Source organism: Pseudoprimorskyibacter insulae (assembly GCF_900302505.1).
Classification (GTDB): Bacteria; Pseudomonadota; Alphaproteobacteria; order Rhodobacterales; family Rhodobacteraceae; genus Pseudoprimorskyibacter; species Pseudoprimorskyibacter insulae.
The window spans coordinates 952054-1063294 of record NZ_OMOJ01000001.1; the positions used below are offsets into that span (position 1 = coordinate 952054).

The 111241-nt window shown below is 61.6% G+C and carries 112 protein-coding genes, 4 tRNA genes, 1 pseudogene and 1 riboswitch (2 of these 118 running past the window's edge); of the genes and pseudogenes, 61 read left to right on the forward strand and 56 right to left on the reverse strand.

Annotated features, from left to right (window positions below):
* Nucleotides 1–1624: the 5' portion of a TonB-dependent receptor plug domain-containing protein gene (locus tag PRI8871_RS04825; RefSeq protein ID WP_108885021.1), read on the reverse strand. Its footprint begins 209 nt before the window's first position; the window shows 1624 of its 1833 coding nt (coding positions 1–1624); its start codon is at nt 1622–1624; its stop codon lies off the left edge, out of view.
* Between the two features lie 144 nt (nt 1625–1768).
* A riboswitch (cobalamin riboswitch) is annotated at nt 1769–1953 on the reverse strand.
* A gap of 792 nt (nt 1954–2745) precedes the next feature.
* Here PRI8871_RS04825 and PRI8871_RS04835 point away from each other — a divergent pair.
* Genes PRI8871_RS04835 through mraY form a run of 7 tightly spaced genes read left to right on the forward strand, consistent with a single transcriptional unit; the run spans nt 2746 to nt 10361 of the window.
* The gene (locus PRI8871_RS04835; RefSeq protein ID WP_181389376.1) at nt 2746–3189 is read left to right on the forward strand and encodes a division/cell wall cluster transcriptional repressor MraZ; all 444 of its coding nucleotides are present in this window, start codon (nt 2746–2748) and stop codon (nt 3187–3189) included.
* Nucleotides 3190–3204: 15 nt separating this feature from the next.
* A complete protein-coding gene (gene rsmH, locus PRI8871_RS04840; RefSeq protein WP_108885024.1) occupies nt 3205–4197 on the forward strand; it encodes a 16S rRNA (cytosine(1402)-N(4))-methyltransferase RsmH in 993 nt (330 codons plus the stop codon).
* On the forward strand, nt 4197–4556 hold the full coding sequence (gene ftsL, locus PRI8871_RS04845) for a cell division protein FtsL (protein ID WP_108885025.1): 360 nt from the start codon (nt 4197–4199) through the stop codon (nt 4554–4556). The genes rsmH and ftsL overlap by 1 nt, the downstream gene beginning before the upstream one ends.
* The gene (locus PRI8871_RS04850; protein ID WP_108885026.1) at nt 4553–6343 is read left to right on the forward strand and encodes a peptidoglycan D,D-transpeptidase FtsI family protein; all 1791 of its coding nucleotides are present in this window, start codon (nt 4553–4555) and stop codon (nt 6341–6343) included. Before ftsL ends, PRI8871_RS04850 begins: the two co-directional genes overlap by 4 nt.
* 42 nt (nt 6344–6385) lie before the next feature.
* Nucleotides 6386–7870, forward strand: coding sequence for a UDP-N-acetylmuramoyl-L-alanyl-D-glutamate--2,6-diaminopimelate ligase (locus PRI8871_RS04855; RefSeq protein ID WP_108885027.1), 1485 nt, complete (start codon nt 6386–6388; stop codon nt 7868–7870).
* Entirely contained in the window at nt 7867–9276 is a 1410-nt protein-coding gene (locus PRI8871_RS04860; protein WP_108885028.1) for a UDP-N-acetylmuramoyl-tripeptide--D-alanyl-D-alanine ligase, read from the forward strand. The genes PRI8871_RS04855 and PRI8871_RS04860 overlap by 4 nt, the downstream gene beginning before the upstream one ends.
* 2 nt (nt 9277–9278) lie before the next feature.
* A complete protein-coding gene (mraY, locus tag PRI8871_RS04865) occupies nt 9279–10361 on the forward strand; it encodes a phospho-N-acetylmuramoyl-pentapeptide-transferase (protein WP_108885029.1) in 1083 nt (360 codons plus the stop codon).
* 77 nt (nt 10362–10438) lie between these two features.
* On the opposite strand, the gene PRI8871_RS19525 is transcribed toward mraY, so the two are convergent.
* The 4 genes from PRI8871_RS19525 to metF all read right to left on the reverse strand — a co-directional run bounded on the left by PRI8871_RS19525 (nt 10439) and on the right by metF (nt 11909).
* A complete protein-coding gene (locus PRI8871_RS19525) occupies nt 10439–10606 on the reverse strand; it encodes a hypothetical protein (RefSeq protein WP_181389377.1) in 168 nt (55 codons plus the stop codon).
* A gap of 114 nt (nt 10607–10720) precedes the next feature.
* Nucleotides 10721–10795 (reverse strand) — tRNA-Gly (locus PRI8871_RS04870).
* Nucleotides 10796–10812: 17 nt separating this feature from the next.
* Nucleotides 10813–10887, reverse strand: a tRNA-Gly gene (locus PRI8871_RS04875).
* Nucleotides 10888–11042: 155 nt separating this feature from the next.
* Nucleotides 11043–11909 carry a methylenetetrahydrofolate reductase [NAD(P)H] gene (gene metF / locus PRI8871_RS04880; protein ID WP_108885030.1) on the reverse strand — a complete coding sequence of 289 codons (867 nt, stop codon included), beginning with the start codon at nt 11907–11909 and terminating at the stop codon, nt 11043–11045.
* Nucleotides 11910–12005: 96 nt separating this feature from the next.
* On the opposite strand from metF, the gene PRI8871_RS04885 reads away from it, so the two are divergent.
* Nucleotides 12006–12911 (forward strand): LysR family transcriptional regulator, encoded by a 906-nt coding sequence (locus PRI8871_RS04885; RefSeq protein ID WP_108885031.1) that lies wholly within the window; start codon nt 12006–12008, stop codon nt 12909–12911.
* A gap of 3 nt (nt 12912–12914) precedes the next feature.
* On the opposite strand, the gene PRI8871_RS04890 is transcribed toward PRI8871_RS04885, so the two are convergent.
* Complete coding sequence (locus PRI8871_RS04890; protein ID WP_108885032.1) at nt 12915–13121, reverse strand: cold-shock protein; 207 nt, start codon at nt 13119–13121, stop codon at nt 12915–12917.
* A gap of 221 nt (nt 13122–13342) precedes the next feature.
* Here PRI8871_RS04890 and PRI8871_RS04895 point away from each other — a divergent pair, with 221 nt between their 5' ends.
* Both PRI8871_RS04895 and PRI8871_RS04900 read left to right on the forward strand, forming a co-directional pair.
* Nucleotides 13343–13666 (forward strand): ArsC/Spx/MgsR family protein, encoded by a 324-nt coding sequence (locus PRI8871_RS04895; RefSeq protein ID WP_108885033.1) that lies wholly within the window; start codon nt 13343–13345, stop codon nt 13664–13666.
* On the forward strand, nt 13659–14027 hold the full coding sequence (locus tag PRI8871_RS04900; RefSeq protein ID WP_108885034.1) for a hypothetical protein: 369 nt from the start codon (nt 13659–13661) through the stop codon (nt 14025–14027). Before PRI8871_RS04895 ends, PRI8871_RS04900 begins: the two co-directional genes overlap by 8 nt.
* Here PRI8871_RS04900 and PRI8871_RS04905 read toward each other — a convergent pair.
* The 6 genes from PRI8871_RS04905 to PRI8871_RS04930 all read right to left on the reverse strand — a co-directional run bounded on the left by PRI8871_RS04905 (nt 14024) and on the right by PRI8871_RS04930 (nt 18192).
* Nucleotides 14024–14566 (reverse strand): DoxX family protein, encoded by a 543-nt coding sequence (locus PRI8871_RS04905; RefSeq protein WP_108885035.1) that lies wholly within the window; start codon nt 14564–14566, stop codon nt 14024–14026. The two genes, PRI8871_RS04900 and PRI8871_RS04905, sit on opposite strands and share 4 nt — an antisense overlap.
* Before the next feature lie 5 nt (nt 14567–14571).
* Entirely contained in the window at nt 14572–15312 is a 741-nt protein-coding gene (locus PRI8871_RS04910; RefSeq protein ID WP_108885036.1) for an HvfC/BufC N-terminal domain-containing protein, read from the reverse strand.
* Nucleotides 15309–16157 carry an MNIO family bufferin maturase gene (gene bufB / locus PRI8871_RS04915; protein WP_108885037.1) on the reverse strand — a complete coding sequence of 283 codons (849 nt, stop codon included), beginning with the start codon at nt 16155–16157 and terminating at the stop codon, nt 15309–15311. The genes PRI8871_RS04910 and bufB overlap by 4 nt, the downstream gene beginning before the upstream one ends.
* Before the next feature lie 95 nt (nt 16158–16252).
* The gene (locus tag PRI8871_RS04920; protein ID WP_108885038.1) at nt 16253–16555 is read right to left on the reverse strand and encodes a BufA1 family periplasmic bufferin-type metallophore; all 303 of its coding nucleotides are present in this window, start codon (nt 16553–16555) and stop codon (nt 16253–16255) included.
* 299 nt (nt 16556–16854) lie between these two features.
* Entirely contained in the window at nt 16855–17358 is a 504-nt protein-coding gene (locus PRI8871_RS04925; RefSeq protein WP_108885039.1) for a hypothetical protein, read from the reverse strand.
* Nucleotides 17359–17466: 108 nt separating this feature from the next.
* Nucleotides 17467–18192 (reverse strand): helix-turn-helix transcriptional regulator, encoded by a 726-nt coding sequence (locus tag PRI8871_RS04930; RefSeq protein WP_108885040.1) that lies wholly within the window; start codon nt 18190–18192, stop codon nt 17467–17469.
* An 86-nt stretch (nt 18193–18278) separates the two neighbouring features.
* Here PRI8871_RS04930 and PRI8871_RS04935 point away from each other — a divergent pair, with 86 nt between their 5' ends.
* Nucleotides 18279–18674 (forward strand): RidA family protein, encoded by a 396-nt coding sequence (locus PRI8871_RS04935; RefSeq protein ID WP_108885041.1) that lies wholly within the window; start codon nt 18279–18281, stop codon nt 18672–18674.
* A gap of 49 nt (nt 18675–18723) precedes the next feature.
* On the opposite strand, the gene thrS is transcribed toward PRI8871_RS04935, so the two are convergent.
* Nucleotides 18724–20670 (reverse strand): threonine--tRNA ligase, encoded by a 1947-nt coding sequence (gene thrS, locus PRI8871_RS04940; protein WP_108885042.1) that lies wholly within the window; start codon nt 20668–20670, stop codon nt 18724–18726.
* Between the two features lie 176 nt (nt 20671–20846).
* On the opposite strand from thrS, the gene PRI8871_RS04945 reads away from it, so the two are divergent.
* The 6 genes and pseudogenes from PRI8871_RS04945 to PRI8871_RS20210 form a co-directional block, all read left to right on the forward strand.
* Nucleotides 20847–21587: an alpha/beta fold hydrolase gene (locus tag PRI8871_RS04945; RefSeq protein ID WP_108885043.1), complete on the forward strand. Its 741-nt coding sequence runs from the start codon at nt 20847–20849 to the stop codon at nt 21585–21587.
* 68 nt (nt 21588–21655) lie between these two features.
* Nucleotides 21656–22081 carry a VOC family protein gene (locus PRI8871_RS04950; RefSeq protein WP_108885044.1) on the forward strand — a complete coding sequence of 142 codons (426 nt, stop codon included), beginning with the start codon at nt 21656–21658 and terminating at the stop codon, nt 22079–22081.
* Between the two features lie 17 nt (nt 22082–22098).
* Nucleotides 22099–22707, forward strand: a complete 609-nt coding sequence (locus PRI8871_RS04955; protein ID WP_108885211.1) for a hypothetical protein — start codon at nt 22099–22101, stop codon at nt 22705–22707.
* Nucleotides 22708–22841: 134 nt separating this feature from the next.
* Nucleotides 22842–23768, forward strand: a complete 927-nt coding sequence (locus tag PRI8871_RS04960) for a nuclear transport factor 2 family protein (protein ID WP_181389378.1) — start codon at nt 22842–22844, stop codon at nt 23766–23768.
* A gap of 108 nt (nt 23769–23876) precedes the next feature.
* On the forward strand, nt 23877–24587 hold the full coding sequence (locus PRI8871_RS04965; protein ID WP_108885046.1) for an alpha/beta fold hydrolase: 711 nt from the start codon (nt 23877–23879) through the stop codon (nt 24585–24587).
* Between the two features lie 95 nt (nt 24588–24682).
* Nucleotides 24683–24769, forward strand: a pseudogene (locus PRI8871_RS20210) (hypothetical protein); the annotation flags it as partial.
* Nucleotides 24770–24997: 228 nt separating this feature from the next.
* Here PRI8871_RS20210 and PRI8871_RS04970 read toward each other — a convergent pair.
* The 5 genes from PRI8871_RS04970 to PRI8871_RS04990 form a co-directional block, all read right to left on the reverse strand.
* Nucleotides 24998–26821: a M3 family oligoendopeptidase gene (locus PRI8871_RS04970; RefSeq protein ID WP_108885047.1), complete on the reverse strand. Its 1824-nt coding sequence runs from the start codon at nt 26819–26821 to the stop codon at nt 24998–25000.
* A 77-nt stretch (nt 26822–26898) separates the two neighbouring features.
* Nucleotides 26899–28491 (reverse strand): ATP-dependent DNA ligase, encoded by a 1593-nt coding sequence (locus tag PRI8871_RS04975; protein WP_108885048.1) that lies wholly within the window; start codon nt 28489–28491, stop codon nt 26899–26901.
* The gene (locus tag PRI8871_RS04980) at nt 28488–29486 is read right to left on the reverse strand and encodes a ligase-associated DNA damage response exonuclease (protein WP_108885049.1); all 999 of its coding nucleotides are present in this window, start codon (nt 29484–29486) and stop codon (nt 28488–28490) included. Before PRI8871_RS04980 ends, PRI8871_RS04975 begins: the two co-directional genes overlap by 4 nt.
* Nucleotides 29487–29529: 43 nt before the next feature.
* Nucleotides 29530–30495, reverse strand: a complete 966-nt coding sequence (locus tag PRI8871_RS04985) for an alpha/beta fold hydrolase (protein ID WP_245897766.1) — start codon at nt 30493–30495, stop codon at nt 29530–29532.
* On the reverse strand, nt 30492–30782 hold the full coding sequence (locus PRI8871_RS04990) for an SCP2 sterol-binding domain-containing protein (protein ID WP_108885050.1): 291 nt from the start codon (nt 30780–30782) through the stop codon (nt 30492–30494). The genes PRI8871_RS04985 and PRI8871_RS04990 overlap by 4 nt, the downstream gene beginning before the upstream one ends.
* Nucleotides 30783–30903: 121 nt before the next feature.
* Between PRI8871_RS04990 and PRI8871_RS04995 the strand changes: the two genes are divergently transcribed.
* From PRI8871_RS04995 to PRI8871_RS05015, 5 genes are all read left to right on the forward strand, one after another.
* Complete coding sequence (locus tag PRI8871_RS04995; protein ID WP_108885051.1) at nt 30904–31419, forward strand: tetratricopeptide repeat protein; 516 nt, start codon at nt 30904–30906, stop codon at nt 31417–31419.
* 25 nt (nt 31420–31444) lie between these two features.
* Nucleotides 31445–34417: a helicase-related protein gene (locus PRI8871_RS05000; RefSeq protein WP_108885052.1), complete on the forward strand. Its 2973-nt coding sequence runs from the start codon at nt 31445–31447 to the stop codon at nt 34415–34417.
* Complete coding sequence (locus PRI8871_RS05005) at nt 34418–34798, forward strand: RNA-binding S4 domain-containing protein (RefSeq protein WP_108885053.1); 381 nt, start codon at nt 34418–34420, stop codon at nt 34796–34798.
* A gap of 54 nt (nt 34799–34852) precedes the next feature.
* Nucleotides 34853–35191, forward strand: coding sequence for a ferredoxin FdxA (fdxA, locus tag PRI8871_RS05010; protein ID WP_108885054.1), 339 nt, complete (start codon nt 34853–34855; stop codon nt 35189–35191).
* Between the two features lie 299 nt (nt 35192–35490).
* Nucleotides 35491–35997 carry a CarD family transcriptional regulator gene (locus tag PRI8871_RS05015; RefSeq protein ID WP_108885055.1) on the forward strand — a complete coding sequence of 169 codons (507 nt, stop codon included), beginning with the start codon at nt 35491–35493 and terminating at the stop codon, nt 35995–35997.
* A 48-nt stretch (nt 35998–36045) separates the two neighbouring features.
* On the opposite strand, the gene PRI8871_RS05020 is transcribed toward PRI8871_RS05015, so the two are convergent.
* Complete coding sequence (locus PRI8871_RS05020) at nt 36046–37917, reverse strand: monovalent cation:proton antiporter-2 (CPA2) family protein (protein ID WP_108885056.1); 1872 nt, start codon at nt 37915–37917, stop codon at nt 36046–36048.
* A gap of 158 nt (nt 37918–38075) precedes the next feature.
* Complete coding sequence (locus PRI8871_RS05025) at nt 38076–40559, reverse strand: hypothetical protein (RefSeq protein WP_146188653.1); 2484 nt, start codon at nt 40557–40559, stop codon at nt 38076–38078.
* A 170-nt stretch (nt 40560–40729) separates the two neighbouring features.
* On the opposite strand from PRI8871_RS05025, the gene PRI8871_RS05030 reads away from it, so the two are divergent.
* The gene (locus PRI8871_RS05030) at nt 40730–41440 is read left to right on the forward strand and encodes an SIMPL domain-containing protein (RefSeq protein ID WP_108885058.1); all 711 of its coding nucleotides are present in this window, start codon (nt 40730–40732) and stop codon (nt 41438–41440) included.
* Between the two features lie 164 nt (nt 41441–41604).
* Here the strand turns inward: PRI8871_RS05030 and PRI8871_RS05035 are convergent, their stop codons facing one another.
* Nucleotides 41605–42897 (reverse strand): O-acetylhomoserine aminocarboxypropyltransferase/cysteine synthase family protein, encoded by a 1293-nt coding sequence (locus tag PRI8871_RS05035; RefSeq protein ID WP_108885059.1) that lies wholly within the window; start codon nt 42895–42897, stop codon nt 41605–41607.
* Between the two features lie 158 nt (nt 42898–43055).
* Between PRI8871_RS05035 and PRI8871_RS05040 the strand changes: the two genes are divergently transcribed.
* From PRI8871_RS05040 to PRI8871_RS05085, 10 genes are all read left to right on the forward strand, one after another.
* Nucleotides 43056–43469 carry a VOC family protein gene (locus tag PRI8871_RS05040; RefSeq protein WP_108885060.1) on the forward strand — a complete coding sequence of 138 codons (414 nt, stop codon included), beginning with the start codon at nt 43056–43058 and terminating at the stop codon, nt 43467–43469.
* A gap of 289 nt (nt 43470–43758) precedes the next feature.
* The gene (locus PRI8871_RS05045) at nt 43759–45753 is read left to right on the forward strand and encodes an FAD-dependent oxidoreductase (RefSeq protein ID WP_108885061.1); all 1995 of its coding nucleotides are present in this window, start codon (nt 43759–43761) and stop codon (nt 45751–45753) included.
* 9 nt (nt 45754–45762) lie between these two features.
* The gene (locus PRI8871_RS05050) at nt 45763–47259 is read left to right on the forward strand and encodes an ammonia-forming cytochrome c nitrite reductase subunit c552 (RefSeq protein ID WP_108885062.1); all 1497 of its coding nucleotides are present in this window, start codon (nt 45763–45765) and stop codon (nt 47257–47259) included.
* 52 nt (nt 47260–47311) lie between these two features.
* Nucleotides 47312–47893: a Tll0287-like domain-containing protein gene (locus tag PRI8871_RS05055; protein ID WP_219928995.1), complete on the forward strand. Its 582-nt coding sequence runs from the start codon at nt 47312–47314 to the stop codon at nt 47891–47893.
* Nucleotides 47893–48363, forward strand: coding sequence for a c-type cytochrome (locus PRI8871_RS05060; RefSeq protein ID WP_108885063.1), 471 nt, complete (start codon nt 47893–47895; stop codon nt 48361–48363). Before PRI8871_RS05055 ends, PRI8871_RS05060 begins: the two co-directional genes overlap by 1 nt.
* A 20-nt stretch (nt 48364–48383) precedes the next feature.
* A complete protein-coding gene (locus PRI8871_RS05065) occupies nt 48384–48857 on the forward strand; it encodes a globin family protein (RefSeq protein ID WP_108885064.1) in 474 nt (157 codons plus the stop codon).
* A gap of 122 nt (nt 48858–48979) precedes the next feature.
* The gene (ribB, locus tag PRI8871_RS05070) at nt 48980–50098 is read left to right on the forward strand and encodes a 3,4-dihydroxy-2-butanone-4-phosphate synthase (protein ID WP_108885065.1); all 1119 of its coding nucleotides are present in this window, start codon (nt 48980–48982) and stop codon (nt 50096–50098) included.
* Between the two features lie 5 nt (nt 50099–50103).
* On the forward strand, nt 50104–50655 hold the full coding sequence (locus PRI8871_RS05075; protein ID WP_108885066.1) for a 6,7-dimethyl-8-ribityllumazine synthase: 552 nt from the start codon (nt 50104–50106) through the stop codon (nt 50653–50655).
* Entirely contained in the window at nt 50652–51134 is a 483-nt protein-coding gene (nusB, locus tag PRI8871_RS05080) for a transcription antitermination factor NusB (RefSeq protein ID WP_108885067.1), read from the forward strand. Before PRI8871_RS05075 ends, nusB begins: the two co-directional genes overlap by 4 nt.
* Nucleotides 51135–51248: 114 nt before the next feature.
* Nucleotides 51249–51563, forward strand: a complete 315-nt coding sequence (locus PRI8871_RS05085) for a hypothetical protein (protein ID WP_108885068.1) — start codon at nt 51249–51251, stop codon at nt 51561–51563.
* Nucleotides 51564–51983: 420 nt separating this feature from the next.
* Here the strand turns inward: PRI8871_RS05085 and PRI8871_RS05090 are convergent, their stop codons facing one another.
* Together PRI8871_RS05090 and PRI8871_RS05095 are read right to left on the reverse strand one after the other, a co-directional pair.
* The gene (locus tag PRI8871_RS05090) at nt 51984–52721 is read right to left on the reverse strand and encodes a COG3904 family protein (RefSeq protein WP_108885069.1); all 738 of its coding nucleotides are present in this window, start codon (nt 52719–52721) and stop codon (nt 51984–51986) included.
* Nucleotides 52718–54031 (reverse strand): AAA family ATPase, encoded by a 1314-nt coding sequence (locus PRI8871_RS05095; protein ID WP_108885070.1) that lies wholly within the window; start codon nt 54029–54031, stop codon nt 52718–52720. Before PRI8871_RS05095 ends, PRI8871_RS05090 begins: the two co-directional genes overlap by 4 nt.
* A 147-nt stretch (nt 54032–54178) precedes the next feature.
* Between PRI8871_RS05095 and PRI8871_RS05100 the strand changes: the two genes are divergently transcribed.
* Nucleotides 54179–54646, forward strand: a complete 468-nt coding sequence (locus tag PRI8871_RS05100; protein ID WP_245897767.1) for an MmcB family DNA repair protein — start codon at nt 54179–54181, stop codon at nt 54644–54646.
* On the opposite strand, the gene PRI8871_RS05105 is transcribed toward PRI8871_RS05100, so the two are convergent.
* Entirely contained in the window at nt 54643–54831 is a 189-nt protein-coding gene (locus PRI8871_RS05105; protein ID WP_108885071.1) for a DUF6324 family protein, read from the reverse strand. The two genes, PRI8871_RS05100 and PRI8871_RS05105, sit on opposite strands and share 4 nt — an antisense overlap.
* 82 nt (nt 54832–54913) lie before the next feature.
* On the opposite strand from PRI8871_RS05105, the gene PRI8871_RS05110 reads away from it, so the two are divergent.
* Both PRI8871_RS05110 and PRI8871_RS05115 read left to right on the forward strand, forming a co-directional pair.
* Nucleotides 54914–55396, forward strand: a complete 483-nt coding sequence (locus PRI8871_RS05110; RefSeq protein ID WP_108885072.1) for a GNAT family N-acetyltransferase — start codon at nt 54914–54916, stop codon at nt 55394–55396.
* Nucleotides 55397–55440: 44 nt separating this feature from the next.
* Nucleotides 55441–55517 (forward strand) — tRNA-His (locus PRI8871_RS05115).
* Between the two features lie 93 nt (nt 55518–55610).
* On the opposite strand, the gene nhaA is transcribed toward PRI8871_RS05115, so the two are convergent.
* Nucleotides 55611–56807, reverse strand: coding sequence for a Na+/H+ antiporter NhaA (gene nhaA, locus PRI8871_RS05120; RefSeq protein WP_108885073.1), 1197 nt, complete (start codon nt 56805–56807; stop codon nt 55611–55613).
* A gap of 143 nt (nt 56808–56950) precedes the next feature.
* Between nhaA and PRI8871_RS05125 the strand changes: the two genes are divergently transcribed.
* Genes PRI8871_RS05125 through PRI8871_RS05145 form a run of 5 tightly spaced genes read left to right on the forward strand, consistent with a single transcriptional unit; the run spans nt 56951 to nt 60182 of the window.
* Nucleotides 56951–57565 carry a VOC family protein gene (locus tag PRI8871_RS05125; protein WP_108885074.1) on the forward strand — a complete coding sequence of 205 codons (615 nt, stop codon included), beginning with the start codon at nt 56951–56953 and terminating at the stop codon, nt 57563–57565.
* On the forward strand, nt 57562–58041 hold the full coding sequence (locus PRI8871_RS05130) for a GNAT family N-acetyltransferase (protein ID WP_108885075.1): 480 nt from the start codon (nt 57562–57564) through the stop codon (nt 58039–58041). The genes PRI8871_RS05125 and PRI8871_RS05130 overlap by 4 nt, the downstream gene beginning before the upstream one ends.
* Before the next feature lie 43 nt (nt 58042–58084).
* Nucleotides 58085–58768, forward strand: coding sequence for a molecular chaperone DjiA (locus PRI8871_RS05135; RefSeq protein WP_108885076.1), 684 nt, complete (start codon nt 58085–58087; stop codon nt 58766–58768).
* Nucleotides 58768–59787, forward strand: a complete 1020-nt coding sequence (locus PRI8871_RS05140) for an endonuclease/exonuclease/phosphatase family protein (protein ID WP_108885077.1) — start codon at nt 58768–58770, stop codon at nt 59785–59787. The genes PRI8871_RS05135 and PRI8871_RS05140 overlap by 1 nt, the downstream gene beginning before the upstream one ends.
* A gap of 38 nt (nt 59788–59825) precedes the next feature.
* A complete protein-coding gene (locus PRI8871_RS05145) occupies nt 59826–60182 on the forward strand; it encodes a hypothetical protein (RefSeq protein WP_108885078.1) in 357 nt (118 codons plus the stop codon).
* Here the strand turns inward: PRI8871_RS05145 and PRI8871_RS05150 are convergent, their stop codons facing one another.
* The 4 genes from PRI8871_RS05150 to PRI8871_RS05165 form a co-directional block, all read right to left on the reverse strand.
* On the reverse strand, nt 60183–61730 hold the full coding sequence (locus PRI8871_RS05150; RefSeq protein ID WP_108885079.1) for a Ppx/GppA family phosphatase: 1548 nt from the start codon (nt 61728–61730) through the stop codon (nt 60183–60185).
* Between the two features lie 73 nt (nt 61731–61803).
* Nucleotides 61804–62319 (reverse strand): DUF2937 family protein, encoded by a 516-nt coding sequence (locus PRI8871_RS05155; protein WP_108885080.1) that lies wholly within the window; start codon nt 62317–62319, stop codon nt 61804–61806.
* A 45-nt stretch (nt 62320–62364) separates the two neighbouring features.
* Nucleotides 62365–62970 (reverse strand): enoyl-CoA hydratase/isomerase family protein, encoded by a 606-nt coding sequence (locus tag PRI8871_RS05160; protein WP_108885081.1) that lies wholly within the window; start codon nt 62968–62970, stop codon nt 62365–62367.
* Nucleotides 62967–63716, reverse strand: coding sequence for an SDR family oxidoreductase (locus PRI8871_RS05165; protein WP_108885082.1), 750 nt, complete (start codon nt 63714–63716; stop codon nt 62967–62969). Before PRI8871_RS05165 ends, PRI8871_RS05160 begins: the two co-directional genes overlap by 4 nt.
* Before the next feature lie 123 nt (nt 63717–63839).
* On the opposite strand from PRI8871_RS05165, the gene PRI8871_RS05170 reads away from it, so the two are divergent.
* Nucleotides 63840–65366 (forward strand): DUF2125 domain-containing protein, encoded by a 1527-nt coding sequence (locus tag PRI8871_RS05170; RefSeq protein ID WP_108885083.1) that lies wholly within the window; start codon nt 63840–63842, stop codon nt 65364–65366.
* A gap of 48 nt (nt 65367–65414) precedes the next feature.
* Here the strand turns inward: PRI8871_RS05170 and PRI8871_RS05175 are convergent, their stop codons facing one another.
* The gene (locus PRI8871_RS05175) at nt 65415–66137 is read right to left on the reverse strand and encodes a ThuA domain-containing protein (RefSeq protein WP_108885084.1); all 723 of its coding nucleotides are present in this window, start codon (nt 66135–66137) and stop codon (nt 65415–65417) included.
* A 258-nt stretch (nt 66138–66395) separates the two neighbouring features.
* The gene (gene proS, locus PRI8871_RS05180; RefSeq protein ID WP_108885085.1) at nt 66396–67742 is read right to left on the reverse strand and encodes a proline--tRNA ligase; all 1347 of its coding nucleotides are present in this window, start codon (nt 67740–67742) and stop codon (nt 66396–66398) included.
* Between the two features lie 309 nt (nt 67743–68051).
* Here proS and PRI8871_RS05190 point away from each other — a divergent pair, with 309 nt between their 5' ends.
* From PRI8871_RS05190 to PRI8871_RS05200, 3 genes are all read left to right on the forward strand, one after another.
* Nucleotides 68052–68504: a hypothetical protein gene (locus PRI8871_RS05190; protein ID WP_146188654.1), complete on the forward strand. Its 453-nt coding sequence runs from the start codon at nt 68052–68054 to the stop codon at nt 68502–68504.
* Between the two features lie 66 nt (nt 68505–68570).
* Nucleotides 68571–69638 (forward strand): AI-2E family transporter, encoded by a 1068-nt coding sequence (locus PRI8871_RS05195; protein ID WP_108885088.1) that lies wholly within the window; start codon nt 68571–68573, stop codon nt 69636–69638.
* Nucleotides 69635–70321, forward strand: a complete 687-nt coding sequence (locus PRI8871_RS05200) for a P-loop NTPase family protein (protein ID WP_245897769.1) — start codon at nt 69635–69637, stop codon at nt 70319–70321. The genes PRI8871_RS05195 and PRI8871_RS05200 overlap by 4 nt, the downstream gene beginning before the upstream one ends.
* Before the next feature lie 57 nt (nt 70322–70378).
* Here PRI8871_RS05200 and PRI8871_RS05205 read toward each other — a convergent pair whose 3' ends face one another.
* The gene (locus tag PRI8871_RS05205) at nt 70379–72169 is read right to left on the reverse strand and encodes a serine protease (protein ID WP_108885089.1); all 1791 of its coding nucleotides are present in this window, start codon (nt 72167–72169) and stop codon (nt 70379–70381) included.
* A gap of 156 nt (nt 72170–72325) precedes the next feature.
* On the opposite strand from PRI8871_RS05205, the gene PRI8871_RS05210 reads away from it, so the two are divergent.
* From PRI8871_RS05210 to folP, 7 genes are all read left to right on the forward strand, one after another.
* On the forward strand, nt 72326–73255 hold the full coding sequence (locus PRI8871_RS05210) for a glycine--tRNA ligase subunit alpha (protein ID WP_108885090.1): 930 nt from the start codon (nt 72326–72328) through the stop codon (nt 73253–73255).
* A gap of 15 nt (nt 73256–73270) precedes the next feature.
* Nucleotides 73271–73786 (forward strand): DUF6446 family protein, encoded by a 516-nt coding sequence (locus PRI8871_RS05215; protein ID WP_108885091.1) that lies wholly within the window; start codon nt 73271–73273, stop codon nt 73784–73786.
* 190 nt (nt 73787–73976) lie between these two features.
* The gene (gene glyS / locus PRI8871_RS05220; RefSeq protein WP_108885092.1) at nt 73977–76199 is read left to right on the forward strand and encodes a glycine--tRNA ligase subunit beta; all 2223 of its coding nucleotides are present in this window, start codon (nt 73977–73979) and stop codon (nt 76197–76199) included.
* A gap of 132 nt (nt 76200–76331) precedes the next feature.
* Nucleotides 76332–78893 carry a pyruvate, phosphate dikinase gene (gene ppdK, locus PRI8871_RS05225; protein ID WP_108885093.1) on the forward strand — a complete coding sequence of 854 codons (2562 nt, stop codon included), beginning with the start codon at nt 76332–76334 and terminating at the stop codon, nt 78891–78893.
* A 130-nt stretch (nt 78894–79023) separates the two neighbouring features.
* A complete protein-coding gene (locus PRI8871_RS05230; protein WP_108885094.1) occupies nt 79024–79650 on the forward strand; it encodes a cell wall hydrolase in 627 nt (208 codons plus the stop codon).
* Between the two features lie 72 nt (nt 79651–79722).
* Nucleotides 79723–80649 (forward strand): dihydroneopterin aldolase, encoded by a 927-nt coding sequence (locus PRI8871_RS05235; protein ID WP_108885095.1) that lies wholly within the window; start codon nt 79723–79725, stop codon nt 80647–80649.
* A 40-nt stretch (nt 80650–80689) separates the two neighbouring features.
* Complete coding sequence (folP, locus tag PRI8871_RS05240) at nt 80690–81706, forward strand: dihydropteroate synthase (RefSeq protein WP_108885096.1); 1017 nt, start codon at nt 80690–80692, stop codon at nt 81704–81706.
* On the opposite strand, the gene PRI8871_RS05245 is transcribed toward folP, so the two are convergent.
* From PRI8871_RS05245 to ilvC, 3 genes are all read right to left on the reverse strand, one after another.
* Nucleotides 81663–82607, reverse strand: coding sequence for a DMT family transporter (locus PRI8871_RS05245; protein WP_108885216.1), 945 nt, complete (start codon nt 82605–82607; stop codon nt 81663–81665). The two genes, folP and PRI8871_RS05245, sit on opposite strands and share 44 nt — an antisense overlap.
* Nucleotides 82608–82718: 111 nt before the next feature.
* Nucleotides 82719–83978, reverse strand: a complete 1260-nt coding sequence (locus PRI8871_RS05250) for an Hsp70 family protein (protein WP_108885097.1) — start codon at nt 83976–83978, stop codon at nt 82719–82721.
* Between the two features lie 113 nt (nt 83979–84091).
* Nucleotides 84092–85114: a ketol-acid reductoisomerase gene (gene ilvC, locus PRI8871_RS05255; protein ID WP_108885098.1), complete on the reverse strand. Its 1023-nt coding sequence runs from the start codon at nt 85112–85114 to the stop codon at nt 84092–84094.
* Nucleotides 85115–85249: 135 nt separating this feature from the next.
* On the opposite strand from ilvC, the gene PRI8871_RS05260 reads away from it, so the two are divergent.
* Together PRI8871_RS05260 and PRI8871_RS05265 are read left to right on the forward strand one after the other, a co-directional pair.
* Entirely contained in the window at nt 85250–85705 is a 456-nt protein-coding gene (locus PRI8871_RS05260) for an Lrp/AsnC family transcriptional regulator (RefSeq protein ID WP_108885099.1), read from the forward strand.
* Nucleotides 85702–86157: an Lrp/AsnC family transcriptional regulator gene (locus PRI8871_RS05265; protein WP_108885100.1), complete on the forward strand. Its 456-nt coding sequence runs from the start codon at nt 85702–85704 to the stop codon at nt 86155–86157. Before PRI8871_RS05260 ends, PRI8871_RS05265 begins: the two co-directional genes overlap by 4 nt.
* Here the strand turns inward: PRI8871_RS05265 and PRI8871_RS05270 are convergent.
* Nucleotides 86154–86525 (reverse strand): antibiotic biosynthesis monooxygenase, encoded by a 372-nt coding sequence (locus PRI8871_RS05270; protein ID WP_108885101.1) that lies wholly within the window; start codon nt 86523–86525, stop codon nt 86154–86156. The genes PRI8871_RS05265 and PRI8871_RS05270 overlap by 4 nt on opposite strands.
* 69 nt (nt 86526–86594) lie before the next feature.
* Between PRI8871_RS05270 and PRI8871_RS05275 the strand changes: the two genes are divergently transcribed.
* Nucleotides 86595–87722 (forward strand): aminotransferase class V-fold PLP-dependent enzyme, encoded by a 1128-nt coding sequence (locus PRI8871_RS05275; protein WP_108885102.1) that lies wholly within the window; start codon nt 86595–86597, stop codon nt 87720–87722.
* Between the two features lie 174 nt (nt 87723–87896).
* Here the strand turns inward: PRI8871_RS05275 and PRI8871_RS05280 are convergent, their stop codons facing one another.
* The 3 genes from PRI8871_RS05280 to PRI8871_RS05290 all read right to left on the reverse strand — a co-directional run bounded on the left by PRI8871_RS05280 (nt 87897) and on the right by PRI8871_RS05290 (nt 90095).
* Entirely contained in the window at nt 87897–89087 is a 1191-nt protein-coding gene (locus PRI8871_RS05280; protein WP_108885103.1) for a UbiH/UbiF family hydroxylase, read from the reverse strand.
* A 55-nt stretch (nt 89088–89142) separates the two neighbouring features.
* On the reverse strand, nt 89143–89364 hold the full coding sequence (locus PRI8871_RS05285) for a hypothetical protein (RefSeq protein ID WP_108885104.1): 222 nt from the start codon (nt 89362–89364) through the stop codon (nt 89143–89145).
* A gap of 86 nt (nt 89365–89450) precedes the next feature.
* A complete protein-coding gene (locus tag PRI8871_RS05290; protein ID WP_108885105.1) occupies nt 89451–90095 on the reverse strand; it encodes a pyrimidine 5'-nucleotidase in 645 nt (214 codons plus the stop codon).
* A 100-nt stretch (nt 90096–90195) separates the two neighbouring features.
* On the opposite strand from PRI8871_RS05290, the gene PRI8871_RS05295 reads away from it, so the two are divergent.
* Complete coding sequence (locus PRI8871_RS05295; protein WP_108885106.1) at nt 90196–90843, forward strand: GntR family transcriptional regulator; 648 nt, start codon at nt 90196–90198, stop codon at nt 90841–90843.
* Here PRI8871_RS05295 and PRI8871_RS05300 read toward each other — a convergent pair.
* Complete coding sequence (locus PRI8871_RS05300) at nt 90840–92693, reverse strand: glycosyltransferase (protein WP_245897770.1); 1854 nt, start codon at nt 92691–92693, stop codon at nt 90840–90842. The genes PRI8871_RS05295 and PRI8871_RS05300 overlap by 4 nt on opposite strands.
* 68 nt (nt 92694–92761) lie before the next feature.
* Nucleotides 92762–93919 (reverse strand): glutamine-hydrolyzing carbamoyl-phosphate synthase small subunit, encoded by a 1158-nt coding sequence (gene carA / locus PRI8871_RS05305; protein ID WP_108885107.1) that lies wholly within the window; start codon nt 93917–93919, stop codon nt 92762–92764.
* A gap of 173 nt (nt 93920–94092) precedes the next feature.
* On the opposite strand from carA, the gene PRI8871_RS05310 reads away from it, so the two are divergent.
* Nucleotides 94093–94557, forward strand: coding sequence for a GatB/YqeY domain-containing protein (locus tag PRI8871_RS05310; protein ID WP_108885108.1), 465 nt, complete (start codon nt 94093–94095; stop codon nt 94555–94557).
* Nucleotides 94558–94607: 50 nt separating this feature from the next.
* Here the strand turns inward: PRI8871_RS05310 and PRI8871_RS05315 are convergent, their stop codons facing one another.
* The 4 genes from PRI8871_RS05315 to ctaD all read right to left on the reverse strand — a co-directional run bounded on the left by PRI8871_RS05315 (nt 94608) and on the right by ctaD (nt 98639).
* A complete protein-coding gene (locus PRI8871_RS05315; RefSeq protein WP_108885109.1) occupies nt 94608–95525 on the reverse strand; it encodes a hypothetical protein in 918 nt (305 codons plus the stop codon).
* A 17-nt stretch (nt 95526–95542) separates the two neighbouring features.
* The gene (locus tag PRI8871_RS05320; protein WP_108885110.1) at nt 95543–96037 is read right to left on the reverse strand and encodes a DUF2244 domain-containing protein; all 495 of its coding nucleotides are present in this window, start codon (nt 96035–96037) and stop codon (nt 95543–95545) included.
* A gap of 66 nt (nt 96038–96103) precedes the next feature.
* Nucleotides 96104–96850 (reverse strand): metallophosphoesterase family protein, encoded by a 747-nt coding sequence (locus PRI8871_RS05325; protein WP_108885218.1) that lies wholly within the window; start codon nt 96848–96850, stop codon nt 96104–96106.
* A gap of 115 nt (nt 96851–96965) precedes the next feature.
* On the reverse strand, nt 96966–98639 hold the full coding sequence (ctaD, locus tag PRI8871_RS05330; RefSeq protein WP_108885111.1) for a cytochrome c oxidase subunit I: 1674 nt from the start codon (nt 98637–98639) through the stop codon (nt 96966–96968).
* A gap of 480 nt (nt 98640–99119) precedes the next feature.
* Here ctaD and PRI8871_RS05335 point away from each other — a divergent pair, with 480 nt between their 5' ends.
* On the forward strand, nt 99120–99332 hold the full coding sequence (locus PRI8871_RS05335; RefSeq protein WP_108885112.1) for a hypothetical protein: 213 nt from the start codon (nt 99120–99122) through the stop codon (nt 99330–99332).
* Here PRI8871_RS05335 and lipB read toward each other — a convergent pair.
* Nucleotides 99323–99976, reverse strand: a complete 654-nt coding sequence (lipB, locus tag PRI8871_RS05340) for a lipoyl(octanoyl) transferase LipB (protein WP_108885219.1) — start codon at nt 99974–99976, stop codon at nt 99323–99325. The two genes, PRI8871_RS05335 and lipB, sit on opposite strands and share 10 nt — an antisense overlap.
* A 115-nt stretch (nt 99977–100091) precedes the next feature.
* Here lipB and PRI8871_RS05345 point away from each other — a divergent pair, with 115 nt between their 5' ends.
* The 3 genes from PRI8871_RS05345 (at nt 100092) to PRI8871_RS05355 (ending at nt 101978) form a co-directional block, all read left to right on the forward strand.
* Nucleotides 100092–101027 (forward strand): diacylglycerol/lipid kinase family protein, encoded by a 936-nt coding sequence (locus PRI8871_RS05345; protein WP_108885113.1) that lies wholly within the window; start codon nt 100092–100094, stop codon nt 101025–101027.
* Nucleotides 101024–101824 carry a metallophosphoesterase family protein gene (locus tag PRI8871_RS05350; RefSeq protein WP_108885114.1) on the forward strand — a complete coding sequence of 267 codons (801 nt, stop codon included), beginning with the start codon at nt 101024–101026 and terminating at the stop codon, nt 101822–101824. The genes PRI8871_RS05345 and PRI8871_RS05350 overlap by 4 nt, the downstream gene beginning before the upstream one ends.
* A 67-nt stretch (nt 101825–101891) precedes the next feature.
* Nucleotides 101892–101978: transfer RNA gene (locus PRI8871_RS05355), tRNA-Leu, on the forward strand.
* A 219-nt stretch (nt 101979–102197) separates the two neighbouring features.
* Here PRI8871_RS05355 and PRI8871_RS05360 read toward each other — a convergent pair.
* The 10 genes from PRI8871_RS05360 to PRI8871_RS05405 all read right to left on the reverse strand — a co-directional run.
* On the reverse strand, nt 102198–103139 hold the full coding sequence (locus tag PRI8871_RS05360; protein WP_108885115.1) for an alpha/beta hydrolase: 942 nt from the start codon (nt 103137–103139) through the stop codon (nt 102198–102200).
* A gap of 30 nt (nt 103140–103169) precedes the next feature.
* Nucleotides 103170–104135, reverse strand: a complete 966-nt coding sequence (locus PRI8871_RS05365) for an amidohydrolase family protein (RefSeq protein WP_108885116.1) — start codon at nt 104133–104135, stop codon at nt 103170–103172.
* An 11-nt stretch (nt 104136–104146) separates the two neighbouring features.
* The gene (locus PRI8871_RS05370) at nt 104147–105310 is read right to left on the reverse strand and encodes a M24 family metallopeptidase (RefSeq protein WP_108885117.1); all 1164 of its coding nucleotides are present in this window, start codon (nt 105308–105310) and stop codon (nt 104147–104149) included.
* Nucleotides 105307–106233, reverse strand: coding sequence for a D-2-hydroxyacid dehydrogenase (locus PRI8871_RS05375; RefSeq protein WP_108885118.1), 927 nt, complete (start codon nt 106231–106233; stop codon nt 105307–105309). Before PRI8871_RS05375 ends, PRI8871_RS05370 begins: the two co-directional genes overlap by 4 nt.
* An 8-nt stretch (nt 106234–106241) precedes the next feature.
* Complete coding sequence (locus PRI8871_RS05380; RefSeq protein ID WP_219928996.1) at nt 106242–107540, reverse strand: TRAP transporter large permease; 1299 nt, start codon at nt 107538–107540, stop codon at nt 106242–106244.
* Nucleotides 107537–108046, reverse strand: coding sequence for a TRAP transporter small permease (locus tag PRI8871_RS19770; protein ID WP_108885120.1), 510 nt, complete (start codon nt 108044–108046; stop codon nt 107537–107539). The genes PRI8871_RS05380 and PRI8871_RS19770 overlap by 4 nt, the downstream gene beginning before the upstream one ends.
* A gap of 58 nt (nt 108047–108104) precedes the next feature.
* Nucleotides 108105–109091 carry a TRAP transporter substrate-binding protein gene (locus tag PRI8871_RS05390; protein WP_108885121.1) on the reverse strand — a complete coding sequence of 329 codons (987 nt, stop codon included), beginning with the start codon at nt 109089–109091 and terminating at the stop codon, nt 108105–108107.
* Nucleotides 109092–109203: 112 nt separating this feature from the next.
* Nucleotides 109204–110133, reverse strand: coding sequence for a 3,5-dioxohexanoate:acetyl-CoA acetone transferase (gene kce / locus PRI8871_RS05395; RefSeq protein WP_108885122.1), 930 nt, complete (start codon nt 110131–110133; stop codon nt 109204–109206).
* A gap of 2 nt (nt 110134–110135) precedes the next feature.
* Complete coding sequence (locus PRI8871_RS05400; RefSeq protein ID WP_108885123.1) at nt 110136–111164, reverse strand: branched-chain amino acid ABC transporter permease; 1029 nt, start codon at nt 111162–111164, stop codon at nt 110136–110138.
* Nucleotides 111161–111241, reverse strand: the end of a protein-coding gene (locus PRI8871_RS05405; RefSeq protein WP_108885124.1) for a branched-chain amino acid ABC transporter permease. Its footprint extends 783 nt past the window's final position; 81 of the gene's 864 nt are visible here — the last part of the coding sequence; its start codon lies off the right edge, out of view; the stop codon is at nt 111161–111163. The genes PRI8871_RS05400 and PRI8871_RS05405 overlap by 4 nt, the downstream gene beginning before the upstream one ends.

Here is a 111241-nt window from a genome sequence, read left to right on the forward strand (position 1 = left end):
AAACGCCCACATCCAAAGCATCGGTCAGGTTAGCGGTCAGGCCCAGCGTCAGGTCGTGACGCGGAATGCGCAGCTGCGGGTTGCCGCCGCTATCGCGCGAGTCGGTGAAGGTGTAGCCCCAGTTGGCGGTCACGATCGGCGACAACGCATAGGTGGCGGCCAGTTCAAGACCCTTGGTCTTGGTGGTGCCGGCGACTTGGTTATAAGCGCCGCCCGACCATTGGATCAGGTTGTCGATTTCCGTGTAGAAGGCGGTGGCCGACACGTTTGCGCCATTGGCATAGGCGTGCTCGATCCCGAATTCCAGATTGCGGCTGGTTTCCGGCTTCAGCGTCGCATTGCCGTACTGGCTGTCATACAGCTCATAGAGCGACGGTGCGCGGAACCCGTTCGACGCCAAGGCGCGCAGGGTGGTGGCATCGCTCAGGCGGTAGGCGACGGCCACGCGGCCCGTGGTATGTGCGCCAAAGTCCGAGTGATCGTCGCGGCGCAGCGATACGGTGACGTCCAGCGCATCGGTGGGGGCAAAGGCCGCTTCGGTGAAGATGCCCTTGACGGTCACATCCCCGGTCGAGGTTGTGCTGCCGCTGCGTGCCCAAGTCGGCGGGGCATAGATGCCGCCGGTGGACAGGAAGGTTTCCTTGGTCCAATCGGCGCCGAAGGTCAGGCGGTAGCTGTCGCTGGGCGACCAGGTGGCCTTATAGTCCACACGGTTGCGCGTGCCTTTATAGGGGTCGCTAAATCCGCCTTCGGTCAGCATCCGGTCGATGGTGTAGCGCGACACCGAGAAGTTGTGATCCACAGCGCCGGTTTGCAGGTCGGCATAGATGCGGGCCGCGCGGGTGTTGCTGGTGCTTTTGCCGTTCTCGTCAAAGGTCGAGGGGTCGTATTCGTATTCGGCATCGACCGCATAGGCGTCAAAGCCAACAGTCAGCGTGTCGGTCAGATCGTATTCCGCGCCAAAGGTCAGCTGCTTGCCGTCATAGCCATCCTTTTCGGTGGTGCCAGCGCGGGCCGAGAACCCGTCGGTCTTGACCGAGGCCAGACCAAAGGACACGCCGCCGCGTTCGTTGCCGCTGCGCAGGGTTACGGCGGCACGGCGCGTGCCGTAGGAGCCAACCTCGATCATCGCATCGCCTTCGGTGCCTTGGGCGGTCTTGTCATTGGTGGTGATGTTGATCACGCCACCAACGGCTTCGGAGCCGTGCACCGCCGATTGCGAGCCTTTCACCAGTTCAACCCGGCTGATGCCGCCCATGTTCAATTGGGTCCAGTCGAACTGAGTCTGGGTGCTGGAGGGGTCGGTGACGTCGATGCCGTTGATCAGCACCGGAACATAAGCGCCCGACAGGCCGCGCACGCGAACGGTGGTCACGCCGCCAAGGCCGCCGTTGCTGCTGACGACGACGCCGGGAATGGTGTCCAGGTAGTCGGCCAGCTTGGTGCGCGGCGACACGGCCAGATCATCGGCGGTGACAACCTCAACGGTTGCGCCGGAGCGCGACAGGGCGGTCGGCGTCTGGTTGGCGTAGATGGTGATGGTGTCCAGATCGAATGCGTCCTGAGCGACGGCCGGCAATGCCGACAGTGCAATTAAGGAAACGGTCCCCATAATGCGTTTCATGATAGCCCTTTCATAGGCTGCTCCGCCCGCGGTCGGGCGGGGAGGGTCGTACAGAGATGTCTTCGGAAAGGGGATCCTCTCCGAAGACGGTGAAGGATGCCACCACTACGGAGAACCGTTACCGCCTGCGCGCCCCGCGCATCGGAAGGGTGATCTGCTTCGGCAGGTCTCCTGACTTGCGGGTCGTCGCGTGTTTCGGGCCTTCCCGGGATATCCCAGTGGCATGTGCCGATCACGCTCGCCGCTTACAGTTGCGGGGGCAGTCGAGGGTTTGCACCTCGTTCCCTATTCACCGGACAAACGCCCGGACCGAAGCTGCGGCCTGAGTAGAGCGCGGCGCGGCACTAATCAAGGGTGCAAAGCGACACATCCGGTCGCAGGGGCGGCGTGCGGCGCGGATTTAGCAGCGTCAGGCCGGTTTTTTGGGATTGGCCGACACCGGTCCGGGATTTCATGGCACCGACCATGGGAAATTCCCCCACCCGGTCTGGGCATGGCATGGGATTTCGCGCGGATTTCTGCGGATTCCGCGAATTCGAATCACTTTTCCCCTTGGTGAGCGTCAAAAATAGGCGTAAATGCAGCCTGAAATGACCTGTGGATAACTTTTTTGGGAAATTCTGCCACCGACTTTTCAGATCTTTCGATAGCCTAGATCTAGTGTTTGGCTGAGAAGCTTCCTCTACAAGTTCTCCAAATGGACAAATTTACGCCGCAGATGTCGCGGCCTGAGATGGCTCAAATGCCGGACTGGCCGGTTTTTCCCGCGAATTTGTCCTTGGCGACCATGAATTCCCATGCTATTCCATGTTCATCAGATGAAAAACGGAAATAAGGGCAACGCAGAGCCCGACACCGAATACAAAAGCAAAAACACGCAGGTTTCATACAGGCACCGCTTTTCATCCAAAGAAGTATCCGGCGCGCGGGCGAGCAGACATCCCCCCAGGTGGCGCGCGCAGTCGGAACACCCCGCAAAGCGGGAAAGAGCGGCGGGTTGATCAGTGGCAGCAGATCAACCCGCCGTTTTTCATTCAAAACAAGGGGGGTAAGAGGCCGATGGGACAGTGGGTCTGAGCTTTAAAGGAACATTCAGCCAAAAGGTTGATGCGAAGGGGCGGATGTCCGTGCCTTCCGAGTTCCGTTCTGTGCTCAAAGACGGCGATCCCAAGTGCCCGGATGAAAACGCCAACCCCCGTATCGTTGTCCTGTTCGGCCCGCATGTGCTGAAAAAGGGCTGTCTGCATGCCTATACGATTGAGGCCATGCGCGAGATCGAAGAGGGTATCCGCCAGCTGCCGCGCGGATCCAAGCAGCGCGAAGTCGCAAGCCGCACGATTCTCAGCCGCACATGGGAAGCCGAGATCGACCGCGATGGTCGCATCGTTCTGCCCAAAGAACGCCGCGAGGCCATCGGCCTTGAGGGCGAGGCCACCATGGTTGCCATGGGCGAATATTTTGAGATCTGGAACGCCGATCGCTACGCCGAGCAAGAGCAGGAGGTCTTTGACGACATCCTCGAAGAATACGGCGAAGACTTCGATCCGCTGTCCTTGTTGCCTTAAGGGGACGCGAAACAGATGGCTGCCACATCTTCCCCTTCTTCTGACGCACCTCACATTCCGGTTCTTCTGCGCCCTTTGCTGGCCAATGTTGCACCTGTTTCGGGCACCTGGATCGACGGCACCTTCGGTGCTGGCGGCTATGCGCGTGGCCTGATCGAGGCGGGCGCCGATGAGGTGATCGGAATTGACCGTGATCCGCTGGCCCATCAAATGGCCGCCGAATGGCTGCCGGACTACAATGGTCGCATCCGGCTGGAGCTGACCAATTTCGCCAAGATGGACACCGTGGCCGAGGCGGTAGACGGCGTTGTGCTGGATCTGGGCGTGTCTTCGATGCAGCTTGATCTGGCCGAACGCGGCTTTTCCTTCATGAAAGACGGCCCGCTCGATATGCGCATGAGCCAGGACGGCCCAAGCGCGGCGGATCTGGTGAATGAATTGGATGAGGTCGCGCTGGCCGAAATCCTGTTCATCTTTGGCGAAGAACGCGCCTCGCGCCGGATTGCCAAGGCCATCGTCAGGGCCCGCGCCGAGGCACCAATCACCCGCACGTTGGATCTAGCGCAGCTGATCGAGGGTTGTCTGCCGCGCGCCAAGCCCGGCCAGTCGCATCCGGCAACCCGCAGCTTTCAGGCGCTGCGCATCGCCGTGAACGACGAATATATCGCGTTGATGGAAGGGCTTATGGCCGCCGAACGCGTGCTCAAACCCGGCGGGATGCTGGCCGTTGTGACCTTTCATTCGGTTGAGGATCGCATGGTCAAACGCTTCCTGCAAAGCCGCGCAGGCCAGACAGGCCGCGCCAACCGTTATGCCCCGGAGATGGACACCGAGGCCCCGCAGTTTGACCTCATCTCTCGTAAGGCCATTGGCCCCGATGACGACGAACTGGCGCAGAACCCCCGGTCGCGCTCGGCCAAGTTGCGGGTGGCGCGTCGCACCGATGCCCCCTCGGGCGAGATTGACGCCAAGACCATTGCCATGCCGCAGTTGAAAGGACATCGCTGATGCGTTTTCTGATCTATGGGCTGACTTTCCTGTCGATGATTGGCTTTGGCTTCTGGGCCTACCGCGAAAACTATGAAACGCAGGCGGCCCTGTCCGAAGTGGGGCGGCTGCAATCAGACATTGGCGCGGCGCGGGAACGGCTAGGCGTTTTGCGGGCCGAATGGGCCTATCTGAACCGCCCCGACCGGCTGCGCGAATTGGCCAATCTGAACTATGACCGTCTGCAACTGATGCCCTTCAGCAGCGACCAGTTCGGGCGGATCGACCAGATCGCCTATCCGCAGATGACCCAAGTCACCGAAGAGCTTGAATTCGAAGGCACTGTTGAGCTGAGCAGCAACGGAGGGCAAGAGCCATGAACCGCATTCCGCTTCGGCCTCTTGCGCGTATCCTTCATGCCCGGCAGGTCGGTGAAAACCCCGACGCGATTGAGCGTGAAAACTTGCGAATTCGCCACGAACAGATGCGCGACAAGGCCCGCCAGCGGGCCGAAGGGCGTTTGTTGGTCATGGGCGTGATGTTCTTTTGCGCCTTCGCTGTGATTGGCGTTCGCATGGGCCATCTGGCCGGCAGCGAACCGATGGAGCCACGCGCGCAGGCCAAGGGGGCTTCTATCGCGGCGCAGCGTGCCGATATCGTAGATCGCAAGGGCCGTATCCTTGCGACCAACATGGAAACCCATTCGCTTTATGCCCATCCCAAGCAGATGATTGAACCCGAACGCGCCGCCAAGGCGCTGGCCGGGATCTTTCCTGATCTGGATGAGGCGCGTTTGACCAAAGACTTCACCGGTGCGCGTAAGTTCGTATGGGTGAAGAAGAAAATCAGCCCCGAACAGAAACAGGCCGTGCATGATATCGGCGAGCCGGGCTTGCTGTTTGGCCCGCGCGAAATGCGGCTGTATCCCAACGGCAAACTGGCCAGCCACATCCTTGGCGGCTCGGGCTTTGGCCGTGAAGGCGTGCATTCGGCCGAAGTCGTCGGTGTGGCCGGGGTTGAGAAGTTCTTTGACGACCAATTGCGCGACCCCACCCGCGAAGGTGCGCCGTTGCAGTTGTCTATTGATCTGACGATCCAGTCGGCGATGGAACGGGTGCTGTATGGCGGTATGAACCTGCTGAACGCCAAGGGCGCGGCGGCGGTTTTGATGGATCCCTACACGGGCGAAATTGTCGCTATGGCGTCTTTGCCGGATTTCGATCCCAACGATCGTCCGCGCCCGCCTGTCAGCGGCAGCCCGTCGGACAGCCCGCTGTTCAACCGCGCGGTACAGGGCGTCTATGAGCTGGGGTCCACGTTCAAGATTTTCGCCGTGGCGCAAGCGATGGATCTGGGCTTGGTCAATGCCAACACCATGATCGACATTCGCGGCCCGCTGAAATGGGGCAAGCACCGCATTCGCGACTTCCACTACTATGGTAAGGAGCTGTCGACGACCAAGGTTCTTGTTAAATCCTCGAACATTGGCACGGCGCGTCTGGCCAAGATGGTCGGCGCGACCCGCCAGCAGGAATTCCTGAAATCCATCGGCATGTTTGATCCCACGTCGATTGAAATGGTCGAGGCCCGCACCGGCAAGCCATTGTTGCCGCAGAACTGGTCTGAACTTAGCGCGATGACCATTTCCTATGGCCACGGCATTTCCACGACGCCGATGCATCTGGCAGCGGGATATGCGGCCATCGCCAATGGCGGCACCTTTATCAAGCCGACGTTGCTGAAACAGGGATCGCCGCAAAAAGGCCCGCGCGTGATGTCGGCGGAAACGGCGGCCCGCGCCCGCGCCATGCTGCGCCTTGTAGTGTCGCATGAAGAAGGCACTGCCAGTTTGGCCGAGGTTCCAGGCTACGCTGTGGGCGGCAAGACCGGCACCGCCGACAAGCCCAAGGAAAACGGCGGCGGCTACTATGAAGACAAGGTCATTGCCACCTTCGCCAGCATGTTCCCCGCCCATGATCCCAAATATGTTCTGGTCGTGACCCTGGACGAGCCTGAAGAAAACACCGGCGGCGAAGCGCGCCGTACCGCGGGCTGGACAGCCGTGCCTGTCGCCGCCGAGATCATTAGCCGCGTCGCCCCGTTGCTTGGGCTGCGGCCTGACATTGAACCCGTCCAATTGGCTGGTATAACGCTGGCATCGCAATAGGGGGCGTCGCCCCCCAAGCGGGTTTCAATACAGGGGGCAACCGTGTCAGAGCGGACAAAATCGCTGGCCGAACTTGGGCTGACCGCACGGGGCGGAAAAGACGCTCGGATCTCGGGGGTGGCTGTGGACAGCCGCCTTGTCAAACCGGGCACATTGTTTGCCGCAATGCCCGGCACGCGCGTCCATGGCGCGACCTTTATTCCCAAAGCGTTAGAGCTTGGCGCGGTCGCCATCCTGACCGATACCGAAGGTGCGGCGCTGGCCGCTGAGGCGATTGCCGCCTCGGGTGCCGCTTTGGTCATTGCCGAAGATCCGCGCCAGACCTTGGCCTATACCTGCGCTTTGTGGTTCGGCGGCCAGCCCGCCACCGTGGCGGCGGTGACCGGCACCAATGGCAAGACATCCGTGGCGACCTTTCTGCGTCAGATCTGGCAAGCGCTGGATCTGCCCGCGATCAACCTTGGCACCACCGGGGTTGAGGGCGATTGGACCGCACCGCTGAACCATACAACGCCCGAGCCGGTGACGCTGCACCGCGTGCTGGCGCAGGCGGCTGAAGCCGGGATCACCCATGCCGCGATGGAGGCATCGTCGCATGGGCTGGAACAGCGCCGTCTGGACGGGGTCGAACTGACGGCGGCGGCGTTTACCAACTTCACGCAAGACCATCTGGATTACCACGCCACCTTTGACGACTACTTTGCCGCCAAGGCAGGGCTGTTTGCCCGCGTGCTGCCCGAAACCGGCACGGCGGTGGTTAATATCCATGACGCGCGCGGCGTCGATATGGCGGCGATTGCAACGGCGCGGGGCCAAAAGCTGATCACCGTGGGCCGCGAAGAAGGGGCCGATTTGGCGCTGATCGGGCAACGGTTTGATGCCACGGGGCAGGACATCCGCTTTGAATGGGCGGGGGATGCCTATCAGGCGCGGTTGCCGCTGATCGGCGGGTTTCAGGCGGAAAACGTGCTATTGGCGGCGGGTCTGGCCATCGCTTGCGGCGCGGATGCCGAGGACGTGTTTGACACTTTCGGCGATCTGGGCACCGTCCGGGGCCGGATGCAACTGGTCGCCACGCGCCAGAACGGCGCGGCGGTCTTTGTCGATTACGCACACACGCCCGACGCCGTTCAGACCGCGATCAACGCGCTGCGCCCGCATGTGATGGGCCGCCTGATTGCCATCGTCGGCGCAGGCGGCGACCGGGACGCAGGTAAACGGCCCTTGATGGGGCAGGCGGCGCATCAATCTGCTGATATCGTGATCGTGACCGATGACAACCCACGCAGCGAAGACCCGGCCTCGATCCGGGCGGCGGTGCTGGACGGGGCACCCGGCGCATTGGAAGTTGGCGACCGGGCCGAAGCGATCCTGCGCGGCGTTGATCGGCTGGGCGCGGGCGATGCGCTGCTGATCTGCGGCAAAGGCCATGAAACCGGGCAGATCATCGGTGATGACGTCTTCCCATTTGACGACGCTGAACAGGCCAGCCTTGCGGTGGCCGTTCTGGACGGGACTGTGCAATGACGCTTTGGACCTCAAAAGAGGCAGTACGCGCCACCGGTGGCAAGATCACCGGCCATTTCGAAGTAACCGGCATTTCCATCGACACGCGCACCATTCAGCCGGGCGATCTGTTCGTTGCCCTGCAAGCGGCGCGGGACGGGCATGACTTTGTGGCCCAAGCCTTTGAAAAAGGGGCCGCCGCCGCCTTGGTCAGCCGGTTCCCAACCGGCGTGAAGGGCGATGCGCCGCTTCTGATGGTGCAGGACGTCCTCACCGCGCTAGAGGATCTGGGCCGCGCCGCCCGCGCCCGGATGACTGGGCAGGTTGTGGCGGTCACCGGATCGGTCGGCAAAACCTCGACCAAGGAAATGCTGCGCACGGTTCTGGGCGGGCAGGGCAAGGTTCATGCGTCCGTCGCCAGCTATAACAACCATTGGGGCGTGCCGCTGACGCTGGCGCGGATGCCCGAAGATACCGAATTCGCGGTGATCGAGATTGGCATGAATCACCCCGGCGAAATCTCGCCCCTCGCGCAGATGGCGCAGCCAGACGTGGCGGTTGTGACCATCGTCGCGCCCGCGCATCTGGCGGCCTTCGAAAGTCTTGAGGGCATCGCCCGTGAAAAAGCGGCGATCTTTGACGGGCTGAAAAAGGGCGGCGTGGCAATCTATAACGGCGATCTGCCAGTCTCGCCCGTGCTGCGGACGGCGGCGAAGGCCAAAGGGGCCAAGCTGGTGCCGTTTGGCGAAAGCCGCGGCACGCACACCCGCGCCACCAAAATTACCATCGGCGATGAGACGACGCAGGTCGAGGCCCGCGCGTGGCGCACGCCCCTGACCTATACGCTCTCCGCGCCGGGTCGCCATTTCGCGGTCAACGCGCTGGCAGTTCTGGCTGCGGCGCAGGCCTTTGGTCTGGACCGGGCGCAGGCGATTGCCGATCTGGCCAATTGGTCGCCGGTGGAAGGGCGCGGCGCGCGACAGGCCATTGCGATTGACGGCGGCCAGCTAGAGCTGATTGACGATGCATACAACGCCAACCCGGCATCGCTTGGCGCATCGCTAGAGGTTCTGGCCGCCGCTCAAGGCACGGGCCGCAAGGTGGCCTATTTGGGCGATATGAAGGAACTGGGCGTGACCGAGGTGGCCCTGCATGCAGGTATCGCGCATTTGCCCGCGATGGAGGGCATCGATGTTGTCCATTGCGTCGGGCCGCTGATGCGCCACCTGCATGCCGCTTTGCCCGAAGCCAAGCGCGGCCGGTGCTGCGATACCGCAGATGAAATGGCCAAAGGCGTCGCCGCTGACCTGCGCGTCGGCGATATCGTGCTTGCCAAAGGCTCATTGTCCATGGGTCTTGCGCGTGTGGTTGACGCCATTCGCAAAATGGGCGAAGGCCCCGCACCATCCGATCAAGACGGGAACTGACTATGCTTTACTGGCTGACCGAGCTGTCCGATGGCGGCGATTTTTTCAATTTGTTCCGCTATATCACCTTTCGCGCCGGTGGCGCGTTTCTGACGGCTTTGGTGTTCGGCTTTGTGTTTGGTCTGCCGCTGATCAACGTTCTGCGCCGAAAACAGGGCAAGGGCCAACCGATCCGCAGCGATGGCCCCGAAGGGCATTTCGTCAAGGCAGGCACGCCGACCATGGGCGGGTTGCTGATCGTGGGCGCGTTGCTGACCTCGACCTTGCTTTGGGCGCGGCTGGACAACGCCTATGTCTGGATCGTGCTGTTCGTCACCATGTCATTTGCGGCCATTGGCTTTGCCGATGACTATGCCAAAGTGTCCAAGCAAAACACCAAGGGCGTTCCCGGCAAGGTACGGCTTTTGTTGGGTTTTTTGATTGCGGGCATCGCGGCTTTCTGGGCCAGCGCATATCACCCGGTTGAATTGCAAGGGCAGCTTGCCCTGCCGGTTCTGAAGAACACCCTGATCGATCTGGGCATTCTGTTCATTCCCTTTGCGATGTTCGTGATCGTCGGGTCGGCCAATGCGGTGAACCTGACGGACGGTTTGGACGGGCTGGCCATCATGCCGGTGATGATCGCCGCCAGCACGCTGGGCATCATCGCCTATGCCGTGGGCCGCGTCGACTTTACCGAATATCTGGACGTGCATTACGTGCCCGGCACGGGCGAAATCCTGATCTTTACCGCCGGGATCGCTGGCGGGGGGCTTGGCTTTTTGTGGTACAACGCACCGCCTGCCGCCGTGTTCATGGGCGACACCGGATCGCTGGCGCTTGGCGGGGCTTTGGGCGCGATTGCCGTGGCCACCAAGCACGAGATCGTTCTGGGCATCGTCGGCGGCCTGTTTGTGGTTGAGGCACTGTCGGTGATCATTCAGGTGCTCTACTTTAAGCGCACGGGCAAACGCGTGTTCCTGATGGCCCCGATCCACCACCACTATGAGAAAAAGGGCTGGGCCGAGCCGACCATCGTGATCCGCTTCTGGATCATCTCTCTGATCCTGGCGATCGTTGGTCTGGCCACGCTGAAAGTGCGCTGAGGCAGGCAGCAAACCAAAAGAAAACGCACCGGACGGGAAGCCGCCGGTGCGTTTTTCTTTGGGGCCTGAGGCAAGGCTTACTTCTTGTCAGCCTTGTCCTTGGCGGCGGCCTTCATCCGGGCCAGCAGCTCGGCCTTGGGGTTCTTGGCGCCGTAGGGCGTTTTTTCGGAACCGCGCTGATTGTGTTCGCTGTGGCGCGGAGTGTTGCGGCGCTGTTTCACGCCACCGGATTTCGAATAGTCCATGTGTCCATCCTTTCGGGGCCTTCACAGGCCATGGCGGGGCAGGGCCCCTAAACGACGAAAGCCGCCCGAAGGCGGCTAGTCGAGGAACCTTCAGGGCTGGTTCCTGAGACGTTTTGGAGCGGGCGAGGCGATTCGAACGCCCGACCCTAACCTTGGCAAGGTTATGCTCTACCCCTGAGCTACGCCCGCATCAAAACGTTTCCAACTGGAGCGGGCGAGGCGATTCGAACGCCCGACCCTAACCTTGGCAAGGTTATGCTCTACCCCTGAGCTACGCCCGCACTCCGTTGGTGTGGGAGCGATTTAGAGTTTCCCGGCGATGGCTGCAAGAGGAAAGTGCGGCGAAATCAGGATTTTTTCGCAAGTCCTTGCTGCCCAAGAAAAAGCCCCCGCCTTGGTGGGGCAGGGGCCGAATGTTTCGCAGGATTTGACGCGCTTAGGCGACGTTTTCCAGTTTGACCGACGGGGTCACGCCGATGGCATGGCACACATCGCGCGTCAGTTCGGGGCGGTTCAGCGTGTAGAAGTGCAGCTTGTCCACGCCACCATCCATCAGATCGCTGCACAGTTCCGAACAGATCGCCGTTGCCAGCAGATCGGTGCGGCCATCGCGCTCGGCCTTTTCGAAGGCGTCGATCACCCAAGCGGGGATCTTGGTGCCGCAGGATTCGGCAAAGCGGCGTGCGCCTTTCCAGTTTTCAATCGGCAGGATGCCCGGAACGATAGGCTTATCAATCCCGGCCTTTTCGCAGGCATCGCGGAACCGGAAGAAGGTTTCGGCCTCAAAGAAGAACTGCGTCAGGGCTTCGTCCGCGCCAGCGTCGAACTTGCGCTTGAGGTATTCCACGTCGGCGGTTTCAGTGGTCGCTTCGGGGTGCTTGTCGGGGTAAGCGCCCACGCGGATGGTGAAATCGCCCGTGGCTTTCAGCGCCTCGATCAATTCGCACGAGTTTTGGAACCCGTCCGGGGTGGGGGTGAAACGGTCTTGGCCTTTGGGCGGATCGCCACGCAGCGCCACGATGTCGGTCACGCCAGCGGCGGCGAAATCACGGGCAATGGCCAGCGTTTCTTCGCGTGTCGCGTTCACGCAGGTCAGGTGCGCAGCGGTGCGCAGGCCCGAATGCTTGTGCAGGGTCGCCACAACGTCGCGCGTCAACTCGCGCGTGGTGCCACCCGCGCCGTAGGTGACGGAAACAAAGCGCGGTGCCATCGGTGCCAGAACCTGAACCGTGTCCCAAAGACGGAAGGTGCCCTCGATATTCTTGGGCGGGAAAAATTCGAAGCTGATTTCAGGCGTGGTCATCGGAGGTACTCATCTTTTGTGTTGTCCCCTTGTCGCATGAATCGAATTGTGAGACAAACTCATAAATTTCATCACTAACATGAGGCTGATGATAGGATGCACATCGAATTTCGTCATCTTCGGACCATCAAAGCCATCCATGAACTGGGCGGCCTTGCGCGTGCGGCAGATCAGCTGAATATCACGCAGTCGGCATTATCACACCAGATCAAAGGCTTAGAGGATCAGGCCGGGGTCGAGCTTTTCGTGCGCCGATCCAAGCCGATGAAACTGTCGGCGGCTGGCATGCGCCTGTTGCGGCTGGCTGAACAGGTTTTGCCGCAGGTTGAGGCGCTTCAGGCCGAATTTGACGGGCTGCGCGCCGGGTCATCGGGCCGGATGCATATTGCCATTGAATGCCACGCCTGTTTCGAATGGCTGTTCCCGGTGCTGGAAGGCTTCCGCAAGTCATGGCCGGACGTGGATGTCGACATTCGCCCCGGTCTGGCCTTTGACGCGCTGCCCGCCTTGCAAAAGGAAGAGGTGGATTTGGTCGTTTCTTCAGATCCTGAGGAAATTCCAGGCGTCACCTTTACCGAACTCTTTGACTATAAACCGGTTTTTGTCGCGGCCTCATCCCATCCGTTGGCGGCGAAACCCTATATCGAGGCCGAGGATTTCCGCGGTCAGACGCTGATCACCTATCCGGTGGACCGGGCGCGGCTGGATATCTTCAACCAATTGCTGATTCCGGCCAAGGTGGAACCCGGATCGATCCGTCAGGTCGAGCTGACGGCGGTGATCTTGCTGCTTGTCGCGTCAAACCGGGGTGTTGCGGTGCTTCCCGATTGGGTGGTCCGAGAGGTGAAGTATTCGTCCGATTACATTACCCGGCCACTGACGAAAAAAGGGATCACGCGGCGACTTTACGCCGCCACGCGAAGTGAAGATGTCGAAAAGCCCTTCATGCGAGAGTTGATTCGTCTCGCGAAGGTCGAAGCCCAGAAACTTCAGTCGCTTTGAGGGTCAGATCGGTTTCAAATCAGACGCCATGACCCTGCCGTCACGGCCTTCTTTCAGTTCGAATTCGACCTTTTGATTGTCGGCGAGCCCGGTCAGGCCGGATCGTTCGACTGCTGAAATATGTACAAAAACGTCTTTGCCGCCGTCATCAGGGGCGATAAACCCGTAGCCTTTGGTGGTGTTAAACCATTTCACGGTGCCAGTCGGCATGTCCGTGTCTCCTTCATAGTCACTCATTTTGTTCTGCTGGCAGAACGCTGTGCCACCGTCGCCTTGGACGGGCCAGCATGGAGTGCATGCGGGGTTGCCCGACACGAATAAGACGAAGGTCGCAAAGGAAGGGTTGCACGTTGCGGGCAAAAAACAAGGGGAAGTCGCTCGTAAATGGGGTGTTTTGTGCTTATTTCCGGGGGACAAACCTGAGAGGTGCTATGAAACTGTACGGATTGAAGACCTGTGACACCTGCCGCAAGGCGCGCAAGGCCCTGCCAGAGCATGATTATGTCGATGTTCGCGATGATGGCGTGCCGCAGGATGTGCTGGCGGCGGCCTATGCGGCGCTTGGCGCGGATCTTCTGAACACTCGGTCGACCACATGGCGCGGCCTATCGGAGGCAGACCGGGCCCGCCCGGCGCTGGATCTGTTGGCCGACCATCCCACACTTATGAAACGCCCGCTGATTGAACAGGACGGCACGTTCTACCTTGGCTGGACCAAGGCAACCCAAGCGGCCTTGGGTGCGTCCGATGCGTAACGCGGCGCTGGTTCTGGGGGTCATCGCGGGCTGTTTCGGGATGCTGGTCGGGTTTTTTGGCTTTGGCTACACCGAACTGGCCCGCAGTTTTTCCGAGGTCGAAGAGGCATTCGGTATGTTCGACCGGCCCGGATTGGTGCGGGCGGTGTCGATTCTGTCGCCGCTGCTGGCGATTGCGGGCGGGGCGATGGCGAAAGCCCGCGCGCTTTGGGGCGGCGGGCTGCTGCTGCTCTCGGCTTTGGGGATGTACGCGGCCTTTGGCTTTAACGTGTTCACCATGTTCCCGATTGCCTTTGCCGGGCTAGGCGGGGTGCTGGCTATTGCCGCCGGAAAACCGGATGAGCCGAAGGCACATTTCTAGGCCGATTGGCCCGACAGGCGGCGGATCACGATGCTGTCTGCCGACAGCAAACCACCGCCCTTGATGACCAATGTCAGCAGGATAAACACCCAAAGCGCCCTTTGATCTAGGATCAACCCATCGGGCGCTTTGTCGAACCACGCGCCCAAGGTGCCGGGATGGTCAATCGCGCCGTGGCCGAACAGGTCGGTCAGGCTTTGGACAAAGATGAACCCGATCATCCCAAGCGCCGCCAGACGGGTCACCAGCCCCAAAAAGATCAGCGCAGGCAGGATGAATTCGGCCCAAGTGCCTGCCAGAACCACCAACGTTTGAAACGCGCCCAATTGCGAAGCGTCATAGCCCACCGCCTCCATCTGGCGGGGGAAAATCTGGGCATAGGCGCCAAGCGAGGGGCTGAACAACCCGCTGCCGATCTTGGTCAGGCCCGAAGCCCAGAAATACGGCAGCAAGACAGCGGCAAACAGAAACCGCGCCACCAGTGGGAGCAGCGGGTCAGCCCGGTTTGGCAGGGCGTAAAGTGCAAACAAACGGGTCATTCAAATCACTCCAGATCAATCGCGGTGATGCCGCCGCCTTGCAAAAGCAAGGTTAGCGTGGCGGCAAGGTCATGGTCGTCGCCTGCGGCCTCAATCGCCTGCGCGACGGGCAGGCCCTTGGCCAAGGCGGCCAGAAAAGATGCGCCATGGGCGGGCAGTTCGTGCGGTTCGGGATCAAAGGCGGGCCGCAGGATCAGCGCATCTTGCGGCGTGGCCGACGGGTGCTTCGATCCGGGGCGGGTCGCATAGCGCCACAGATCGACCACGGGCCAAGGCGACCGAACCAACCGCAGCGCAGGTGCAAGGCGCAGGCGGGCCTTGGACAAATTATCCTCGGTCAGTCGCTGAAACGTGGCCGGGTCAATCGGCGTGCTATCGGCGGCGTGGTAGGATTGGCGCAAGGCCAGTTCCAACTGCGCGACATCGGGCAAATAGCCCAAATGGGCCAACGGCGGGTGATTGGCCAGAAACTCGGGAAATCCCGCGCCATAAAGCGACAGAACCGGCGAGGTGGGGGGCGACTCACGCAGGTAAAGCCCTGCAATCGCGCGGAAGTTTTCCTCACCCAGTAGGGCGCGGATGGCCGGAAACCCGGTTTCCAGCGCTTCGGTCAGGCTGACGGCGACATTGTTGCGATAGACGGCGAACCGCCGACCGGCGGGGCGGCCCTGCCCATCGGTAAGCCCGCTTGGCACCGGCTGGTCCGCCTGTAGCAAGGCGGCGTGAAACTCTGACTGGCCGGTCATGCCAGCACCTGCAACGCGGCATCCGCGCGGGCGGCTTCGGCCTGAAGCACCGGCCATTCGGGCACATCTGTGTCCCATTCGATCAGGGTCGGCTTGGGGCCGGTCTGCGCCAGAACATGGGCCAGCAAGGCCCAAACCGGATCGGCCACCTCGCGCCCATGACTGTCAATCAGCAGGGGCGCGCCATGATCGTCATGGTCTTCGTCATGACCGCCAAGGTGAATTTCGCCGACGCATTCCGTCGGGAACGCATCGACATAGCTGCGCGGGTCGAACCCCAGATTGGTCGCCGAGACAAAGACATTGTTCACATCAAGCAGCAATCCGCAGCCCGTGCGCCGCGCAACCTCGCGCAGGAAATCCGGCTCGCTCCAAGTGCTTTCGGCAAAGGCCAGATAGCTGGAGGGGTTTTCCAGAAGCATCTGGCGGCCAAGCGTCGTTTGCACTTGGTCGATATGCGCGCAGATACGGGCCAGCGTGGCATCGGTATAGGGCAGGGGCAGCAGGTCATTCAGGAAATGGCTGTCATGGGTGGACCATGCCAGATGTTCGGAAAAGCTGGCTGGGTTCAGCCAGTCCATCAGATGTTTCAACCGGGCCAGATGGTTTGCATCAAGCGGGGCCTCGCCCCCAATCGACAGGCCGACACCATGGACGGAAATGGCAAAGCGTTCAGACAGATGGCGCAACTGTGCGAGCGGGCGGCCACCGGCCCCCATGTAATTCTCGGCATGGATTTCGAGCCAGCGGACGGGGCCTGCATCGCTCAGGATCTGGGCGTAATGCTGGGGTTTGTAACCTACGCCAGCGGCAAAAGGCAGGGGACGGGGCGGATTGTCGAACATGGCGGCCTCTGGCTTAGGGAACGGCAGGGCGGGGGCGCGCGGCATCTGCCGATGCCGCGCGATGTGGCTGGCCCCAAGGGCCAGCCACAGCCGGCTTATGCCGGCAGGTCGCGGGTCAGGGCCTCGAGCGATCCCATGCGGGCCTTGCCGTCTGCCATTGCGGGCAGTTCAATCGACGCGCAGGTGCCTGCGTCCACCAGCGTCCAGGCGTTGCCCTGATAATCGACGGTCGAGGTGCCAGCGCAGGTGGTGCCGGGGCCGGCGGCGCAGTCATTCTGACCGGCCAGCGAAACACCAAAGCACTTTTCCTGCTCGGCGGCGTTCGCGGCGGTGGTGTGACCTGCAACCGAGGCTGCAACGGCGCCCAGAAGGGCCAGGGTGTTCAGGGTTTTGGACATGTGAAATTCCTTTCGGATCTGAATGTTTGGATCGCTGTTTGTTGGCGATGACCAGATCCTGACGCCAAATCAGGCGGCAAGCCATTCACAGGCCCGTGCCTCACAAGTGCGTCAACGGCGGTGATTGGACGTGATGCCCGCGTGAAGAATTTCAGCCGTAATTCGCGGGAAAAAATCACAAGCCCGTCAGTTGGGTCGTAAAACGACCAGTGCTGCAATGCGGCAAGCATCGGCGTTGTAACAATCCAATTGGCGGCATTGGATCGCCGCAGGGAATTGTTACAAACGCCAGTGTTTCGTTACGCTGCCTTGGCGGGCGCGGAATGGTCCGTGGCGCGAAGAACGGTGATCACACGCCCAAGGAAAAAGCCAGACCCCATGCCTTTCAGCGCGGGGATCAGTGCCTTGGCGGGCAGGACTGCAATGGCATCCGGGGCAACGGCGGTCAGGATGCCTTCGCTGAAGTTGGTCCAGAAGATCAGCATCATCATGGCAATGCTCATCCATTCACCCTTGACGCTGACACGACCTGCACGCTTCCAGACCAGCGTTGTTCGCTGCTTACGGGCGCCGGCAAGCGCGCCCAACCCGTAGACCAAGCCAAAGCTGGCCCAAGTCGTCGCCTGATCGGGCATGGCCAGCAGGTTCGGCAGGCCGGTGAACGCCAGAAACGGCAGCAAGAACATCGGCCAAATCGCGCTTTCGCGGTCGCGGGAAGACAGGATACCAAGGGCGATCAGTAGGGCCAGAAGCGGCCAGACCCACAGCGGCGGGCCGGAGAGAATGCGTAGAAGAATGTCCATCGGTGCCCCAGAAGTGAATATGTTAAATAGATGAACATGCATTGCATGGGGGATGGGAGAAGGGAAGCGGTAACCGCTGCGCTAAACTGCCTCGTATGATGGTTCAGGTCAGGCCGTCCCGGTCATCTCACTAAACGGGCACACGTCGTCTTCGAAGGGGACGCGCCTTTTGCGGAAACTGGTGCCCTCAACCGCCATGGGGGCCGATATCCGGTCCATTCGGAAATGGCGGAAATCATCCCGCATCGGATCCCATCCGACCAAGTACCAAAGCGGGGGCAGGATCAGCATGGCCTGCGGTTCAACCCGGCGCGAGGTTTTGCGCCCTTTCGCGTCGGAATAGTCGAACTGGAACAACTGGCCTTGCAGAAACGCCGCTTCGAAGGCCGGTAGAAGCTCTGGGTCCATGGTCCCCATATTCGACAGGTCTTGCAGCGGTGATAAATGCCCGATGTGAAGGCATTCCAGCATCGCTCGAAGGTCTTTGACCTTATCGGCGGGCAAGGATTTTTCGATTTTGGCAAGGCCAGAGTCTGCGAGGGCCGCAAAAGGCAGGTTGCCCGTGATGCGCATGGACGCCACGCCAATCAACAGCGCGAACACCTCGGGCACGGTCAGGCGGGCGGCCTTTTGCATCGACTGTGGGTCAAGCTGAAGCCCGCCGCCGCGCCCCACGTCCGAGTGGATGACATAGCCTTCATCCCGCAAGGCGCAAATATCGCGCAGGACGGTGCGGCGCGATGCGCCGACCTCGTGGGCAAGGTCTTCAACGGTGGTTGTTCCAGCGCGGCGCAGGCTGCGGACGATGGCGTCTTGGCGGATACGAATGTTCATGAAACCAGCCTAGCACAAATGGTGACAAGTTTTGGCACTGTTTGTCCCTATACCGATTTCAACACAGTCAAACAGGAGACAGCACAATGGAACGGACCGCAGTAAACCCTTGGGATTGGTCGCTAAAGCTGGGATACAATCAGGCCGAAATCATTGAGGGGGCCAAGCGTCAGGTGACCTGCGCGGGGCAAACCGCCGTCGATGGAAACGGGGTGCCGCAATGCGCAGGCGATATGCGTGGTCAGATCGCTTTGGCCTTGGATAATCTTGAGGCGGTTTTGGCCAAGGCCGGGATGGACCTGAGTAACGTCACACGCTTGGGTGTTTATGCCACGGATGTGGATGAGGCGCTGAAGAACTTCGATCTGCTGGGAATGCGGTTTGGCCCGCATAACGCCGCGCCGCCGATGACCTTGCTGGGCGTCACACGATTGGCCATCCCCGGATTGATGTTTGAGATTGAGGCAACCGCAGCGGATTAAACAAAAAAGGCGGCCCTTGGGGCCGCCTTTTCGCATTGCTTGAAACGCTTCAGCGCATATCCGGCGGGGTCGATTCCGCCGCGAGGTTTGCGACGATCTCGTCAAGGGTGGCGACCGCCGTCTGTTTCTCGCCAAGGCGGCGGACGGTGACGGTGCGCTCTTCGACTTCGCGGTGACCGATGGCCAGAATGACCGGCACTTTGCCCAGCGAATGTTCACGGACCTTGTAGTTGATCTTCTCGTTGCGGATGTCGGCCTCGGCGCGGACGCCAGCCTTGCGCAGCGTTTCCACGACTTCGGCCACATAGTCATCGGCTTCCGACACGATCGAGGCCACAACCACCTGACGCGGAGCCAGCCAGAAGGGCAGTTTGCCCGCGTGTTCTTCGATCAGGATGCCGATGAAGCGCTCAAAGCTGCCCAGAACGGCACGGTGGAGCATCACGGGGCGGTGCTTGGCGCCATCGGCCCCAACAAATGTTGCGTCAAGACGCTCGGGTAGGTTCGGGTCAACCTGAAGCGTGCCGCACTGCCACTGACGGCCGATGGCGTCGGTCAGGGTGAATTCCAGTTTGGGACCGTAGAATGCGCCTTCGCCTTCCTGAATTTCATACTCATACCCTGCGGCCTTACAGGCATTGCCAAGGGCGGCTTCGACGCGATCCCAGCTTTCTTCGCTGCCGATCCGCTTTTCGGGCCGGGTCGAGAGCTTGATCGTCCAGTTGTGGAAGCCCAGATCGGCGTAGATCTTCGACAGGAAGGTGATGAACTTGGCCGTCTCAAACTCGATCTGATCGTCGGTGCAGAAAATATGCGCATCGTCCTGTGTAAAGCCTCGCACGCGCATAATGCCGTGCAACGCGCCTGACGGCTCATAACGGTTGCACGAGCCGAACTCGGCCATGCGCAGCGGCAGATCGCGATAGGATTTCAGACCTTGGTTGAACACCTGCACGTGGCAAGGGCAGTTCATTGGCTTCAGGGCGTTGATAGTCTTTTCGCGGGCGTGGTCTTCGTCCACTTCCACGATGAACATGTTTTCCTGATAGTTTTCCCAGTGACCCGAGGCTTCCCACAGTTTGCGGTTCACCACCTGCGGGGTGTTCACCTCGACATAGCCGTCGCGATCTTGCTGGCGGCGCATGTAATCTTGCAGCGTGGTGTAGATTTTCCAGCCGTTCGGGTGCCAGAAGATCTGGCCGGGGGCCTCTTCTTGCATGTGGAACAGGTCCATTTCGCGTCCCAGCTTGCGGTGGTCACGCTTGGCGGCCTCTTCCATCATGATTTCCCAAGCCTTCAGATCCTTGCGGTTCTTGAACGCCACGCCGTAGATGCGCTGAAGCATCGGGCGCGTGCTGTCGCCAAGGAAATAGGCGCCGGCCACATGGGTCAGCTTGAAGGCGTCGGCGGGCAATTGGCCGGTGTGCTGAAGGTGCGGGCCACGGCACAGATCCTGCCAGTCGCCGTGCCAGTACATGCGGATATCTTCGCCCTCGGGGATGCGGTTGACCAGCTCCACCTTGAAAGGCTCGCCTGCCTCTTCGTAGTACTTGATGGCGTCTTCGCGCTTCCAGACCTCGGTTTTCACCGCGTCACGGGCGTTGATGATGTCCTTCATGCGGGCTTCGATCTGGCCCAGATCTTCGGGCGTGAACGGCTCGGCGCGGTCGAAGTCATAGAACCAGCCCTGATCGCGGATCGGGCCAATGGTGACTTTGACATCCGGCCAGATCTCTTGCACGGCGCGGGCCATGACGTGGGCCAGATCGTGACGGATCAGCTCTAGCGCGGGTTCATCGTCCTGCATGGTGTAGATCGAAACCTGCGCATCTTCGGTGATCGGCCATTGCAGATCCCAATGCGCGCCGTTCACAGCGGCAGAAATGGCCTTTTTGGCCAACGACGGAGCGATGGAGGCTGCGACCTCGGCAGGGGTGATACCTGCGTCGTACTCGCGCGAATTGCCATCGGGGAATGTGAGGGAAATCTGTGCCATCTTGGCTTTCCTCGTCAGTTTGGCGCCCACGGAACGCCCGGTTGCGGGTATATGGTTCGCGCGCCTTGTGGCCCTGTGTGAATGCGCTGTCAAGCGCGGCGGGGCTTTGGGCGTTTTTCTCTTGGCCTGCGGGGCATGGGCGCTATGGTCAGCCCAAAGCAACAGCCGGAAACCCCATGACCGATATCCAGTATCTCGACAGCCCCCACGGACGCCGCCTTGCCTATGCCCATACCGCCGGGCAGGGGCCGACCATCGTGTTCCTGTCGGGCTATAAATCCGACATGGAGGGCACCAAGGCCGTGCATCTTGAGGCATGGGCCAAGGCGCAGGGCCGCGCGTTCCTGCGGTTGGACTATTCGGGCCACGGCATTTCCTCGGGCGTGTTCGAAGAGGGCTGCATCGGTGATTGGGCGCAAGACGCGCAGGATATCATCGAGGCGGTAACAACGGGGCCCGTGGTTCTGGTCGGATCCTCCATGGGCGGCTGGATCAGCTGTATCCTGACCCGCCGTTTGGCCCGCGTTGTGGGCTTTGTCGGCATCGCGGCTGCGCCCGATTTCACCGAAGACGGGTTCTGGAACGGTTTCACCGATACCCAAAAGGCCGAGGTGATGGAGCAGGGGCAAACCGCGCTGCCTTCAGACTACGGCGATCCCTACATCGTCACGCGCCGCCTGATCGAGGACGGGCGCAAGCAACTGGTGCTGCGCAGTTCGCTGCCCATGCCGTATCCCGTACGCTTGGTGCTGGGCACCGGCGATACCGCCGTTTCGGTGGACGTGGGCCTGCGCCTGCTGAGCCACATCGACGGGCCGGATGTTCGCCTCAATCTTATCAAAGACGCCGATCACCGCCTGTCAGAACCGTCCGAGTTGAAGGCGATTGAGGCCGCGCTGACCGAGGTTCTGGGCTAACCACCACGCTTGCGCGTTTCCGCTTTGTTCCTTAGCTTGGGCGCATATTTCAAGCGAAAGGAATTCAGATGGACCAGCGGATTAGCCTTGTAACCTTGGGCGTCGCCGACATGGATCGCGCGGCGGCGTTTTACGATGCGCTGGGCTGGGTGCGGGTCGAGTCACCTGATGGGGTGATTGCCTATGACCTGATCGGCCAGACGCTGGGCCTGTATCCGATTGCCAAACTGGCCGAGGATCTGGGCCTGCCCGCAGCGGCATTGGGCCATGGGGCTGCGACCTATGCCTATAACGTGCGCGAACAGGGCGATGTGGCCGCCGTTCTGGCCAAGGCCGAGGCCGCGGGGGCCAAGATCCTCAAGCCAGCACAAGATGTGTTCTGGGGCGGGCATCACGGGTTCTTTGCCGATCCCGATGGCCATATCTGGGAAATCGCCTATAACCCGTTCTCGCCTTTGGGTGACGACGGCGCGTTCCGCTGGAACGGCTACTGATGCAGCGCCCTCGCAGCATGTGGAGCCTTGAGACGCTGGGCCGTGTGCGGCTGTCGCGTCACTTCTACATGCGCGAGTTTCTGTATTCCGAGATCGGCAATTTTCACGCCCAGCCCAATATCCCCGACATCCCCGATCTGGCGATTGAGCGGGGGCGAGCCTTTTGCGAAGCGCTGCTTGATCCCCTGCAAGAAACCTTCGGGCGGGTGTTTGTCCGCTCGGGCTATCGCAGCGCGGCGCTGAACGCTTTTGGCAATGAACACGGGCTGAATTGCGCGCGCAATGACTATCCGTTGGAATGCCACATCTGGGATCGGCCCGAAGTGCCGGTTGCCGGGGCCTCGATCGTGATCCCGTGGTTTGCCGACCAATATGAACGCGGGCGTGATTGGCGTGATCTGGCGTGGTGGGTGCATGACCATCTGCCGTACTCCGAGATGTTCTTTTTCCCAAAGCTTTGCGCCTTCAATCTGGCATGGCGGCCCGAGCCGATGCGCCGGATCGACAGCTATATCGCGCCCAAAGGCTGCCTTTTGCGGGCCGGGACCGCGCCCGATGAGGCGCCCGAGGCGCGTAAAGCCCGCTACGCCGATTTTCCGGTGTTTCGCGGCATTGAAACCCCATGAGTGGGTGGACACCCTCAAGCTGAAACAATACCGTATTGGTTGAATTATCTGCCATCGGCTACCGTCGATGGTAACAGATGCCACGCGCCCGTTCCTATTTTGGGCCGACTGGCACGGCGATGAACGGAGGGCGGATGGGCCGCACAAGAACGGCGACCGAGGATCTGCTGGCTCGGATCGAGCAGACATGGCTGCGGCGCGATCTGGGGCAACGCCTGTTAGTGCTGTCGCACCCCGAGGCGCGTTTGGCCTCAGACTGGGGGATGGTGTCGGATCCCGGCGAAGCGGAACTTGCCCTGCTGCCGCTGTTACAGGCCATGCCGGACCTGTCTTTGATGACCGAAGATCTGTTTCCCGCCGATGGCGGCGTGGCGGCCCGATTTTTGCTGTCCGGTCGGCACGATGGCGAGGGGCCGATGGGGGTGCCGACGGGCCAAGCGGTTTGGTTCCGGGCCGGGGCCGCGGCTTTGCTGACCGGTGGCCGGGTGGCGGCGGCGTTTGTTGTGCAGGATCAGGCGGCGCTATTGGCCCAGATCGGCATCGACGCCTGCGACTATGCACGGCACTTGGTGGGCGATTTGCCCCCGGCAGGCCCGCCCGATCTGGAGCTGGCCTTGCCGGGCGGGGCTGCTGGACAATGGGGGCAGGTCTGGGGCGAAATCGTCCAAAGCCTGCTGACAGACGGGCCCGCAACCATCGACGCGCAATATGACCCGGCCTGCCTGCTGGATGCGCCGGGCGGGATCCGCGCCCACGGGCGGCGCGATGTGGCCGACCATTGGGTGCAATTGCGGGCGGCCTTCCCATCGGCGCGGTTGCGCGTCCTTCAGGCGATTGGCCGCGAAGACCGCCTGATGCCCCCGCGCGCCAGCGTTCTTTGGCGGCTGGAGGGGCGGCACGACGGCTGGGGCGCTTTTGGCGAACCGACCGGGGCAACGGTGCACGTCACCGGCCTGTCGCAAGCCGAATTCGGCCCGGACGGGGTGCGCCGCGATGTGGTGCTATACGACCCGTTGGCGATTTGGGCGCAAATTCATCGCCATACCGGCCTTGGCGACTAAGTGTCTGAATTCGTGCTGGCCCTTGGGGTTTGGTCTGTTAACATACTTTCGATAGGTGGGGTGCCGGCCGCGGGTTAAATCGCGGCGGCGGGAAATAACGGACATTCAATGCTTGAACCTGTGGTCTTGATTCCGGGGTTGCTGTGCGATGCGCGGCAATTCTATCCGCAGGTCGTGTCCTTGGGGCTGGAACGCTGCGTGACCATCGCGCCGCTGGGCCAAGGCGAACGGATAGAGGAAATCGCCACAGACATTCTTGCCGCACTGCCGCCGCGTTTTGCGCTGATGGGGTGGGATCTGGGGGCCTTGGTCGCCATGGAGATCCTGCGCCGCGCCCCTGACAAGGTATCGCGCATCGCCCTGAGCGGGGCGCATCCGCTGACCGAAACGCCGCAAGTCTCGGCCGAACGTGAACCGATCATCATTAAGGCCAAGGCCAATGGGCTAGAGGCCGCAATGTTGCAGGTTATGGCCGGGATCAACACCGCCGAGGCCGCGCCGCGTCAGGATATCATCGATCTGATGATGGATATGGCCCGCAGCCAAGGCCGTGATGCGCTGATCCGGCAGTTGCGCGCCAAACAACGCCGCCGCGATCAACAGGCCACCCTGCGTCGCTGCCGCCTTCCGGCAATGGTGCTGTGCGGGGCGGAAGCCACGGATAGCGCGCGCAAACGTCATCGGTTTATGGCCGATCTGTTTCACCATTGCGAATATCGTGAAATTCCCGGTGCCGCTGATTTGCCAATGCTGGAGGCATCTGGCGCCTTTACCGCCGCCCTGCGCGATTGGCTGCGCCAGCCTTTGGTCCTGCGATAAGCAGAATTCTGCTGAGGCAGTTTTTCGGGCCAGTGAATTTGACATGCCGCGCCGCGTTTGCGCCCCTTTGATCATATTTTAAAGGGTTTTTAGCGATGGCTATTATCAAATGTACTAAAAACAACGACACGCTGAAAGGCACCTCGGGCGCTGACACGCTTTCGGGTCTGGCGGGCGCTGATCGACGGGGGCGATCTGTCGACGCTGACCCTGTGCATCGATGCGTTGGATTACGATTTGCTGCTGTGACGCGGCTGGCCAGCGCCGCGCTTTTGGGCAGGCGTTGGCGATGCGTATTTATTCAAGAGGAGACGCAGGGGACGCGGCGCTATCTGGGCCGCGTTCCTTTGTTTTTCAGGGGGCGGTGGGTTCAAAACCCACCCTACGGCGGCAGGGTGGGTTTGAAAGGTTCAGTCTTCCATCGCTTCCAGTTCGTCGATGAAGCCCGAGATCATGCTAAGGCCCTTGTCCCAGAAGGCCGGATCGGTCGCATCAAGGCCGAAGGGGGCCAGAAGATCGGTGTGATGCATCGAACCGCCCGCTTTGAGCATGTCGAAGTACTTGTCCTGGAAGCCTTCGGGCGCGGCCTCATAGGCGGCGTAAAGGGCGTTCACCAGACCATCGCCAAACGCGTAGGCATAGACATAGAACGGCGAGTGGACGAAGTGGGGGATATAGGCCCAGAAGGTTTCATAGCCTTCCATGAAGTCGAACACCGGGCCAAGGCTTTCGGCCTGAACGCTCATCCATAGGGCGTTGATGTCTTCGGGTGTTAGCTCTCCGCCGCGGCGGGCGTCGTGGAGTTTGCACTCAAAGTCATAAAACGCAATCTGGCGGACGACCGTGTTGATCATATCCTCGACCTTGCCGGCCAGCATCACCTTACGCTCGGCCTTGTCTTTGGCTTTGGCCAGCATGGCGCGGAAGGTCAGCATTTCGCCGAACACGGACGCAGTCTCGGCCAGCGTCAGCGGGGTTGAGGCCAGCATTTCGCCTTGTCCTGCGGCCAGCACCTGATGCACGCCGTGGCCCAGTTCGTGGGCCAGCGTCATCACATCGCGCGGTTTGCCGAGGTAGTTGAGCATCACATAGGGGTGCACATCGGTGACAGTGGGATGAGCAAAGGCACCGGGGGCCTTGCCCGGTTTCACGCCTGCATCGATCCAGCCTTTGGTAAAGAACGGCTCGGCAATCTCGCCCATGCGTGGGTCAAAGCCGTTGTAGGCGTCCATCACCGTGGCGCGGGCTTCTTCCCAACCGACAGTGCGGGTGGATTCCATCGGCAGGGGCGCGTTGCGATCCCAGACCTGCATGGTCTCAAGCCCCAACCACTTGGCTTTCAGTGCGTAATAGCGGTGTGACAGCTTGGGATAGGCGGCTACCACGGCGTTGCGCAGGGCCTCAACCACTTCGGGCTCTACGTCGTTCGACAGGTGGCGGCCGGTTTGCGCGGTTGGCATCCCGCGCCAGCGGTCAAGGATTTCCTTTTCCTTGGCTTGGGTGTTGTGCACGCGGGCAAAGATCTTGATGTTTTCACCAAAGACGCGGGCCAGTTCATGAGCCGCCGCTTCGCGCTTGGAGCGGTCTTGCTCCGTCAGGAAGTTCAGCGTGCCTTCGATGTTATGCTCTTCGCCGTCGACCTCAAAGGTCAGGCCCGCGATGGTTTCATCGAACAGGCGTTCCCACGCATCGCCCACAACGCCCAGATCGTGCAGGAATTTCTCCATCTCGTCGGACAGCTGATAGGGCTTCATCGCGCGGATGCGGTCAAAGGCCTTTTTGTAGCGGGCCAGATCGGCATTGGCGGCAAACAGGCCGTCAAGCTGATCGTCGGGCAGGCGGTTCAGTTCCAGCGTGAAGAACACCAGCGGCGTGGTGAAATTGGTGATCTTTTCCTGACAATCGGCCATGAACTTGGCGCGCTCGCCATCGACGGTCAGCTGGTAATAGCGCAGGCCCGCATAGGACATGATGCGCCCCGCGACGCCTTCGATTTTTTCGTGGCGCTGGATCAGGGTCAACAGGCCCGGCGCATCCAGATCGGCCAGCTTGCCTTCGTAATCCTCGGCGAACTTGGCACAGGCCGTTTCCAGCCAGTCCAGATCGCGCTTGACCTCGGGCGCGTCGGGCGCGGTGTAAAGGTCGGACAGATCCCATTCCGGCAGATCGCCAAGATCCTTCCCCCCCGCAGAGGCATTGGCGTCGAAAACCGGGGGCTTGGGGAAGTGGCGCATGGAAGTCTCCTGTAATTCGTTTGACCAACAGATAGGGCCGCGAGGCGGGGCAGGGCAAGGGGCAGGCGGGGGATTGCCTAGCTGTAAGCGGTCAGAAGAGCGCGCAAATCGTCGATTGTGTTCGCCTCCGATGCCGGTTTGTCCTGCCGCCAGCGCGACATACGCGGAAAGCGCAGCGCCAGCCCCGATTTGTGGCGGGGGCTTTCGTGGATGCCTTCGAAGGCAATTTCAAACACCAACTCGGGTGCGACCTGACGTACAGGGCCGAACCGCTGGCGGGTGTTCTTGCGCACCCAAGCGGTGATCTTGCCGAAGTCTTCGTCGGTCAGGCCGGAATAGGCCTTGGTGAAGGGCACCAGCGTGTCGCCATCCCAGACGGCAAAGGTGAAGTCGGTGAACAGGTTTGCGCGGCGGCCATGCCCCGACTGGGCGTAGATCATCACCGCATCAATCACCATCGGATCGAGCTTCCATTTCCACCAGTCGCCCTTTTTGCGGCCAACCTGATAGGGGCTGGACCGGCGTTTGAGCATCAGCCCTTCGGCGCGCGCGTCGCGGGCGGCGGCGCGGATCGCGGCCAGGTCGGCCCATGTGTCGAACGGAATGACCGGCGACAGGCGCACGGGTGCGGTGTTGGGCAAGGGGGCCAAAAGCGCCTCCAACGCGGCGCGGCGGCCCGCCATCGGGGCATCGCGCAGGTCTCGGCCCTCCAGTTCCAGCAGGTCATATGCCAAAAACACCACCGGCGCGTCGCGCAGCAGCTTTTTCGGCACGGTCTTGCGCCCGATCCGCTGTTGCAGCGTGTTGAACGGCAGGGGCGCGGTGCCATCCCAAGCCACAATCTCGCCGTCCAGCACGGAGCCGGGGGGCAGGAAATCACGGGCGGCGATCAGTTCGGGAAACCGGTCGGTGACCAGTTCTTCGCCGCGCGACCAAACGAAATGCTGCCCGCCGCGCAGCACCAACTGCCCCCGGATGCCATCCCATTTCCATTCGGCTTGCCAGTCGGCGGGGTCGCCCAGTTCCTCGGGGGCGGTTTCCAGACCATAGGCCAGATAGAACGGATAGGGGCGCGACAGGTCGGCCCCGTTATCCTGTGCCTCGATCAACGCGTGGAAGGTGGTCGTGTCGGGAGTCCAGTTGCCCATCAGGCGCAGGGCGATTGCGGGCTCTTCCTGCCCCGTGGCTTGGGCCAGCGCGCGGGTCATCAGTTTTTGGCTGACACCCACGCGAAACCCTCCTGTGATCAGCTTGTTGAACAGGAACCGTTCGGCAGTATCCAACTGATCCCACGCCGCCAGAATATGCGCCTTTCGCGTGTCCAGATCCTCAGACGCCAGGGCCTTGAGGTCTGTGATCCACTGGTGCAGAGGTTTGTTGGCGATGGCACTGGGGGGCGGCAGGATCAGGGCGATGGTCTCGGCCAGATCGCCAACAATGGGATAGCTTTCCTCAAGCAACCAAAGGGGCAGTCCCGCCGCCTCGGCGGCCCATTCGCGCAACTGCGTGGTTGTCACCGCCCGTTTCGGACGGCGACCCGAGAATAGCGCGATGGTCCAAAGTTTGTCGGGGTCGCTGGCGGTGCGGAAGTAACCCGCCAACGCGGCGGTTTTGACCGTTGTCTTGGTGCTTTGGTCAATAGCTTGGAACAGGGCGGCAAAGTCTTTCATGCCTCCTCCTCCTCAGTGCCGAATTCGGTCGGCACGGCCTCGGCCTGATAGCCTTGCTCGGACAGCCAACGGGTGAAAATGTCGGTATATCCGTGGGTCGGGAAAATCCGTTCGGCCCCGGTTTCGCGGATGGCGGTCATCAGTTCGGTGAAATCGGCATGGTCGGACAGCACAAAGCCCCGGTCCATGGCCCGCCGCCGCCGGATGCCCCGGATTTGCATCCAGCCGCTGGCAAAGCCGGTGGAGGCCGCCCCGAACCGTCGCGCCCAAGCTGACCCCAGCGCTGAGGGCGGCGCGATGACGATCGCGCGAGGGTGGGTTTTGGCCGAATGCGCATCGGTGACCAGTTCGGTTGCGGGAAGGGGCAGGCCTTGGGCGCGCAAAACAGCATTGGTGTTTTCGACCGCGCCATGGGTCAGGATCGGGCCGATGGATGGATCAAGCAGTGCCAGAAGCCGCTGCGCCTTGCCCAACGAATAGGCCCCGAGCATCGACACCCGGCCAAGGGCGGCATTGGCGGCCCACCATGCGTTGATCTCATCCGCGACCTCGGATTGCGGGCGCCAGCGGAACACGGGCAGGCCAAAGGTGCATTCGGTGATAAAGGCATGACAGCGCACGGGTTCAAACTGTTCAGACAGCCCATCCGGCCCCAGTTTGTAATCGCCGGACACGGCCCAGACCTGCCCGCCCACCGAAACCCGAACCTGAGCCGAGCCGGGCAGGTGACCTGCGGGATGAAACGACACAGTTGCGCCGCCAATGGTCTGCGGCACGCCATAGGCCAGCGTCTGGACATCAATCGCGCCCAACCGGTGGCGCATCACCGGTGCTGTGCCGGGGGTGGCCAGATAGCGGCGGTGCCCCGCGCGGGCGTGGTCAGAATGGGCGTGGGTGATGACGGCACGGTCCACCGGTCGCCATGGGTCGATATGGAAATCGCCAGCAGGGCAATAGATGCCATTAGGGGTAAAGGTCAGGACCGGATCACGCATGGCGCTGAGGGTAGCGCCGAAATTCGCCGCGGCCAGCGCGAATTCAGGCGCTGCGTGCGTTTGCGGGGGCGGCTTGGGCCTGAAGATAGCCGAGGCTGCGGTCCACCATCGCGCGGCGCAAGTCGTAATGCTCCATCAGCATTTCGTGGCGTCCGCCGGGGATCTGCTCCAGCGTGCCGCCCGGCCAATGGGCCATCCGGTCGCGAATGCGATCCGCATCGACAATCGCTTCGTCCGAGCCGAGCCATGTGATGCAGGGCATATTGGGCGAGGGGCGGCGCGACAGGGCCTTGCTATCGGACAGGGCCTGATACAGCCAGCGCAGGCTTGGCCCGCCAAGGCCAAGATCCGGCTGCGCCAAGACGTGACTGCGCATGTAGTCATACATGTCGCGGTCGCGCGTTAGCTTGTTTTCACTGAAATCTTCGGTGATCAGTTGGCTTTCAGGTTTGGTGCTGGGGGCGAATGCCGACCCGCACCCGATTTGCGAGGCACACAGCCCGATCGTCCAAGCCACCGGTCGCAGTGCTTGCGGCAGTTGAATGCCCCACATCGGTGCCGAGAAGATGCAGCCTTCGACCGGCAGACCTTCCATCGCGGCGCGCAGGCCGATGGCCCCGCCCATGGAATGCGCCAACAGATACCACGGGCGCGGCAGGTTCAGCGCCTGGGCGGCAGCGACCATAGCGGCCACGTCCATCTGATAGTCAATGAAATGTTCGACATGGCCGACATTGCGGTTCGAGGTCAGGCGATCCGCCAGACCTTGCCCACGCCAGTCAATCGCCAGTACGTCATAGCCGTGATCGGCGAAGTCTTTGGCATTGCGGCCATATTTTTCGATGTATTCCGTCCGGCCCGGAAACAGCAGGATCGTCCCGCGCCCTGTGGCGGATGGGAAGTGACCGACGCGCACCCGCACACCGTCTTCGGTGCGCAACCAATATCCGCGGGCCCCTTCGGGACCGTCGGCCAAATCAGCAAACAAGGGCGCGTCGGACAGAATCATGACAGAACGCCACCCAATTTCATCGCGGTTCCCATATCACCATCAACCGACAGTTTGCCGGTCATGAAAGCTGCGGTCGGGTTCAAGTCGCCTTCCAGCATCGCTTGGAAGGTTTCGGCATCGGCAGAAAGGGTCACGTCAGTCTCATCATCTGCGGCTCGGGCGCCGTTGCCGTCGACAACGATGGACCCTTCGCCTTCAATCTCAAATTTGGCGCTGCCGTCGAAACCGTCGCCACCCAGCTTTGCATTCAGGGCAGCCACGGCTGCGTTCAGAACTTCACTCATATGCGCTCTCCTTTAGAAATATATGCGGCTGGAATTTCCGCATTTGTGCGCTACATTTGAAGTTATGAGGACGACAGCCCGTTTTTTCAAACGTACCGTTGCGACACACCTGACGGTAGTCATGATTTCCCTACTTCCGGGAAACGTCAGCGCCCAACAGGGCGCGACTGTAGAAGATTTGTTGTCTGAATTGCGCAATTCTGAGGCAGCGCAGGCCGACCGGATAGAACGGCGGGTGATGGACGCATGGTCCAAATCGGGCTCTGCCGCGATGGATCTTTTGCTCAAACGCGGGCGCGATGCGCTTGAGGTGCGGGATCTGGACGCGGCCATCGACCATTTCACCGCGCTCACCGATCATGCGCCGGATTTCGCCGAAGGCTGGCACGGGCTGGCGCTGGCTTATTTTCAGTCCGAACTGTTTGGCCCTTGCCTTGATGCGCTGGAACATACGCTGGCCCTCAATCCCAACCATTTTGGCGCATTGCGTGGCATTGGTGCACTCTATGAACATCTGGGGCGGCCAGAACTTGCATACCGGGCCTACCAGCTAGTACTGAACATTCACCCGCACGATTCCGACGTTCTGGAGGCGGTGAAACGGCTCGAACCGCTGGCCCGTGGGACGATGCTTTAGGCAGACTGGCTAAGGATTGGTCACCATGGTGCAACCCAAGCGGATCGCGGCCGTTCTTGGCCCGACCAATACTGGCAAGACGCATTACGCGATTGAGCGGATGCTAGGTTATCGCACCGGCATGATCGGCTTGCCGCTGCGGCTGCTGGCGCGCGAGGTCTATGACAAGATCGTTGCCATCAAAGGCCCGTCGGTGGTCGCGATGGTGACAGGCGAAGAACGGATCGTCCCGCCCCGCGCGGCCTATTGGGTCTGCACGGTTGAGGCGATGCCCGAAGGCATGGGCACCGATTTCGTCGCAATCGATGAAATCCAGCTTTGCGCCGATCCTGAACGCGGCCATGTGTTCACCGACCGTCTGCTGCGGATGCGCGGCACACATGAAACGCTGTTTCTTGGGTCCGACACAATGCGCGGCCCGATCTCGGCACTGGTGCCGAATGTCGAATATCTGCGCCGCGAACGCATGAGCCAACTGGCCTATACCGGCTCGAAAAAGATCAGCCGTTTGCCGCCACGAACGGCAATCGTTGGGTTCTCGGTGGATAATGTCTACGCCATTGCCGAACTGCTGCGCCGCCAGAAAGGTGGGGCGGCGGTGGTCATGGGCGCGCTTAGCCCGCGCACGCGCAACGCGCAGGTCGCGCTCTATCAGAATGGCGAGGTGGATTATCTGGTCGCAACCGATGCCATCGGCATGGGGCTGAACCTTGATATCGACCACGTGGCCTTTTCATCGCTGACCAAGTTCGACGGACGCCGGATGCGCCCGCTGGCCCCGAATGAGCTGGCCCAGATCGCCGGGCGGGCCGGGCGCGGCATGTCACACGGCACCTTCGGCGTGACCGGTGAGGCAAGCCCGCTGCCCGATGAGGTGGCCGATGCGATCTGCAACCACCGCTTTACCCCGCTGAAAAAGCTGAACTGGCGCAATGCGGCGCTGTCCTTCGGGTCGGTCGAGACGCTGATTCATTCGTTGGAACAATCGCCGCAGAACGACATTCTGGTCCGGGCGCGGGATGCCGATGACCTGCTGACACTGAAAGATCTGTCGCGCGATCATGAGGTCATGGCCCGCGCCTCTAGCCCCGCATCGGTGCAATTGCTGTGGGACACCTGCCGCATTCCCGATTTCCGGGGAATCAGTCACGGCGAACATTCCGCACTGGTGGGGGTGATCTTTGGTCATCTGCATCAAAGGGGAACGGTTCCCGATGACTTTTTGGCGCGGCAAGTTCAAAGGATAGATAGGACAGATGGCGACATTGACACATTGTCGAAACGTCTGGCCTATATTCGCACGTGGACATATGTCGCGCAGCGCAAAGGATGGGTTGGCGACGAAATGCATTGGCGCGACAGGACTCGCGCTGTAGAAGACAGGCTGTCAGACGCTCTGCATGAACGTTTGACTCAGAGATTTGTTGACCGGCGCACATCTGTGCTGTTGCGGCGGTTGAAGCAGAAGGAGGCCCTTTTGGCCGAAGTGAATGACAAAGGTGAGGTGACCGTCGAAGGAGAATTCGTCGGTCGGCTTGAAGGGTTCCGGTTCCGCCAGGACAAAGATGCAACCGGGCAAGAGGCCAAGACGCTGAAAACAGCGTCGCTTCAGGCGCTTGCACCGCATTTCCACCTGCGCGCGGATAAGTTCTACAACGCGCCGGACACAGAAATCGACTTCACCGAACAGGGCGGCCTGATGTGGGGCGAACAGGCGGTGGGCAAGCTCGCTGCTGGCGACGATCCGCTGAAGCCGCGCGTTGTGGCCTTTGTCGATGACGAAGCAGGTGCGGACGTGGCTCAGAAGGTGCAGCGCCGTTTGCAGCACTTCATCGACCGCAAGATCGCATCGCTGTTCGAACCTCTGCTGAACATCCAAAAAGACGAAACCCTGACCGGCCTTGCGCGTGGCTTTGGCTATCGTCTGATCGAATCAATGGGCGTCGTGACCCGTGCTGACGTGGCCGATGAGGTCAAATCGCTGGATCAGGAATCGCGCGGCGCGCTGCGCAAGCATGGCGTGCGCTTCGGTCAGTTCACCATTTTCATGCCGCTGCTGCTAAAACCCGCTCCGACGCGTCTGCGCATCGTGCTGTGGTCGCTGGCCAATGGTCTGGACGAATTCCCCGAAGCACCGCCTCCGGGTCTGGTGACGGTTCCGAACATCGAAGGCACCCCTGCGGCGCATCACACGATTTCGGGCTATCGCGGGGCAGGGGCCCGTGCGATCCGCATCGATATGCTGGAACGTCTGGCAGACATGCTGCGCAGCGAAGACAGCCGTGGCGGCTTTGAGGCCAAGGCCGATATGCTGTCGATCACCGGTATGACGCTGGATCAGTTCGCCGATCTGATGCAGGGCCTTGGCTATCGCGCCGAAAAGGGCGAACGCGCGAAGGTACGCCCGGTTGACGCCGTTGTGACCGAAACGTCGGAACCGGCGCAGGACGCCCCGGTGATGGATGCGGCGCAGCAGGTGGAAAACACGCCTGCCGCTTCGGCTGATGTGGCTGACGCCCCGGCGGCAGCGGATGTTCCCGAAGGCGTGGAAGGCATTGAGGATGCGGGCGCAGCCCCCATCGCCGAAAGCCAGCCCGAAGGCGCTTTGGACGACAATATCCCCGAGGCCGCAGAAGGTGATCTGCTGCCGGGCGACGCGCCCGATGCAGGTATCGCCGGCCCCGAGATGGAGGCGTTCTATACCTTCACATGGGGTGGCAACCGTGGCGGCCAGCGCGGCGGCAACCGTCGTCAGGGCGGCGAAGGTGGCCAGCAGCGCCGCGGCGGCGGTCAGGCCGACCGCAACCAACCGCGCGGCGAGCGTGGGGATCGCGGCGACCGTGGTGGCTTTAAGGGCAAAGGCAAGGGCGGCAAGCCGAAGGGCAAACCGCGCGATCAAGGCCCCAAAACCTATGAGGCCCGCCCGCCCAAGAAGGAAAAGCCCATCGACCCGGACAACCCGTTTGCCGCGCTGATGGGGCTGAAGGGCAAGCTCTGAGTGTCTGACGGGGTGTCCAAACTCCGAATCGACAAATGGCTCTGGCATGCGCGTTTTTTCAAGACGCGCAGCCTTGCCGCCAAGATCGTTTCGGGTGGACACGTTCGCGTCAACGGAAACCGCATCGCCAAGCCTGCCGTCACGGTCGGGCCTGGCGATGTTCTGACTTTCGCCCAAGCCAATGACGTCCGGGTGATCCGCGTTTTGGCCCTTGGTGAACGGCGCGGCCCGGCGCCTGAAGCGCGCACGCTTTACGATGATCTGGATCCGCCAAAGCCGCGCGAAGCGCAGCCACAAGCGCCCAAATATGAGGGCGGCGGCAGACCGACCAAGCGCGAACGTCGTAAGCTGGACGAAACGCGCACCCTACCGCTTGAATGATCCGCCCGGACGGTCTAGCTAGTCCCAGACTCGCTTGAGAGGGAAATTGAACCCATGACCTATGTCGTCATCGACAACTGCATTGCCTGTAAATACACCGACTGTGTTGAGGTGTGTCCCGTAGACTGCTTCTATGAAGGCGAAAACATGTTGGTCATTCATCCTGATGAATGCATCGACTGTGGTGTGTGCGAACCGGAATGCCCTGCGGATGCGATCCGTCCGGACACTGAGCCGGACATGGAAAAATGGGTGGAATTCAACCGCAAGTATTCGGAACTGTGGCCGGTTATCATCAGTAAGAAAGATCAGTTGCCCGAAGCCGAAGAACGCGATGGCGAACCGGACAAGCTGAATAAATACTTCTCCGAAGCACCTGGCGAAGGCGGATAAGCTCTGATTCGCTCGTGAAAGGCGGCTTGGCCAGTTCTAGGGCAGGCCGCAATCCATCGAAAACGGGTTAAACCGTTGAATTTTAGCGCGGAACTGCGGCTGCCATGCGATGACGCTGGAAGTCAACCGCGTTTTGTGTTATACTCGGCCTACACTATAGAACACCATGCGCCCGAAGGTTCGGGCGTGCTGCCGGGGGTTGCTTACCAGAACACGGTCTAGGGATGTACGGGAATACGTGGTATTTCCGACGTCCCTTTTGTCGCCCCCGAAATGGTGAGCTGCGAGGAAGAAACTGAATGACAAAGAAAAAATCCGAATTCCGCCCGAACGATTACGTGGTGTACCCGGCGCATGGCGTCGGTCAGATCATGTCGATCGAGGAGCAGGAAATCGCCGGCATCACGCTGGAACTGTTTGTGATCTCCTTCGAAAAAGACAAGATGACCCTGCGCGTTCCGACGCATAAGGCCACCGAAATTGGCATGCGTTCGCTCAGCTCGCCCGATGTGGTCAGCCAGGCGATGAAAACCCTGAAGGGCAAAGCCAAGGTCAAGCGCGCGATGTGGTCGCGCCGCGCTCAGGAATATGAACAGAAGATCAACTCGGGCGATCTGATTGCCATCGCAGAAGTCGTCCGCGACCTGCACCGTGGCGACGATCAGCGCGAACAAAGCTATTCGGAGCGCCAGCTTTATGAAGCCGCGCTTGAGCGTTTGACCCGCGAAGTGGCCGCCGTATCCGGTGGCGACGAAGTGGCCGCCGCCAAGCAGGTGGACGATGTGCTGATTTCGCGCGCCGCCTAAGCCGCGCCTCTGCCAGATCGTTTAAGGCCGCCCAGTGGGCGGCCTTTTTTATGATGGGCTTTCGTTCTGGGTGTCCAGCGCCGTCATCAGCGCGATCTCCAGTTCCTTTTCCAACTCAATCGTGCGGGCCACATAGGCGTCGTTTTCCCCGGTGGCCCGGTTCGGATCCCAGACCTTGGCCAATTCGCGCACGGCATAGCGGTCGTGGTGGAAGAAGGTCTTTTCCGCCTGCGCCGCTTCCCATTCGCTCAGGCCAATGTTTTCCAGCACATAGCGCCCCGCCCGCAGCGAGCTGTCGAAAAGTTCGCGGACAATGTCATCGGCCCCGACTTTGTAGAGTTGATACACGTGCTGACGGTCGCGGGCCCGCACGATGATGTGCAGATCCGGGCGCAGTCGCCGCGCATAGCCGCATAGCTTGGTGGCAGCGGCGGGGTTGTCCAGGGCGATGACCAGCACCCGCGCGGTTTCCAACCCGGCGGCATGTAGCAGCTCAGGGCGCGTGGGATCGCCGAAGAACCCTTTGACCCCGAACCGGCGCATCAACTGGATGGTGCGCAGGTCATGGTCCAAAACTACGGTCTTAAAGCCCGCAGACCGCACCATACGGTTGACGATCTGACCAAAGCGGCCAATCCCGGCGATGATGACAGGGCCTTGTTCGTCGATCTCGTCGGGGGTTTTGTCCTCGGATGTGTCTTTCATGCGCTTGGACAGCCAGTCGTACAGGATGAACAGCAGCGGCGTGATCAGCATCGACAACGCGACCACCAGCAGCAGCTTTTCGGCCAGTGGCGTGGGCAGGACATGCAGTTGCAGCGAAAAGGAGATCAGCACAAAGCCAAATTCCCCAGCCTGCGCAAGGCCAAGGGTGAATAGCCATTGATCGCGGCGGCGCAGACCAAAGGCCCGGCCCAGCCCATAGAGCACCGCCGATTTCAGCAAGATGACCCCGACGGCCAAGCCAATGATCTCGGCCGGGCTGCGCAGCAAGACGTTGAAATCAATGCCCGCGCCGACGGTGATAAAGAACAGGCCCAGCAGCAGCCCCTTGAAGGGTTCAATGTCTGATTCCAGCTCGTGCCGGAATTCGCTGTTGGCCAGAACCACGCCCGCCAAAAAGGTGCCAAGGGCCGGGGACAGGCCGACCAGCAACATCAGAAATCCGATGCCCAGCACGATCAGCAGCGCCAGCGCGGTGTACATCTCGCGCAGGTGGGCTGCGTGGATATAGCGGAAAATGGGCCGCGACAGGTAAATCCCCGCAAGGATGATCGCCGCAATCGCGCCAAGCGTCACCAGAGTCACGCCCCAGCCTGGCAGACCCTCGACCAGTGACATGGTGGCGTGCGAATCCGCTTCGGGCAGGTTGCGCTGAATCGATCCATCCGCCGCCAGCGTCGGACCCTGCGCAACGGCCAGCAGCGGCAGCAGAACCAAGATCGGGATCACCGCGATATCCTGCGTCAGCAGCACCGAAAAGGCTGACCGCCCGCCACTGGTTTGCATTAGGCCCTTTTCGCTGAGGGTTTGCAGAACGATCGCGGTGGAGGACAGCGCAAAGATAAACCCAACCGCCAGCGACGTCTGCCACACATAGCCCAAGGCCATGGCGGCGAACATGACAAGAACGGTCGTCACGACGATTTGCAGACCGCCCAGCCCCAGCAATTTGTGCCGCATGTCCCATAAGGCACGCGGTTCAAGCTCTAGCCCGATGATGAAAAGCATCATCACCACGCCGAATTCGGCAAAGTGCTGAAGGTCAGTTGTATGAGACACCAGCCCAAGCGCGGGGCCGATCACAATCCCGGCCAACAGGTAGCCAAGGACCGATCCAAGCCCAAGCCGCGAAGCGATGGGAACAGCGATGACCGCAGCCATCAGGTAAACAGAAGCCTGAAACAGAAATTCTTGCATAGGGGACCAAATAAGAACGTTCCCTATACAATATGAGCCGCATCAGCCCGCATGCAATGCGAGATGTTGCATTTGCAGCGAGCCTTTAAAATTGTTTCAAGATTGGCAGTTTTCGTGAGGCGGTTTTGGGCATGGCCCAAAGGCGGCCCCGGCAAGCATCAGCCCTGCGGCAGCTTGATCACCACATTGCGCCCGCTTTTCACATAGCGCAATTCGCCCTCACCAATAGCGGCGACGCGGCCTCCGTCGATGCTGTCGCCCACTTGCACCTTCTTGTAGCGCCCATTTGACAGGCGGACCAAAGCGCGGCGGCTAGAAGGTTTGCCATAGACCCCGATCAGGTTGATCTTATTGAGGTTGATAGCGTTCTTGACGGTCGCTTGTTTGGCGACACTGGCCGAGGACGGGATCTTAGGCGTGATCGTTGCGGCGGCCTGTTGCACGGGCGCCGGTGCGGGCGTGGTTTCTTGTTTCTTGACGGCAGCGGCCACCGTAGCGGCAAAGTTGCGGGGCCGGGTGATCGGACGGCGCGATGTGGCGACGGCCTGCGCGGTGGCGGTGGTGTCGGCCTCAGCCAGTTCTTTGCCGGTATCGGGGCGGGCCTGCGGGCGCAGTTTTGCGAGTTCATCCTGTGTGAACCCGCCAAAGCGCGCCCGCTCATTCCCGTCTGTCACGTCTTCGGGCCGCAATTGCGGACGGACAGATTTCATCCGAATGCGTATGGCCAGCGCCTCGGGGTCTTCGGCCAGCAGCGCCGCCTCAGCGGGGCGGTTGGGGGCAACAATCGGCGGCTTGCCCAGATAGACCAGAACGCCTTCGGGGTTCAGCGCCCCTTCGGGCGTGGCGCGGACCAGCCCGCGATCGTCCAGATCAAAGGTGGTTTCGGGCGATACCGGATCAGACAGACCGGCAAACGGCAAGTCCGAGGCATGGTCGCGCGGGGCTTGCAGGGCCACGGCATCATACTGGATCACGGCGGGGTCAAGGTTGGTGGTATAGACCTCGCCCAAACCAATCATCACCGGCAGGGCGGGCGCATCGGGCGTGCGCTGCCAAATGCCAGTGGCGGCATAGGTGGCCTCGGCCTCTTCGGCGGTCAGAATCTGTGGCATGGTTGCCATGCTGACAACATCTGCCGTCGATTCCTGCCCTTCGACCTGTTCGGGGTCAAAGTTCGGGTCCAGCGCGGCAACCTCTACGCCCTCGGCAGGCAGGATCTCGGTCGCCTCAACCGGGGTGGGCAGTTCCACATCGCCGATCTGGATCTCTTCGGTGCCGGTCGGCGTAAACAGACGCGCCAAGCCGGTATCCAGGAACACCGACGCCCAGGCCGCAACGCCCGCCAAGAACAGCAGCAGCGCAGCGGTCAGCATCAGCCCAAGGAATCGCGGCTTGCCACCGATCTTCTGCGGCTCGCGCTGGCCAAAGATCGTCAGGCGCTCGCGCTCTATGTCTTCTTTCGTGCGTTCCGCCTCGGCCTCATCCTGTGCGGCCTGTGCGGCTGCCGTTTTCAGACGCAGCGCGCTTGTCGCCACGGCCATCGGCCCGCGCGACGGAGCGGCAGGGGCTGGCGGAACCTCGGCCTCAGTTTCCGGCGCGTCGGACTTCCGGCGGCTGAAAAAGCCCAAAGTCCGGCCCGCTGGCCCGCGCTGTTCATCATTGGCCGGGGCGGCGGGTTTGGCGGCCGCGCCAAAGACTGGGCGACTTGTCTTTTCTACGTTTGCCTTGGGCAGCGAGACCGCTGGGCCATTGGCGGCAAGGTCCGGGGCGCGATCCGCACCCAACAGGCTGGGCGCGGCGCCCTGATCCCCGCCGCGCGACGCCCGGATCGAGGTGAAGGCAGGCGCAGGTTCCACCGGGTCTTGAATGGCGGGCGCACTGATCGTCGCGGTGGCGGGCTTGGGCTTCGGCTTTGATTTCGGCGCGGGGGCAGGGGGAGCGGGTGCTTCGGCCTCTACCTCCGGCGCAGCTTCAACAGGGGCGGGAGCCTCCACCTTCGGGGCGGCAACCGGTTCTGCGACGGCGATCTCGACAACCGGCTCGGCGGCCTCAACCGGCGCAGGCTCCACCTCCGGCGCAGGCTGCGGGGCCGCCGTGCGGGGCGGCTCATCAATGATCGCGGCGGCGACAATGCGCAGTGCCTCGGCGGCGCGCACCGGTGCTTCGCCGGTCCAGCCGGTCCCTGCGCCAAAGAACACCTCGCCGACAAAATCACCGGGCGCGGCGACGGCGCAATAGGCCACCGGCTGAAACCCGTGGGCCACGGCAAAGGCTTCTGCCTCACCCAGCGTTTCCTTGGCCACGGCGGCGATCAAAACCTGACCATCCGCCTTGCTGTGGTCATAGCGCAGATCCAGCACGTCATAGGGCGTCGCCCCATCAAGCGCGCCCTGAATCTGGGCGTCCAGCAAAGGCCCGCTGCTGCCGCGGTCTTTTACGGATAAGTACTTAATCTGTTCATTGGGAATGATCAGCTTGACCTGCTCAGCCACGGCACCCGCACTTTGCCGCAATGCGGTCAAAGCTCCGGCCAGATCTGGCGCCTCAAGCGACACATCCCCAAGCACAACCCACCCGGCCTGCGCTTTGCGCAGCAGGGCAATACCCTCAAACGATAAGGAGAGCGCATAAATCGGTTCCATGGCCGGGCTTTTACCATGCGAATGTGCCTGATTGGAGTCTTTATCTGCGTCTCGGACACGTGTTTGGCGGAAATCAGCGCGTGTCAGCGCAATCAGCGAAAGCCCCTTGCCGCCAAGCAGTTGCGCCCCCACCTTGATCACAGGTTTCGCCCTTTCAAGGAGCTTTGTTCATGCGTCGTAATTTCCTGTTGGCCCTGCCCATCTTGGCCCTGTCCGCCGTTCCGGTCTGGGCGCAATCCAGCGCCGTTTCAGGCCAGATCACCGTCTCGGGTGAGGCGGTGGCTTTTGCCACGCCCGACATGGCCACGATCCAGATCGGCGCACAAGGGCGCGGCGCCACCCCAGCCGAGGCGCTGAACCAGACATCGGCGGCGCTAGAGGCGATGATTGCCCGTCTAAAAGACAACGGCATCGAGGCGCGGGATATCCAGACATCCGGCCTGTCGCTGAACGAAGACCGCATCTGGGACCGCGACAAACAAGTGGACGTCTCACGCGGCTATGTGGCTAGCAATATGCTGATGATCCGCGTCCGCGACCTGAGCCAGCTTGGCGGGCTTTTGTCCGTAATGGTCGAGGATGGCGCGAACACGCTGTCGGGCGTGTCCTTTGGCGTATCCGAAACCGATGCGCTTGAAAATCAGGCCCGCCGCGATGCGGTGGCCGATGCACTGGCCAAGGCTGAACTCTACGCCGATGCGGCGGGCGTTGCGCTTGGCCCGATCCTGTCGATCAACGAAGGCGGGATCAGCGCCCCGATGCCGATCATGCGCAGCATGAAGGACGTCGTCGTGCAGGAAGCTGTGGCCGATGTTCCGGTCGCTGCGGGCGAGATCAGCTCAAGCGCCAATGTGACCATCGTTTTCGCGATTGGTGAGTGACGAAATGGGGCTCTGCCCCGCCCGCGCGTTGCGCGGACTCCCCGGGATATTTGACGTCAGAAAATGACAGGGGCGCGCTTCACAGTATTTTCTGACCAAAAATATCCCCGCCGGAGGCTCCGACGGGGACGTGTTTTCAGACCACGATGATCTGGGCGCAGGCGTCAGGCCGAGGCTTTGGCCAGCGCTTGGTCCAAATCGGCGATCAGGTCGTTCGGATCTTCGATGCCGATCGAGATGCGCACCACATTCGGGGCCGCGCCGGCGGCGATTTGTTGCGCTTCGGTTAGCTGCCGGTGCGTGGTCGAGGCCGAGTGGATCACCAGACTGCGGGCATCGCCGAGGTTGGCGACGTGGCTGAAGATTTCCAGCGAGTCGACCAGTTTCATGCAGGCCTCATAGCCGTCTTTCAGCGCGACCGTGAACAAGGCACCTGCGCCATTGGGGCAGATGCGGGCGATACGGTCGTGATAGGGCGATGACGGCAGGCCTGCATAGGTGACCGCCTCAACCGCCGGGTGGTTTTCAAGCCAAGCCGCGACGGTGCGGGCGTTCTCGACGTGTTTCTGCATCCGCAGGCTGAGCGTTTCAGTGCCCATCAGCGTGTAATGTGCCGCTTGCGGGTTCAGGGTCATGCCCAGATCGCGCAGGCCAATGGCGATGCCGTGGAAGGTAAAGGCCAGCGGGCCAAAGGTTTCGTGGAACTTCAGGCCGTGGTAGGCCGGTTCCGGCGCGCTGAGCGAGGGGAACTTGTCGGTCGCGGACCAATCGAACTTGCCCGAATCCACCACAACGCCGCCGGTGACGGTGCCATTGCCGGTCAGGTATTTCGTCAGCGAATGCACCACTAGCGTCGCGCCATGTTCGATCGGGCGGCACAGGTAGGGCGAAGCGGATGTGTTGTCGACGATCAGCGGGATCTGCGCGTCATCTGCGATTTTGGCAATCGCATCCAGATCGGTGATGTAGCCGCCGGGGTTGGCGATGGATTCGCAGAACACCGCGCGGGTGTTTTCGTCGATCGCGGCGCGCACAGCGTCCAGATCGTCGAAATCGACAAAGGTGCAGGACCAGCCGAAGCGTTTGATTGTCTGGCTGAACTGGGTGATCGTGCCGCCGTATAGCCGGGTAGAGGCGACAATGTTCAGCCCCGGCGCCATCAGCGGGAACAGTGCCATGATCTGCGCCGCGTGGCCCGAGGAACAGCAAACCGCCCCGGCGCCGCCTTCAAGCGTGGCCATACGTTCCTGAAGGACCGCGACCGTCGGGTTGGTCAGGCGGGAGTAGATAAAGCCGACCTCTTGCAGGTTGAACAGCGCAGCGGCGTGATCGGCATCGCGGAACACATAGGCCGTCGTCTGATAGATCGGCGTCTGGCGTGCGCCAGTGGCCGAATCAGGGCGCGCGCCCGCGTGGATTTGCAAGGTATCAAAGCCGAAACCGGGTGTGTCAGACATTGTGAAACTCCTCCCTTCACGATGTGGTTGACGTAAGGAGTAGGCCATCCTGCGCAACGCCACAACGATGCAGCGGTATTAGTTGGGCATTTTCGCGAAAAAGCGGCTCTGTCGATTTTCTATTGGCAAACGCGCTGGGCTGACGTCATGTGTGGGCTATGAGACCGCCATTCCACCTTGCCATTCACGTGACCGACCTTGACGACGCCCGCGCCTTCTACGGTGGCTTGCTGGGCGCTGAGGAAGGGCGCAGCACCGACACTTGGGTTGATTTCGATTTCTTCGGCCATCAACTCAGCCTGCATTTGGGTCAGCCCTTCGGCACGGCCAACACCGGGAAGGTGGGGGACCACATGGTTGCCATGCCGCATTTCGGTGTGGTGCTGCCGCTGGACCAATGGCGGGCCATGGCGGACCGTCTGACGGCTGCGGCGGTGGCGTTTGAATTGCCGCCCTCGGTCCGGTTTGAAGGCGAGCCGGGCGAACAATGGACCATGTTCTTTCGCGATCCGGCCGGGAATCCGATCGAGGTGAAGGGCTTTGCGCAATATGATGCGCTGTTCGCCAAATAATCACCGGACTGTTTAAAGGTTTATTCAAAGCCTCTTTTTTCGGCAAGCCGCCTCGTCCGGGCGCGGAACAACCGGGCAATTGCGCATTGATTATGCAGTTGCAGCAATCGGCAGCAAACGCGCTGGAATGCGCTTGACTCCAAATCACCTTTTCTGCGGAGATTGCTTCAGGATCTAGCAATGGCGCCAGACCTGAACCCTTCGCAGGGTTGAAATCCAGTCCTTGTGAGCAACGGTGCTCCGGCCAAAGTATCCCCTGAATTCAGGGGCTTGCCTTGAACTGTGCACCATGTCCCACGCTGAATCCCTGACGACGAACTATAAATATTCTGCAAGTTCGCCATCCCGACACCCGGTGATTGTCATCGGCGGGGGACCGGTGGGAATGCGCACGGCACAAGAGCTGGCAAAGCGCGGGCAAGCCGTGCATGTGCTGACGGCCGAAGCCTTTGCGCCCTACAACCGGGTCCAACTGACACCGCTGCTGGGCGGCGATGTTCAGTTCGATGAAATCACCCTGCCGCTGACGGATGAAACCGATCTTCTGACCTGCCATTGGGGTCAGACAGTTGCCCGCATTGACCGCGAGGCCCGGCAGGTCATCACGCGTAGCGGCGATGTCTGGGCCTATTCCAAGCTGGTTCTGGCCACCGGATCGCGGGCCTTTGTGCCGGGCTTTCCGGGGACGACCCTGCCGGGTGTCTTTACCTTCCGCACGGCGGATGATGCCTCGGCCCTGATGGCGCGGTCCTTTTCGGCGCGCCGGATTGCGGTGATCGGCGGCGGATTGCTGGGGCTTGAAGCTGCGCGGGGGATGCGCCGCCGGGGCTGCGATGTCACGCTGATTGAACACGAAAGCCACCTGATGCCCCGTCAATTGGATCTTGAGGCAGGGTCCAAGTTGGCCGAGCGCATCTGCGCGCTTGGCGTCGATGTGATGACGGGCCGGGCGGTGCGCGAAATCACGGGAACGCACCGGGTCGACAGGATTTTATTCGCCGACGGCAGCCGCGAAGAGTTTGACACGGTCATAATCTGCACCGGCGTCCGCGCGAACACCGATCTGGCGCAACAAGCCGGGATTGCCTTTTCGCGCGGAATCACCGTGGGAGACCAGATGCAGACCTCTGACCCGCTAATCTATGCGGTGGGGGAATGCTGCGAACATCGCGGGCGGATGTATGGCCTTGTCGGGCCGGGATACGAGCAGGCCAAGGTGGCTGCGGAGGCGCTGACAGGCGGCGCCCCGCGGTTCGCCGGGGCAATTCCGGCGACCAAGCTCAAGGTCATAGGGGCCGAGGTGTTCTCGGTCGGGGAAATCGAACAGCTTGAGGCGCGGGCCAATGTGCGCAGCCATGTCTGGCGCGGGCAGGGGGCCTATCGGCGGATCTTCATCGAACGCGGCGCGCTGGTCGGTGCGGTTGCGGTTGGCGGGTGGTCGCAGGCCAGCCGAATGCAGGATGCGGCCCAGCATGGGGACACGGTCTATCCGTGGATGGTCTACCGCTTTTTGAAAACGGGTTTGCTCTGGACGGAACAGGATCTGGAACCGGCTGAAATGCCCGCCAGCGCCATTCTGTGCAATTGCACCGGCGTTACCTACGGGCAGGCGCGTGCGGCGATCACCTCTGGGGCCAGCGACGTGCCGGATCTGGGGCAGGCAACGGGCGCTGGAACGATCTGCGGCACCTGCCGCCCGGTGCTGGAGGATTTGCTGACCGCAGGCGGCCCGCCGAAACCCATGCAGCTGTGGAAACCGCTATTGGCACTGTCGGGCATGGCCGCGATTGGTGCGCTGATCCCGATCCTGTTTGGCCGCGTGCCGCTGCCAGACAGCTATGACGCCGAAAGTCTGCGCGTATGGCTGTGGCGCGATGGGATCGTCAAGCAATGGTCGGGGTTTATCCTGCTGGGCATCACGCTAGCCGCGATGATCCTTGGCCTGCGCAAGCGCATTCGGCTGATGGACCGCTTGGGCGGCTATGACTATTGGCGGCTGATCCACATCGTCATCGGCCTTGGGGCGGTGGCGGCGCTGTTCGCCCACACGGGGTTTAGCCTTGGCAACAACCTGAACCTTTGGCTTGGGGCCAGCTATGCCGCGACGCTGGTGTTTGGCGCGGTGGCGGGACTGACAACAGGCGGGGATCACGAATTGCGGGCGCGGGGGGTCGGCACAAGCCGCAAACCGCCGCGCAAACTGCCGACGTGGCTGCATATCATCGCGATCTGGCCGCTTCCGGTGCTGATCCTGATCCACGTTCTTGCAAGCTATGCGTTCTGAGGGGCCGGAATGACACGAAATCGCCTTCTCTGGATCCTGTGGATTACGCTGACGCTGTTTCTGGCGGGGGCGGGTTTGGCACGGCTGTATATCGCAGGCGACCGCACTGTTCTGACACCCGGCCAAACCGACGGCGTGCATCACCAGTTGGAAATCGCGTGCGAGACCTGCCACACCTCGTCTGCCTTTGCCTCGCAATCCAAGATTCGCAAGGACATCAACAAGACCTGCACCACCTGCCACAAGGATGAGTTGAAAGAGGCCGACGACAGCCACCCGACCAAGAAATTCACCAATCCCCGCATGGCCGCCTATTGGGACAAGGTCGACGCGCGGTTCTGCACCACCTGCCATTCCGAGCATGAGCCTGAGATCACGCAGGCCGGTCTTGTGACCCTGCCGGGCGATTACTGCGTTGCCTGCCATTCCGAGGGCGAACAGGACGTGCGCGTGAACCGGCCCAGCCATGAGGGGCTGACCTTTGATACCTGCGCCTCGTCGGGGTGCCACAACTACCACGACAACCGCGCGCTATATGAGGATTTTCTGGTGAAACACGCGGGCGAACCTGCGCTGTTCCCCGATCCCGTGCATCCTGTGGCCGCCATTGCCCGCACCCGTGCGCGGCCCTCAGTGGATGAGGTATCGGTCTATCTGGCTTCGCTTGAGGTGCCCGCCGCCTATGCGCTGGACGATCCGATGCAGCATTGGGCCGCCAGCGCCCATGCCGCCGCCGATGTCACCTGCGCCACGTGCCATGCGCCGAAATCGGAAACGGCTGACGAGGTGGAGGCGAATTGGACCCAAGCACCGGGCGAAGCGGTTTGCGCCACCTGCCATAAGGGCGAGGCCAAGACCTTTGCCCTTGGCCGTCACGGCATGGGCCGCCACCCCGAGATCGCCAAGCCGCGCGACGCCAAGAAAACGCTCAAGGCGCTGGGCATGAAGAAACCGCCAGAAGCGCTGGTGACGGCGATCGAAACCTACCTCAGCGACGATCCCGCGCCCGAAGCCGTGATGTCCACCGACCGCGCGCGCGTCTCGCTCCGGCCCGAGGCGCTGGGCAAGGATCTGACCTGCGCAACCTGCCATGCCCCGCATGAACAGGACCTGGACTTTGCCGCCGTGGGCGCGTGCCTGACCTGCCACAATGACGATCATTCGCTGGCCTATGAGGACAGCCCGCATTTCAAGCTGTGGCAGGATGAAACCGCAGGGCTCTTGCCGCCCGGCTCGGGCGTGACCTGCGCCACCTGCCATATGCCGCAGACCGAACGCAAAGGTGTGGTGACAACCAACCACAACCAGAATGACACCCTATTCCCGAACGAGAAAATGATCCGCCCGACCTGCCTCAACTGCCACGGGCTGGCCTTCTCCATCGACGCGCTGGCCGATCCGGCGCTGGTGGCGAACAATTTCTCGGGACAACCAAATCGCCACATCGAGGGGATCGATTGGGCGGTGAACCGTGTGAACCAGCCAGACGAAGGCGCCAACCAATGACCGGCTGGAACACACACCTGCAACCACAAATGATAGCAACAGGACCAACAGTATGACCCAGTTTACCACCCGGATGAAAGCCGCAATTGTCGGCGGCGCAATGGCCCTTGGCGGTCTGACGGCCCCGGCCGCCAACGCCGAAGGCATGGACTATGAAACCGTCTCGGATCTTCTGCACCTTGTCATGGCCTCGGACCGCGCGGTCTATACCCGCCTGATCGTGAACCGTCTGCAAAACGAAGAGGGCGTGATCAAAGCATCCGAGCACTTCATGGACGAAAAGGCGCTGGTGCTGCCCGCGCAGATGTTCCGCTTTGGGGCGGAAATGGTCGCCGAAGAAACGGATGAATTCACCTATTCGCTGTTGTCGCTCTGGCCGATCAACAAGCAGAACGCGCCGACCACCGATCTGGAAAAAGAAGGCCTGCAATACGTGGTCGATAACCCCGGTGAGCCGTTCTACGGCGAAGAAGAGCTGGGCGGCACCACCTATTTCACCGCCGTATACGGCGACCCGGCGGTCGCGGGCGCCTGCGTGAGCTGCCACAACGATCACAAAGACACGCCCAAATCTGACTTTGAACTGGGCGACGTGATGGGCGGTGTCGTTATCCGCATCCCGATGGACGGCTGATGCGTCCTGCGTCGATCCTGTTGGTCGCGGCGGGTATCCTTGCCGCGACAGCCTCAAGCTCAGAGCCGGGGTCATCTGGGGATATCCCGGATGGCATCGTTTCGGCCAAGGGGCTGAAGGGATTTGTTCGGGCCAGCAAACTGCCCGATCCCAAAGACCCGGTCTTGGCCGCTGGCAAAGCGGTCTGGGCCGGTACGTGCCAGGCTTGTCATGGGGGCAACAAGGCCATCGGCGCACCGAAAATCACGTCATCAGACGACTGGTCCCCGCGCATCGCGCAGGGGCTGGACGTGCTGTTTGACCATGCAATCAACGGATTTCTAGGCGCAAAATACGCCGAGATGCCCGCAAAAGGCGGCAATGCCGACCTAAGCGATGCTGATGTGAAGGCGGCGGTCGCCTTCATGATCTGGGCCAGCGGCGGGGCAGAACCCGCGCTGGGATACGCGCAAGACACCACCAACAAATGACAAATTGAGGGGACACTCAGATGGACGATAAACAAATCACGCTGATCCAGGAAAGTTTCGCCAAGGTCGTGCCGATCAAGGACGCCGCCGCCGAGATTTTTTATGCGGATCTGTTTGAAACGGCTCCGGCGGTAAAGCCGTATTTCGCCAATGCCGATATGAAGGACCAAGGCAGCAAGCTGATGGCGACGCTGGCCGTGGTGGTCAACGGGTTGCGCGATCTGGACAAGATCGTACCCGTGGCCCAGCAACTGGCGGTCAAGCACGTGGATTACGGCGTCAAAGCGCAGGATTACGATTCGGTCGGGGCTTCCCTGCTGCGCACGCTGGAAAAGGGCCTGGGCGATGATTTCACGCCCGAAGTCAAAGAAGCCTGGACCGTCGCCTACACCACGCTGGCCGGTGTGATGAAGGGCGCAGCCTATCCCGAGCCGGAACTGGCAACCGCCGGGGCCGCACCGGGCAAGAAGCCGTTCTGGAAATTCTGGGCCTAACGCCCCCGCACAGGCGCTTGCCCCAACCGGGGCAGGCGCAAAAGCATGACAGCTTGTCCTCTGCACTCTGGTCAATCTGACCCGGTTGGCGTATCTCCGGCAGGTATCTGTTCGGAGGCACCATGACCGACTTTGAAACGCCGGGCCCGGTTGAGGAAAACTGGAAAGACGCGATTTCTTCTGTGGAAGAGATCATCGAAGACGCCCGCAATGGCCGGATGTTCATTCTGGTCGATCATGAAGATCGCGAAAACGAAGGTGATCTGGTGATCCCGGCACAATGGGCCACGCCCGACGCGATCAACTTCATGGCCACCCATGGGCGCGGGCTGATCTGCCTGTCGATGACGCCGGACCGCATTGAATCGCTGGGTCTGCAACTGATGTCGACGAACAATTCGTCGCGCCATGAGACCGCCTTCACCATCTCGATCGAAGCCCGCGAAGGCGTCAGCACCGGCATTTCCGCCGCCGACCGCGCCAAGACGATTGCCGTGGCCATCGACGCCTCCAAAGGCCCGCAGGATATCGCGACCCCCGGTCACGTCTTCCCGCTGCGCGCCAAAAAGGGCGGGGTGCTGGTGCGTGCCGGTCATACCGAAGCCGCCGTTGATGTCAGCCGCCTTGCCGGTCTGAACCCCTCGGGCGTGATCTGCGAGATCATGAACGAAGATGGCACCATGTCGCGCCTGCCTGAATTGGTGGCCTTTGCGCAAAAGCATGGCCTGAAGATTGGCACGATTTCCGACCTGATCGCCTATCGCCGCCGCCACGACAATCTTGTGCGCGTGCGCAGCGAAGAAACCATTCAGTCCGAATTTGGCGGCGAATGGACCATGCGCATCTACACCGATACCACCCATGGCGACGATCATATCGTTCTGACCAAGGGCGATTTGTCGGGGGATGACCCGGTTCTGGTGCGGATGCACGCGCTTGACCCGGTGCTGGATCTGGTCGGCGCAGGCCCCATGGGCCGAGCCTCGGAATTCTCCAATGCGATGCAGGCGGTTGCCGCCGAAGGACGCGGCGTTGTCGTCTTGCTGCGCGATACCTCGATGAAGATCGGCGCCGACGGGGGCAGCCCGAAAAAGCTGCGCCAATATGGTCTTGGTGCGCAGATCCTGTCTTCGCTTGGCCTGTCCAAGCTGACACTGCTGACCAATTCGCCGACGCCCACGGTCATCGGCCTTGACGCCTATGGTCTTGAGATCATCGGCACCCGCAAAATTTCGGAGTAACCGCCATGGCCGCCAGTGAAGAACACTACACCCTGCCGCGCGCTGCGTTCGACAACCCGGTCAAGATCCTGATCGTCGTCGCGCCCTATTACCGCGCCATTGCCGACCAGATGATCGAAGGCGCAAAGGGCGAAATCGACGCCTCGGGCGGGACGTGGGATCTGATCGAAGTCCCCGGCGCACTCGAGGTGCCAACCGCCATCGGCATGGCCGAACGCCTGTCGAACTATGACGGCTATGTCGCGCTTGGCTGCGTCATTCGCGGCGAGACGACCCATTACGACACCGTCTGCAACGACAGCTCGCGCGGGATCACCCTGCTGGGGCTTCAGGGCCTGTGCATCGGCAATGGCATCCTGACCGTTGAGAATATGGACCAAGCCCAGGCGCGGGCTGAAGTGACCGGTCAAAACAAGGGCGGCGGCGCGGCCGCTGCGGCCTTGCATCTGGTGGCATTGGCGCGTAAATGGGGCGCCCCGCGCCAAGGTGTGGGATTCCAACCTGCCCGCGATGAATACCAGATTGCAGGCGACAACAAAGGCAACCCCTCCGCATGACCCAAGTGCCTGCCGCCCCTTCGGGCAATATGAAACGCAAGATGAAATCTGCCTCGCGTCTTTATGCGGTGCAGGCACTGTTTCAGATGGAGCATTCCAGCCTGTCGATTGATGCCGTCATGGCCGAATTCCACAACTTCCGCTTTGGCGAGACGCTGGAAGAAGGTGAAATGATCGATGGTGATCTTGGCCTGTTCCGCATGCTGGTGACTGAGGCTGTCAACTGGCAGGCCAAGATCGACCAAATGACCGACCGCGCGCTGGTGGCCAAATGGCCGATCGACCGGATCGACCCGACGCTGCGGGCGCTGTTCCGCGCCGCCGGGGCAGAACTGGTGGCCAGCCAAACACCGCCCAAAGTGGTGATCGTGGAATTCGTCGATGTGGCCAAAGCCTTCTATCCTGAAGGGCGCGAGGCGAAATTCGTCAATGCCGTGCTGGATCACATGGCCCGCGAAGCCCGCCCCGAGGCCTTTTAAGCGCTTTTTTGCGCATACATTCTGAATTTTCAATGTCTTTGGCGAAACTCTGCGCTTTCCCCTTGCGCAGGATGTGGGCGCGGCTACTCTGATTTCCAACAGAGGAGTCGTCTGATGCCCAAACTCATTCGCCTGTACATCACCCAAATCGCAATTGGCTTCGGCCTGTCGGCGGCGTTCGTGGCCATGCTTCTGGGGATGAATGTCGCCAACCTATGGCATCTGGTCACCACGTCCGACGTGGGCCTGCTGGCGGTTGCGCTGCTGTGGCTGTTCAACGGCATCGTGTTTGCGGGCGTGCAGTTTGGCATTGCCATCATGCGTATGGAAGACCGCGGCCCCGGCGCTGGCGGCCCGCGCATCCCGGCCCAAATGCAGCCCATTCCGATCCGGGTTGAGGCCGCGCCGCGCCGCAAACGCCACCTCTAAACCCCAGTTTTCAAAGCAAAAGCCCCCGGCCAAAACCGGGGGCTTTTTGTTTGCGGCGGGAACCACACAAACGTGGGGTTATCTCATTCCCGAGGACCTGTATATACAGGTGGGCGCCAGGTAATCAGGCCACGGCCCGAACAGAGCCAGCTCCCTCGGAATTGCTTAAGGCCACCGGAATGCAACCGTGCACAGGAAGGGCAGAACCCGCCACTGACTGAGGTAGGATGCGGCGCGGGCTTTGGCAAGGGGGGATCGACATCCGCGCTCGGGCGTCCCACCCATTCCCGCCCGAGCCCTCGCGCGGATGTGCGCTTTCGCGCCTGCCCTTGTCTTTTCACCCCATGTATTTTCTGACCAAAAATATCCCGGGGGAGGCGCGTAGCGCCGGGGGCAGCGCCCCCAATCGCCCGAAAATCCTCAGGCGTCACCGTCAACGAATCCGTACTGCCGCAACTCTTCTGGCAACAGGATGTAGATCTCATCCGGCGGCGTGCTCATGGCGGGCTGCATGACCAGCGGATCAATCCCCATGTCCGACAGATACCGCATCACCTCGGCCTGCCCGCGCTGAATATCCTCCACCGCCGTGAACGCTGGCAACAGGCTGTTTTCCCCGAAATAATGCTGATGAACCCCGACCGAGGCCACCTCGGAAATATCTCGCTCCGCGCCGCCCGCCAGCAAATAGGGGCAAGCCGAATAGCAAAACTCTCCGTCCAGCATCTGGGTGCCGATCCCCAGGCGCCGCAGATCACGCCCCAAAATCAGCGCATCCTGCACGGACCCGCCGGGCGATTGCAGCACCAGCACCTCGGGCGCGGCCTCAGACAGTTGCGGGCCGATCCGGTCGGCATCGCCCTCGGCAATCGTGCCCTCAAGCCGCCATTGCCCGCCCTCGATCTGGGTCAGCACCAGCCGGTCGGGCAGGGGGCCGGGATCGCGCAGGGGCTGGACGTTGGGATGATCGCGCGATGGGTTGAACACGCGGCGCTGATCGCCGGGGCGCACGGGTTCGCTCAGGCGCGGCACATCGGGCGACAGGCGCGGCAGGCCTATCCCGCCGCCGCCCATATCGCCCAGCACCAGCGCCGCACCGATCACCAGTTGCAGCCCCAGAACGCCGCGCAGGACGTTGGGAACCGTAAACAGGCTCATGGCTTGGGCTCCGGTTCCGGCGCAGGCGGGGCCTCGGGCGCTTCGTCATCATCGCTGGCCGTGGGCATGGATTGCATCGCGCTTTCCACATCGCGCAGCGCCGCCAAAGCCCCGCGCAATTCGGCCAAGGTCAAGGTGTCCTCAACTGCTGCGCCTTCGCGCCCGTCGCGGATGGCCGATTGCGTGATCGCCACGATGAAGACCAGAACGGCTGGCAGCAGGTCAATCGCGATGGCACCGGCCCAGCTTGGCACAAAGTTCCGCGCATAGAGGATCACCGCGTCCGCCGAGGAGATGGGCGTATAGGTCACCTCGGCTGGGGGCTGAAGCGCCTGCACCGATTGCGCGGCGCGTTCCAAGGTCGCGGCCCGCTGCGCCAGCACCTCTAGCACCGATGTAATTGTCGCCGCCTGATCGGTGCGGGTTTCGGCGGTGCGCCCGTCCAGTTCTGGCAGGACCACGGATTCGGCCAGATCCTGCGCCGCCCGGACCACCAGATCGGCAACCGTCAGTTGGCGCATTTGCGTGACCAAGCCCTGAAGCTCTACCGCCGCTTCGGAAAACTCGACAGATCGGGCTTCAACCGGGCCGGGCTCAACCGTCAAGGCGCGCATCCGCGACAGGATCAGGTTGCCGTCGGAAAAGGCGGATTCGACCAGCGGCGTCTGGGCGGCGATTTGTTGTTCCAGCGCGGCAAGCTCTGCCGATTTCTGCCGCAGCACCCGGAACACCGCGCCGCGCCCGGCCAGCCCCGAAAGCGATCCTTCGGCCTCTTGCTGCGACAGATCCTCAAAGCTTTGCCGCACCCGCGCCACGTCGCGTTCCAAGGCCTGACCCGACAGCGCGATTTCATGCGTGCGTTCAAGCGCTTGCTGATAGTCTTGCACGGTCTTGGCCAAGTGCTGTTCAACCGCAGCGGACCCAGCAAGGGCGGCGGCGTTCAGCCAGGACGACATGGCAATGATCGCGACCGACCCAAGCCCCATCGCCGCCATCAGCCCAATCCGCGCCCGCGCCGTGCGCACGGCCGGGAACAGGCGCATCAGGTAGGACCAAAAGACGAAAATCCCCACTGAGACCGCCACCGAATAGGCCACCGCCGCAAAGACCGACATGGCCCCATTGTCATCCAGCAAGGACGACACGCCAAGATAGGTGTAAATGCCCGACGCCACCGACAACACGCCAAGCGCCGTGCCTGAAAACGTGTCGAGCCATGTTAGATGTTGCTCCAACTCGCGGGCATGGCGAATGCCGCGCGCCTCGGCTCGGGTGGGCGGGCGGCGGGTGTGGTGCTGTGTGTCTGGCATTGGTGTCTCATAAAAAGTCTTTCCAAATACCTAAGCTGCATCGGCCCAGAAGCAATTCATTCCCGCGACGAAGGCGTTTTAGGCAAGAAACGGCTGGAAGCGCGGTTCCTGCTTGCCATTTGTTCACGAATTGTTCACAATTTACCTATGGAGATCATCACCGCGCCTTCTGAGATTGAAACGCTGATGCCTGGCCAATTGCTGGCACGGGGGGTGTGCCGTCATCTGGCGTCACACGGGTTTGTCACGATCGAAGAATTCACGCCGGAACGCGGCCGCCGGGTCGATGTGATGGCCATGGGGCCGAAGGCGGAAATCTGGGTGATTGAATGCAAATCAAGCCGCGCGGACTTTATGTCCGATGGCAAGTGGCAGGGGTATTTGCAGTGGTGTGACCGGTATTTCTGGGCCGTCGATCAGGACTTCCCGACCGAACTATTGCCCGAAGATACCGGACTGATCTTTGCAGATGCCTATGACGCCGAGATCATACGCATGGCACCCGAAGAAAAACTGGCCGGGGCGCGGCGCAATGCCGTTGTGCGCCGGTTCGCGACCCATGCAGCACGGCGGCTGCACTGGCTGCGCGACCCCGACGCCACGCGGTACTATTAGCGCTTTACCTTGCGGGCAGTTGCCGCCGCGGCCTTGATTTCATCCGCGATTTCATCGGCTTCGTCCGGGTCGAAATCCATCGGGATTTCAATCGTGCTGCCATAGATGAACAGGCGCACCATGCCGTGATCGGTCGGGCCGATTTGCAGGTTGGCTTCGATTTCGCTTTCGTCGTTGATCCCCATCTGGGCGGCCTCCTGAATGGTGTCTGCCGCAGGTAGACCCGGTGCGCTTGAATTGCAAGCATTGCAGTGATTAGGTCCGGATATGGACAAGATTACAATACGCGATTGGCGCAGCGATGACGCCGCCTGGATCACCGACGCGCACCGCATTCATTATGCCGACTCCGACGGGTTCGATGACAGCTTTGTCGCGCTTGTGGCGCAGGTTCTGGCCGAATTTGACCAAAGCCGCGTGCCGGGCCGTGACCGGGCGTTTATCGCCGAACGGGACGGGGTGCCGCTGGGATGTGTGTTTTCCGTCGCGGCGGGCGAGGGGGTGGCGCAGTTGCGTTTGTTCCTGTTGCTGCCGGACGCGCGGGGAATGGGGCTTGGCCGCAAGTTGATTGAGGCTTGCATGGATTGGGGCCGCGAGGCGGGTTATGCCAAAATGGTGCTATGGACCCATGAAAGCCACGCGGCGGCCTGTGCGCTTTATGAAAAACTGGGCTGGCATTGCGTCGCGTCCGAACCGATGCAGGCCTTTGGCGCCGATGTCGTTCGACAGAATTGGGAAATTTCATTTTAGGGGGCTTGCATCCCCCGCCGGGCTTTTGTATCTCGCCCCTCAGTGCCGCCTTAGCTCAGTTGGTTAGAGCGCTAGATTGTGGATCTAGAGGTCCCCCGTTCGAACCGGGGAGGCGGTACCATCTTCCAAACAACGCTAAACGCTTGGGCCCGCACGGAATTTCTGTGTGTGCTTGGTCGTGTTTGGCGGGCCGGGTGGCCCGCCATGTGTTCGATCACGCCTCTGCCGGGGCCTCTGGCGCGACTCGGTCCTTTTCGGCGGCAGGCGCGGTGGCGAGGATCAAATAGCCCATGAGCCCCGAAATCAGCGACCCGCCCAGCACGCCGATGCGCACTTCGTTCATCAGGGTCTGGTCGGTATAGCTTAGCCCGCCAATGAACAGCGACATGGTAAAGCCAATCCCGGCAAGGCAGGCGATGCCGTAGATGTGCCGCCAGTTTGCGCCATTGGGCAGACGCGCCACACCGGTTTTCACCAGAACCCAAGTCACCCCGAACACACCGATTTGCTTGCCCACAATCAGGCCTGCCGCGATGCCCAGCGGAATCGGGGCAAAGACCTGGTCCCATGTCAGCCCGGTCAGCACGACGCCAGCGTTGGCAAAGGCAAAGATCGGCACGATGACGTAAAGAACATAGGGCGTAACCGCATGTTCCACCGAATGCAGCGGGCTTTTGCCCCAGCGGTCTTTCAGCGGAATCATGAAGGCGGTCAGAACCCCGGCCAGCGTGGCGTGAACGCCGGATTTCAGCACGAAGAACCACATCACCGTGCCCAGCAGCAGGAACGGCCCAATCGGGTGGATGCGCTGCTTGTTCAGGTACAGCATGGCCAACAGCGGGATCAGCGCGAGGTACAGGTAATCGAGCTTCAGCTCAGCCGTATAGAACAAGGCGATGATCAGGATGGCGCCCATGTCATCCAGAATGGCCAGCGTCAGCAGAAAGATCTTGAGCGATGATGGAACACGGTCACCAATCAGCGCCAGAATGCCAAGGGCAAAGGCGATGTCGGTGGCGGCGGGAATCGCCCAGCCGTGGATGGTGGCCGGATTGCCAAAGTTGATGGCCACAAAGATCAGCGCAGGCACAACCATGCCGCCAACCGCTGCCATCCCCGGCAGGACCACGTCGCGCGGGTTCTTCAGCTTGCCTTCCATGACTTCGCGCTTCAGTTCCAGCCCGACCATGAAGAAGAACACCGCCATAAGCCCGTCGTTGATCCAAAGGATCAGAGGTTTCTCAACGCCTTCTCCGTTCAACGTCACCGCGAAATAGCTGCTGAGGGCCGAGTCATAACTGCCGTGCAGACTGGAATTGGCCACGATCAAGGCCGCAATTGCAGCCACCATGAGCAATATTCCACCTGCGGCCTCATGCCGGAAAAAACGATCAAGCGCGCGCACGAGCAACGGAGGTCTCCTTCTCTTTGAAAAACATGTATGTCTGAAGTGGAGCGCGAACGACCTCTGTCAACCGCACAGGCCTTGAAGTGTGGCATTGACGGGGCGTATTTCCCCCGTAATCTGTCTTTTGGACAACAGGTTGGGCCGGAATGCTGAAACTCGATCACTTGGTCGTCGCCGACCGCTTCCTTGATGCGGCGGCCGCGCATGTGGAAACCGAACTGGGTGTTGTCATGCAGCCGGGCGGACTGCATCCGCGCTATGGCACGCACAATCGTTTGATGGGCCTTGGCGGCGGGCATTACCTTGAGGCGATCGGCATTGATCCCGCGGCCACGCCGCCTGCGGATGCACGGTGGTTCGGGCTGGACAATCCGCCGTCGCAGCCCAAGCTGCTGACATGGGTGTGCCGGGTCGACGATCTGGATGCCGCAATCGCGCGGTTGCCCATGGCCGGACAGGCCGTTGACCTGACACGGGACCATTTGCGTTGGCGCATCGCGGTGCCACCAAATGGGCAAATGCCGTTTGACGGGGTGTTCCCGGCCCTGATCGATTGGGGCACCAGCGTCGCGCCCGGATCATCGCTGCCATCCTCGGGCGTGAAGCTTAGGGAAATCCGGCTGGAACATCCTGAAATCAATCGCTTGCAGGGCTTGCTTGACTCAATTCTTGAAGTGCCCGAAGTGCGGTTCGTGGCGGCGGAAACCCCGCGCGTCACGGCTTGTTTTGCCACGCCGCAGGGGGATGTATGGCTGACGTGATCTATCGCGCCGCGCGGGCCGATGATGCCGCGCAGATTGTGGCCTTCTGGAACCCGATGATCGAAACCACCGCTGTGACCTTTTCGACCGTTCTGCGGACCGAAGAGGGCGTAAGGGCGGATATCGTGGCGCGCGGTCCCCTGTACCAAGTGGCCGAGGCGGACGGGCAGATCCTTGGCTTTGCCACCTGTTTTCAGTTCCGGGGCGGGCCGGGGTATGTCCATTCGATGGAACATACGATCATCCTAGCCCCTGCTGCCCATGGGCGCGGTGTGGGGCGTGCGCTGATGTCGGCACTGGAAAGCGCCGCCAAACAGGCCGGGGTGCATGTGCTGGTGGCGGGCGTCAGCGGCGAAAACTCGGCTGGTGAGGCATTTCACGCCGCAATCGGCTTTGAAACAGTGGGCCGAATGCCGCAAGTCGGGTGCAAATTCGGGCGTTGGATGGATCTTGTGCTCATGCAGAAAATTCTCTGAATGCCGCACTGACAGACCTGCCCCAGTCGCGTAAACTGTGCCTATGTCAATCTGGACCCGCATCTCTGAAGCCATCTCTGCCCTTGCCGCTGGCGAGGGTCTTTCTGCTGTTTTCGAAAAACTGCGCACCCCGCCTGAACGGTCTGTGGCGTTCACCATCGCGGTGATTGCGCTTTCGGCCAAGATGGCCAAGGCTGACGGGCTGGTCACCCGAGATGAGGTCACAGCCTTCCGCGAAGTGTTCAGCATCGACCCACAAGATGAGGCGGGCGCGGCCAAGGTGTTCAATCTCGCCCGCAAAGACGTAGCGGGCTACGAAGAATATGCGCGGCAAATCAAGCGGATGTTCGGCGACAAAAGCCCGACCTATTGCGACCTGATGGAAGGGCTGTTCCATATCGCTATGGCGGACGGGGATTATCATCCGGCGGAAGACCAATTCTTGCAGCGTGTGGCCGATATCTTCGGCGTGCCGCAGCCCGATTTCATGGCCCTTCGCGCCCGATTTGTGCCCGATGCCACACCTGACCCCTACACGGTTCTGGGCGTGCGCCCCGATATGTCCTTGGCCGAGATCCGCAAGGTCTGGCGACGCTTGGTGCGCGAATCCCATCCCGATGTGATGATGGCCCGCGGCGTCCCCGAAGAGGCGGTGAAACTGTCTGAACGCCGCCTGATCGACATCAACCGGGCTTGGGCCGATATCTCGGAACGGGCCGACGCTTGATGCGCATTGCCACTTACAACGTGGAATGGTTCGACGCGTTGTTTGACGACCACGGGCATTTGTTGGCCGATGGCGGCTGGTCTGCACGCCATGACGTGACCCGCGCCCAGCAGACCGAAGCGCTGGGGATCGTCTTTACCGCGCTGGATGCCGATGCGGTGATGGTGATCGAAGCCCCCGACAGCAACCGCCGCCGCGATACGGTGCGTGCGCTGGAGCGCTTCGCCGATGCCTTTGGTCTGCGGGCCCGCCGCGCGGTGATGGGCTTTGCCAACGAAACCCAACAGGAAATCGCGCTGCTCTTCGACCCCGATGTGCTAGAGGCCGAACACGACCCGCGCGGCCCCGATGTAGGCGGGCAGGGGCCGGGGGCGCCGCGCTTCGACGGTACCTACCGCATCGATCTGGATATCGACGCCACCGAAGACAAAGTGCGCTTTTCCAAACCGCCGTTTGAGGTGGCGCTGCGCACCGCGTCGGGGCGGCGGCTGCGGCTGATCGGGGCGCATCTGAAATCCAAAGCGCCGCATGGGGCCACCACGCGTGACGAGGTGATGCGCCTGTCCATCGCCAACCGGCGCAAACAATTGGCCCAAGCGATCTGGCTGCGGGCACGCCTGTCCGAAGACATCGCGGCGGGCGATAGCGTCATCCTGCTGGGCGATCTGAACGACGGTCCGGGGCTGGACGAATACGAAAACCTGTTTGGCCGCTCCTCGGTTGAGATCCTGATGGGCGAGGGCGATCAGGCCATGTACGACCCGCACGCCGCGCAGGCGCTGACCTCGCGGCTGGGGGCGCGGCCTACCTCGGCGCGGTTCTACCTTAGCCATGAAAAGCGTTACCTTCAGGCGCTGCTGGATTACGTCATGGTGTCGCCCGACCTGCGGGCCTTTGATCCGGCTTGGCGTATCTGGCATCCCTTCGATGACCCGGTCTGCTGGACCACGCCCGAGCTGTGTCAGGCCCTGCTAACCGCGTCCGACCATTTCCCGGTCACGCTGGATATTGATCTCTGACCCTTATCAGACAGGCCGTTCGGGCCTATATTGTCGGCATGAAACAGATCGCTTTCGCCACTGCTGCAACCCTATGCCTTGCGCTTCCGGCCTATGCCGAGGAAGAGCGCGGCACATCCTTGATGGAGGAAGGGGCCAAGCTGTTCTTCAAGGGCATCATGCAGGAAATGGAACCAGCGCTGGATGAATTGCAGGGCCTTGCCGATGAGATCGGCCCGTCGCTGCTGGAATTCAGCCGCGCAATGGGACCAGCGCTCAAGGACTTGTTGGCCGAGGTCGAGGATTGGTCGGTCTATGAGCCGCTGGAAATGCTGCCCAATGGCGATATCATCCTGCGCCGCAAACAGCCCAAAGCCGAGGTGCCGCAAAGCGACACCCCAGAGATTGAGCTTTGATTACAGGGATTTAACCTCAGTCTCGGCCTGCAAGGATTGCGCCAGAGAGTCAAACCGCGCCTGCGCTACTTCGCCAAACAAGGGCGCGGCATCAGGCCCAAGCTTCAGTTTCAGAACGCGCTTTTTCGGCTGCCATTCCAAGGTGGCACTGGCGGCTTTATCTTCGGCCATCCACAGCATCGACCCAAAGCGCATTGCCTTGCCCAGCACTTCGGCCTCGGTCTGATATTTCGGCTCCAGCAGCGCATACAGATCTTCGAACCGCGTGCCTTCGCGCTTGTTCTTGTAGCGGTGCAGCAGGGCCATGCCCAAAAAGATCCGTTCTGAATGCTTTAGCCCGCCAAGGTTGGCGCGGGTGGCATTGTCGAAACAGGTTTCCGCCCGATAGTCGGGATGGGCACGCCAGCTGACGTCGTGCAGCAGGCAAGCGGCGTGAACCAGACGCTTCTTGGCGGGTTTGGCGCTTTTGAACAGGGGCAGGACGAAATCATAAAGCCGCCCGCCAAATCCGGCCAAGCGTGCGTCTTTGAATTCAGAAAAGCGGCAGGCTTCGATCAGCGGGTCGCGGTCGCGCAGCTCTTGGCCCATTTGTTCGTACAGCAGCCCTTCGCGGATGCCATAGCTGGACACGGCGATGTCCTTGGGGCGCAGAGTATGCACCAGACGGCGCAGCACTTCGGATGCGATCGGCACCAGCGACATACGCGCCGAGGAAATCCCGCAAGCCTTTCGCAAGGCGTCGAAATCGGTGCATTCATCGATGTAGCGGGCGGTTTCCTGCACCGATTTCACCGACATGCGGTATTCGTGCAGAACATGCAGCGGATAGTTCCGGCGGTGCATGTCGATCCGGGCAATCGCACGCCACGACCCGCCAACAAGGAACAATCGGTCGTGTTGCGGGCCCATCTGGGCCGAAAGACCTTCGATGACTTCTTTGATATGGGCGGTGCGGCCCTTCTTGCCGCCCGGCAGATCCCGCAGTTTCAGCGGGCCAAGCTGCGATGACACGCGCTTGCCGACGTTGCCGTCGTGAATTTCGGCCAATTCCATGGACGACCCGCCAATGTCGCAGATCAGGCCATAGGCCCCCGGCCATCCCAGCAACACGCCTTGGGCGGACAGGCGTGCCTCCTCTGGGCCGTCGATGACCCAGATTTTCAGGCCGGTCTTCTCCGCGACCTCGCGGCAGAAATCTGGCCCGTCCTCGGCCTCGCGCACGGCGGCGGTGGCGACGGCGGTCATGGTGGGCAATTGCATGTGCTTGGCCAGCTGCGCGAACCGGGCCAGCGCGGCCAAGGCGCGTTTGCGGCCTTCGGGGCTAAGGCGGCCGGTTTCGGCCATGCCCGAGCCAAGGGCACACATGATCTTTTCGTTGAAGAAATAGGCGGGCGAACGGGCCGCGCCATCAAAGACCACCAATCGCACCGAGTTTGAACCGATGTCGATCACACCAACCCGCGACAGAGCACGGGCTTTGGGGTCGGCGAAAACGGGCTCCTGAAACGGGTCCCATTTATGCGTTCGAGCTTCGTTGGGTCCGTCCATGGTCTTCCCTGTCGTATCGTCCCGACAATGGCTGAGGCGCCGTTAAGGGTCAAGAAGACAGATGCCCAAAACCCTATGCTTGGGTAGGTTTTCTGCGTCGCAGCAGGTGCGCGGGCATGGCGAGCATTCGGCGCAGCAGGGCTAAGGCCATGGCCCCCAAGGCAAAACCAACCCCGCCAAAGCTGAGCCCTTCGAAGGTCAGGGGCAGGGCGGGCTTATAGACCTCAAGCGCACGGCTGGCGATTTCCGGGTCGGTCATGTGCTGCATCAGGCTGGCGCGGGTAAAGGGGCCTGCGCCCTGCAAAGCCGCCAGATCGGCGGCCAGCGCGTCACGGCGGTCAATCGTCTGGGCCATGGTCTGCGCGCGTGATACGGCCATCTGGCTATTGCTGCCCGCCATATCGACCAACGCCGCCGCGCGCGATAGGCCCAGCTTGGCGGCGTCGGCGTCGAAATCGGCAACGACCCGCGTCAGCTCATCCACGGCGCCGCCTAGACGTTGGGCGTATTGCTGTGAAAACTCGGGGAATTGCGACAGGCCTGCCGCGCCGGTCAGGCCCGCGACAAAGGTGAGGGCACGAAAGATCATACTGCTCGCTCCGGTTTTTTGGGCGAGCTTAGCAGATTGGACCGTTCAAAACAGCGCCTTGATCCCGCGAATATGCGCCGCCTCCGCGCCCAGCACATCGGCGCATAGGTCTTTGGCCGTGTCCATCAGGTCGTCCGGCGCAACGATGCGGTCCACCAAGCCCCAAGTCAGCGCCTCGGGGGCCTCGATCTTTTGGCCAGCCATCAGCACCATCCGCGCCCGCGACGGGCCGACCAGCGCCTGCAATCGGCGGGGATCGGACGGTTGCGGCAGAAAGCCCAGCTTCATCACCGGATAGAACACCTTGGCACGCGGCACGCAGATCCGTAGGTCGCAGGCCAGCGCCATGCCCATCGCCCCGCCCGCCAGCGTGCCGTTCAGCGCACAGACCGACAGGCCCTGAAATCGCGCAATCGCCCCTGACAGGCGTTCCCAGATCGGGCTGGTCGCCAGCCCACTGGCCGCCGCCTCAAGGTCCATCCCGGCGGAAAAGGCCTTGCCGATGCCGGTCAGGATCAGCGCCTTGGCATCGGCGCTGTCTTCAACGGCGATGCACAGCGCCTCCAGCATTTCGCGGGTCAGCGCATTGGCCTTGTCAGGGCGGTTCAGGGTGATGATGGCCAGATCGCCATCGCGTTCTTCTAGGATCATATCAGTCCAACTTTCTTGCGGATCGCGTCGTCGCGCAGCGAAATTTCATCGCCTAGCCAATCGTCGGCACCTTCGCCGCTCATCCAGAGCAGCGCCTTGGCGGGCCAATCGGCGGGGATATGCGCCGACCAGTCAAGCTGACTGACGGGGTTGATGCCACTGGCCTTGATGTCGCGCTGCATTTGCGTGGCCACGGTGCCCGGTGACAGGCCAATCGCGCGGATTCCCTGATCGCGGTATTCCTTATCTAGGCTGCGGGTCAGCATCGCCGCCCCGGCTTTGGACGCGCAGTAATGCGACCATGCCTCAACGGGGCCATGCGCCGCGCCGGAACTGATGGTCAGGATCGTCCCGCCCCCTTGGGCCAGCATCACCGGCAGGGCGGCGCGCATCCCGTGATAGACGCCCTTGAGGTTGATATCGATCACCTGTCCCCATGCTTCGGGATCGCTTTCATCCATCCGGGCAATGGGTTCGATCGCGCCTGCGTTGTTGATCACCACATCCAGCGATCCAAAAGTATCCACCGTGGCCTGCACCGCTTGGGCCATTTCCCAATAGCGGCTGACATCGCAGGGGATGGCGATTGCGGACTGACCGATTTCTCCGGCCAGTGTCGCGATCTCATCGTGGCTGCGGGCAAGCAGGGCAACATTCGCCCCGGCATTGGCAAAGGCGCGCGCCGCCTCGGCTCCGATCCCACGGCTTGCGCCGGTGATCAGGACGGTTTTTCCTGTCAAGTGCATGAAGACCCCACTGGTGATTTCTGTCCAAGTGGTAAAGGGTGAAAACCAGCCGGTCCAGCCCCTTGACCCGTGCCCGGCTTGGCCCGACATTGAAGGAAACGATATTCTAGGAAGGATATACCAATGCTTGTTAAGTCGCGCATATTCAGCACGACCGCGCTGACCGGGCTATTGCTGGCCCAATCCGCCGCCGCCGATATCACCCCGGCCGAAGTCTGGGACGAACTGCATGGCTATCTGGAAGGGTTCGGCTACACCGTCGCGGCCACCGAAACCGCCAGCGGCGCTGACGTGAGTGTCACCGGCATCACCATCGCGACGGTTCTGCCCGAAAACCAAGGGACGGTCACTGTCACCGTGCCGGATTTGACGCTGGTGGATTTGGGCGATGGCAGCGTATCGGTCGAAATCGCATCGCAAAGCACCATGCTCATCAGCACCGAAGGCGCCGATTCCGAAGAGGTGGATGTTGAGGTTGGCCTGTCCATGACGGACATGGAAACCATCGTGTCGGGCGCACCGGGCGACATCGTGATCACGCAATCGGCGGCCTCGGTCACCGCCAGCCTGCTGAAATTGATCGTCGAGGGCGAAGAGGTGGGCCGCGACGTGGTGCGTGTGGACATGACCATGACAGACCTCGCCTCGGAAACCACGCAATCCGGCGATGGCATGACAGTGTCGGATCAGGTAATGACCGCAGGCGGGCTGACCTATGATCTGGCCTTTGCCGACCCCGAAGGATCGGGCCGCGGCATGCTCAAAGGCAGTATTTCGGATCTGGCCTTCGAAGGTTCCACCACCATCCCCGAAGACTTCGACGAAACCGATCCGGCGGATATGTTCCGTCAGGGCTTTGCCTTTGACGGCGGATTTGAATACGCGGGCGGCCAATCCGAGTTTGCCTTCACCGAAGACGATCAGACCACCAACGGCAAAACCAGCTCAGACGGCGGGTTCTTTGATATCGCGGTCAGTGCGCAGTCGTTCCTCTATTCGCTTGGTGCGACCGGGATGTCGCTGGATCTGTTCAGCCCGGAAATCCCGCTGCCCATTCAGGCCAACTTTGAAGAGGCGGGCCTAACCATTTCGATGCCGCTGGCCCAGAGCGACGCGCCCGAACCGTTCGAATTTGACGTGACCTTGGGCGGGTTCACCATGTCGGACCTGCTGTGGAACATCTTCGATCCGGGTCAGGTTCTGCCCCGCGATCCGGCCACCATCGCCGTCAATGCCACCGGGGCCGTGCGCCTGTTGCTGGATGTCTTCGATGAGGCCGCGATGGAGGCCGCTGGCGCATCCGACGCCCTGCCTGCCGAAATCGATAGCCTTGTCCTGAACACCCTGACGGTTGAGGCCGCAGGCGCCAGCCTGACCGGCACCGGCGCCTTCACCTTCGACAACACCGACACCCAGACCTTCGACGGCCTGCCGCGCCCCATCGGCTCGGTCGACCTGTCGTTGATCGGGGGGTACGGCTTGCTCGACAAACTGGTGCAACTGGGCTTCGTGCCGGAACAAGACGCCATGGGTGCCCGCATGATGATCGGTATGTTCGCCGTTCCCGGCGACACCGAGGACAGCCTGAAATCCAAGGTCGAAATCAACGACCAAGCGCATATCCTGGTGAATGGCCAGCGCATTCAGTAAGCTGAGATTAATCAGAAAAGGCCCCGCCAATCGCGGGGCCTTTTGCGTTCAAAGGTGGTTGCCGTCGGTGACGTAATCCTCGTATCGCTCACCCGCCTGTTGGGCGGCGGCGCGGCCGTGGCTGGCCCAGATCAACCCGCGTTTCAGCATCTCGTGGGCGGGGCCGCTGGCGATCACGTCGGGGTGGTGCCCAAGCGCGTTGTAGTACACCCGTCCCATGCCCCAACGCCGCGTCCAGGCGACGGGCATATCCACCGGCGGATTGGCCGAGTGCAGCCATTTGACCGTCGGAACGCGCGTGGTGGCCAGAACCGTATTCGCCGGGTCGACGTGTAGGTAGTACTGTTCGGATTCGACATCGAAATCCCCGATCCCTTCGGTCAGGGGCGAGGCATTTGGCCCCATCGTCACCCGGTACTTCACCCCATCCCCACCCGGATGCGCGACCCAGTTTGCACCAGTCATGAACTGCCACAGCACGTTTTCGCGGAACGCATCGCACATGCCCCCATGACACCCGGCAAGCCCGGTGCCGCGCCCGACCGCATCGCTGACATTCGCCGCCGCCTCAAGCGGGAGTTTATCCATCGTCCAGACCGGCACGATCACATCGTAGGCACAGAGCGTTTCGAGATCGTTAAATGGCTCAAGCGAGTTGACCGACGTCACCGCGACCCCGTCCCCCTCAAGGATCTTTCGGAAAATCCCGGCAACGGCCGAGGGGTGATGCCCCTCCCATCCGCCCCAAACAATCAAAGCCGTGCGCGTCATGATACCCTCCACTGTTAGCGCTATAGTTGCGCGGCGGGGGCGGGGGGTGTCAAGCGGGCCATTGTTTGGCCTGTGGTGCGATTGGCGCCGTGCATCATAGCAAAATGCGAAGATCAATTGGGCGACACGCTGGAACACCGCTCCGAGGTCAGGCCGAATGCAGACCCTTTCATCACCACAAAACATGTTCCCCAAACAAAAACACCCCGCGCCGACCGGCCCGGGGTGTTTTAAAAACCTTATCTGCCAACCAACCGATTACGCGGCGGCGACGCCGTAGATCTGGGCGATTTTGGCGACCGCCTGTTCGGGGGGCAGTTCTTCGCTTTCGCCGGTGCGGCGCGAGGTGAGTTCGACCACGCCGTTCTTCAACCCGCGCGGGCCGACGGTGATGCGCCAGGGCAGGCCGATCAGGTCCATTGTGGCGAATTTTGCGCCCGCGCGTTCGCTGCGGTCGTCATAAAGCGGCTCTAGCCCCATGGCGGTCAGCGATTTGTAGAGCGCCTCGCAAGCGCCGTCGGCCTCATCGTCGCCTTGCTTGAGGTTGACGATGCCGCAATGGAAGGGGGTCACGCCTTCGGGCCAGATGATGCCTTTGTCGTCGTGGTTCGCCTCAATCAACGCGCCCAGCAGGCGGCTGACGCCGATGCCGTGGCTGCCCATGTGGACAGGAACCTTGCCGCCTTTGCCATCATCGACCACGGCGTTCATCGCTTCGGAATACTTGGTGCCGAAGTAGAAGATCTGGCCAACCTCGATGCCGCGTGCGCTGCGCTGGCGCTCTGCGGGGACTTGGTTGTTGAAGATGATCCCGTCGTGGGTTTCGTCGGTGCGGGCATAGCGGCTGGTGAATTCTTCCAGCACGCCCTGACACTGTTCGACCGAGTCATAGTCGATCTGGCGGTCGCCGAACTTCAGTTCGGTGATCTGGCTGTCATAGAACACTTCAGATTCGCCGGTTTCGGCCAGAACAAGGAATTCATGGGTGTAATCGCCACCAATCGGGCCGCCGTCGGCGCGCATCGGGATGGCTTGCAGGCCCATACGTTCATAGGTGCGCAGATAGCTGACCAAATGGCGGTTGTAGGCGTGCAGCGCATCCTCTTTGGTCAAGTCGAAGTTATAGCCGTCCTTCATCAGGAATTCGCGGCCACGCATCACGCCGAAACGCGGGCGGATTTCGTCACGGAATTTCCACTGGATGTGATAGAGCGTCAGCGGCAGGTCTTTGTACGATCCGACGTAACTGCGGAAGACGTCGGTGATCAGCTCTTCGTTGGTCGGACCATAGAGCATATCACGGTCATGGCGGTCCTTGATGCGCAGCATTTCCTGACCGTAGTCATCATAGCGTCCGCTTTCGCGCCACAGGTCCGCCGATTGCAGCGTCGGCATCAGCATCGGGATATGGCCCGCGCGCTGCTGCTCTTCGTGGACGATCTGTTCGACCCGGCGGAGCACTTTGTACCCTAGCGGCAACCACGAATAGATACCGGCTGAGGCCTGTTTGATCATGCCCGTGCGCAGCATCAGCTGGTGGCTGACGATCTGGGCATCGGCGGGCGTTTCTTTCATTACGGGTAAAAAGTAGCGGGACAGACGCATCTTTAGGTCCTTTGGGCTTGATTGTGGACGGGTTTAGTGGCCATGAGCAGGGCAAGCAAGCAGGCGTTTGGATTTATGTTTAAACGCCTCTTGATAATTGAATGTGCAGGGCGCATTTGCGTCACTTGTGTAACGCACGGTGGACGAGCATTAAGCTCGGCGCCGGCTTGGAGTTTTCCCATGACATCGTGGGCTTTGATCGTCGCAGCGACGGTCCCGGTATATGCGGCAGTGATGCCTCGTAGACCTTTGTTGCGTGTAGGTATGTCTGTGATGGCAGGGTTTTGGGCCATCGGCAGCGGCGTAGCTATGTCGTCATTCATAGCATCCCAAGATTTGGCCTTTCTGGCGACATCGTTCTTGGCCGCTTTGCAAGTGCCTGTGTTTGGCTGGGTGGCTTATAAAGACCGGCTCAAACCGGCGGACCGTGCGCGCCGACTGCTTGGCGTGGTGATGATGTTCGGGGCGATCTTTGCCTTTTACCTGTCGCGACTTGCCTATCCTGACGCTGTCCTTGATCCCGCGTTTCGCATCCCTTGCGTGATCGTTCTGATGACACTGGGCTTTTTGACCACCCTGCGCCGTGGCGGCAATGAATGGCTGCTGGCTTTGCCTGCAAGTTGGGCCATCATTCACGCTGCCATCATCGTGCCCGAGCGGCCGATTTCAGCGATGGTGCTGATTACCTACGCGCTGTTGGCCTATGTCGCGACGAATGTGCATCGTTGGCGGGTTGTCTGGAGCCACAATCACCAACATTGACCTGGCCCGCCTTGAAACGGGCGGCCAGACGCGCGATGTAAGACCAAGACACAGCGCGGGGCAGGCATGGCACTTCCAGTTAAAGAACAAGCGAAATACTGGGGCGTGGCGACCGCTATCATTGCGGTCGTCCTTTGGTATCTGGGCGACGTTTTGTTGCCCTTCGTTCTGGGCGGCGCGATTGCCTATTTCCTTGATCCTGTGGCCGACCGGTTGGAGCGCTGGGGCCTGTCGCGTGCCCTATCGACGGCGGTGATTGCCATGGCGGCGGTGCTGATATTCGTCGTCATGGCGCTGGCCGTGATCCCGACGCTGGTGCAGCAGACCATTCAATTGGTCAATGTCGCGCCCGAGTTGTTCAAGAACCTGCAAAGCTTTCTGACAGACCGTTTCCCGTCCTTGATGGTGGAAAACAGCCCCGTGCGCGAAACGCTTCTCGGCTTTGGCGAGACGATCAAGTCGCGCGGAGGCGAACTGCTGAACTCGGTCCTCAGCTCGGCCATGTCAGTCATCAACGTGCTGATGTTGTTGGTGATCGTGCCTGTGGTGTCGGTCTATATGCTGCTGGACTGGGACAAGATGGTTGCCCGCGTCGATGAGCTTTTGCCGCGCGATCATGCGCCGGTGGTGCGCCGTCTTGCGGCGGATGTGGACCGGACCTTGGCAGGGTTCATTCGTGGCATGGGCACCGTTTGCCTGATCCTTGGGGCCTATTACGCCGTCGCGCTTATGCTGATCGGCTTGCAATTTGGCATGGTGGTCGGCGTTGTGGCCGGGATGCTGACGTTTATTCCCTATGTCGGGGCCATTGTTGGCGGGGCGCTGGCGATCGGCCTTGCTCTGTTCCAGTTTTGGGGCGAATGGCATTGGATTGTCGCAGTGGCGGTCGTGTTCCAGATCGGTCAGGTTATCGAGGGCAATATTCTGACGCCGCGTCTTGTCGGCAACTCGGTCGGGCTGCATCCGGTCTGGCTGATCCTTGCCTTGAGCGTCTTCGGCACCTTGTTCGGCTTTGTCGGGATGCTGGTGGCCGTGCCGGTGGCCGCTTCGATGGGGGTGCTGGCACGCTTTGCCGTGGATCAATATAAGGATGGGCGGCTGTATCGTGGCTTGTCGGAGAAGGACCGCACGTGAGCACTGAACAATTTGCTCTGCCTTTGGAATTCAAGCGATTGAATGCCCTTGGTCGCGGTGACTTTTTCATCAGCGACAGCAATGCGCTGGCCGTGGCAATGATTGACTGTTGGAATGGCTGGGCCGGGCGCAAGCTGGCGCTGGTCGGGCCAGCCGGGTCGGGCAAGACGCATCTGGCACATGTCTGGGCCAGCCTGAGCGGCGCGACCATCATCACTGCATCGGAACTGGCAGAAGCAGACATTCCGGCCTTGGCGCAGGGCTGCGTCTGCGTCGAGGACATCGAGGGCCTGTTTGGCGATGCCAAGGCCGAAAACGCCCTGTTCCACTTGCACAACCTGACGCTGGCCGAGGGCAATTCGCTCTTGGTGACAGCCCGTACCGCGCCAACGCAATGGGTCATCGCCTTGCCCGATCTGGCCAGCCGGATGCAGGGCACGCAGGTCACCCAACTGGGCGACCCGGACGATAAGTTGCTGGCCGCCGTTCTGGCCAAGCTGCTGTTTGACCGGCAGATCACGCCGGGCGTCGGGCTGATCCCCTATCTGGTGCCGCGCATGCCGCGGGCCTTTGCCGCCGCCCAGACTTTGGTCGATGCGCTGGACAGGGCCGCGCTTGCGCAGCGCAAGGACATCACCCGCGATCTGGCCCGCACCGTTCTGGTCGATTTGGGCTGGGACTAGGCCGAACGAAAACGGGGGGCACCATGGCCCCCCGCGTTTGGTTTATGTGGTTGACGGTCAGTCCCAGCAGCTGACCAGCACCGTGATATCAGCGGCCAGATGGGTCATATCCTCAGGCGCCATGACACCGGTGCCGCGCGCGGTTTGCACGGAAACCCCCGCCTGCGACAGAAACGGCTTCAGCGCCTCGGCCTTGGCGGCAAAAGCCACCGTGTCGGGCAGAACCCGGCCTGCGCTTTGTGTCTTGGACTGAAGCACACCCATCACCGCGCCGCTGGCGTCAAAGACGGGGCCGCCTTCATCGCCGGGCAGGGTGCTGACCTCAAGGCGGGATAGGGTGCTTTCGCCCTGAAGTCCGCGCAGATCGGCCAAGGTGCCAAAGGTTAGCGTCGGTGCGCCAAGCGCGCCTTCATACGAATAGCCCGCCACCGCGATTTCCGAGGAAAGGCGCGGCTGTGCGCTGGCAAAGCTGGCAACGCCCATCGGGGCAAGCGAGGTTTCGGGCTTCAGAACCGCCAGCCCAAGCGCAGCATCGCTGGCCTGCACACGGGCGTTGTACTGTTCGTTCAGGGTGATGCGGCGACAGGCCTCAACGGCCTCAAGCGTGGTGACAACCTGACCGCTGCCGCTGACAAACACGCCCGAGCGCGACAGTTTTGGCGTGCGGATCGTCAGGCCAGACACCAGATCAACCGTCTGACCGGCATCGGTCACGGCAGCCGGGTCAAGAACCGCGCCGGTGGTGCGGAAGCTGGCGATCATTTCATCCAGAACGCGGGTGCGGCGTTCTTCGTCGCCCGCGGGCCAAATCAGGGTAAAGCCCTTGATTGCGCCACCCGACAGTTCGGCCTGTGTGTAAGACACGATCCGGTCATTCGCCCCGGTCAGGGTAAAGCCGTTGCGGCCCCGTTCGCGCGGACCGTCCAGCGGGACAATCTCAAGCGTCTGCATGATCTCATACAGACCATAAAGCGTGTCCTGATCGCCGGGCTGCGAGATCAGCAGAACCCGCGAGCCCAGATCATTGGTAGATTTGTAATGCACAAACGGCGCTTCGTATTTGTCGAAGGCAACCACGCCCAAGGGCAGTTTCATTTCGATCCCGGCGCGGGCCTCAGCGGTCAGGCGCAGGCCCATTCCGTCCAGAACGGCGTTGTACTGGCGCAGCAGTTCGGCCCGTTGGCGGGTCGTCAGAATGCCGGTGTTTTCAAAGCCGTTGGCGTCTTGCCAGTCGCCCATCGACCGGCGGGTGCCCCGACCAAAGGCACCATCAATGGCCGAATTGTAGAAACCGGCCCATTGCAGCGCGATTTGAAGGTCTTTCTTTTCGTCCCGGCTTAGCTGCGCTTCACTGCGCTGTGCCTCACGTGGGGTTTCATCGGGTTCCGGCTCGGGCGCGGGGGCGGGTTCCGGCTGCACGGGCGTTGTTTCGGCCTGCGCCACTTGCTCGGGCTGCGGCTCAGGTGTCGCCTCAGGCAGGGGTTCTGCCGCGTTCTCTGCCAAGGCCGCGAAATTGGGCATCTGTGCGCCAATCGGCCAGAACTGCGAGTCATATTCGGACGGGGTGGCCACATAGCTGTCGCGGGGGATGGCCCCGGCGGCGCGCAATTCGCGCATATAGCGCAGCGCATCTTCGCGGTTATACGGCCCAAGCGCGATGCCATACCAGCCCGCGCCAAGCGAGAAGCCATTCACATCTTCCAGCGCCCCGGCATAATCGCGGGCCCGCTGTTCGGCCAAGTTCAGGCTGGGCTGCGCTTCGATCTGGATGTAGGCGACATCCTGTGCAACCGCTGCCCGCGCAAAGAAAAAGAATGCGGCTAAGCAGTAAAATAGGTTTTTCGTCATTGGAAAGGTGCCCTTGCCCTATCATGTCTTCTGATTAGTGGGGCCGATGTGTAACACAGCCAGACCGGGTTGCACGTCAAATTATGGCGATCACTGCAATTGACCCTGAACCTGTGTCCGAATAGGTAGTCGGCAGCTAAGTTCAGGGCAAACATCATGACCGACAAACCGACCAAGCCGCGCAGCTTTCAGGAAATCATTCTGCGCTTGCAGAATTACTGGGGTGCCAAGGGCTGTGCCGTGATGCAGCCCTATGACATGGAAGTGGGCGCAGGCACCTTCCACCCGGCCACCACGCTGCGTTCGCTCGGCTCGAAGCCGTGGGCGGCAGCCTATGTGCAGCCGTCGCGCCGCCCGACCGATGGGCGCTATGGCGAAAACCCCAACCGTTTGCAGCACTACTATCAGTACCAAGTGCTGATCAAACCGTCGCCGCCGGATCTTCAGGCGCTGTACCTTGGCAGCCTTGAGGCCATCGGCATCGACATGGACATGCACGACATCCGCTTTGTCGAGGATGACTGGGAAAGCCCGACGCTGGGCGCGTGGGGCCTAGGCTGGGAAGTGTGGTGTGACGGCATGGAAGTGTCGCAGTTCACCTATTTCCAACAGGTCGGCGGGCATGATTGCCACCCGGTTTCGGGCGAGCTGACCTATGGGCTAGAACGTCTGGCAATGTATGTGCTGGGCATCGATCACGTGATGGACATGCCCTACAACGATCCTCAGTCTCCGATTGCGCTGAAGTATGGCGACGTGTTCCGCCAGACCGAAGAAGAATACAGCCGACACAACTTTGATGCCGCCAGCACCGAAATGCTGCTGCGCCATTTTGAGGATGCCGAGGCCGAATGCGCCCGTATCCTTGATAACGCGGCAGAAGACCCCAAGACCGGCAAGCGCATTATCATGGCCCACCCGGCCTATGACCAGTGCATCAAGGCCAGCCATATCTTCAACCTGCTGGACGCGCGGGGCGTGATCTCGGTCACCGAACGCCAAAGCTATATTGGCCGTGTGCGGGCCTTGGCGAAACTGTGCGCCGATGCTTTTGTGCAGACCGAAGCTGGGGGCTGGGCCGCGTAAGCGGGCAGGGGTGCGATGAACGGCAAACTGGTTGGATCCATTGTGATAGGCGCGGCGCTGACATTCGGCGCGGTCGTTTATTACACGCAGGTCTATTATTACTACGACACCGTGCCCGCCAATGGCAGCACCGATGTCGTGCTGACCTCGCTGGCCACCGGCCAGCCCGAGGCCATTCCCTACGCCGATTTTCAGGCCATCGACGCCGGCAGCTCGCCCATTCGCTATCGGGCCTGCTTTACCACGACCATGAGCCTTGCCGCATTGAGCGAGACCTATGAGGCCTATGAAGGCGCGGTGCCGCGCAATGCGCCGGGCTGGTTCGAGTGCTTTGACGCCGAAGCCGTCGGTGCGGCGCTGGAAAGCGGCGAGGCGCTGCCTTTTACGGTGCTTCGCAACATCGAATTTGGCATTGACCGGGTGGCGGCCATCACCGCCGACGGGCGGGGCTATGTCTGGGAAGAAGTGAATGACTGCGGCGACAAGGCCTATGACGGCACGCCCTTGGGCGAGGATTGCCCAGAACGATAAGCGCTGCGTCCGGTGGCGGGTGTGGCAGGTGCGTATTTGGAAAGAGAAGAAGCAGGGGGACGGGATAGACCGTCTGGCGGCGCGCCAAGGGGCAGCCGCGACAGGGCAGGGCGCTGAACGCAGAGCGCCCTGAGCTTGATCCCCCCGCAGTGTACTGGAACCCCCTTTCGGGGATGGATGTGGTGAGACGATGCCCGACCTGCTGATCGAACTGTTCTCTGAGGAAATCCCGGCCCGTATGCAGGCGCGTGCGGCTGAGGATTTGAAAAAGCGCGTGACCGATGGTCTGGTTGAGGCGGGTTTGACCTATGTCGGGGCCGCAGCCTTTTCGACGCCGCGGCGTCTGACGCTGACCGTGCAGGGCCTGCTGGCCGAAAGCCCGACCCTGCGCGAAGAGCGCAAAGGCCCGCGTGTCGATGCGCCCGAGAAGGCGATTGAGGGCTTTTTGCGCGGTGCGGGTCTGACCCGCGACCAGCTTGAAGAGCGGGATGAGAAAAAGGGCAAGGTGTTTTACGCTGTGATCGAAAAGCCGGGTCGCCCGGCGGCTGAGATCATTGCCGAAGTGCTGGATGCAACCATCCGCAACTTCCCCTGGCCCAAGTCGATGCGCTGGGGGGCAAGCAGCCTTCGTTGGGTGCGTCCGCTGCACCGGATCACCTGCGTGCTGTCCGATGAGGGCGGCGCCGAGGTGGTGCCCTTCGAGATTGAGGGCATCAAGGCCGGGAACCAGACCGAGGGCCATCGTTTCATGGCGCCGGGCGCGATCACTGTGTCCGGCTTTGAGGACTATGAGGCCAAGCTGAAGCGCGCATTCGTGGTGTTGAACCCCGAGGAACGCGTCGAGATGATTTGGCAGGAGGCCACCAATCAGGCTTTCGCCAATGGTCTGGAAGTGGTCGAGGATCGCGGCCTTTTGGCCGAGGTCGCGGGGCTGGTGGAGTGGCCCGTGGTGCTGATGGGCAAAATTGGCGAGGCGTTTCTTGGCCTGCCGCCCGAGGTGCTGCAAACCTCGATGAAAGAGCATCAGAAGTTCTTCAGCGTCAAGAACCCCAAAACGGGCCGGATTGAGCGCTTTATCACCGTTGCCAACCGCGAGACCCGTGACAATGGGGCGACCATTCTGGCGGGCAACCAAAAGGTTCTGTCGGCGCGTCTGTCGGATGCTAAGTTCTTCTGGGAAAACGATTTGCGCGTGGCGCAGCGTCAGGGGCTTGAGGCCTGGACTGATCGCCTTGCCAATGTGACCTTCCACAATAAGATGGGCTCGCAGCGCGACCGTATCGCGCGCTTCACCGCGCTGGCGGGCGAATTGGCGGCTGTGACCGGGGCCGACGCGGCGCTGGCCAAGCAGGCCGCCACCGTGGCCAAGGCCGATCTATCGTCGGAGATGGTCTACGAATTCCCCGAGCTTCAGGGCCTGATGGGCCGCTATTACGCCGAAGCTGCGGGCCTGCCCGCCGAGGTGGCGAACGCCTGCCAGGAACACTGGTCGCCGCTTGGCCCGTCGGACGATGTCCCGACCGCGCCGGTGTCTGCCACCGTGGCCTTGGCCGACAAGCTGGATACGCTGACCGGCTTCTGGGCGATTGATGAAAAACCGACCGGGTCCAAAGACCCCTACGCGCTGCGCCGCGCCGCGCTGGGTGTGATCCGGCTGGTGCTGGTGAATGATCTGCGCATGCATCTGGACCGCTTTGTCGACGCGCAACTGCTGCGCCACCAGATCGCGGCCAATGGCGATGCCGAAGAGGCGCTGAAAGAAGAACTGCTGCGCGAAATTGCCGAACATGGCGTGTTCGGCGCAGCCGTGCGCACGGTGCTAGAGCGTTTGGACGGTGATGCGCCCGAATGGGTTGGCCAGATTGTCGAGCATAAGCCCGACACCAGTGACGACCTGCTGGCGTTCATCCACGACCGTCTTAAGGTCTTCCTGCGCGATGAAGGCGTGCGTCACGACGTGATCGACGCGTCGCTGGCGATGCCGGGCAAGGATGATCTGACGCAGCTGGTCAAACGCGCCCGCGCGCTGTCGGATATGCTGGGCACTGAGGATGGCACGAACCTTGTGCAGGGCTTCAAGCGGGCCAACAATATTCTGACGCAAGCCGAGGAAAAAGACGGGGTCGAATACTCGTTCGGGGCGGATGTGAAATTTGCCGAAGACGACGCCGAAAAGGCCTTGTTTGCCGCGCTGGATGCGGCTGAGGCCGAAATCGCCCCGGCAATGAAGGCCGAGGATTTCGCAGCGGCAATGTCGGCGATGGCGGGTCTGCGCCCGGCGGTCGATGCCTTCTTTGAGGCGGTGCAGGTCAATTCGGACAACGAAGTGCTGCGCCGCAACCGTCTGAACCTTCTCAGCCGCATTCGCCAGATCTGTCTGAGCGTTGCCGATCTGACCAAGATCGAAGGCTAATGGCTGGGGCCGGTCCGGGGATTGCCCGGACTGGCCGGCCTCATGTCAAGTCGCACGCGACATGAGACAAGCTGCGGGCTTGCTTGATGCGGGAAGGCGCGTATTCTGCGCAAACCTTGCAGGAGCGCCGCAGTGCAGAATACCCCCTTTGATACCCCGGACGTCACGCTGATCACCCCGACGGCCACGGTGGCAACGCCCACCCATGGCGGCCGGGCGAAATGTTTGCAGCGACTGGTCCGTCTGAACCTGCCGGTGCCGCAAACCGTGGCGCTGTCCTTTTCTACGGTGCATCAGATCGCGACCGGCGTCTTGCCGGATGTGGATGGGATTCTGCAACGGTTCAAGGACGGGTGCTTGCTCTGTGTGCGGCCATCGTCCGAAGATCCCGACTGGGGCGGGCCGGGGGCGGTGCTGAACATCGGGATGAACGATGCGCGGTTTGTCGAACTGTCGGACCGCATTGGCGCAGATGCAGCCGCCCAGATCTACAAGCGGTTTGTGCAAACCTACGCAATCCACGTGGCGCGGCTCGACCCGGATATCTTTGACGACATCGCCGATGATGGACAGATCGGGCTGGGCCAATCGCTGCGTGCCTATGAAGACGAGGCCGAGGAAGGCTTTCCGCAATCGCCCGCCCGCCAATTGGCCGAGGTGCTGCGATCCATGGCGCGGGCTTGGGAAGGCACGACCGCACGTCTGCTGCGTCAGGCCAAAGGTGCACCGATGGATGCGGGCCTTGGGCTGGTGGTGCAGGAAATGGCGCTGGGTCTGGGTCAAGGTGAATGCGGATCGGGTGTCTTGCAACTGGTCAACAGCCGAACGGGCGAAAACCAGATCACCGGGCGTTACCTTAGCCAAAGTCAGGGGCGCGAAGCCTTGGACGGCGGCACACGTGCGTTGTTTCTGGAACGCGATCCGCGTGGCCCGTCGCTGGAAGAACTGGCACCTGAGGCATTTGCCGAGTTGAACGCCCATGCCGCCCTGATGCGCCAGCGGCTGCGCGAGGAAATGCAGATCGAATTCACCATTGAAAACGGTGAGTTGCACATTCTGGACGGCGTGCGGGCCAAGCGCAGCCCGCAAGCTGCAGTGCGCATCTCTGTGGCCTTGGCCGAAGATGGGATCATCCCCCGGCATGAGGCGCTGCTGCGGGTCGATCCTCATGCGCTGACCGAATTGCTGCACCGTCAGGTGGCCGATGATGCCGACCGCGATGTTCTGGGGGCGGGGATTGCCGCCAGCCCCGGCGCTGCAACCGGCAGGATTGTTTTTACCGCCGCCGATGCGCAGGCCAGCGCCGCGAGGGGCGAAGCGTGTATTCTGGTGCGCCGCGAAACCGCGCCCGAGGACATTCGCGGCATGCACGCTGCCAGCGCCATTCTGACCGAACGCGGCGGCATGACCAGCCACGCAGCGGTGATCGGGCGGGGCATGGGCCTGCCATGCATCGTGGGCGCGGCCCGGATGAAATTTCACGTCCAACGCAAGAAATTGATCAGCGAGGACGGTCGCAGCCTCAGCGAAGGCGACATCATCACCATCGACGGCACATCTGGGCAGATCTTGGCTGGCGCGCCGAAAATGGTCGAAGCAGCGCAGGATGACGTGTTCCGCACCTTGATGTCTTGGGCCGATGCCGAACGCGATATCGGCGTTCGGGCGAATGCCGACACGCCCGCCGACGCCCAAACCGCCCGCAACTTCGACGCGCAGGGGATCGGGCTGTGCCGGACCGAACATATGTTCTTCGAAGAAGACCGCCTGACCCCAATGCGAGAGATGATCTTTGCCAATAGCGCTCAGGATCGCAAAGCCACGCTTGCCTTGATTTTGCCGATGCAACGCGCTGACTTTACGGAACTTTTCCGCATTATGCAGGGCCAGCCCGTCTGCATCCGCCTGTTCGATCCACCCTTGCACGAATTCCTGCCGCATGACCGCGCCGGGCTGCGCGACATGGCCGAGGCGCTGGATATGCCTGTGTCCGAAGTGACGCGCCGGGTCGAATCCATGGGCGAATACAATCCGATGCTGGGGATGCGCGGCGTGCGCCTTGGCGTGACGGTCCCTGAGATCTACGACATGCAGGCCCGCGCGATCTTTGAGGCGACTTTGGACGCCAGCCGCGACGGCGCGCCCGTGGTGCCTGAGATCATGATCCCGCTGGTATCAGCCAAACGCGAAGTTGAGATCGTGCGCACCCGCATCGATGCGGTCGCGGCGGCGGTGCGCAACGAACGGGGCAAGGATTTCACCTACCGCCTCGGCGTGATGGCCGAAACGCCGCGTGCCTGTCTGCGGGCCGAGGAAATCGCCCAGCACGCGCATTTCCTGTCCTTCGGAACAAATGACCTGACACAGATGACCTACGGCCTGTCCCGCGATGACGCCGGGCGCTTTATGTCGGACTATGTCAAACTGGGCGTCTTCAACGAAGATCCGTTCCACGTGCTGGACACCGATGGGGTCGGAGAACTGGTCAAACTGGGCGTCCAAAGGGGCCGCGCGGGCCGCGAAGGCATCACCATGAGCGTCTGCGGAGAGCACGGCGGCAACCCCGAATCTATCGCGTTTTGCCGGGCTGTTGGGGTGGATTATGTGTCTTGTTCGCCGTTTCGAGTGCCAATCGCACGGCTTTCGGCGGCGCAACTGGCGATCCGCGACAAGATGGAATCCGGAAAATATTGAATGAAATTATAGAAACTTTGCAAAAATCCGCTTGTGTGGCGGCACAGCAACTTTACCCAAGGACTTTTTCTTCTTAGACCCCAGCCCTGTACGGGGGGTTGTTAAGTTGTCTGATGAAAGGGTCTTCAAGATGCGAAATGTCTTCGCGGTCACTCTGGTTGCCATGTTGGCAGCCACGCAGTCGATGGCAGAGCTTCCGTCCTACGACGCATCTCGTTTGGTCGAACTGGAACAATGGGGCTTGAAAGGCGTATCCGCCTCGCGCCTCGAAAAGCTGTCCAAGGGCACTGGGCCCGAAGATCTGCACTACTCGCGCGATTGGCTGCAAGAGCTGCCGTCGGCCCAAGGCGGACGAGAATGGGAATGCCTTGCCGAAGCGCTCTACTTCGAGGCGCGCGGCGAAACGGTCAAAGGGCAGTTTGCCGTGGCCGAGGTGATCATGAACCGGGTGGACAGCCAACGCTTTCCCAATTCGGTTTGCGGTGTGGTCAATCAGGGAACAGGGCGCAAATTCGCCTGTCAGTTCACCTATACCTGCGATGGCCGGGCCGAGGTGATCAATGAACCCGGTGCCTTCGATCAGGTTGGCAAGGTTGCCATGGTCATGTTGTCCGGCGCACCGCGCCCGTTGACCAAAGGCGCAACCTACTATCACACCACTGCGGTCAAACCGTCCTGGTCCAGCCGCTTTGCCAAAACGGCGACGATTGGCGTGCATCAATTCTATCGCGCCGCGACCCGCGTCAGCCAGAACTGACCGGTGCTGGTTGACCTCTGAAGTCATCCGTCGCAGGGTGCGCCTCCGATCCGTGCTGACGAGGGGCGCACCATGACATCCGAAATCCATCAGGCTTTTGCACACCCTGAGGCGCGTTCTGCTGCGTCGGCCGGGGATGCGCCTTTGGACCGGATTTCCGTGCGGGACCATGTGGTCGCGGTTGAGATCGGCGCGTTTCAGGCCGAGCGTGGTAAAACCCAGCGCGTTAGCTTTAACATCGTGGTCGAGGTGCAGCCACTGTCGGCGGATCTGAACGACGATGTCGATCGCATCCTGAGCTATGACCGCGTCACCGAAGCCATCGCGCATGAGCTGGCCGCCGAACGGCTGAACCTGCTGGAAACGCTGGCGGAACGGATCGCCGATCGCATTCTGTATGAGCCTCAGGCCGTAAGGGTCTTTATTCGCATCGAAAAACTGGATCGCGGCCCCTATGCGCTAGGCGTTGAAATTGTCCGCACCGAGCGTGATGCCGCCCGTCGCAGGGCCGAAGATCAACTGGATGTGCCGCATCCGCGTGTGGTGTATCTGTCCAATGCGGCGATGGCCTCTGAAAACCTGCCCAAGTGGCTGGATGGGTTGCAGGCGCAGGACGCGCCGGTGATCCTATGTGTGGGCGGCCCCGACGTCGCCCCGCCCAAGGCGGGGCATCCCATGGCGCAGCGGCGGATTGACCTTCTGGCGATTGAACAAAACGCATGGGTTCTGGCCGCCCGCGATCCGCGCTGTGTGGTCGTGGCCACCCGGACAGAACTGGATTGGGCGATGAAACACGGTCAAATCTCGGTCTGGGCCCCGTCCAAAGTGGTCCTTGATTCGGTCGAGGGGCCGTCGAATCTGCCGCGTGAATCGGTGGCTTTGGCCGCGTGGGTCGGTCAAGAATTGGCCGCACGAGAACTGGTCATTGTGGGCGCAGAACCGCCCAAAGACGGGCAAATTTCCGCGCGTTCCGTGCCACTGGATAGCGCCACAATCTGAGTGCTTGCCAAAGGCGGGTCGTTTGGCGCATTAGCCAAATATGACGTACTATTACCGAGCGCTTGTTCAGTCTCACTCTATTCGGCCCGCCGATGCGCTGCCTGTTGCAGGCGGCTGGGGCTGGTTTACCCATGCAGAACGGCTATGCCGAACCGAGGACACGGTTGTCCTGCATCAGTCGGACTTGCCCGCCGATATTCGCGATTCCATCGCTCAGCCAAGGGCTGCCGTGGCCGGGATGTCGATGGATCGTCCGCGCATCATGGGCATTCTGAATGTCACCCCCGATAGCTTTTCCGACGGCGGCCAGCACGAAGTGCCGGCGCAAGCGGTGCAGCGCGGCATTCAACTGGTGCGCGACGGGGCGGATATGATCGACGTGGGCGGCGAAAGCACGCGCCCCGGTGCTACGACCATCTCGATCCCGGCGGAAATCGCCCGGACGGAACCGGTGATCCGGGCGCTGCGCCATGCCATGTCCGTGCCGATCTCAATCGACACCCGCAAAGGTCGGGTGGCTGAGGCCGCCTATGAGGCTGGGGCCTCGTTGGTCAATGATGTGTCGGGCTTTTCCTATGACCGGGCGCTTGGCCCGTTCTGTGCCTCGGCCAAAGTGCCGGTCTGCGTGATGCATGCGCAGGGCGATCCCGAAACAATGCAGGAAAACCCGCGCTACGATAGCGTCTTGCTGGACGTCTATGATTTTCTGGCCGCGCAATTGGTATTTCTGGAAGGCATCGGCATTCCGCGCGACCGGGTCTGGGTCGATCCGGGCATCGGTTTTGGCAAAACGCAGGCCCATAACTTGGAACTGCTCAACCGGCTGAGCCTGTTCCATTCGCTGGGCTGCGCGATCCTGCTGGGCGTATCCCGCAAGAAATTCATCGGCACGATTTCCGGCGTCAGCACCCCGTCAGACCGGGTGCTTGGCTCTGTCTCGGTGGCGCTGGCCGGGGTGGCGCAGGGCGTGCAGGTGGTGCGCGTGCATGACGTGCGCGAAACCAGGCAGGCCCTTAGCCTTTGGGAAGCGGTTCAGAACGGCGCTTGGCCCCTGTAAACAGGCGGGTCAGCGCGCCGTATTGGCTTAGGCCCATGCCCGCCAAGATCAGCACCAGCGCCCATTTCAGGCTTGGGGGGAACGGCTCGTTCAGAACGATGGCCCCAAGGATGATCGACAGGATCGGCACCTGATAGTTGACCAGCCCCATGAACACCGGCCCGGCGCTGCGGATGATCACGATGCGCAGCAAGTTGGCGGCGGCGGTGGGCAGCATCCCCAGCAGAACCACCCAGAACAGCGTAATCCCATCGGCGGCAGGCGGCAGCCCTTCGGTGATCAGGGCCACGGGGATCACAATGATACAGCCAAGGATGAAGGTCGCAGCGGTCAGGCCCACTGGGTCAATCGGTGGCAGGCGGCGCACGACGATCGAACTGATCGCGTAGCAGGCGGCGGCCCCAAGGCAGGCCAGACGGCCCCAAAGCTCTAGCGCCTCACCCGATGAGGCAAAGGCGCCGGGGCCAACCAGAACAAGGATGCCCGCGAAGCCGATGACAAAGCCGATGGTCCGGCGCGTGGTCATCTTTTCGCCCGGCACAAAGAAATGTGCCAGCGGCAGCACCATCAGCACCACGGCGGCCATGGAAATCCCCGCAAAGCCCGAGGTGACATATTCCAGCCCCCAACACAGCAGCATGAAGGGAATGGCGGTGGTCAGGCTGGTTGCGATGAACAGGGCAGGCCAATCCCGCGCGTCGGTCAGAAACAGCTTGCCGCCCCGCACCGCCCAGACCGCACCCGCCAGAACGGCGGCAAAGCCGATCCGGCCCGCAGCCAGCCACATGGGCGTGATGCCGCGCAGCGCCAGTTCCATCACCATAAAGGTCGACCCCCAGACGATGGCCAAGGCGAATAGCATGATCCAACTGCGGGCGGTGATGTCAGGGGTGTCGGACATGAAACAGGCTTTCATTTATGCCCGTCCGGTGTGACCCGGTTGGCGGCAAGGCGCAAGTCCCGCGCGGGCCGAATTTGACCGGCCAATAAAATTTGTGCGGGGCCGGGGGTCTTAGGCCCGCGCCGCCTCGTCGGCCAATGTCCATGCCAGACCATCGACCACAGCCGTGAACACGTCCGAGGTTTCCATCCGCGCGTCGGGGCAAAGCGCGGCCATGGCATCCTGCACCATGCGCATCTTGCTGGACCCGCCGACAAAGATCAGCGTTTGCACCGCCTCTGGAGGCAGGCCCGCCATGGTCAGCGTGTCCTGTGCCGCCTCAATCAACGTCGCACCCGCGTTGGTCAGCGCGGCATCCAGCGATCCGGGCGAGATTTCGGCCCCAAGCCCCCGCTCGATCATTGTCATGCGGATCATCGCCGTGCCGCCCGTCAGCCCGTTCGCGCGGATTTTGCCCTTCTCCACGGCGAAGGCCAGCTCATGCCCCAACTCATGCTCCAGCACTTCGGCCAACCGTTTCAGCGGTTGCGGCTCTACCGCGTCACGGATCAGGGCTGTCACGGCACGGCGGGTGTCGCCGGTGTAGAGGAACGGGATCTTGGCCCAAGTGGCCAGATCGGCAAAGATCGCCACCGGCATCGGCAGCAGGCCCGCGCCCATTTCGCGCTTCAACTGCCCACCATGGCCAAGAAGCGGCATGGCATGGGCCATTGAAACGGCCTGATCGAAATCCGTCCCGCCAAGGCGCACACCATGGCTTGCCAGCACCTCGATCCCGCTGTCTTGGCTGCGGAACAGGGTAAAGTCGGACGTACCGCCGCCGATATCGACCACTAGGCCCAGCTCGCCCTCGCGCGCTTGGGTGCGGCTGGCGCGGGCGGCGGCTTCGGGTTCATTGAGGAAGCGGACATCAGTGAAGCCTGCGGCGTGATAGCAAGCGCGCAAATCCGCCTCGGCCTGCGCATCGCGGGCGGGATCCTTGGTGTGAAAGTGCACCGGTCGGCCCGACAGGACACCGGTCACGGTCTGGCCCGTCTGCGCCTCGGCGCGGGATTTGATCCGCACAAGGAAGGCCGTCACGACCTCGGCCAAGGTGCGGCGCTTGCCGCCGATCAGGCGCTTTTCATGGAACAGCGACGTGCCAAGCACGCTTTTCAGCGCCCGCATATAGCGCCCGTCTTCGCCGTCAATCAGGGCTTCACCCGCCGCCTCGCCAATCAACATCGCGCCGCGATCGTTGGGAAAGAACACCGCCGTTGGCAGGGTCTCGGCCCCGTCCTCGATCATCAGGCGCTGCAACTGGCCATCTCGCACCACGGCTGCTGCGGAATTCGAGGTGCCGAAATCAATTCCGAGGGTCAATCCGTCCATGACTCAGTCCTGTTTTGAAAGCGCGGTTCGTAGCGCCGGGGGCAGGGCAGCACAATAAGAAAAAGGCCCGCAGCAGATGCCACGGGCCTTTCACGAGGTGTCTCAGGAGAGACTTAGTTCTTCGACTTGTCGACCATCTTGCCAGCCGAGATCCACGGCATCATGCCGCGCAGCTTGGCGCCGGTGGCTTCGATGCCGTGTTCGTCGTTGGCGCGGCGCGACGCTTTGATGGTCGGCTGGCCCACGGCGTTTTCAAGCATGAAGTCGCGCACGAATTTGCCCTGCTGGATGTCGGTCAGGACTTCCTTCATGGCTTTCTTGGTCTGCTCGTAGGGCAGTATGCGCGGGCCGGTGACGTACTGGCCGTATTCTGCGGTGTTCGAGATCGAGTAGTCCATGTTGGCGATGCCGCCTTCATAGATCAGGTCAACGATCAGCTTCACTTCGTGCAGACATTCGAAATAGGCCATCTCCGGTGCGTAACCGGCTTCAACCAGCGTTTCAAAGCCGCAACGGATCAGCTCAACCAGACCGCCGCACAGAACAGCCTGTTCGCCGAACAGGTCGGTTTCACACTCTTCGCGGAAGTTGGTTTCGATGATGCCCGAACGGCCGCCACCGATGGCCGAGCAATACGACAGGCCGATTTCCAGCGCTTTGCCGGTTGCGTCCTGGTGAACAGCCACGAGGCAGGGCACGCCGCCGCCTTTGGTGTATTCGCCGCGCACGGTGTGGCCCGGACCTTTGGGCGCCATCATGATGACGTCGATGCCTTCGGGAACTTCGATCAGGCCGAAGTGCACGTTCAGACCGTGTGCGAATGCAATGGCCGACCCCGGCTTCAGGTTGTCTTTGACGTATTTTTTGTAGGTCTCGGCCTGAAGTTCGTCGGGCATGGTGAACATGATCACGTCACACCAAGCTGCGGCTTCGGCGATGCCCATCACTTGCAGACCTTCACCTTCGGCTTTCTTGGCCGAGGGCGAGCCTTCGCGCAGCGCAACGGCAACGTTCTTGGCACCCGAATCGCGCAGGTTCAGAGCGTGTGCGTGGCCCTGCGAGCCGTAGCCCAGAATCGCAACTTTCTTGTCTTTGATGATGTTCACGTCGCAATCGCGATCATAGTAAACGCGCATGGCGTTCTCCTTCCGGTCTGTCTTATTCTCTGGGGGCAACATAGCCACCGTGCGGTGATGGTGTTTGCGTTTTTCATGAGTATTTGCGAGAAAGGTGAAAGATCATTCGCGATAGCGCGAAAATTTGGAGAAATCATGCTGGATGACACGGATCGGCGCATACTTCGCCAGTATCAAGCGGACCCAGAGGCCGGGGCGAGTGTCATTGCCGAGCGGGCGGGGGTGACCGCCTCGACCATGGCGCGGCGGCTGGAGCGGATGCAAAGCGCCGGGATCTTGCGCGGCGTGCGCGGCGAGGTGAACTGGCCCGCGCTTGGTTATGCGGTTGAGGTGTCGCTGCGGGTGACGCTGGACAAGACGCAGCCGCGCGCCTTTGACGAATTCATCGCAGCGGCGCGGCGCGTGCCTGAGGTGATCGAGATTCAGACCTTTCTGGGTCAGGTCGATGTGCGTCTGTCGGTCATTGCCCGCGACATGGGCCATTATCAGCAGGTTTACCGCGATCAGGTGCTGCCCCTGCCGCATATTGCCGATATCGAGGCGCTGATGCATGTGGCCCGCGTGAAATCCGACGAAAGCCTGCCGCTATGATCGAGATGGACGAGATCGACCGCGGCTTGCTGCGGGCTTTGGCGCAGGATGCGGGGGCAAGTGCAGGGGCGCTGGGGCGCAAGTTCGGCCTTAGCCAGCCCGCCGCGTGGCGTCGGATCAAGCGGCTGCGCGAGGCAGGGGTGTTCACCCGTGTGAAACTGGATCTGGACCGCGAGGCGCTGGGATTTGGCGTGACGGTGTTCCTTGGCATCAAGCTGGCCACCAAGGGCCGCGTCAGCCTTGAAGATTTCGAACGCGCGGTGTCCGCGATCCCCGAAGTGCAGACGGTTGAGCACGTGCTTGGGCTTTATGACTACCGTCTGCGCGTTGTTGCCCGCGACATCCCCGATTTCGAACGCGTGCTGCGCCGCCGGATCATGACGCTGCCCGGTGTGGGCAATGTCGAGGCAAACGTATTGCTGAGCGAAGAGCGCTTGCCCGGCCCGCTTTAACGGGTAAAGCCCGCAGTGGGCGCATTGCCGCTATGGATTGTGGCAGTCAGGGTCGAGGTATCGATCCACGCCTGAATCTCGGGCGTCAGATCGCCAAGGAAGACCACGTCGGTCAGGCGCGCCACGCTGTGCAGGGCCTTCATCTCGGGCCATGGCATGGCGATATCGTGATGGCCGATCCACGCGGCGGCGTCGTCATAATCAATCACCGCGCGGGCCGTGCTGTCACCTGCATTGACGAAGAACCGATAGCCGCGAATGCCGGGATGGCCCTCGGTCTCAACGCGGGCGGCGAGGGCCTCGATAGCGGCGGTAAAGGCCTCGGGGGTGCTTAGCAGGGCATAGGTGTTCAGGATCGTCAGGGGCATGGTGTCTCATCGGGTTTGCGTGTGGGCCAAAGCTAGGATACCCATTCTTGCAAAGGCAAGGAGGATCACATGGCTGCACTTCTCGAAACCGTAGACCCAGAAGGTCTGGAAGAATTCTCGGTCGTGTTCACCGACCGCTCGCTCAATCACATGTCGGCCAAGTTCCAGCAGGTGATGCGCGACCTGTCGTCGATGCTGAAGGATGTCTATGGCGCGGATGGCGTGGCGCTGGTGCCCGGTGGCGGCAGTTTCGGCATGGAGGCGGTGGCCCGCCAGTTTGCCCAAGACACCGATGTTTTGGTGGTGCGCAACGGCTGGTTCAGCTTCCGTTGGAGCCAGATTTTCGACGCTGGTGGCTTTGCGGGCGACACCACGGTGATGAAGGCCCGCCGGACGGGGAACACGCCCACCGCGCCCTTTGCGCCTGCGCCGATTGACGAAGTGGTCGCCGCGATCCGCGACAAGAAGCCGGGCATTGTTTTTGCCCCGCATGTGGAGACCTCGGCGGGGGTGATCCTGCCTGATGATTATATCAAAGCGCTGGCGGCGGCGGCCCATGAGGTGGGCGCACTGATGGTGTTGGATTGCATCGCTTCTGGGTGCATCTGGGTGGATATGAAGGCGACCGGTGTGGATGTGCTGATCTCAGCGCCGCAAAAGGGCTGGTCCTCGACGCCTTGTGCCGGTGTGGTGATGCTGTCGGAGCGGGCTTTGGCCCGGATGGCTGAGACCACGTCCAACAGCTTTGCCGTGGATCTGAAGAAATGGCACCAGATCATGCAGGCCTATGAAAACGGCGGCCATGCCTATCACGCGACAATGCCGACCGAAGGGTTGCTGATGTTCCGCGACGCGATGGTCGAGACGCGGGACTATGGGTTTAAGCGTTTGAAATCAGCGCAGTGGGAGCTGGGCGACAAGGTCCGGGCCTATTTGGCCAGCAAGGGCGTTGTGTCTGTGGCCGCCGATGGGTTCGGTGCGCCGGGCGTGGTGGTCAGCTATACCAGCGATCCCGAGGTGCAATCGGGCCGTGCCTTTGCCGCGCGCGGGATGCAGATTGCCGCGGGCGTGCCGCTGGCTTGCGATGAGGGCGAGGGGTTCAGCACCTTCCGGCTGGGTCTGTTTGGGCTCGATAAGCTCTATGACGTCGATGGCACGGTGGCGCGGTTGCGTGCGGTGCTGGACGAGGTGCTTTGATTTAGGTTTGGGAGATTGGATTGGGTCGACGGCTGATCGCCGCCGACCCAAGCGAAGGGCGCTGCCCCTCGCGCTCCCCGGAGGATTTATAGAAAGATGAAAGGGGCGGGCCTGCGGGCACGCCTTTTTGGTTTTTGGAGTTGCGTTTGGTGGGGCTGGGCCGAAGGGCGGTGGCTATTTGGCGCCAAGGCCCAGTTGCATCAGTGTTTTGCGGACCGGTTTCAGGGCGTAGAGCGCATCGAGGCCCTTGGCGCGGGCGTCGCGCAGCAGCGGGTTGGACAGCATCGAGGTGCGGTTGAGCACCGTGATGCCGGCCACGCGGGCGCGGATGTCGGGCATGCGCTTGCGGTGATAGGCGTCGAGCATCGCGGCGCTGCCGAGTTGGTCCGGTTGGGCGATGGCGAGGTCAAGCAGGGTGCTAAGATCCCGAAGGCTCATGTTCAGGCCTTGCGCGCCGATGGGGGGCACCACATGGGCGGCCTCGGCGATCAGGGCGAGGCGTTCGCCGCTGAGGCGGTCCGCGTGTTGCGCGATGATCGGCCAGAGCGTGCGACGGCTGGCCAATTTCAGCGGGCCGAACAGGTGGCAGGAGCGCGTGGTCATTGCCTCTTCGAAGGCGGCCGGGTCAAGGCGCAGCAGGGCTTCGGCTTTGGGGCCTTCCTCCATCCAGACGATGGCCGAGCAGGGTTGGCCCTCATGATCGGGGAGGGGGACAAAGGTGAAGGGGCCGCCAGTGCGGTGGATCTCGGTTGAGACATTACTATGCGGGATCGGGTGGGTGACGGCGAAGGCCAGTGCCTTTTGGCCAAAGCGGATGACCTGCGCGCCAATGCTTGCCGCCTCACGCATGGGCGAGCCGCGGCCATCGGCGGCCACGACCAGCGGAGTTTTGACCGTGCTGCCATCGGTCAGGCCAACCTTGGCATAGGCGGTGCGGGTAAAGAGCGTGGTGGTGCCGGTGCCGGGGCGGAAGGTGACATTGGGCAGGTTGTCCAAATGGGCGGCGATTTCGCGGCGCAGCAGCCAGTTGGGCAGGTTCCAGCCAAAGGGTTGATCCGAGATATCGCCTGCGTCGAATTCCTTGACGACGCGCGGCTCTGGCAGTTCGCCGCCCGCATCGACGATGCGCATCACTTGTAGCGGCATGGCAAAGGGGGCGAGGCGATCCCACAGGCCGATATCGGCCAGAAGCTGTTGGGATGGCTGCAAAAAGGCTGTGGTGCGCAGATCGGCCCCTTCGGCGTTCTGATCGGTGACGGGCGGGGCGGGATCAACGCAAAGGGTTTTAAACCCATTGGCACCGAAAGCTGCGGCAGCCGTCAATCCAGCGATGCCGCCGCCCGAGATCAGAATATCGTAGTCCATGGCCGTGCTCCTTTGGCCCTTATGTAGGGCAGAGCAGCGGCCTTGGCCATGCGGCTTACTTGCCGACGGTGATCAGGATCAGCACCGAATAGACCACCGGCACCAAGGCCAGAGGCACCATCGCCAGCGCGACAATGCCAAAGGTCGCCACCGACAGGCCCCAAAGCACCAGGAACAGCAAAATTGCCAGCAGTATGCGGGCATCGCGGCTGATGGCGCCTTTGCGCAGAAGCGGTCCGAACAGGGGGGCGGTGGCGATGCCGGTGGCTTGGGTCATGGATGTCTCCGTTCAAAATGATGCCGCAGACATATGGGTTTTCCCGGCGGGGAACAGATGCGAATTGCCGCATCTGTTTTGTGCCTTCAGGTCAGCCGCGCCAGAAAGGCGGTCAGATCGTCGGTGTGGTGCTGGATGTGGTCGGCCTGATGCGGCGTTGGGGCCACATGAACCGTGCGCATGCCCATGGCAAAGGGGGCAGCCAGATTGCGCGGGTCGTCTTCGAACATCGCAGCTTTGGCCGGGTCAATCCCGTCTTGCGTGAAGATCGATTCGAAGGCTTCGCGTTCGGGTTTGGGCCGGTAGCCTGCATTTTCAACGCCGTAGATCGCGTCAAAGGCGGCGTCCAGCCCGCGGGCCTTTAGCACCTGCGCGGCATAGGGGGCGCTGCCGTTGGTATAGACGATCTTGCGGCCGGGCAGGCCCGCGATCAATTCTGCCAGCGCCGGATCAGGCTGCAACGCGTCAAAATTGATGTCGTGGACGTCGTGCAGATAGGCATCGGGGTCGATCTTATGTTCGCGCATCAAGCCGGCCAGCGTGGTGCCATAGGTCTTCCAATAGTGGCCGCGCAGGTGATCGGCGTGATCGCGTGCCACGCCGAGGCTGTCCATCACAAAGCGCGTCATCCGCTGTTCGATCTGGTCGAACAGACGCACAGCAGGCGGATAAAGGGTGTTATCGAGGTCGAACACCCACTGGGTGACATGTTTGAAATGATCGCGCGGCATGGCGGCACCCTATTGCGCGGCACAGGGCGCGGCAATGGGCATCTTGCATGTCAAAGCGTGAGCGCTATCCTGCGCAGACCGCGACCGGGAGGACAAATGCATGAGCCAGGGCAAGCCGCAGATCAAGGACGCCTATACGCTGATACTTGAGGCGATTGACGTTGGCACGTTCCGTCCGGGCGACCGGCTGGTCGAAAGCGATCTGGCGGACCGGTTTGGCGTGTCCCGCACGCCCATCCGTGAAGCGCTGCAACGGCTTGAAACGCAATCGCTTTTGGCGCGGGATGGGCGGTCTTTGATCGTCGCGTCGCTGGATCATAACCAGATGGCCGAACTCTATGTGGTGCGGGCCGAGTTGGAGGGGCTGGCGGCGCGTCTGGCGGCACGTCATGCCACGACCGAGGAAATCCGCGTGCTGCGCGATCAAGTCGATGAGGACCGCGCCTTGGTCAATGACCCGCCCGCCTTGTCGCGCGCCAACCGCCGGTTTCACAAGCAGATCCATCTGGCCTCGCACAACCGGTATCTGGTGCAGCAATTGGACCTTGTGCATCGGTCCATGGTCTTGATGGCAACCACGTCACTGGCCGCCGAAGGGCGGGGCGAGGTGGCGATGAACGAACATGAGGCCATTGTCGAAGCCATTGCCAAGCGCGATGAGGAGGCCGCCTATCGTGCATTGAAGGATCACATCTCGGTGGCGTTTGTGACCCGGTTGAAGGCCGACGCGCGATCCAACGAAACCTAAGCCTGCGGGTCAAGATCGCCGTCAGGGGCGGAATGCCCGTGAGAGGTCTTGTCCCAATAAAATGGCTTAACCACCAGTTCATAAAGCGCCTTATAGGCCGCCAAGACCCCGAGCGGGAAATAGAGCATCATCGTCGGCACCCATGGGAACAACTGCCGGTGCGGGCTGAGGGCAACGGCGGTCAGGCCGATCAATACGCAAAACGCCTCAGTGCTGAGGAACAGCCAGCCGATTTGGGTGACATGGCCAGAGGTTAGGCCCGTGACCGGCAGAAGCCCGGACAGCGAAATCAGCCAAAAGGACCAAAGCGCCGGGGCCAGCAGGAATTGCAGCAGTGCGGCCAGAAACATGATCTGAACGCCCGCAAACCCGGTCGCCCCCAGATCCGACCAAAGCTGCAAGGGGCGGCGCATGTGCACCAGATAGGTGACCATATACCCCTTTAGCCAGCGCGAGCGCTGTTTGACCCAGGGCCAAGCGCGGTTGTTCGCCTCTTCCCGCGTGACAGAGGGAACCAGCGCGGTTTTGTAGCCGTGCCGCGCCAGCCGCAGGCCCAGATCGGCGTCTTCGGTGACGTTATGGGCATCCCATCCGCGCACCTTCATCAGTGCTTCACGCCGGAAAAACACCGATGTGCCGCCCAGCGGAATAGCAAAGCCCAACCGCGCATAGCCGGGCAGCATCACGCGGAACCACGTGGCATATTCCACGGCAAAACAACGCGATAGCCAATTGGCCTTGCTGTTGTAGAAATCAAGGATCGCCTGCACGCAGGCCACCTGCGGGGGGGCGCGTTGGAAGGTGCCGACAACTTTATGCAACTGATCGGGGGCGGGGGCATCTTCGGCGTCGTAGATCCCGATAATATCGCCCCGGCAATAGCGGATGGCATAGTTCATCGCCCGCGGCTTGGTCTGAATAGACCCGCCCGGCACTTCGATCACCCGCATCCATTGGGGCAATTCGCAGCCCGCAAGCACCCCGCGCGTCTGATCGTCCCCCGCTTCAAGCACCAAGGCCACATCCAGCCGTGATTTGGGGTAGGTCAGGCGCGAAAGGCGATTGACCAAGGCCGAGGCGATATCCCCTTCGCGGAACAGCGGCACGAGGATAGACACCAGCGGATAACGGTCGGGCATCGGCAGGTTCATCGCCGGTCGCCGCTGCATCCGCAGGACATTGACCCAAGCCGCCACCTTTGCGACCTGTGCGGCCAACAGGCTGATCGTGGCGAGGGCCAGAACGCCAAGGAAAAACACCTGCGGCGCTAAGGCCAGCAGCCCCACTGCGCAGAGCCCAAGGCCCGCGCCAATCGCCGCACGGGCCGGGGTCCAGCGGTTCAGATCACGGCAGCTTTCATCGTCGGGCACCCAAGTTTCGGCCTGTTGCGCCATATCCTCGGCGCAGGTGGCGGCGATGAAATTGTGTATGTCCTGTTCGCTGCATAGCGCCATGATGATCGGACCAAGCCGCGCCTCAAGCGTAGGCCGAAGCGCGTCGAACGTGTCTGGCTGCGAGGTGGCGACCCACGTCGCAGGCCCCATATGCCCCCAAGGCAAAACGCAGTTCTGAAGGCAAAAATCCTGGCCAAGCCGCTGCATCAGCCCGGCATCGGGCGTCGACCGATCAAGCGAAAAGACCGTTGCGCCGGTATAGCGGGTCAGCATGTCCAGCCGCTGCACCGGGCTGATGGCCCCGATCCGTTGCGCCGTATCCATCAGCGACGCGCCGGTTAGCGCGGATTCGCCCAAGGCGCGGCGCAGCTGGGCGGGCCCAATTCCCCCGCGTTCCATCAGCAACCGGCCAATCGGCGGCTGATGCGTCCCTGAATTCGTTGCGTGCAAAGGCATCGGCGCCCCCCAAGTCTGTGCTTAGAGGACGCCGCTTAAGTTAAGATCAAGTTAATCTTGGTAGTTTGTTAAGCCGATTTCGCCATGGATTCGGCGAAACGCTCGAACAGGTAGAAGCTGTCCTGCGGGCCGGGGCTGGCTTCGGGGTGGTGTTGCACCGAAAAGACCGGGCGGTCTTTGATGCGGATGCCGCAGTTCGACCCGTCGAACAGCGACACATGGGTTTCTTCCACGCCCTCGGGCAGGCTTTGGGCATCAACCGCAAAGCCGTGGTTCATCGAGGTGATCTCAACCTTGCCGGTGGCGATTTCCTTGACCGGGTGGTTCGCACCGTGGTGGCCGTGGTTCATTTTGATGGTGCGTGCGCCAAGCGCCAGCGCCAGCATCTGGTGACCAAGGCAAATGCCGAACACCGGGATGTCGGTCTTGGCGAGGATATCGCGGATCATTGGCACGGCATAAACGCCCGTCGCCGCAGGATCGCCGGGGCCGTTCGACAGGAACAGACCATCGGGATTGTGCGCCATCACGTCTTCTGCTGTGGCGGTCGCGGGCAGAACGGTCACGTCGCAGCCAGCCGAGGCCAGACAGCGCAGAATGTTGCGCTTGGCACCGTAGTCTACGGCGACAACCTTGTGCTTGGCTTCGGTCTGACGGGCATAGCCATCCGGCCAGGCCCAACGCATTTCGTCCCAGTGATAGGATTGTGCACAGGTCACATCCTTGGCCAGATCCAGCCCTTCCAGACCCGAGAAGCCACGCGCCTTGGCAACCAGTGCCTCGGTGTCGAACTTGCCATCGGGGTTGTGGGCCAGCGCGGCATGCGGTGCGCCTTGCTGACGAATGGCGCGGGTCAGGCGGCGGGTGTCAATGCCGCCAATCGCGATGCGGCCACGCGCGGCCAGCCAATCGCCCAGTTCCTGCGTCGCGCGCCAGTTCGAGCTTTCGGTCGGCATCCATTTCACCACCATGCCAGCGGCCACCGGATCGCCGGTTTCATCATCATCGGCGTTCACGCCGACGTTGCCGATATGCGGGAAGGTGAAGGTCACGATCTGGCCCGCATAGGACGGGTCGGTCATGATTTCCTGGTAGCCAGACATGGCTGTGTTGAAGCAAAGCTCGGCCACGGTGTCACCTGTAGCGCCGAAGCCCTGACCGTAGAAGATGGTGCCGTCGGCAAGCGCAAGACATGCGGTTGGGGTGGCGGGCGTATTCTGTGCCATGGCGCGACTCTGTTCTTGTTCTGGGGCTAAATTTCGCGGAACCTATGCCCGCAAGGCGCTAGGGTCAAGACCGCCAAACGCACGGATTTGCCTGTGCCATCGCGCATGGTTGCGCCATCATTCGAGTTCGACTAAGTTCTCGATTTGCGAAACCCATGGGGATGATATTGGACATGGAACTGCGTGCCCGTGTGAATGCGGCTATCAAGCAAGCGATGAAGGATAAGGCGCAGGTGCGTCTGACCACGTTGCGTCTGATCAATGCGGCCATCAAAGACCGTGATATCGCGGCGCGCGGCGAAGGTCGCGAAGACGGGGTAGACGACAGCGAAGTGTTGGCAATCCTTGGGAAAATGACCAAGCAACGCCAAGAAAGCGCCCGTGCCTACGAAGAAGGCGGCCGCTTGGATCTGTCCGAACGCGAAGAGGCCGAGATCGAGATCATCGCCGAATTCCTGCCACGCAAACTGTCCGACGCTGAAGTGGCCGAAGCCGTTGACGAGGCTGTGCAGGAAGTGGGCGCAGAATCGATCCGCGACATGGGCCGCGTGATGGGCGTTCTGAAGACAAAATACACAGGTCAAATGGACTTTGGTGCGGTTGGACCGATGGTCAAAGACCGCCTTTGTGCCGGATGAACCCTGCTGGCCCCTTTCGAGGGGCCACATGCTGCCCAAAATAGCGGCAGTTACGGCGCAAGCGTCGGAAAAACATCCCGTAGTGAATTCATCTCATCTTTGTCCGTCAGGGGGAAACGCTCGGCAAAGCGGCTGCGCGACGAAAGTTGATTCAGCCGCGCGGTAAAGTTTTCGCCATGGTTCAGGATGTACATCACCGCAGGGGTGCGGAACGGGGTCAGGGGCAGGCCCGCCAGCTTGGCCAGATAGGGGAACATGCGGTGCTCATGCGCGGTCATTGCCTCTAGGAACTGCGCAGCCTCGGGCAGATCGGGGGTATAGCGGATCGCGGCGCAACTGCCGCACAGCTTCCAGAACGGTTTGCGGCGCAGTTTGGTCAGGGTTTGCGGACCGGTCACGCCAATGCAGTTGGATGCAAAATCGTTCACATAGCCCCGCACACACAGATAGCCGCCGGGGTCTTGCCGCGTCAGCATCTCGGCCACGGCATCGCGGTGCAACAGGTCATCCGCGTCAAACGGCATCACATAACCCGAGGGCATGGGCGTGTCGCGCAGATCGCGGCACAGCGCCCCTTGCTTTTGCCATTTGTCGTTGCCGTCGACCTGATCGGTGAAAGGCAGAAACCGGATGCGCGGATCGTCGGGCAGGTCGGGCATTGTCTGGCTACAGATCACCGCCTCCCACCGCGGGTCGGACTGGTTCAGGAAACTTTGCAGGGTGGCGGAAAGACGAGCCTGAATCTCGGGCCAGTTCTGGACGTGATGCGGCGCAACCAAGGGCAGGATAAAGCGCACCCGTTCCGGCGCGGGCAGGGCGCGGCCCTTGCCCGCCAGTCGCAACCGCAGCGCCGCCTGTTCGGACGCGGCAGGCCCCGCCAGCCCAAGCGCCGCCTTCGCCCCCAAAGCACGCACCAACCCCAACCGCAATGCGCGGCGCAGTTTCGGGACCGGGGGGATTTGCTTCATATCGGGCCTCGTGGCGGTCAGGGACGCGCCAACTGCCTGATCCTTTGGCTCAGATCTGCATATAGCGCTTTGCGTTCGTCTTCGCTCAAAAACGCGCCGATCTCAACCTCGCGCCCGCTGCCTTTTAGGGTCACGTAGAACGGAACGGGGCCGCCGTTTTCATGCAAGGACACGCTGACCCAATAGGTGTTGCTGTTCCAATGCCTTTCCGGCCCGCGCGGATCACGGCGGACCAAATGCGCCTCTGTCGGGTCGAGGGTCAGAACCTCAAGGATTTGCCGGTCGCGGCCGTTCTTTTCCAATGCGTACCACATGCCGAACAGGGCCAGCAGCAAAAAGGGCAACAGCCCCCAAAGCAGCACCGTTCCCAGCACCGCCGACAGCGGGACCAACAGCATCACAAAGGTCGCCAGCACAAAGGCCGCCAGCCCCTTGGGCGGCAGGGAGTTGTGGGGCCAGAGGGTCAACTTGGTCTGACCATCCGGGGCCGGGGGCGTCCAACGGTAGGGCATAGGGTGTGCCTGACAATCTTGACTGCGGAAAGTGGCTCCGCCTCGCATATTTAACCTCAGATCGGCCTAAGGCAAGCGGCCAGATTCCAGCGCATGGGCCCAATCGGGGCGGTCATTGGCGCGGGCCATTTCTGCCATGCGGCTTGGGTCGTAGGGGATGGCGATTTGCTCAACCGTCCAGCTGCGGGCGCTGCGTTGGGCGATGGCATAGCGCGCGGCGGGCGATCCGGTTTCGACCCGGTGCGGCGTGGGCATGTCATCGCTATAGGCCGGGCAGCCAACGCTGCCGGGATTGACGATCAACAGCTTGCCATGGCGCAGCACGCGCGGCACATGGCTATGCCCGCACAGCGCAAGGCTGACGCCGGACCAGTCGCCCTTGGTGCGGGCGGTGATTTCGCCCGGTGTGGCCAGCCGCGTGTGGCCATCGGCCGTGACGGTTTCAAGCCAATAGACCTCATCCAAAGTCGGGGTCGCGTGGCACAGCAGGATGTCCCCATCCAGCCGCTGAATGCGGGGCAGGGTGGCCAGCCATTCCATATCGGACAGGCCAAGCTGGTCATGGGCAACCCGGTCGGACGGGTGCATGTCCTGCGCCGATTGTTCGATCAGATACCGGTCGTGATTGCCGCGCACGGTGGGCATGGGATTGGCCCGCAGGATTCGTGCGGTGCGACCGGCATCCAGCGGCCCGCTAAAGCAGTCACCTAGGTTCACCATCCCATCGACCCCGCGCGAAGCGATGTCGCGCAGAACCGCGTCCAGCGCGTCGGCATTGCCATGAATGTCAGCGATAACAGCGATCCGGTCCATGAGGGTATGAAACGCGACCAAGCCCCGGTCTGGCAAGGCAAAACGCACCGCCCCCGGATGCAAAAAGGCCCCGGACGATGCCGGGGCCTTTTCGGTGTCTCAGATCAAGCAAGGCTTAGTGCGCGTGCTTGTTGTCCCACTCTTCCTGCTTGGGCAGGATTTCGAAGGTGTGCTCCGGCGGCGGCGAGGGCAGGGTCCACTCAAGAGTGTCTGCATACTCGTTCCACGGGTTCGGACGGGTCTCTTTGCGGCCAGCCAGAACGGTGTGGATTACAATGCCGAAGAACAGCAGGAACGATGCGAAGGAGAGCAGGGCGCCCCACGACGATACTTCGTTCCACAGCGAGAATGCCTCAGGATAGTCGATGTAACGACGCGGCATGCCCTGACGGCCCAGGAAGTGCTGCGGGAAGAACGTCACGTTTACACCGATGAAGAACATCCAGAAGTGCAGCTTGCCCAGGGTTTCGTTGTACATACGGCCTGTCATCTTTGGCAGGTAGAAGTAGATCCCCGCAAAGATGGTAAAGGCGGCACCCATCGACATGGTATAGTGGAAGTGCGCAACGACGTAGTAGGTGTCGTGATACGCGCGGTCCACGCCAGCCTGCGACAGAACGATACCGGTCACACCACCGATGGTGAACAGGATCAGGAAGCCGAAGGCGAACAGCATCGGGGTTTTGAACTCAACCGAGCCGCCCCACATGGTCGCAATCCACGAGAAGATCTTAACGCCGGTCGGAACCGCGATGACCATCGTGGCCAGCATGAAGTAGGATTGCTGGGTCAGCGACATGCCAACGGTGTACATGTGGTGCGCCCACACGACAAAGCCAAGTGCGCCGATCGCGATAAGTGCCCAGACCATCGGCAGGTAGCCAAAGACCGGCTTTCGCGAGAAGGTCGAGAACACGTGGCTGACAAGGCCAAAGCCCGGCAGGATCACGATGTACACTTCGGGGTGGCCGAAGAACCACAGGATGTGCTGATACAGGATCGGGTCACCGCCGCCAGCAGGCTGGAAGAAGGTGGTGCCGAAGTTACGGTCGGTCAGCAGCATGGTGATGGCGCCAGCCAGAACCGGCAGCGACAGAAGGATCAGCCATGCGGTGATGAACACCGACCAAGCGAACAGCGGCACTTTGAACAGGGTCATGCCCGGTGCGCGCATGTTCAGGAAGGTGGTGATGATGTTGATCGCGCCAAGGATCGACGAAGCACCCGAAACGTGAACGGCGAAGATCGCCAGATCCATCGAGTAGCCGCCTTCCGAGGTCGACAGCGGCGGGTACAGAACCCAGCCCACACCCGAACCAAGCTGGTCGTTGCCGCCCGGCGACAGAACCGAACATACGGCCAGCGTGGTGCCGGCGAAGTACAGCCAGAACGACAGGTTGTTCATACGCGGGAACGCCATGTCCGGCGCGCCGATCTGAAGCGGCATGAAGTAGTTGCCGAACCCGCCGAACAGGGCGGGAATAACCACGAAGAACATCATCAAGATGCCGTGGCCGGTGATCAGAACGTTCCACAGGTGGCCGTTCGGGGTACAGCCCTCGGCACCGGCGCTGAACAGACGTGCACCTTCAAGGCACATGAACTGCACGCCCGGATCCATAAGCTCCAGTCGCATGTAAACGGTGAACGTCACCGATACGAGGCCCGCGAGGGCCGAGACGATCAGGTAAAGGATCCCGATGTCTTTGTGGTTGGTCGACATGAACCAACGGGTAAAGAACCCGCGGTTGTCTTCATGTTCGTGGCCATGAATGGCGGCGTCTGCCATATCTGCCTCCTGCTGGTGATACTGATAGGGCGCAAGAAGGAATCCCTTGCGCCCCTGATGTCCTGATGCGGTTTTAGAATGTGACTAACTAGCGGGCAATGGCCGGATTTGACGCAGATCAAACAATTTTGTCGCAGTCCGTCGGCAAAACTCGGCCAAAACGCTGGTGTTCGGCGGGGTGGCCGGGCGCGTCTGGACTTGAAATGGGCGTTAAAATGCCCAAGGTGTTTTCGCGCAGTGTCGATTTAAAGTATTTTTTTACAGTGGGTTAGGTCGAATTTTCGTGTGCTTTTGCGGTGTCGGCGCGGATGCGGTCTGCCGTCCAAACCGCCCAAAGCGCACCGCAAGTGGCCCATTTCTACGACCATAGGCTCATCTTCCGCGATAAGGTCATTATTTCCAGACTGGCGGAACAAATCCGCCTCGGCGAAAGTTGCAGACATAACGATTGCACTGGTTTTCGCCGAAAGGATACCTCTGATGGCCTATTTTGACCAAAGCTACCTTCTGGAACGCCGCAACCTGCGCCAGCGTTTTGCCAAGCTGCTTCAGACGCCTTTTGATGACCGCCAGCAGGCTTTGGCCAATGAGGTCGTGCGATTGCGTGCCATGTCCGATGCAGATCTCGCCGCCCGCGGTATTGCCCGCGAAAACATTCTGTTCCACGTCTTCGGCGCGCGGCGTCAGGCCTGATTAAAGACCTCATCGAATTGGCGGCGCAGCGCGACGTCCAGATCATCCATGGTGACGGGCAGGCCCAGATCGACAAGGCTCGTTACGCCATATTCCGTAATCCCGCAGGGCACGATGCCGGTGAAATGCTCAAGCTCTGGTTCGACGTTGATCGAAATGCCGTGAAAGCTGACCCATTTGCGCAGGCGAATGCCGATGGCGGCGATTTTATCCTCGGCCACTTTCCCGGTGATCGTCTTAGGCCGGTCGGGCCGTTCGATCCAGACGCCGACGCGCCCTTCGCGGATATGGCCGTTCAGGTTGAATTCGCCCAATGTGGCGATCACCCATTCCTCTAGCATCTCAACAAAGCGCCGCACGTCCTTGCCGCGCTTGCCCACGTCCAGCATGACATAGACCACCCGTTGGCCCGGCCCGTGATAGGTATATTGCCCGCCGCGCCGCGTGTCATAAACCGGAAACCGGTCCGGGTCGGTCAGATCTTCGCGCTTGGCGCTGGTGCCTGCGGTGTAAAGCGGGGGATGTTCGATCAGCCAAATGCATTCTTCGGCTTCTCCTGCGGCGATTTTCGCGGCGCGGTCTTCCATAAACTGCAAGGCATCCTCATACGAGGTCAGCCCGTCGGTTGTGATCCATTCCACCATGCCAAACATCCGATTGCGTCTGTGGGCCTTGGGGCTATCAGGTTTTGTCCTCGGGGAATAGTGCGTTTGCAGCAAAATCCTTGGAACCGAAGGCGACGTATTGCGTTTCTCAGATATGGAAACGTTCTACTCTCCCAAAGTCCGCCCGAACCGGAATGTGTGTGTTCTTCTGAACAGCCGATCCGGCACGGCCAATCATGATCAGGTTCGCGCGGCCGTCGATCGCGCCAGCCGCAGCAATCGCATTCGGTTTGAATTGCGTGTCTTGGAGCAGGGAAGCAACCTGCGCCGGATCGTTTCCGATGCCGTGGGCGCGTCTTTCGATACGGTGGTCGCGGCTGGCGGTGATGGCACGATCACCGGCGTGGCCTCGGCGCTTCAGGGCACGGGCGCCACGATGGGCATCTTGCCGCAAGGCACGTTTAACTATGTGGCGCGGGGGCTTGGTATCCCGCTGGATGTAGATCGGGCGATTGACCTGATCGCCGAAGGCCACACCCGTGATTTTCCCGTGGGTCATGTGAACGGGCAGGTCTTTTTGAACAACGCCAACCTTGGGCTTTATCCTGAGGTGCTGAAACAGCGCGAGGGCACGTATAAACGCTGGGGCCGCAGCCGGATTGCCGCGCATTGGAGCGTGCTGCGCACCTTTCTGACCTTCCGCAAATCCATGCGCGTGGATCTGACGGTCGATGGTCAAACGCATCACTTGAAAACCCCGCTGATCTTTGTCGCCCGCAGCGCATACCAATTGGAGTCCTTCGGGCTGGCAGGGGCCGACCAGGTGCGCGACGGGAAACTGGCGGTGTTTGTTGCGCCAAGGATGTCGCGTGCGGCCTTGCTGACACGGGCTTTGCGGCTGGCGGGCAACGGGATGCAGGAAACCCGCGATTTCATGCTATTCTGCGGCGATGACGTCGAAATCACCACCCGCCGCAGCGAACGCACCGTCGCCATGGATGGCGAACGCATGTTGATGCGCGGCCCGTTCCGGTTTGGCGTGGCCCGCAACCGGCTTCAGGTGATCGCGCCGCGGCTGAACAGTGCATGACGCGGATCGTCCATATCTCCGACCTGCATTTCGGCCGCGACCGGCCCGAACTGCATGAGCCTTTGTTGTCACACATCAACGGGTTAAAGGCCGATTTGGTGGTGGTCTCGGGGGATTTGACCCAACGCGCCCGCACCCGCCAATTCAGGCAGGCCCGCCGGTTTCTGGACCGGATCGAAGCGCCGCTTTTATGCGTTCCGGGCAATCATGACATTCCGTTCTTCAATCCGCTGATGCGGCTGCTGCATCCATTCTTGCCGTTCAAGCGCCATATCAGTCCGGCGACAGAGCAGGTGGTGCAGGTGGCCAGCGGCCCGGTGGTGGGGGTGAACACCGTCGATCCCAAGGCGTGGCAGCGCGGGGCCTTGCGCAGCTCTAGCCTTGCCCGGCTTGCCCGCGCCTTTGAGCGCCCAGACGGCCAAGGGCTGGCCATTGCCGTCATGCACCATCCACCCGAACAGGGCGAAGGGGCACAAAAAACGCCCATGCTTGGCGCAGCATCGGCCTTGATGCAGCTGCGCGATTGTGGGACGGACATTATCCTATGCGGCCACATGCACGTCTGGCGCGTCTCGCCCGTGCGCACGGCGGGTGGCGTTTTGTTGGTGCAGGCGGGCACCGGCCTGTCATCGCGGCTGCGCGGGCACCCCAACGACCTGAACCTGTTAATCCTTTCCGGCCAGGCCGTGCAAATCGAACGCCACGCCGCCGAGGGCAAACAGACCGAATTTCGCTGCATTTCCCGCAGCGCTTTCTACAAACCCGCCGGGATGTGGCGCAGCCGTAAAGGAATTTGAACCAAGCGGAATTTTTCCTCTTTTCATCGCTGGCGGCAGCCAGTATACGCCCCACACGCTAGACAGTGCGGTCGTGGCGGAATTGGTAGACGCGCAGCGTTGAGGTCGCTGTTCCTTAACCGGAGTGGAAGTTCGAGTCTTCTCGACCGCACCAACTATCCCAGACAATTTGAACCCTTTACGCATTCTGTGGTGCGCGGCGTGGCAGGCCTGTTGGCCTTTGTCCCTTTGGCGCAAACGTGCCTTTCAAAAAATCACTGCGGTTTTCGGAAGTTTATCCCGCTGCTTGGGTGTTATACCCCATCGCAACCCTATGATCTGAAAATAAAAAGGCAGGCCGCGCGGGCCTGCCAGTTCAGGGAATAGTCTGTGTTTACTGCGTGACGCCGCTAATGAATGTCAGCAGTTGCGGGCCAAGCGTTTCGTCGGCGGTGCCGATATGTTCGACAATCGAAATGTGGTTGTGACCGGGGGCCGACGCGATCAGGGGCAGGCGGCTATCGCGGGTGTTCAGCGCCTCGATCAACAGGCGGGTCTGGTCGCTGATGACCGCCGGTTCGTTCTGAGCATAGCCCACCAGAACAGGGATCTTACGCCCGTCCACCGCCGTCACCACTGATTGCGCCGACCGGTCTCCATCCGTGCCATAGTACAGCGCGTCGCGGGCCGGATCGACCTCGCGGGCGGTCAGGTCCACCGTGGGCGGCGAGATCAGGATCGCACCAACCACGCCGTCTTCGACATTTTGCAGCTCTTCGCGGAAAGTGTAGTCGGCCACATGCATCGATCCGGCGGAATTGCCCGCGATTACAATGCGACCCGCATCCAATCCATTGGCCGAGGCATTGTCCTGCAACCAGCCCAACGCCGCCGCCAGATCCTGCGCGCCCGAGGGCCACTGGTTGTCAGGCGCAAAGCGGTAGTTGATCAGCGCCGCCGCATAGCCCGCGCGGGCCAGATAGCGCCCGATGTTGGACACATCGCCCTTGTCGCCGCGCACGAACCCGCCGCCATGGACAAAGACCACCACCGGCACAGGGCCGGTTGCGCCTTCTGGCAGGTAAAGATCAAGCCGGTTGCGGTCATGCTCGCCATAGGTCTGATCGGCCAGCACCGTAACACCGGCACCGGTGTCGGCGGCATGCAGGGGCTTATACAGCCCCATGGTGCCACCAACCATTTCGCGGCTCAACTCGCTGCCCAGTTCGGGCAGTTTGGCCGCGATTTCGGGCGTGTTGGCCACCTGCGCACCAACCGATGTGCAGGCAAGCCAAAAGAGGCCGGTCGCAGCGACCAGCTTGGACGTCATCGTCATGTCATTCCTCCTTATGACAATATGAAGGCGTTACAGCCCCAGCAAATTGGCCGCGTTGTCGTAGCAGACCATGCGACGCTCTTCGTCGCTAAGCGGGGCGGCTTCGATCCATTCGCCGGCTTCCTCGGGCCGTTCGAACGGGTAGTCTACGGAAAACAGAACGCGGTCCGCGCCTGCCATATCCAGCGCACAGCGCAGCGGCGCATCTGCGCACATGCCAGATGTGGTCATCCAGACGTTTTCGCGGAAATAGGCGGACGGGGCCTTGTTCAGGCGCATCTCGCCGCGGTTCGAAATCTCCCAGCGGCTATCAAGACGCCATAGCAGATAGGGCAGGGTTTCGCCCAAGTGCCCAAGGATCAGTTTGGCGTTGGGATAGCGGTCAAAGGTGCCGGAAAACACCAGCCGCAGCGCATGGGTCGCGGTTTCCACCGTCCAAGACCAGACCGGCCCCCAAAGTTCGGGGTGGTCATTGTACATATGCACCTGTTCGGGTGGGTTGTTGGGGTGGATATAGACCGGCACCCCCAGATCCGAGGCGCGTTCCCAGAACGGGGCATAGCGGTCATCATCCAGATAGGTGCCGCCCGTCTGCCCGTTGATCATCGCGCCCTGCATGCCCAGATCGCGCACGCAGCGTTCCAACTCATTCGCGGCCTCTGCCGGGTCTTGCATGGCCAGATGCGCAAAGCCGCCGTAACGGTTGGGCTGTTTGGCCATTTCCTCGGCCAGAAAATCATTGGCCTTGCGGGCCAAACTCACCGCCGTTTCGGTGCGCTTTTCGGCCTGAACGCCGGGGCCTGCCAGCGACAGAACCGACTTTTCCACGCCGATTACATCCATCGCGGCCAGACGACGTTCGCCGAAATCCAGCAGCGCCTCGCGGGCTTTGCCGAACAGCGCCGGGCTGATATTGCCCGAGGTCTTGCCGAAATAGTCGAAGAAGTCGGGATGCATGAAATGCTCTTCCAGAGCAATCTTCGGGGTCTTGGTCATGTGTCGGTCCTTCATAGTTCGAAGATTTTCTTTTCTGTTTTGTGCAGACAATCGCTGACGCCATTTTCTGTCACAAGGTAGTTGTCGCAGATGACGGCAAAGACGCGGCCATCATCATATCCGGGGTGCACCGCTAGGCACATGTTTTCGGCCAGCGGCATGGTTTCATCCCGGCGGATCAGCGGGCGTTCGACCATTTCGCAGCCCTGCCCATGGGCATAAAGGCGCGTCTCGGGCGGCAGGCCATGCTCCATCATCCACGTATCATGGGCGGCGGCGATATCGGCAGGCATCGCGCCGGGGCGCATCAGCGATAGCGTATGATCCTGCGCCGCGCGAACGTTTTCAAAGGCTTGCAACAGGTGATCATCGGCTTTGCCCAGAACCATCGTGCGGGCGATTTCCAGATAAAGACCGCCGGGGCCGTTCACCTCGATCAGCATCGACATATGATCGCCCTGCTGCAAGCTGCGGGTCTGGAAGGGCCGGTTCATGAACCGCGACGGCGATCCCATCGGAGCCGACAGGCCAAGATAGATCCCCTGATCCGACCCAAGCCTACGCCCCACACCTTCGGCATAGGCCGCCACATCCCGGTCGGTCAGGCCGGGGCGGATGAAGTCGCAGACCTCGGCAAAGACCTGATCTTGCAAAGCGGCGGTCTGGCGGATCAGCGTGATTTCCTCGGGGCTTTTGGGGGCCTTGGCGATGTCCAGCGCCTCGGTCGCATCGACGCAGTCAAATGCCGAAAGGCCAGTCATCAACCCATGGGGCAGGGCGGCGGGGCACAGCAGGCCAATCCGCTTTGCTCCGGCATCGTTCAGCGCCTGAACCACCAATTCGGTGTCATAATCGATGGTGTAGCTGACCGAATGGAACGACGGCGTGCCAAGCGTGCGCCCAACCCCGCGCGTGGCCCGGTCACCGGGCGCCGCAGGGCGATCCGTTTCAAAGGCGCCCATTTCGACGATGGTCATGGGCCGGTCGGGGAAAAACACCACCGTGCGCGGATAGCCATTGTTGGCAGGCACATCCGTCAGCCAGCGCACATAGCCGCCAATCCAGTCTTCGCGCGCTTGGCAGATCAGGGCATCCAGCCCCAGATCGGCCATCACCTTGCGCGTGACAGACCAGCGCCGTTCCAGCTCGGCATCAGAGATCGGAGAGTTCGTCATGTATCCAGCCTTTCGGTAAGAGCCGCCACGCCGCCACGGGCGTATTCGGCCACATGGGCCTGAAGGATCGGTAGGGCCTGTTCGTGATAGACATCGGCAAAGCCGCCGATATGGGGCGTGATGATCAGGTTCGGCAGATCCCAAACCGGGTCATCAGGCTTCAAGGGCGAGCGGGCAAAGACATCCAGCGCCGCGCCCGCAATGCTGCCCGACCGCAGCGCATCGGCCAGCGCGTCCTCATCGACACAGCCGCCACGGGCGATGTTGACCAAATAGGCGCTGGGTTTCATTGCCGCCAAAACCTCGGCGTCTACGATGTGATGCGTGGCGGCGCTATAGGGGGTCAGCACGATCAGAATATCGGCCTCGGCGGCGGCTTGGGCCAGATCCGCGCGGGCGTAGATCTTGTCAAAGCCGGGGGCCTCGGTCCGCCCGCCAGAGACGCCGGTCAAGCGCACGCCCATGGCTTTCAGCACGCCCGCCATATGTTCGGCAATCGCGCCAAGCCCTAGCACGCAAACGGTTTTCCCCGATAGCAGCGATTGCGGCTTGCGTTGCCAGACATGGGCGGCCTGATTGGCCAGTGTGCCGGGCAGATCGCGCAGACAGGCCAGCGTCAGCATCAACGCCAATTCGGTCATTTGCGGCCCGTGGATGCCCCGGCAATTGGTGATCGCCAGCCCTTTGCGCCCCAGCAGATTGTCAACGCCCGTGGTCAGCGCCTGTACCCACTCAAGCCCCGGCGCGGCATCCAGCAGGCGCGGTGACAGATAGGGCGCAAGCCCGATGATCGCCGTGGTGTCAGCGGCATGGGCCAGCGCCTCATCCTCGGTGGTGGCGGTGCGGATGGTCAAATCCGGGTGGGCCGCCGTGATGTGCCGGGCATAGAACGCGGCTTCGGAGTCAAAGATCAAAATGCTCATGTCATACCTCAGTACAGAAGGTTCGGCAGCCACAGCGCAATCGCAGGCGCGATGAACAGCAGCACGATCAGAACAATCGGCGCGGCCAGAAAGGGCAGGATCGCCGAATAGAGCGCCTTCATCGGAACGTCCGGCACTTGGGCGCGGATGATGAACAGGTTCATACCGACGGGCGGCGTGATCAGCCCAAGCTCAACCAACAGCGCCACCAGAACGCCGAACCAGATCGGGTCAAACCCATAGCCCACGACGATGGGCAGGAAGACCGGAACCGTGATCAGCACCATGCCGATGCCTTCCAGAAAACAGCCCAGAACGATGTAGATCACCACGATCAGCGTCATCACCATAAAGGCCGACATCCCGGCGTTTTCGGCCAAGCCCAGCAGCGTATCGGGCAGGCGGGTTTGCACCACGAAGTTGGAAAACAGCGTCGCGCCGACGATGATCATGAACAGGGCGCAGGACACGGCGACGCTTGATTTGATCGCCTGCACCAACCCGTCCAGCGTCAGCCCGCCTTTCCATGCGCCGAGCACGATTGCGCCGAAAGCGCCGATCGATGCGGCCTCGGTCGGGCTGAACAGACCCGCGTAGATGCCGCCGATGGTCAGCAGGAACAGCAGCCCGAATTGCCAGGGCTTGCGCAGCGCGGCAAGGCGTTCACGCAGGCTGGCGGGGCGTTCGGTCGGGGCCGCGCCGCCTTTGCCCGCCACGATCATCGCGACCGCCACATATAGCAGCATCAGCAGGATGCCCGGCAGCATCGAGGCCGCGAACAGCCGCGCCACCGAGGTTTCGGTGATTGAGCCATAGATCACCAGAATGATCGACGGCGGGATCAGAATGCCAAGCGATCCGCCCGCAGCGACGGTTGCCGCCGAATAGCCGGTGTCATAGCCCGCGCGGCCCATTTCCGGCATGGCGATGCGCGTCATGCTGGCGGCGGTCGCAACCGAACTGCCGCAGATCGCACCGAAGGCGCCCGATGCGGCCAGTGTGGCAATGCCCAATCCCCCGCGCAGCCCCGACAGCATCACGCGGGCGGCGTTGAACAGCTCAGCCGACATGCGTGACCCGGTGGCGATTTCACCCATCAGAATGAACAACGGGATAACCGACAGGTTATAGTTTGAGGCCACGTCAAACATGGTGGTGCCAGCCACGAATTTCGACGCCATCAGCCCGTTCAGCGCCCAGTTTCCGCCAATGCCGATCACACCCAAGGCCAGCCAGACCGGTTGGCGCAGGAACAGCATCGCCAGCATGACACCGATACCACCAAGTCCTAGTGCAAAGCTGCTCATAGCGCGTGCTCCTCGTCGGGGGTGGCGGCAGGGCGCTGAAACGCGCTGCGCAATTGCAAAACATAGGCCCAGAAGATGCCGATCAGCCCGGCAAAGGCGACCAGCCACAGCGGCCATTTGGGAATGCCCAGCTCTAGCGAACGCTCGCCCCATTGCCACGCGTCCAGCGCGGGCTGGATCATCGACCACGTCAGGAAGGCAAACAGCACAACGCCGGTCAGGGCGGCCACGATGCCTAGCCCTTGCAACCCGCGCGGGGGCAGGACGGCGTCGATCAGGTCAATCAAGATCTCGCCTCGGGCGGCGACCACCGGGATGATGCCGAAAAAGGTCATGAACAGCAGGGCGATGCTGACGATGTCATAGGCGCCTTGCAGCGGCATGTTGAACACGGCCCGCAAGACCACATCGCCCACAACGGTCAGCATCATGACCACAAGCGACAGGCAGGCCAGCCCATGGGCGGCACGGGTGATTAAATCGGGTTTGGCGGGGCGGAGTGTCATGTTTGGGCCTTTTGAAAGGGTGCCGGTCCGCCGCAGCAGCGGACCGGCACTTGGTGGGTCACTTGGTGTAGGCGCTCAGGAAACCTGCACCGGCGTCACCCGCCGTCTTCAACGCAGCATCGGAAATGGACGAGAATACTTCCCTGAGCGTTCCGATCTGTGCGTCATCCAGTTGAACGATGTTCACCCCTGCTTCGACCATGTAGGCACGGCCTTCGGCTTCGCCTGCGTCCCATTTCGATCCGAACCAAGCGGCGCGGTCGGGGCCGGTGGTTTCATCCACCAGCTTTTGCAGCTCGGGCGACAGGCGGTTGTAGGCGGCATCGCTCATGACCACGGCAAAGGTCGCGGATGCCAGACCCGGCTCCATCGAATAGTCGGTAACCGGACCCAGATCGAAGGCTTTGGTGGCCTCGAACGGGAAGGTGGCACCGTCCACCACGCCTTTGCCCATGGCATCGGCAGTTTCGGCAGGCGGAACCGGCACTGGGGCCGCGCCAAGCGCTTCGATGATCTGCTGCCAGGTTGACCCGGCATAGCGGATGCGCAGGCCCTTCAGGTTGTCCAGATTGCTGGGGTCGGACTTGGCCAGATTGACCTTCAGTGGCGGCGTGACGGCCATCCACAGAATGCGCGTGCCACCATGTTCCGCCGCCAGATATTCCGGCGCTAGTTCCGTCAGACGACGCGAGGAAATCGCGCTGGCATCGCCTTGGGCCGGGTGCGTCAACGGCAGGCCCGCCAATTCGGTCATCGGGAACCGTCCCGGCGTCAGCGCGTGCAGGAAGATCGCGATATCGGCACCGCCCGAGCGGACCAGATCAAACTGGCGCGGCGGCGGGCCAAGCTGGGCGGCGGGGAACACTTCGAGCTGAAGCTCTCCGCCGGATTTTTCCGACAGCTCGTTGCCCCATTCCTTGATCGCGGTCACGAAGGTGTGGACCGGCGGCAGGAAGGTGGTGACCTTCAGCGTTTCGGCCCACGCGCCCCCGGCCATCAGGCCGGTCATCAGCGCGGCTGCGGCGATGGTTGATTTCAATGTCATTTCAGTTCCTCCCAGAATTGGCGGTCACGCCGCCTTGGCGGTGGACAAACTCCACCCATGCCCGCGCAAACCCCTTCGCGCGGGTGTTTCGGTATTCGCGATTGGCAGAGCGTCAGAAGTTGACGCGGTCGCCCCCCTTCAGGCCCAGAATCTCGCGGGCCTCGTCTGGGGTTGCGACCTCACACCCCAGTTCTTCAATGATCTTGCGCACCTTCGCGACCTGCTGCGCATTGCTTTCGGCCAGCACGCCGCGGCTGATGAACAGGCTGTCCTCAAGCCCGACGCGCACATGGCCGCCCATCTGGGCCGCCGCCGCCGCCAGCGGGGTCTGCGCCGACCCTGCGGCCAGAACCGACCAGCGATAGCTGTCGCCAAACAGTTTGTCGGCGGTCTTTTTCATGAAGACCAGGTTCTCGATATCCGCGCCGATGCCGCCAAGAATGCCCATGACGAACTGAATAAAGATCGGCGCTTTGAACAGGCCGATATCTACGCAGAACTTCAGGTTATAAAGATGCCCAACGTCATAGCATTCATGTTCGAACTTGATGTCATGCGGGGCCAGCGTGGTTGCGGCCTCTTTGATATCGCGGAAGGTGTTGCGGAAGATGTTGCCGTCGGAATTGGCGACATAGTCCTTTTCCCAATCGAACTTCCAATCGTCATAGCGTTTGGCCAGCGGATGAAAGCTGAAGTTCATCGAACCCATGTTCATCGAACACATTTCGGCGCTGAAGGTCGCGGCGGGGTTGATCCGGTCCTGAATGGACAGGGTCAGCGACCCGCCGGTCGAGATATTCACCACCGCATCAGTGGCCTGCTTGATCCGGCCAAGGAAGGGCTTGAAATCCTCAGGATCGACCGAGGGCGCGCCGGTTTCATTGTTGCGCGCATGCAGGTGCAGGATCGACGCGCCCGCTTCGGCGGCGTCAATCGCCTGGGTGGCGATATCGTCATAGGTATAGGGCAGGGCGTCCGACATGGTGGGCGTGTGGATCGCCCCGGTCACCGCGCAGGTGATGACGGTCTTTTGTTTGGCCATGGTTAGTCTCCTTTGCGCTTTTCCGGGAACCGGACACGAAATCCGAGCGGGAAAAGTTGCAGATCAAAACGGTTGCGAATGAAGCCCCAGACGCCTTTGGGCGCTTTCAGCATGACGACGATGGCCACGGCCCCAAGCACCAGCAGATAGGTGGTGCCAAGGTCGGCCAGCGTTTCACGCAGGGCGAAGAAGATCAGGGTGCCGATGATCGGCCCTTCGATGGTGCCAATGCCGCCGATGACGACGATAAAGATCACGAAAGCCGTCCAGTCATTGACGCTGAAGGCGGCATCGGGCGAAATCCGCAGCTTTTGCAGAAAGATCAGCCCGCCGACCATGGCGGTCATCGCGGCTGTGACGACATAGACCAGAAACTTGGCGCGCAGGATATCGATGCCCAGCGATCCGGCCGCCAGTTCATTGTCGCGGATGGCGGTCAGGGCCAGCCCCTTGCGCGACCGCAGGAACAGATAGACCGCTGCCACCACGCCAGCCGCCGCCGCTAGCGCCAGCCAATAGCTAAGGGCTTCGCGTCCGCTGCGCGATGCGGCCAGCGACTTGACGATATCGACCGGCAGGGATGACCCCGACCCGCCGCCAAGCGCGCTGATCTGGGCAAAGACCAGACGGAACACCTCGGCCATGACCCATGTGCCAATGGCGAAATAGGCGCCCCGCAGGCGGAACAATAGCGCCGCCACCGGGATCGACACCGCCGCTGCGATCACCCCCGACAGGCCAATCGCCACGATGGGATGCAGGCCTGCGAACATCGTCAGGGCAAACAGCATATAACCGCCCAATCCAACAAAGGCCTGCTGCCCGACCGAAACAAGCCCCGCATAGCCTGCCATCAGGTTCCACAGGCTGGCCAGCGCCAGATAGAGGAACAGCTCGCTCAGCAGGCGCATATCGGCGCGGCCCGCCCACCAGGGCGCGGCAATCAGGGCGGCCATCACCACAACGCCGATCAGGGCGGCAATGCGGGCTTCGCGGGTGGTGCGCGTGACGGAATAATCGTTCAGGTTCATGCCGCTACCCTCGGGAACAGGCCATTGGGACGCACGGCCAGGATCAGAAGAAACACGATATGCCCGGCCAATAGCTG

Bases quoted from the DNA above. Each gene is read 5' to 3' on its own strand.
- PRI8871_RS04965 (WP_108885046.1), top strand. From the start codon at position 23,877: ATGCTTGAACCTGTGGTCTTGATTCCGGGGTTGCTGTGCGATGCGCGG.
- PRI8871_RS05260 (WP_108885099.1), top strand. From the start codon at position 85,250: ATGCTGGATGACACGGATCGGCGCATACTTCGCCAGTATCAAGCGGAC.
- PRI8871_RS05000 (WP_108885052.1), top strand. From the start codon at position 31,445: ATGGTGCAACCCAAGCGGATCGCGGCCGTTCTTGGCCCGACCAATACT.
- PRI8871_RS05245 (WP_108885216.1), bottom strand. From the start codon at position 82,607: ATGTCCGACACCCCTGACATCACCGCCCGCAGTTGGATCATGCTATTC.
- PRI8871_RS05025 (WP_146188653.1), bottom strand. From the start codon at position 40,559: ATGGAACCGATTTATGCGCTCTCCTTATCGTTTGAGGGTATTGCCCTG.
- PRI8871_RS05060 (WP_108885063.1), top strand. From the start codon at position 47,893: ATGCGTCCTGCGTCGATCCTGTTGGTCGCGGCGGGTATCCTTGCCGCG.
- PRI8871_RS05345 (WP_108885113.1), top strand. From the start codon at position 100,092: ATGGAAACGTTCTACTCTCCCAAAGTCCGCCCGAACCGGAATGTGTGT.
- PRI8871_RS05215 (WP_108885091.1), top strand. From the start codon at position 73,271: ATGAACGGCAAACTGGTTGGATCCATTGTGATAGGCGCGGCGCTGACA.
- PRI8871_RS05375 (WP_108885118.1), bottom strand. From the start codon at position 106,233: ATGAGCATTTTGATCTTTGACTCCGAAGCCGCGTTCTATGCCCGGCAC.
- PRI8871_RS05310 (WP_108885108.1), top strand. From the start codon at position 94,093: ATGGAACTGCGTGCCCGTGTGAATGCGGCTATCAAGCAAGCGATGAAG.
- PRI8871_RS05285 (WP_108885104.1), bottom strand. From the start codon at position 89,364: ATGACCCAAGCCACCGGCATCGCCACCGCCCCCCTGTTCGGACCGCTT.
- PRI8871_RS04835 (WP_181389376.1), top strand. From the start codon at position 2,746: ATGTCCGTGCCTTCCGAGTTCCGTTCTGTGCTCAAAGACGGCGATCCC.
- PRI8871_RS05085 (WP_108885068.1), top strand. From the start codon at position 51,249: ATGCCCAAACTCATTCGCCTGTACATCACCCAAATCGCAATTGGCTTC.
- thrS (WP_108885042.1), bottom strand. From the start codon at position 20,670: ATGGCACAGATTTCCCTCACATTCCCCGATGGCAATTCGCGCGAGTAC.
- PRI8871_RS05170 (WP_108885083.1), top strand. From the start codon at position 63,840: ATGCTTGTTAAGTCGCGCATATTCAGCACGACCGCGCTGACCGGGCTA.
- PRI8871_RS05300 (WP_245897770.1), bottom strand. From the start codon at position 92,693: ATGCCTTTGCACGCAACGAATTCAGGGACGCATCAGCCGCCGATTGGC.
- PRI8871_RS05325 (WP_108885218.1), bottom strand. From the start codon at position 96,850: ATGGACCGGATCGCTGTTATCGCTGACATTCATGGCAATGCCGACGCG.
- ctaD (WP_108885111.1), bottom strand. From the start codon at position 98,639: ATGGCAGACGCCGCCATTCATGGCCACGAACATGAAGACAACCGCGGG.
- PRI8871_RS05190 (WP_146188654.1), top strand. From the start codon at position 68,052: ATGTCGTCATTCATAGCATCCCAAGATTTGGCCTTTCTGGCGACATCG.
- PRI8871_RS05105 (WP_108885071.1), bottom strand. From the start codon at position 54,831: ATGGGGATCAACGACGAAAGCGAAATCGAAGCCAACCTGCAAATCGGC.
- PRI8871_RS19525 (WP_181389377.1), bottom strand. From the start codon at position 10,606: ATGGACTATTCGAAATCCGGTGGCGTGAAACAGCGCCGCAACACTCCG.
- ftsL (WP_108885025.1), top strand. From the start codon at position 4,197: ATGCGTTTTCTGATCTATGGGCTGACTTTCCTGTCGATGATTGGCTTT.
- PRI8871_RS05315 (WP_108885109.1), bottom strand. From the start codon at position 95,525: ATGAAGCAAATCCCCCCGGTCCCGAAACTGCGCCGCGCATTGCGGTTG.
- PRI8871_RS04905 (WP_108885035.1), bottom strand. From the start codon at position 14,566: ATGACCCGTTTGTTTGCACTTTACGCCCTGCCAAACCGGGCTGACCCG.
- PRI8871_RS05210 (WP_108885090.1), top strand. From the start codon at position 72,326: ATGACCGACAAACCGACCAAGCCGCGCAGCTTTCAGGAAATCATTCTG.
- PRI8871_RS04950 (WP_108885044.1), top strand. From the start codon at position 21,656: ATGGACCAGCGGATTAGCCTTGTAACCTTGGGCGTCGCCGACATGGAT.
- glyS (WP_108885092.1), top strand. From the start codon at position 73,977: ATGCCCGACCTGCTGATCGAACTGTTCTCTGAGGAAATCCCGGCCCGT.
- PRI8871_RS05290 (WP_108885105.1), bottom strand. From the start codon at position 90,095: ATGCCGCGCGATCATTTCAAACATGTCACCCAGTGGGTGTTCGACCTC.
- PRI8871_RS04980 (WP_108885049.1), bottom strand. From the start codon at position 29,486: ATGCGTGATCCGGTCCTGACCTTTACCCCTAATGGCATCTATTGCCCT.
- ilvC (WP_108885098.1), bottom strand. From the start codon at position 85,114: ATGCGCGTTTACTATGATCGCGATTGCGACGTGAACATCATCAAAGAC.
- PRI8871_RS05195 (WP_108885088.1), top strand. From the start codon at position 68,571: ATGGCACTTCCAGTTAAAGAACAAGCGAAATACTGGGGCGTGGCGACC.
- PRI8871_RS04890 (WP_108885032.1), bottom strand. From the start codon at position 13,121: ATGCCGACTGGCACCGTGAAATGGTTTAACACCACCAAAGGCTACGGG.
- PRI8871_RS05015 (WP_108885055.1), top strand. From the start codon at position 35,491: ATGACAAAGAAAAAATCCGAATTCCGCCCGAACGATTACGTGGTGTAC.
- PRI8871_RS05390 (WP_108885121.1), bottom strand. From the start codon at position 109,091: ATGACATTGAAATCAACCATCGCCGCAGCCGCGCTGATGACCGGCCTG.
- kce (WP_108885122.1), bottom strand. From the start codon at position 110,133: ATGGCCAAACAAAAGACCGTCATCACCTGCGCGGTGACCGGGGCGATC.
- PRI8871_RS04900 (WP_108885034.1), top strand. From the start codon at position 13,659: ATGCGTAACGCGGCGCTGGTTCTGGGGGTCATCGCGGGCTGTTTCGGG.
- PRI8871_RS04930 (WP_108885040.1), bottom strand. From the start codon at position 18,192: ATGAACATTCGTATCCGCCAAGACGCCATCGTCCGCAGCCTGCGCCGC.
- PRI8871_RS04910 (WP_108885036.1), bottom strand. From the start codon at position 15,312: ATGACCGGCCAGTCAGAGTTTCACGCCGCCTTGCTACAGGCGGACCAG.
- proS (WP_108885085.1), bottom strand. From the start codon at position 67,742: ATGCGTCTGTCCCGCTACTTTTTACCCGTAATGAAAGAAACGCCCGCC.
- PRI8871_RS05145 (WP_108885078.1), top strand. From the start codon at position 59,826: ATGAAACAGATCGCTTTCGCCACTGCTGCAACCCTATGCCTTGCGCTT.
- ribB (WP_108885065.1), top strand. From the start codon at position 48,980: ATGACCGACTTTGAAACGCCGGGCCCGGTTGAGGAAAACTGGAAAGAC.
- PRI8871_RS04895 (WP_108885033.1), top strand. From the start codon at position 13,343: ATGAAACTGTACGGATTGAAGACCTGTGACACCTGCCGCAAGGCGCGC.
- PRI8871_RS05140 (WP_108885077.1), top strand. From the start codon at position 58,768: ATGCGCATTGCCACTTACAACGTGGAATGGTTCGACGCGTTGTTTGAC.
- PRI8871_RS05150 (WP_108885079.1), bottom strand. From the start codon at position 61,730: ATGGACGGACCCAACGAAGCTCGAACGCATAAATGGGACCCGTTTCAG.
- PRI8871_RS05230 (WP_108885094.1), top strand. From the start codon at position 79,024: ATGCGAAATGTCTTCGCGGTCACTCTGGTTGCCATGTTGGCAGCCACG.
- PRI8871_RS05155 (WP_108885080.1), bottom strand. From the start codon at position 62,319: ATGATCTTTCGTGCCCTCACCTTTGTCGCGGGCCTGACCGGCGCGGCA.
- PRI8871_RS05035 (WP_108885059.1), bottom strand. From the start codon at position 42,897: ATGTCTGACACACCCGGTTTCGGCTTTGATACCTTGCAAATCCACGCG.
- PRI8871_RS05235 (WP_108885095.1), top strand. From the start codon at position 79,723: ATGACATCCGAAATCCATCAGGCTTTTGCACACCCTGAGGCGCGTTCT.
- bufB (WP_108885037.1), bottom strand. From the start codon at position 16,157: ATGTTCGACAATCCGCCCCGTCCCCTGCCTTTTGCCGCTGGCGTAGGT.
- PRI8871_RS05030 (WP_108885058.1), top strand. From the start codon at position 40,730: ATGCGTCGTAATTTCCTGTTGGCCCTGCCCATCTTGGCCCTGTCCGCC.
- PRI8871_RS04960 (WP_181389378.1), top strand. From the start codon at position 22,842: ATGGGCCGCACAAGAACGGCGACCGAGGATCTGCTGGCTCGGATCGAG.
- PRI8871_RS05400 (WP_108885123.1), bottom strand. From the start codon at position 111,164: ATGAACCTGAACGATTATTCCGTCACGCGCACCACCCGCGAAGCCCGC.
- PRI8871_RS05110 (WP_108885072.1), top strand. From the start codon at position 54,914: ATGGACAAGATTACAATACGCGATTGGCGCAGCGATGACGCCGCCTGG.
- PRI8871_RS19770 (WP_108885120.1), bottom strand. From the start codon at position 108,046: ATGACACTCCGCCCCGCCAAACCCGATTTAATCACCCGTGCCGCCCAT.
- PRI8871_RS04935 (WP_108885041.1), top strand. From the start codon at position 18,279: ATGGAACGGACCGCAGTAAACCCTTGGGATTGGTCGCTAAAGCTGGGA.
- PRI8871_RS05295 (WP_108885106.1), top strand. From the start codon at position 90,196: ATGAGCCAGGGCAAGCCGCAGATCAAGGACGCCTATACGCTGATACTT.
- carA (WP_108885107.1), bottom strand. From the start codon at position 93,919: ATGGCACAGAATACGCCCGCCACCCCAACCGCATGTCTTGCGCTTGCC.
- PRI8871_RS05065 (WP_108885064.1), top strand. From the start codon at position 48,384: ATGGACGATAAACAAATCACGCTGATCCAGGAAAGTTTCGCCAAGGTC.
- PRI8871_RS04995 (WP_108885051.1), top strand. From the start codon at position 30,904: ATGATTTCCCTACTTCCGGGAAACGTCAGCGCCCAACAGGGCGCGACT.
- PRI8871_RS04945 (WP_108885043.1), top strand. From the start codon at position 20,847: ATGACCGATATCCAGTATCTCGACAGCCCCCACGGACGCCGCCTTGCC.
- PRI8871_RS04985 (WP_245897766.1), bottom strand. From the start codon at position 30,495: ATGATTCTGTCCGACGCGCCCTTGTTTGCTGATTTGGCCGACGGTCCC.
- PRI8871_RS05360 (WP_108885115.1), bottom strand. From the start codon at position 103,139: ATGACGATGACGTCCAAGCTGGTCGCTGCGACCGGCCTCTTTTGGCTT.
- PRI8871_RS05165 (WP_108885082.1), bottom strand. From the start codon at position 63,716: ATGCACTTGACAGGAAAAACCGTCCTGATCACCGGCGCAAGCCGTGGG.
- PRI8871_RS04860 (WP_108885028.1), top strand. From the start codon at position 7,867: ATGACGCTTTGGACCTCAAAAGAGGCAGTACGCGCCACCGGTGGCAAG.
- PRI8871_RS04970 (WP_108885047.1), bottom strand. From the start codon at position 26,821: ATGCGCCACTTCCCCAAGCCCCCGGTTTTCGACGCCAATGCCTCTGCG.
- PRI8871_RS05175 (WP_108885084.1), bottom strand. From the start codon at position 66,137: ATGACGCGCACGGCTTTGATTGTTTGGGGCGGATGGGAGGGGCATCAC.
- PRI8871_RS05050 (WP_108885062.1), top strand. From the start codon at position 45,763: ATGACACGAAATCGCCTTCTCTGGATCCTGTGGATTACGCTGACGCTG.
- PRI8871_RS05095 (WP_108885070.1), bottom strand. From the start codon at position 54,031: ATGCCAGACACACAGCACCACACCCGCCGCCCGCCCACCCGAGCCGAG.
- PRI8871_RS05045 (WP_108885061.1), top strand. From the start codon at position 43,759: ATGTCCCACGCTGAATCCCTGACGACGAACTATAAATATTCTGCAAGT.
- PRI8871_RS05020 (WP_108885056.1), bottom strand. From the start codon at position 37,917: ATGCAAGAATTTCTGTTTCAGGCTTCTGTTTACCTGATGGCTGCGGTC.
- mraY (WP_108885029.1), top strand. From the start codon at position 9,279: ATGCTTTACTGGCTGACCGAGCTGTCCGATGGCGGCGATTTTTTCAAT.
- PRI8871_RS04850 (WP_108885026.1), top strand. From the start codon at position 4,553: ATGAACCGCATTCCGCTTCGGCCTCTTGCGCGTATCCTTCATGCCCGG.
- PRI8871_RS05365 (WP_108885116.1), bottom strand. From the start codon at position 104,135: ATGACCAAGACCCCGAAGATTGCTCTGGAAGAGCATTTCATGCATCCC.
- nusB (WP_108885067.1), top strand. From the start codon at position 50,652: ATGACCCAAGTGCCTGCCGCCCCTTCGGGCAATATGAAACGCAAGATG.
- PRI8871_RS04990 (WP_108885050.1), bottom strand. From the start codon at position 30,782: ATGAGTGAAGTTCTGAACGCAGCCGTGGCTGCCCTGAATGCAAAGCTG.
- PRI8871_RS05205 (WP_108885089.1), bottom strand. From the start codon at position 72,169: ATGACGAAAAACCTATTTTACTGCTTAGCCGCATTCTTTTTCTTTGCG.
- PRI8871_RS05100 (WP_245897767.1), top strand. From the start codon at position 54,179: ATGGAGATCATCACCGCGCCTTCTGAGATTGAAACGCTGATGCCTGGC.
- PRI8871_RS05280 (WP_108885103.1), bottom strand. From the start codon at position 89,087: ATGGACTACGATATTCTGATCTCGGGCGGCGGCATCGCTGGATTGACG.
- PRI8871_RS05055 (WP_219928995.1), top strand. From the start codon at position 47,312: ATGACCCAGTTTACCACCCGGATGAAAGCCGCAATTGTCGGCGGCGCA.
- PRI8871_RS05350 (WP_108885114.1), top strand. From the start codon at position 101,024: ATGACGCGGATCGTCCATATCTCCGACCTGCATTTCGGCCGCGACCGG.
- metF (WP_108885030.1), bottom strand. From the start codon at position 11,909: ATGACCACGCCTGAAATCAGCTTCGAATTTTTCCCGCCCAAGAATATC.
- fdxA (WP_108885054.1), top strand. From the start codon at position 34,853: ATGACCTATGTCGTCATCGACAACTGCATTGCCTGTAAATACACCGAC.
- PRI8871_RS05125 (WP_108885074.1), top strand. From the start codon at position 56,951: ATGCTGAAACTCGATCACTTGGTCGTCGCCGACCGCTTCCTTGATGCG.
- PRI8871_RS05320 (WP_108885110.1), bottom strand. From the start codon at position 96,037: ATGCCCTACCGTTGGACGCCCCCGGCCCCGGATGGTCAGACCAAGTTG.
- PRI8871_RS05275 (WP_108885102.1), top strand. From the start codon at position 86,595: ATGGCTGCACTTCTCGAAACCGTAGACCCAGAAGGTCTGGAAGAATTC.
- PRI8871_RS05160 (WP_108885081.1), bottom strand. From the start codon at position 62,970: ATGATCCTAGAAGAACGCGATGGCGATCTGGCCATCATCACCCTGAAC.
- rsmH (WP_108885024.1), top strand. From the start codon at position 3,205: ATGGCTGCCACATCTTCCCCTTCTTCTGACGCACCTCACATTCCGGTT.
- PRI8871_RS05135 (WP_108885076.1), top strand. From the start codon at position 58,085: ATGTCAATCTGGACCCGCATCTCTGAAGCCATCTCTGCCCTTGCCGCT.
- lipB (WP_108885219.1), bottom strand. From the start codon at position 99,976: ATGGTGGAATGGATCACAACCGACGGGCTGACCTCGTATGAGGATGCC.
- PRI8871_RS05270 (WP_108885101.1), bottom strand. From the start codon at position 86,525: ATGCCCCTGACGATCCTGAACACCTATGCCCTGCTAAGCACCCCCGAG.
- PRI8871_RS05250 (WP_108885097.1), bottom strand. From the start codon at position 83,978: ATGGACGGATTGACCCTCGGAATTGATTTCGGCACCTCGAATTCCGCA.
- PRI8871_RS05335 (WP_108885112.1), top strand. From the start codon at position 99,120: ATGGCCTATTTTGACCAAAGCTACCTTCTGGAACGCCGCAACCTGCGC.
- PRI8871_RS05370 (WP_108885117.1), bottom strand. From the start codon at position 105,310: ATGACGAACTCTCCGATCTCTGATGCCGAGCTGGAACGGCGCTGGTCT.
- PRI8871_RS04925 (WP_108885039.1), bottom strand. From the start codon at position 17,358: ATGGACATTCTTCTACGCATTCTCTCCGGCCCGCCGCTGTGGGTCTGG.
- PRI8871_RS05265 (WP_108885100.1), top strand. From the start codon at position 85,702: ATGATCGAGATGGACGAGATCGACCGCGGCTTGCTGCGGGCTTTGGCG.
- PRI8871_RS04955 (WP_108885211.1), top strand. From the start codon at position 22,099: ATGTGGAGCCTTGAGACGCTGGGCCGTGTGCGGCTGTCGCGTCACTTC.
- PRI8871_RS05040 (WP_108885060.1), top strand. From the start codon at position 43,056: ATGAGACCGCCATTCCACCTTGCCATTCACGTGACCGACCTTGACGAC.
- PRI8871_RS04975 (WP_108885048.1), bottom strand. From the start codon at position 28,491: ATGAAAGACTTTGCCGCCCTGTTCCAAGCTATTGACCAAAGCACCAAG.
- PRI8871_RS05380 (WP_219928996.1), bottom strand. From the start codon at position 107,540: ATGAGCAGCTTTGCACTAGGACTTGGTGGTATCGGTGTCATGCTGGCG.
- PRI8871_RS05075 (WP_108885066.1), top strand. From the start codon at position 50,104: ATGGCCGCCAGTGAAGAACACTACACCCTGCCGCGCGCTGCGTTCGAC.
- PRI8871_RS04885 (WP_108885031.1), top strand. From the start codon at position 12,006: ATGCACATCGAATTTCGTCATCTTCGGACCATCAAAGCCATCCATGAA.
- folP (WP_108885096.1), top strand. From the start codon at position 80,690: ATGACGTACTATTACCGAGCGCTTGTTCAGTCTCACTCTATTCGGCCC.
- PRI8871_RS04920 (WP_108885038.1), bottom strand. From the start codon at position 16,555: ATGTCCAAAACCCTGAACACCCTGGCCCTTCTGGGCGCCGTTGCAGCC.
- PRI8871_RS05090 (WP_108885069.1), bottom strand. From the start codon at position 52,721: ATGAGCCTGTTTACGGTTCCCAACGTCCTGCGCGGCGTTCTGGGGCTG.